This is a genomic window from Pseudomonas sp. C321, from assembly GCF_055407105.1.
This window is the reverse complement of sequence record NZ_JBUZRB010000006.1, coordinates 1-115,343: the sequence shown is the minus strand read 5'-3', so window position 1 is coordinate 115,343 and position 115,343 is coordinate 1. Positions and strand designations below refer to the sequence as shown.

The following is a 115,343-nucleotide window of genomic DNA, read 5'->3' as shown; positions in this document are numbered from 1 at the left end:
CAGCGGTGCCCTTGAAGCGGAAGGTGATCGGCGCCTTGGCCATGCCCTGGTTGCCGTGTTTACGGGCGATTTCACCGGAGATCCGCGCGCCGATGGAACGGTCACAGTTGCAGATATCCAGGACGAATTCGCCGCCGCTGGCATCGTTGATCGACGAAATGGCCATCTCGACCATCTTCTCGGCCAACAGGCCTTTGTCGAACGGCGGGTTGCGTTCCACCTGGCAGAATTGTGGTTTGTCGGCCGGAATGTGATCGCTGCCCAATAGCGGCGTCAGGTCCAGGTGCTGCTGCTTGGCCGTCTGGCCTTCGAGGATTTCCAACAGATCGGTACGGCCGATCAGCTCTTCGAGGGTGCGCACGCCCAGCTTGGCCAACCACTCACGGGTTTCTTCGGCGACGTAGGTGAAGAAATTCACCACCATGTCGACGGTGCCGATGTAGTGATCCTTGCGCAGCTTCTCGTTCTGGGTAGCGACGCCAGTGGCGCAGTTGTTCAGGTGGCAGATGCGCAGGTATTTGCAGCCCAGGGCGATCATCGGTGCGGTGCCGAAGCCGAAGCTTTCAGCGCCGAGGATGGCGGCCTTGATCACGTCGAGGCCGGTTTTCAGGCCGCCGTCGGTTTGCACCCGAACCTTGCCGCGCAGGTCGTTGCCACGCAGGGTTTGGTGAGTTTCTGCAAGCCCCAGTTCCCATGGTGCGCCAGCGTACTTGATGGAGGTCAGCGGCGATGCGCCGGTGCCGCCGTCGTAGCCGGAGATGGTGATCAGGTCGGCATAGGCCTTGGCCACACCGGCGGCGATAGTACCGACGCCGGCTTCTGCTACTAGCTTCACCGAGACCAGGGCCTTGGGGTTGACTTGTTTCAAGTCGAAAATCAGCTGCGACAAATCCTCGATGGAGTAGATGTCGTGGTGCGGCGGTGGCGAAATCAGGGTCACGCCAGGCACAGCGTAACGCAGCTTGGCGATCAGGCCGTTGACCTTGCCGCCTGGCAACTGGCCGCCCTCGCCTGGCTTGGCGCCTTGGGCAACCTTGATTTGCAGCACTTCGGCGTTGACCAGGTATTCCGGGGTCACACCGAAACGGCCAGTAGCCACCTGCTTGATTTTCGAGCTCTTGATGGTGCCGTAACGCGCCGGGTCTTCACCACCTTCGCCGGAGTTGGAACGCGCACCTAGGCGGTTCATGGCTTCGGCCAGGGCTTCGTGAGCCTCAGGCGACAAGGCGCCCAGGGAAATACCGGCGGAGTCGAAACGCTTGAGGATCGATTCCAGAGGCTCGATCTCGCTGATGGCCAGTGGCGTGTCCAGGGTTTTCACCTTGAACATATCGCGGATCATCGACACCGGGCGGTTATCCACCAGCGCGGTGTATTCCTTAAACTTGGCGTAGTCGCCTTGCTGCACAGCGGCTTGCAAGGTGCTGACCACGTCAGGGTTGTAGGCGTGATATTCACCACCGTGGACGAACTTCAGCAGGCCGCCTTGCTGGATCGGCTTGCGCGCGCTCCAGGCTTCGGCTGCCAGGGCTTTCTGTTCGGCTTCGATGTCGACGAAACGCGCACCCTTGATGCGGCTCGGCACGCCACGGAAGCTCATGTCGCAGACTTCTTCCGACAGGCCGATGGCTTCGAACAACTGAGCACCGCGATAAGACGTGATGGTGGAGATGCCCATCTTCGACAGGATCTTCAGCAGGCCCTTGGTGATGCCTTTACGGTAGTTCTTGAACACCTCATAGAGGTCGCCCAGCACTTCACCGGTACGGATCAGGTCGCCCAGCACTTCGTACGCGAGGAACGGGTAGACCGCCGAGGCGCCGAAACCGATCAATACAGCGAAGTGGTGCGGGTCGCGGGCGGTGGCGGTTTCCACGAGGATGTTGGAGTCGCAACGCAGGCCTTTTTCAGTCAGGCGGTGATGCACCGCGCCGGTGGCCAGGGAAGCGTGGATCGGCAACTTGCCCGGGGCGATATGACGGTCGGTCAGCACGATCTGGGTACGACCAGCGCGCACGGCTTCTTCAGCCTGATCGGCGACGTTACGCACCGCAGCTTCCAGGCCGATGCTCTCGTCGTAGTTCAGGTCGATGATCTGCCGGTCAAAGCCTGGACGCTCCAGGGTCATCAACGAACGCCACTTGGCCGGGGAAATGACCGGCGAGCTGAGGATCACGCGGGAGGCGTGCTCTGGCGATTCCTGGAAGATATTGCGCTCGGCGCCGAGGCAGATTTCCAGGGACATGACGATGGCTTCACGCAGCGGGTCGATCGGCGGGTTGGTCACCTGGGCGAACTGCTGGCGGAAATAGTCATACGGCGTACGCACACGCTGGGACAGCACGGCCATTGGCGTGTCGTCACCCATGGAGCCGACGGCTTCGTAGCCTTGCTCGCCCAGTGGGCGCAGCACCTGGTCGCGCTCTTCGAACGTGACCTGGTACATCTTCATGTACTGCTTGAGTTGGTCGACGTCGTAGAAAGCCGAGCCGTGGTCGTTGTCTTCCATGGTCGACTGAATGCGCAGAGCGTTCTTGCGCAGCCATTGCTTGTACGGATGACGGGACTTCAAGCGGTTGTCGATGGCGTCGGTGTCGAGAACCTGCCCGGTTTCAGTGTCCACAGCCAGGATCTGCCCAGGGCCTACGCGGCCCTTGGCGATGACGTCTTCGGGCTGGTAATTCCAGACGCCAACTTCCGAAGCCAGGGTGATAAAGCCGTTGGTGGTGGTGACCCAACGCGCCGGGCGCAGACCGTTACGGTCCAGCAGGCACACCGCGTAGCGGCCATCAGTCATCACGACACCCGCCGGGCCGTCCCACGGCTCCATGTGCATGGAGTTGTACTCATAGAACGCCCGAAGATCGGGGTCCATGGTCTCGACGTTCTGCCACGCAGGCGGAATGATCATGCGTACGCCACGGAACAGGTCGATGCCGCCGGTGACCATCAGTTCCAGCATGTTGTCCATGCTGGAGGAGTCGGAACCCACGCGATTGACCAGCGGGCCCAGCTCTTCGAGGTCCATCAAATCATTGGCGAACTTGGTGCGTCGGGCTACGGCCCAGTTGCGGTTACCGGTGATGGTGTTGATCTCGCCGTTATGGGCGAGGAACCGAAATGGCTGGGCCAGCGGCCATTTCGGCAGGGTGTTGGTGGAGAAGCGCTGATGGAACACGCAGATTGCGGTTTGCAGGCGCTCGTCGCTCAGGTCTGGATAGAAGGCGGTCAAATCCGCCGGCATCATCAGGCCTTTATAAATAATGGTCTTGTGGGAAAAGCTGCAGATGTAGTGGTCGGTGTCGGCAGCGTTGGCTACGGACGAACGACGACGGGAAGTGAACAGCTTGATCGCCATGTCCTGATCGCTGAAACCGTCGCCGGAGATGAACACTTGTTCGATCTGCGGCAGACGCTCCAGGGCCAGGCGGCCGAGGACGCTGGTGTCGATGGGCACTTTGCGCCAGCCAACGAGTTGCAGGCCGGCAGCCAGGATCTCGCGGTTCATGTTCTCGCGAGCAGCTTGGGCTTTTACCGGGTCCTGGTTGAAAAACACCATGCCCACGGCGTACTGCTTGGGCAAGTCGGCACCGAAATGCTCCTTAGCGATTGCACGCAGGAACTGGTCGGGCTTTTGAATCAGCAAGCCGCAACCGTCACCGGTCTTGCCGTCGGCGTTGATCCCACCGCGGTGGGTCATGCAGGTCAGGGCCTCGATGGCCGTTTGCAGAAGGGTATGACTGGGCTCGCCCTGCATATGGGCAATCAGGCCGAAACCGCAGTTATCCTTGAATTCATCGGGTTGGTACAGACCTGCTTTCATAGACACTTTCTCACCAGGCTGCCTCTTTGAACGAGGCAAATTTCTTTTCAATTCAACCCGTTACCTTCCACGCCGGACGTACGCCGGCTTTGCGGGGGCAAAAGGGAGGTCATTGTACACACCGACACAGACGCTCACAAATTTAGCGACGAACTGTCGCAAATCTATGTCGCATTTATGAAAGGTTTAAAGCGATATGCTGTGCTAGTCAAAACTTTTTTAATTCTGACCGCTACGACTCAAAAGCGACGTGCGCAGACACCACAAAGCGCGCGGCCTGGAAGGCAGCACGCACTTACGGTTTTTTTTGAGGTGCCGGGAGAGGCGGCCTGGGTAAGGCCGCCGAATCTTCAGCGAGTTGCTGCCAGTTCCTGTTGGACGCTGGCGACGGTGCGAGGCCAAGGTTTACCAGCCTGAACCTTCGCTGGCAAGGCCTTGATAGCGGTTACAGCTGCATCACGGCTGGCGAAGTTGCCGTAGGTGATCACGTAAAGCGGCTTGCCGTTAAGGTCTTTCTTGAAATAACGGTATTCGCCGCCCTGCTCCTTGACGAAGTTTTGCGCGCTGGCTTCGGAGCTGGTGCCGAGGATCTGCACCACGTAGTTCTTGGCCGGTTGGCTGGTGTACCAGCTGCTGCCAGCGGAGGCCTTGGCTACGGTCGCAGGCTTGGCAGCAGGTGCTGGTTTAGCAACTGGCGCCGGGGCAGGCTTGGCGGTCGCCACCTGGACAGGCGCAGGGGCCGGCTTGGCTACTGGAGCCGGTACAGGCGCGGGCACGGGCACGGGGCTCGGTGCTACGCCAGCGGGTGGCGCGATGGTGGTAACAGTCGGCGGAGTGGCGCTGGAGCCTTCCACTGGCACGCCGTCGTCGCCTTCGGAGATGGCGCCAGCTTCTTCCGCCAACGGGCCGCGCATGACCGGCTGGCCGACCATCGGCAGGTTGGTAGGCTGGCCGGAGCCGGAAAATTCAACAGCTGGCGCGCCGTTAGTGGTTGGTTTGCCCAATGGCAGCTGTGCCTGTTCGGCAGGCGCGGTTGTCGGGGCCTTGCTGCGGCCTGGAATCAACCAGGCGGCGGCGACGGCAACCACTACAACAGCGGAAATTGCCAATACGTGTTTCTTCGGCATGGTGAACCCCATCTTTGGACGCTTCACCGCTGAGCGGCTGGCAATCATGGCTTCGATCATGGCATCCCGGGCGACCTGGTTGATGGTGCCAGGCCAGCCGTCGGAGCTTTCGTGAATATCAGAGATCTGCGAAGCGGAAAAAAGTTCGATTCCCTGCCCGGCACCTTCAAGACGCTGGGCCAGGTATTCGCGGGTTTCTTCTTCTTCGTAAGGCTGCAGTTCGATGACATGGAAGCGCTCTTCCTCACCGCTTAACTGCTCCAGATCGGCAATCAGCGACGACTCACCGAACAGGAACACATGAGGACGACCTTCAGGCGTACCGGCCGCCAGGGCCAGCAACGCTTCAAGGGCCGATTCGTCGAGCTGCTCGGCATCGTCCACCAGCAGGTAGACTTCCTGGCCGGTCAGGCCCAGTTGTACCACTTGCTTGAGGATCGCCGTCGGCTCGGCATTGGACACGTCCAGGGCCTGGGCGATCTGGCGCAGCACGCCCGCAGCATCACCGGCGCCACGGGCTGACACCACCACACTCTGCACTGACTGCTTGTTGGTGCTGGCCACCAGCGCCTGACGCAGCAAGGTCTTGCCACTGCCCAACGGGCCCGTGACCACCAGCAGCAGCTGGCTGTAACGCGCCAGGTGGTGCAACTGCCCCAACACCGGTTTGCGTTGGGCAGGGAAGAATTTGAAACCAGGCACCCGTGGAGCAAAAGGGTCGTGGTTTAACTGGTAATGGCCAAGGAACGCCTCGTCAGCATGCAAACTAGTCATCGGGATCTTATTAACCTTTAAGCTGAGCCAGGGCGCGGTAGTCCGCTCCCAGCGTGGCCTGTAAAATCTCTTTCGGATAATCGTCGGTCACTACCGCTTCGCCCATTCTGCGCAACAGCACCAGACGCAGACGACCGTCGATTACTTTCTTGTCTATCGCCATGTGTTCGAGAAAATCAGCTTCAGTCATCTCCTCGGGAGGAATGACCGGTAACCCGGCGCGCTGGAACAGGCGAATACCGCGATCACGCTCCTGGCTGCTGATCCAGCCCAGGCGTTGCGACATCTCCAATGCCATCACGGTGCCGGCCGCTACGGCCTCTCCATGCAACCACACACCATAGCCCATGTGCGTTTCGATCGCATGGCCGAAGGTGTGGCCCAGGTTCAATGTGGCCCGCACACCGGACTCGCGCTCGTCGGCATTGACCACTAACGCCTTGGCGGCGCACGAGCGGGAAATGGCTTCGGTCAGCGCGACCTGGTCCAGGTCGCGCAGGGCGTCGACATGTTCCTCCAGCCAGGTCAGGAACGGCTCGTCGCAGATCAACCCGTACTTGATGACTTCCGCCAGGCCCGCCGACAGCTCACGAGGTGGCAGGGTATTGAGGGTAGCGGTATCGATCAGCACCACGTTGGGCTGATAGAACGCACCGACCATGTTCTTGCCCAGCGGGTGATTGATGCCGGTCTTGCCGCCCACCGACGAATCGACCTGGGACAGCAGCGTGGTCGGCACCTGGATAAAGTCCACGCCGCGCTGGTAACAGGCCGCCGCGAAACCGGCCATGTCGCCGATAACTCCGCCGCCTAGGGCAACCACGGTGGTGCGACGGTCATGACGGGCAGTGAGCAGGCCGTCGAAGATCAGTTGCAGGGTTTCCCAGGTCTTGAACGCTTCGCCATCGGGCAGAATCACCGAAATAACCGAATACGCCTCAAGGCTGCGACTCAGGCGCTCAAGATAAAGCGGCGCAACCGTCTCGTTGGAGATAATCGCCACTTGTCGCCCGGCAATATGCGGTGCGAACAATTCGGGCTGGTCCAACAAACCTTCGCCAATATGGATCGGGTAGCTGCGCTCGCCAAGATCGACCTTAAGTGTCTGCATGTGTCCCCGCGTTGAAGATGGAAGCAGGCGTCTTGCCCTACATTAACGTTTGTCGGCAACGTAGCGATCTGACGCTGCCTGATGGCTCTACGCCACAACTCAGACGGTCATAACGCGCCGCCGAGGATAGCGCATTTCGCGCCTGGCTTTAACGGGGCGGCAGTTGCTGCAAGCGCTCAAGAATGTCGAGAACCACCATTCGTGGCGGCCGCTCATCGGTTTCCACCACCAGATCGGCGATTTCCCGATACAGCGGATCGCGCAGCGTCAGCAAGTCCCGCAGGGTTTTCGCCGGATCGGCCGTACGCAACAGCGGGCGATTGCGATCGCGAGCGGTTCGACCGACCTGCTGCTCGACAGACGCATGCAGATAGACGACTCGACCACCGGCATGCAGTGCCCGGCGATTTTCATCGCGCATCACCGCACCGCCGCCCGTAGCCAATACCACGCCATCACAGCCACACAGTTCGGCAATCATCGCCTGCTCGCGGTCGCGAAAGCCCAATTCGCCTTCCTTATCGAAGATCCACGGGATATTTGCGCCCGTGCGCAATTCAATTTCCTTATCGGAGTCTTTGAATGGCAGGCGCAGCTCTTTGGCCAGCAAACGGCCGATGGTGCTTTTTCCAGCCCCCATCGGTCCAACAAGAATCAAATTTCGCACAGAATCAACGACTCACAGCAATCGCCTGGTTATTCATAATACGCGGAGTCAGGAATACCAGCAGCTCGGATTTTTTCTCCGAAACCACATCCCGCCGGAAAAGGCGGCCAAGATACGGCACATCGCCAAAAAATGGCACTTTATCTACCACTTTGCTTTGGGTATTGGAGAAAACGCCACCAATCACGATGGTCTCGCCATCCCTGACCAACACCTTGGCATTGACCTCGTTTTTCTTGATGGGCGGCACATCGTTAAGTTTGTTCAGGTAGTCAGGCTCATCCTTGGTAACCCTGACCTCCATGATCACCCAGCCGTCCGGGGTTATTTGCGGCGTTACTTCCAGGGACAGCGAGGCCTCCTTGAACGACACGGAGGTGGCACCCTGGGACGTGGACTCCTGGTAAGGAATCTCGGTGCCCTTGAGGATTCGGGCAGTTTCCTTGTCAGAAGTGACCACCTTGGGCTGCGAAACGATCTCTCCGTTGCCGGTTTTCTCCATGGCCGTCAGCTCCAGGTCCAGCAGCACATTGTCGGTAATAAAGGCGATGCCCAGGCCGGCTGTACCGTTGACCGCACCCAAGTCGACAAAAGGCGAACTGGACGAGTTCTCGGGTTGCTCGCCCTCACCCGATGGCGCTTTGTTGATACCGCCGCCACTCCAGTTGCCCTTGTTCTGGATCAAGCCACCCCAGCGCACCCCCAGGCTTTTGTCATAGTCGACATTGGCCTCGACAATCCGCGCCTCGATCATCACCTGGCGCACCGGGATATCCAGTTGCGCGACGATACGACGCAGCTCGTCCAGGCGCTCTTGGGTCTGGTAGACGAGAATATTGTTGGTCCGATCATCCACCACCACCGAGCCGCGCTCATTGCTCCCACCCTCAAGGCCAGCCGCTGACTGGAACAGCTTGGCCAGCTCAGCCGCCTTGGCGTAGTTGACTTGCAGCAACTCGCGACGCAACGGTGCCAGCTCGGTCAACTGCTGGCGCGATTCCAGCGCCAGCAACTCCCGCGCAGCCAGTTCATCGGCAGGCGCGACCAGCAACACATTGGCTTTCAAGCGCTTGTCCAGCCCCTTGGTTTGCAGCACCAGATCCAGGGCCTGATCCCAGGGCACATCCTTGAGGCGCAGGGTGATCGAGCCCTGCACCTCATCACTGGCCACCAGGTTGAGGCCGGCAAAGTCGGCAATCAGTTGCAAGACGGCTCGGACCTCGATGTTCTGGAAGTTGAGAGATAACTTATCGCCGCTGAACGCGCTGCGCTCGGTACTGAGGGGCGCACCACCGGGAGGCGGCAAGTGAATCAGGTCGACCCGATTGGGCACAGCCTTGACCATCGGTGCTGCGAACGCTATCCATAGCGCCACACCGAAGGACGAAAAAGTCCTTTTCATTATTTGAATTCCGTTATGAATGCACGTTCAAGGCAAGGGTTCGCGAGCGCTCCAGCCACGCGCCCTCGCCATCAGGAAAGAGTTCGACAATCTCGATTTGATCCTCGTGGATGGCCATCACCCGCCCATGGTCCCAGCCCAGGTAATCACCGACTGCCAGACGGTGTACCCCCGCAGCGCCCCGCAGCAGGACAAAGGTCTGCGCTCCACTGGACAGTGTGCCAACCATCTCGAACTCATCGACGGCAAAGCCTTCAAGAAACTGCCGAGGACGGTCAGAGTCTGGCTTCAACCCCGGCCGGCCCGATGGACGACTGACTGGATGGACCTCATTTGGCAGCTGGAAAGGATCTCGCAGTAACGCTGGATCGTAGACAAAGCGCGGCCCCACGACAGCGACCACAGGTTCCTCGAGCAGCGCTGGCACCTGCTGGCGAATCGCGTGTAAACGGGCTTCCAGCGCTTGCACATCGGTACCATTGCCGCACCCGGCCAGCGACCCCAGGCAAAGGAACCAGCACACACCATTGAGGCACCTCATGGCAATGCCCCCTGGTCGTTGTAGCGATAGGTCTTGGCGAGCAGGTTCAAGCGCAGCGGCGAGCCTTCTTGCAGATCGGCAGGCCTGATGACGAAGTCGTGCAAGGTAACGATTCGCGACAGCCCCGACACACTACTAACGAAGGTCGCCAGGTCGTGATAAGCCCCGATGAGGCTGATCTGCATCGGCAGTTCGATGTAAAGCGGCTGAACTTGCTCATCCAACAGCCTGATCTCCTCGAGCACTAATCCGCCAGCCAGGCCCAGCCGGGTGATGTCTTCAAGTAGACCAGGCACCTCGGTAGCCGTCGGCAACCGGTGCAACTGCTCAGCGAAGGCACCCCGCATGACCTCAAGCTGGCGGGCATAGGCCTCCAGATTGGCGGCCGGGCCGACCTTATTGGCAAATTGCTGCTGCAAGGTCACTTCCCGGGCTTCCTGTCGATGCAACTGCTCGCGCAATGCGCTCAAGTAGAGGCTGTCGCCTAACATCAGCAACAGGCAGGCGAGCGCAACACCCAGCAGAATCTTGCGGGGCAAGGGCCAATGGGCGGCGTTGTGGTACAGCGTGGAAAATTCGAGGGTTGTCAGCCTTGGCAGGCTCGACGACAGGCTCATTGCCCCGCCTCGCCGGACTCTCCATGGCCAACCATCAACTGAAAGGCACTGCCAGCCTCTTCGGCCCGCACATGTCGCAAGCTGGGAGCTTGCAGCCCATTTGAGGACTCCAGGTTGCGCATCAAGCGGGCGACGTCATGATTGGATGCTGCAGTTGCGCTGATCTCGACCGAGGTCCCACTCACGGTTATTTCTCGCAACCGCACCCCATCCGGCACAGCACGGGCCAGTTGGTCGAACAGTTGCCCGCCCGCAGAGCGATCACCCTGCAGATCCTCCACGACCTTCATCCGCTCCATCAACTGCCGGCGTTGCTCGCGCAGTTCGTCGATAGTCTTGATCCGCGAATCAAGCACCGTGACTTCCTTGCTCAAGTGGTTGTTACGAGCCACCTGCCGATCGATCGCCTGACCGATAATACGATCCGCCAACCACACTGTAGCTAGTGCAATAAGAGCGCTCACCAGCAAAAACACTAAAAAGTATTTGCGCCGCCGCTCAGCCTGTTCTTCGCGCCAGGGCAAAAGGTTGATTCTTGTCATCAATCGAAACTCCTGAGGGCCAAACCGCAAGCGACCCGCAATCTCTGGGCATCAACAGCCCATTGTGTGCCATTGATCCAACTGCCCGGCGTGATGCTGGCAACGGCCTGATCGGATGCACGCTCCAGCGCAAACGCCTCGACATCGACTATTTGCGTCACCAACCCCGCCAGGGCCAGCACCGCCTCACGGGCCTCGACCTGCTCCTTGAGGCAAGCGGCGAGCAGCACATTGATACGCCCCGCCCCCCTGATCGAGGGGCCCTGGACCTGAAAGTCGATTGCCACCTCCTCCAGCGGATAGGGGATGTACTGATCCGCTTCCAGCCGCAGTCGACGCGCAATCTCGTCATCGTCGAGCCCCGCGTCCATCTCCACCAGGCGGGTAATGACCGACGGCCCCGCCACCGCAACCGCTGCCTTCCTGACAGACGTTTGCGACTGGAACAGTGCCTTGGAAAGCGCCTGCCCGACAACCTCCAGATCAACAATATTGCTGTCGATCACTGCATGGCCCGGCAAAGACTGGGTGGCGTAGGTTCGTACTGTGTAACCGACGCTTGAGCGAGCCAATTCCACCAGCCTTACCTGCGCATCATTGATATCGATACCGAGAACGGTATCGGTTTTTCGCCTGAAAAATCCCTTTACCATAAAACTCCCTAAAGCTTTCCCTGTCTCAGGGCTGGCTACTGCCTGAATTGACGCATTCGGTCGGTTTGATTGAGAGGCGCCCATGACGCCCCAAGCTGAAAAATGCTTTAATGCCCAGCGTTTTTTCCCGCTTTTTATCTGCAGGTCGGGGCGACCCATCGTTTGCCGTGCATGCCCCGACGCCTAACTCATTCTTTTCTCTGGAAATCCAAAAGCCTTGATTCGTCTGCTGAAGTTTTTCGGGTACTCCATTGTCGCTATCGTCTGCGGGCTGCTGCTCGTTCTCAGCGGGGCCTATCTCTACCTTAGTCCGGGATTGCCCTCCGTAGAGACCCTGAGAAGTATCCAGTTGCAGATTCCTTTGCGGGTCTACAGCAGCGATGAAAAACTGATCGCGGAGTTCGGCGAAATGCGCCGCACCCCGATCCTTTTCGCCGATATTCCACCCAATTTCATCAACGCCCTTTTGTCGGCCGAAGACGATAACTTCGCCAATCACTATGGCGTAGACCCCGGCAGCCTGGTCCGTGCAGCCACGCAACTGGTAAAAAGTGGTCACATTCAGTCTGGCGGCAGCACCATCACCATGCAGGTGGCGAAGAACTTCTTCCTCACCAGCGAACGCAGCTTTTCCCGCAAGGCCACGGAAATCCTCCTGGCGCTGCAGATCGAACGGCAGCTGACCAAGGATGAAATCCTGGAGCTGTACGTCAACAAAATCTATCTGGGCAACCGCGCCTACGGTATCGAAGCCGCATCACAGGTGTATTACGGCAAGTCGATTCGTGACGCCAGCCTGGCACAGATGGCAATGATTGCCGGCCTGCCGAAAGCCCCTTCACGCTTCAACCCCCTGGCCAACCCGGCTCGCAGCAAAGAGCGCCGCGACTGGATCCTGGGGCGGATGTACAAGCTGGGCAAGATCGACCAGAGCGCCTATGAAACGGCCGTGACCGAACCACTGAACGCCAGCTATCACGTGCCGACGCCGGAAGTGAGTGCGCCGTACATTGCCGAGATGGCCCGTGCCGAGATGGTCGGCCGTTATGGCAGCGAGGCCTACACCGAAGGCTTCCGCGTTACCACGACCATTGCGAGCAACTTGCAGGAAGTGGCGAATACCGCCGTCCATGAAGGCCTGATCACCTATGACCAGCGCCACGGCTATCGCGGCCCCGAATCACGCCTGCCGGGCAAGACCCTCAGCGCCTGGACCCTAGAACTGGGTAAACAGCGCGCAATCAGCGGCCTTGAGCCAGCCATCGTCACCCAGGTGAAGAAGGATGGCGTGCAGGTGCTGACCCGCACCGGCGAAGAACACGTGGCCTGGGACAGCATGAAATGGGCGCGTCCGTTCCTCAACACCAACAGCATGGGCCCGATGCCCAAGCAGCCGTCGGATGTGGCTCAGGTCGGCGACCTGATCCGCGTGCAGCGCCAGAAGGACGACAGCCTGAAATTCAGCCAGGTCCCGGTGGCACAAGGCGCCCTGGTATCGCTGGACCCACAGAACGGCGCCATCCGCGCCCTGGTCGGCGGTTTTGCCTTCGAACAAAGCAACTACAACCGCGCCACCCAAGCCAAGCGCCAACCGGGCTCCAGCTTCAAGCCGTTCGTCTACAGCGCCGCACTGGACAATGGCTATACCGCCGCCAGCCTGGTCAACGACGCGCCAATTGTGTTTGTCGATGAGTACATGGACAAGGTCTGGCGACCGAGGAACGACACCAACACCTTCCTTGGCCCGATCCGGGTTCGTGAGGCGCTGTACAAGTCGCGCAACCTGGTGTCGATCCGCTTGCTGCAAGCGATGGGCGTCGACCGTACCATCGACTACATCAGCAAGTTCGGCTTCAACAAGCAGGACCTGCCGCGCAACCTGTCCCTGGCTTTGGGTACGGCTACCCTCACACCGATGGAAGTCGCCACCGGCTGGAGCACCTTTGCCAACGGCGGCTACAAGATCACGCCGTACCTGATCGACAAGATCGAGAGCCGCAACGGCGAAACGCTGTTCGTCGCCAACCCGCCGAGCGTGCCCAATGGCGTCGCCGCGACGGATGGTTTGGCAGCGCCAGCCAACGACGGTATCACCATCGAACCGACTCCGGGCGAAGCCCCAACAGGCGCTGCGCCTGCCCCGCAAACGCCGGCTGTGGCCGAACGCATCGTCGACGGCCGCACCACCTACATCCTCAACAGCATGCTGGAAGATGTGATCAAGCGCGGCACTGGCCGCCGAGCCCTGGCCCTTGGCCGCACAGACCTGGCAGGCAAGACCGGCACCACCAACGAGTCCAAGGATGCCTGGTTCTCCGGCTACAACGCCGACTACATCACCACCGTCTGGACCGGTTACGACCAGCCGGAAAGCCTGGGCCGTCGCGAGTTCGGCGGCACCGTTGCGCTGCCAATCTGGATGAGCTACATGGGCGCCGCCCTCAAGGACAAGCCAGCCCACACCCAGGCCGAGCCGGAAGGCATTCTTAGCCTGCGGATAGACCCGATCAGTGGCCGCGCCGCTGTGCCGGGCACACCGAATGCGTACTTCGAACTGTTCAAGAGCGAAGACACGCCGCCGTCGGTCAATGAGCTGGGCAATGGCGCCGCACCAGGCAGCCCGCTGCCAGCGGATGAGGCGGCGCCGATCGATTTGTTCTAATGTAATCTCTCTCACGCTTTGCGTGGGAGCGGTCAAGAGACGGTCCACCGCCACACAACAAAAAGCCCCGACTCTTGCGAGTCGGGGCTTTTTGTTGGTGCGCTACAACGGCTTAGCCGTTGAACACATCATCCACGCTCTTGAGCGGGTAGTTTTTCGGATACGGCAGAGTCGCCACACCGGTCGCGATCGCGGCCTTGGCCACGGCGTCGGAGATCACGGTGATCAGGCGGGCATCCATTGGTTTCGGGATGATGTACTCACGACCGAACTCCAGCTTGATACCGCCGTAGGCGTCGCACACTTCCTGAGGCACCGGCAACTTGGCCAGTTCACGCAGGGCGTTGGCGGCAGCCACTTTCATTTCTTCGTTGATACGCTTGGCACGAACGTCCAGGGCACCACGGAAGATGAACGGGAAGCCCAATACGTTGTTGACCTGGTTCGGATAATCCGAACGGCCGGTGGCCATGATCACGTCGTCGCGGGTGGCGTGAGCCAGGGCCGGGGCGATTTCCGGGTCCGGGTTGGAGCAGGCGAACACAATCGGGTTAGCCGCCATCAGCTTCAGGCCTTCGGCGCTCAGCAGGTTCGGGCCGGACAGACCGACGAATACGTCAGCGCCGTTCAGGGCGTCGTCCAGGGTACGTTTCTCGGACGGATGGGCGAACATCGCCTTGTACTGGTTCAGGTCGGTACGCTCGGACTGGATCACGCCCTTGCTGTCGACCATGTAGATATTTTCCAGCTTGGCACCCATGCTCACGATCAACTTCATGCACGAGATAGCTGCAGCGCCAGCGCCCAGGCAGACGATCTTGGCGTCAGCGAGGTTTTTGCCAACGATTTCCAGCGCGTTGATCATGCCGGCTGCGGTCACGATCGCAGTACCATGCTGGTCATCGTGGAATACCGGGATGTCGCACTGCTCGATCAGCGCCTTTTCGATTTCAAAGCACTCAGGTGCCTTGATATCTTCCAGGTTGATGCCACCGAAGGTGATGGAGATGCGCTTGACGGTGTCGATGAAGGCTTGCGGGCTTTCGGCATCGACTTCGATGTCGAACACGTCGATACCGGCGAAACGCTTGAACAGTACGCCCTTGCCTTCCATCACTGGCTTGGAAGCCAATGGGCCGAGGTTACCCAGGCCGAGAATCGCGGTGCCATCAGAAATGACTGCAACCAGATTACCCTTGCCGGTGTATTTGTAGGCCAGTTCAGGATCGCGGGCGATTTCACGCACGGGCTCGGCTACACCGGGGCTGTACGCCAGCGACAGATCGCGGGCAGTAGCAGTGGCTTTGGTGAGTTCGACACTCAGCTTTCCTGGACGAGGAAAGGCATGATATTCGAGAGCGGCAGTTTTCAAATCAGACATATCGGCATTCCGCTTTTTACTGTTGGACGACGGACCGCCGAGGATACGCGTGTCGCAAAGCCCCTACAAGACTGGGTGGTCACGGGTGTCAAGGGCCCGGCCCTACGACTTTCGGCCAAGAGCCACGGGATACAAGGGCTTAACTGTTCACAATCATACGAAAAAATGTCTACACTTTTTTCTTATTGTGCCAGTTGCAGCATGGCGGGGTCGGTCAATGGCAGGAGCCAGCGGGCCTGACCGCTTTTCAGGCCGCCACGGCGGGAACGGTCCAACACCCAGCCTCGGGCTTCGATCTGCTGGCCCTGAAGGCGCTTGAGCAGAGCACTGTCAAATTGGCCCGCCAGATTGGGTGCAACGCGCAATACCATGGAGCCCTGCAGTTCGATCCAGATTCCGCCACGATTGCGCTCGATCTTGCTCACCCGGCCGCTGACCACTGCGAAACCGGAACGCTCGATCACTGAGGCTTTCTGCACCGGCGACTGACGCCATAGCCCCAGGCGGGCCTGTCGGGCGCTGCGTTCGGCCGCCTGCTGGCAGGCGACCAGATCAACATTAGGTGCGACGGACACCTGAAAACCCAAGCCTTCGGCGAGCAGTTGCGCCTCCATGTTCGCGCCATTGGCACCATAGAGGTGAGCCAGGGTTCGTCCGTAGTGATCTTTGCTCTCCTGGCCGAGCACCAGGCCAACCCGACCGGCGCTGGCATCTACCAGACCTTGTAAACGCTGACGCGCGGCCACTGCGAAGGGTTCGTCGGAACGACCTTTCTTGCCGGTTTCCGGCGCGTTGACACCGATCATGCGCACGCTGCGGCCGTCTTTGAGCCGAACCGTGTCGCCGTCGACCACCCGCTGCACCTCGAAGGTACCGAGAGCAGCCGGCGCGGGGCAAAATACCTCGGCCTGAACGGGCGCCAGCCAAATCGCAGACACAAAAAAGGCGCCCGCAAGGGACGCCTTTTTTATCAACGAGGAGAAGCCCGGCAGGCTTTCCACGCCGTTTGCCTTACTCTGCTGCTGGAGCAGGAGCAACTTTAGCAGCGCCGAAAGCACCGAAACGGGTCTTGAACTTGTCAACACGGCCGCCAATATCCAGAGTCTTCTGCTTACCGGTGTAGAACGGGTGGCACTCGTTGCACACGTCGATTGGCAGAGCTTTGCCGAAGGTCGAACGAGTTTCGAACTTGTTACCGCAGCTGCAGGTAACGTCGATGGCAACGTAATTTGGATGAATATCGGCTTTCATGGTGTATTCCTCAGGCTAGCGTGCCGCCAGTCAACACTATTGTTGAATACCGCACGTAATTAGGCCGCGGATTCTACCAGACCTTTTTAAACGCGCAAGCGGCACCATAAGTCGTTTTCCATCAGAAAGGCCCCTTTCATCAGAAAACCGTGCCATACCCAACACCCTACTCGTCTGCTAGGCTCGCGCCCTTCTTCACCGCCTGTCATATGAGAACCCCCGCGTGCCCGACGCCATTTTGCGCCTCGCCCTGCCCTCGCCCCTGCGCCGCCTGTTCGACTACCGCGCACCTGCCGGCGTGCTGCGGTCGCAGCTGCAACCGGGGATGCGCGTGCGGGTGCCATTTGGTCGGCGAGAGATGATCGGCATTCTGGTGGAAGTCACCGACCACAGCGAAGTACCGACGGAAAAACTCAAGGCCGCTCTGGCCCTGCTGGACGCCACGCCGCCGCTACCACCCTCATTATTCAAGCTATGCCTGTGGACTTCCCAGTATTACCAGCACAGCTTGGGTGACACCCTCAGTTGGGCATTGCCGGTGCTGTTGCGCCAGGGCGAACTGGCCGAAGCCCGCCAGGAGCGGTTCTGGTCAATGACACCCGGCGCACGCCTGGACGACCCGCGCATCGCCCGCGCCCCACGCCAGCGCGAAGCCCTGGCGACCCTGGCCCAGCACCCACACGGCGTCGCCCATCAGTTACTGAGCAAGCTGTTGTTGAGTAAGGACAGCCTGGACTTGCTGCTGGCCAAGGGTTTGGTCCAAGTAGCAATTCGCAAGCACGCCCCCGGCGAGCGCCATGAACACTGGCTGGCCCAGCCGGAACTGCCGCTAAACCCGGAACAGCGCACCGCTTATGAAGCCATTCGTGCAGGCTTCGACAGTTTCCATGCCTTCCTGCTGGCAGGCGTCACCGGCAGCGGCAAGACCGAAGTCTATTTGCAACTGATCCGCGAAACCCTGGAAGCCGGTAAACAGGCACTCGTGCTGATCCCCGAGATCAACCTCGGCCCGCAAACCCTGGCGCGTTTCGAGCAGCGCTTCAATGCGCGCATCGCCCTGGTGCACTCGGCGGTCAACGACCGCGAGCGCCTGGAGTCGTGGTTGGCGGCAAGGGATGGCGAGGCCGACATTATTATCGGCACCCGTTCGGCGCTGTTCACCCCGATGAAGAATCCCGGGCTGATCATCATCGACGAAGAACACGACGGCTCCTATAAACAGCAGGAAGGTTTGCGCTATCACGCCCGCGACCTGGCCCTGGTGCGAGCGCGCCAGGAGAACATTCCGATTGTGCTGGGTTCGGCCACGCCATCTCTGGAAAGCCTGCACAACGCCTACACCGGGCGTTATGGCCTGCTGCGCCTGAATGAGCGGGCCGGTGGCGCCAAGCAGCCGCGCTTCCTGCGCCTTGATGTAAAAAGTCGTCCGCTGGACAGCGGGATTTCCGGGCCGATGCAGCAAGCCATCGGCCAGACCCTCGCCGCTGGCCAGCAGGTGCTGGTGTTCCTCAATCGCCGAGGCTTTGCGCCGACCTTGCTGTGCCACGACTGCGGCTGGATGTCCGAGTGCAACCGCTGCGATGCGCGCATGACCGTGCACCAACGTTCCGGCGAGTTGCGCTGCCATCACTGCGGCCATGTCGAACGCGTCCCGCGCCATTGCCCGAAGTGCGGCAAAGTCGACCTGCGTCCTGTTGGCGCAGGCACCGAGCGGGCTGAGGAACGCCTGGGGATTCTGTTTCCGGACTATCCGGTGCTGCGCGTTGACCGCGACAGTACGTCGCGCAAGGACGCGATGAATCAGCTGTTCGCCACTATCCAGAAGGGCCAGCCGTGCATTCTTGTGGGTACGCAGATGCTTGCCAAAGGTCACCACTTTCCACGGGTGACCCTGGTATCGATCCTGGATGCCGATGGCGGGCTGTTTTCCGGGGATTTTCGCGCCAGCGAGCGCATGGCCCAGCTGATCGTCCAAGTCGCCGGGCGTGCCGGGCGTGCTGAGGAGCCGGGTAAAGTGATCATCCAGACCCACCTGGCCGACCATCCGCTGCTGATTCAACTGACCGAACAAGGCTATTTCGCGTTTGCCGAACAGGCCTTGAGCGAACGCCGCTGCGCCGGGCTGCCGCCGTTTTCCCATTTGGCCTTGCTGCGGGCTGAAGCCCATAAACCTGGGCAAGCCGAGGGTTTTCTCGATGAAGCGTGCAGCCTGGCTGAACGTTTGCTCGGTGAACTGGGATTGACCGGCATTGAATTACTGGGCCCCGTGCCAGCCCCGATGGAACGCCGCGCCGGTCGCTATCGCGCGCAGCTACTCTTGCAGGCTAACGCCCGCGCGCCGTTGCATCGTTTATTAAGCAGTTGGCTGCTGGCCCTGGAGCAAATGCCCAGCGGGCGGCAAGTACGTTGGTCGCTGGATGTGGACCCAGTAGATTTGTACTAACCCCCTTGCAGGAGCAAGCTTACTACTTGGGGGTTGGGTTCTCCCGATAGAACCCGAAGGTCCGCCAACCTGTCTGAGCGGTTGGCAAGCACGCCCTCGCAACGGATAATGTCCAGTTTTTCCACCTGCGCATCGCGCGCCGCTGCTTGCGGTCGAAAGAGAACACCATGAAAGACGCCATTCGCCAGTTGATCCAACAAGCCCTCACCCAACTCGTCAACGAAGGTGTTTTACCTGAAGGCCTGACGCCGGCGATTCAGGTGGAAAACTCCCGAGACAAGACCCACGGTGACTTCGCCAGCAACATCGCCATGATGCTGGCCAAGCCGGCCGGCATGAAACCTCGCGACCTGGCGGAAAAAATCATCGCCGCGCTGCCAGCCGACCCGCAAGTCAGCAAGGCCGAAATCGCCGGCCCCGGGTTTATCAATATCTTCCAGAACACCCAAGCCCTGGCTTCGCGCCTGGACGCGGGCCTTGCCGACGCCAAAATCGGCGTGCGCAAGGCTGGTCCCGTGCAGCGTGTGGTCGTCGACCTGTCGGCACCGAACCTCGCCAAGGAAATGCACGTCGGCCACTTGCGCTCGACCATCATTGGCGACGGCGTGTCACGGGTTCTGGAGTTTCTCGGCGACACCGTGATTCGCCAGAACCACGTAGGCGACTGGGGCACCCAGTTCGGCATGCTGATGGCGTACCTGCAGGAAAACCCGATCACCAGCAACGAGCTGGCCGATCTGGAAAACTTTTACCGCGCCGCCAAAAAGCGCTTCGACGAATCCGAAGAATTCGCCGACCGCGCCCGTAGCCTGGTGGTCAAGCTGCAGGCCGGCGACAAGGAATGCCTGGAACTGTGGGCACGCTTTCGCGATATCTCCCTGTCCCACTGCCAGGAAATCTACGAGCGGCTGAACGTCAAGCTGACCATGGCCGACGTGATGGGCGAAAGCGCCTATAACGACGACTTGATCAACGTGGTCAACGACCTCAAGGCCAAGGGCCTGCTGGTGGAAAGCAACGGCGCCCAGTGCGTATTCCTCGACGATTTCAAGACCGCCGACGGCGAGCCGCTGCCGGTAATCATCGTCAAGGCCGATGGCGGCTACCTCTACGCCACCACCGACCTGGCGGCCGTGCGCTACCGCAGCGGCGTGCTGAAGGCTGATCGCGCCCTGTATTTCGTCGACCAGCGCCAGGCCCTGCACTTCCAGCAAGTGTTCGAAGTGGCCCGTCTGGCCGGGTTCGTCACCCACCCGATGCACATGGAACACATGGGCTTCGGCACCATGAACGGCGCCGATGGCCGTCCGTTCAAGACCCGCGATGGCGGCACCGTGAAGCTGATCGACCTGCTGAACGAAGCCCAGGAACGCGCCTACACACTGGTGAAGGAAAAGAACCCGGAGCTGGCCGAAGCCGACCTGCGTAACATCGCCAAGGTCGTCGGCATTGGCGCGGTGAAATACGCCGATCTGTCCAAGCACCGCACCAGCGACTACAGCTTTAACTTCGAGTTGATGCTCAACTTCGAAGGCAACACCGCGCCGTACCTGCTGTATGCCTACACTCGGGTCGCCGGTGTGTTCCGCAAGCTGGGCAAGGACTTCAGCGAAGTCGAAGGCCAGATCAACCTGCAGGCGCCTCAGGAACATGAGCTGGCCACCAAGCTCGCTCAATTTGGCGAAGTGCTCAACAACGTCGGCGAGAAAGGCACGCCGCATATGCTCTGCACTTACCTGTACGAAGTTGCAGGGCTGTTCTCCAGTTTCTACGAGAACTGCCCGATCCTGAGCGCAGACGACGAAGCCCAAAAGCAAAGCCGCTTGCGCCTCGCCGCATTGGCTGGACGGACCCTCAAGCAAGGCCTGGAACTGTTGGGCCTGGAAACTCTGGAGCGTATGTAAGTTGGCTGCCAAGAAAAAACCTGCACCCAAACGTGGCGCCAGCCGCTACCAGGCACCGGCAAAGAAACCGATTCCGGGCTGGATGTGGCTGGCCATCGGCCTGACGGTCGGTGCGTTTATTGTGTTTCTGATGAAGCTGGAGCCGGGCCAGGGCGATGACGTCAAACGGGTCAAGCAAGAGCAACAGAAGGCCAGCAAGATCGCCGAAGCGAACAAGACGCCGCCTAGCCCTACCGCGCCCGTGAAGCCGAAATATGACTTCTACACCCTGCTGCCGGAATCGGAAGTGATCGTTCCGCAAGACGCCGTACCGGAGAAAACCCTGCCTACGCCGCAAGTTCCGGTAACCCCGGCCGAAGCGGCGAAGATCGATACCGCACGGGCCCAGGCTGCGCTGGCGGGGATCACTCCGCCACCGCCGCCACCGGTCACTACCACCAAGGCAGCGCCGGTGACCAAATTCTTCCTGCAGGCGGGTTCGTTCCCCAAGCAGGCGGATGCTGATCGTGTGCGGGCGCAAATTATTCTGCTCGGGCAGGCGGTGACAGTGGAGTCGGGAACGGTGAAGGATGCGACCTGGTATCGCGTACTGGTAGGCCCGTTCAGCAACCGTGAACAGTTGACCGTGGCTCAGAAACAGCTGGCCGGCGCAGGGTTTAGCAACCTGTTGTTACAACAACGCCAAAGCCGCTGATCGGAACGTCGATCCTATGGCGAACACCTATTGTGGCGAGGGGGCTTGCCCCCGTTGGCCTGCGTAGCAGCCCTAAAAAGCCTGCCCCACCGCTTGCCTGAAAACCGCAGAGCTCTTATTGGGGCTGCTACGCAGCCCAACGCGGGCAAGCCCGCTCACCACAAGTCCTACGGTTGAAATACTCCCCGCCACCCCCATATGAGTTCCATCAGGGCATTTTCGCCCCGCTGCGTGGAGACTCTCCCCTTGACCACCATCGTTTCAGTTCGCCGCCACGGCAAAGTCGTCATGGGCGGCGACGGCCAGGTTTCCCTTGGCAATACCGTGATGAAAGGCAACGCGAAAAAAGTACGTCGCCTGTACCACGGCCAGGTCATCGCAGGCTTTGCCGGCGCCACCGCTGACGCCTTCACCCTTTTCGAGCGTTTCGAAGGCCAGCTGGAAAAACACCAGGGCCATCTGGTCCGCGCTGCCGTCGAGCTTGCCAAGGAATGGCGCACCGACCGTTCCCTGAGCCGCCTGGAAGCCATGCTCGCCGTCGCCAACAAGGACGCGTCCTTGATCATCACCGGCAACGGCGATGTGGTAGAACCGGAAGACGGCCTGATCGCCATGGGCTCCGGCGGCGGCTACGCCCAGGCCGCCGCCAGCGCACTGTTGAAAAAAACCGATCTGTCGGCCCGTGAAATCGTTGAAACGGCCCTCGGTATCGCTGGCGATATCTGCGTTTTTACCAACCACAACTTCACCATTGAGGAGCAGGACCTCGCCGAATAAGCCGCTGGCTTTTCAGGCTTGAGGACCGTCAATTATTATGTCCATGACTCCCCGCGAAATCGTCCATGAACTCAATCGCCATATCATCGGCCAGGACGATGCCAAGCGCGCCGTTGCCATCGCCCTGCGTAACCGCTGGCGCCGGATGCAACTGCCCGAAGAACTGCGCGTTGAAGTAACCCCCAAGAACATCCTGATGATCGGCCCTACAGGTGTCGGTAAAACCGAAATCGCCCGTCGCCTGGCCAAACTGGCCAACGCGCCATTCATCAAGGTCGAGGCGACCAAGTTCACCGAAGTTGGCTATGTGGGCCGTGACGTCGAGTCGATCATTCGTGACCTGGCCGACGCTGCCCTGAAACTGCTGCGCGAACAGGAAATGACCAAGGTCAGTCACCGCGCCGAAGACGCCGCCGAAGAACGCATCCTCGACGCTCTGCTGCCACCGGCACGCATGGGCTTCAACGAAGATGCCGCGCCAAGCCAGGACTCCAACACCCGCCAGCTGTTCCGCAAGCGTCTGCGTGAAGGCCAGTTGGACGACAAGGAAATCGAGATAGAAGTCGCCGAAGTCTCCGGCGTCGACATCTCCGCGCCGCCTGGCATGGAAGAAATGACCAACCAGCTGCAAAGCTTGTTTGCCAACATGGGCAAGGGCAAGAAGAAAAGTCGCAAGCTCAAGGTCAAGGACGCGCTGAAACTGGTGCGTGACGAAGAGGCTGGGCGCCTGGTCAACGAGGAGGAACTCAAGGCCAAGGCCCTGGAAGCGGTCGAACAGCACGGCATCGTGTTTATCGACGAGATCGATAAAGTCGCCAAGCGCGGTAACTCCGGTGGCGTCGACGTTTCCCGTGAAGGCGTACAGCGCGATTTGCTGCCGCTGATCGAAGGCTGCACCGTCAACACCAAGCTGGGCATGGTCAAGACCGACCACATCCTGTTTATCGCTTCCGGCGCGTTTCACCTGAGCAAACCAAGCGACCTGGTGCCGGAGCTGCAAGGCCGCCTGCCGATTCGCGTAGAACTCAAGGCGCTGACCCCGGGCGACTTCGAGCGCATTCTCAGCGAGCCGCACGCATCGCTGACTGAGCAATACCGCGAGCTGCTGAAAACCGAAGGCCTGGCCATCGAGTTTTTGCCGGACGGCATCAAGCGCCTGGCGGAGATCGCCTGGCAGGTCAACGAGAAGACCGAGAACATCGGTGCCCGCCGCCTGCACACTTTGCTTGAGCGTTTGCTTGAGGAAGTATCCTTCAGTGCCGGCGACATAGCGGGCACCCAGAATGGCGAGGCTATCAAGATCGACGCCGACTACGTCAACGGCCACCTTGGCGAATTGGCGCAGAACGAAGATCTGTCTCGTTACATTCTGTAAGCTTCAAGCGGCAAGCTATAAGCTGTAAGTTGATTGTGTTCAACTTGCGGCTTGTAGCTTAAAGCTTGCCGTCCAAGGCGCTCCTATGACCAAACTACCTACCGCCATCAACCTGCACAAAGCCTCAAAAAGCCTGTCCCTGACCTACGGTCCGGATGAGGTCTATCACCTGCCTGCCGAATTCCTGCGAGTACACTCGCCTTCCGCCGAGGTCCAGGGCCACGGCAAACCGATCCTACAATTTGGCAAGCTCAATGTCGGCTTGAGCAAGATTGAACCTGCCGGCCAGTACGCACTGAAACTGACCTTCGACGACGGCCATGACAGCGGACTGTTCACTTGGGATTACCTCTATCAGCTCGCCATGCGTCAAGACGCTCTATGGGCCGATTATCTTGCCGAGCTCAAAGCCGCCGGAAAAACCCGCGACCCGAGTCAGTCGGTCGTCAGGCTAATGCTCTAGTCCGCGCCTCTTGCTCATTAGTGGGCATTTTCTAATTCCATCTGTTTGAATGCCCTGTCTCATGGCCAACGATTGGCCTGCTTGCGAAAAAAATTAAACTCGGGTAACCAATGTAACTGGCAAGTTCTCTGCATTTGATGATGCGGTATTAACGGTGACCCGAGCAGCAGTACCAGGCTTGTGTTGTGTGCCGAGAATAGGTGCACAGCGGTACCCGGTACTCGTCTTTCGGACAATGGAGCGTCGTAGATGAGTAACAAGAATAACGATGACTTGAAACGCCAAGCCTCGGAAAACACTCTTGGGCTGAACCCGATCATCGCCTTGCGCAAAAAGGATTTACTGGCTTCTGCTCGAATGGTGCTGACCCTGGCCATCAAGCAACCGTTGCATAGCGTCAAGCACGTCGCCCACTTTGGCGCCGAGTTAAAGAATGTGGTATTTGGCAAATCCGAGCTTGCGCCCGAGAGCGACGACCGTCGCTTCAACGACCCGGCGTGGAGCCAGAACCCACTCTACAAACGTTATCTGCAAACCTACCTGGCGTGGCGCAAGGAACTGCACGACTGGATCGGCGACAGCAACCTATCGGAGCAGGACATCAGCCGCGGCCACTTCGTCATCAACCTGATGACCGAAGCCATGGCCCCGACCAACAGCGCCGCCAACCCGGCCGCCGTCAAACGCTTCTTCGAAACCGGCGGCAAAAGCCTTCTGGACGGTCTCTCGCACTTGGCCAAGGACATGGTTCACAACGGCGGCATGCCGAGCCAGGTCAACATGGGTGCCTTTGAAGTGGGCAAGAGCCTGGGCACCACCGAAGGCGCCGTGGTGTTTCGCAACGACGTCCTGGAGTTGATCCAGTACAAGCCAATCACCGAGCAAGTGCACGAACGCCCGCTGCTGGTGGTACCGCCACAGATCAATAAATTCTATGTCTTCGACCTGAGCCCGGATAAGAGCCTGGCGCGCTTCTGCCTGCGCAATAACCAGCAGACTTTTATCGTCAGTTGGCGCAACCCGACCAAGGCCCAGCGCGAGTGGGGCCTGTCGACCTATATCGAAGCGCTGAAAGAAGCGGTCGATGTGGTCACCGCGATCACCGGCAGCAAAGACGTGAACATGCTCGGGGCCTGCTCCGGCGGCATCACCTGCACCGCCCTACTGGGCCACTACGCGGCGCTGGGGGAGAAGAAGGTCAACGCCCTGACTCTGTTGGTAAGCGTGCTGGACACCACCCTGGACACCCAGGTGGCGCTGTTCGTCGACGAACAGACCCTGGAAGCGGCCAAGCGCCACTCCTATCAGGCCGGCGTGCTGGAAGGCCGGGACATGGCCAAGGTGTTCGCCTGGATGCGCCCCAATGATTTGATCTGGAACTACTGGGTCAACAATTACCTGCTGGGCAACGAGCCGCCGGTCTTCGACATCCTGTTCTGGAACAACGACACCACCCGTTTGCCGGCAGCGTTTCATGGCGACCTGATCGAGTTGTTCAAGAACAACCCGCTGATACGCGCCAATGCCCTGGAGGTGTGCGGTACGCCGATTGACTTGAAACAGGTCACCACCGATATCTATTCCCTCGCAGGCACCAACGACCACATCACCCCGTGGCAGTCCTGCTACAAGTCGGCGCAGCTGTTTGGCGGCAAGGTCGAGTTCGTGCTGTCCAGCAGCGGGCATATCCAAAGCATCCTCAACCCGCCGGGCAATCCCAAGTCGCGCTACCAGACCAGCGACACCATGCCGAGCAAGGCACTGGACTGGCAGGAAAATGCCACCAAGCACACTGATTCGTGGTGGCTGCATTGGCAGGTGTGGCAGACAGAACGGTCGGGGAAGTTGAAAAAAGCACCGGCGGCGCTAGGCAATAAAACGTACGCCGCTGCTGAAGCGGCACCCGGAACCTATGTGCACGAACGATAGCGGCAAGCCTCAAACTACAAGCTGCAAGGTGATTGCACTCATCTTGCAGCTTGCGGCCTGAAGCTGCCTCCACTAACACGCAGGGTAAGCCCATGCCGCAACCGTTCATCTTCCGCACCATCGACCTGAATGGCCAGACCATCCGCACGGCGGTGCGACCGGGCAAGTCTCACTTGACGCCGCTGCTGATTTTCAACGGCATCGGCGCCAACCTTGAGCTAGTGTTTCCGTTCGTCCAGGCCCTGGACCCGGACCTGGAGGTAATTGCCTTTGATGTTCCCGGTGTCGGCGGTTCCTCGACGCCCAGACGACCCTATCGCTTTCCCGGCCTGGCAAAACTCACCGCACGCATGCTCGATTACCTGGACTATGGCCAGGTCAACGTGGTTGGGGTTTCCTGGGGCGGTGCCCTGGCCCAGCAGTTTGCCTATGACTACCCGGAACGCTGCAAGAAACTGATCCTTGCGGCCACTGCCGCCGGGGCGGTCATGGTGCCCGGCAAACCGAAAGTGCTGTGGCTGATGGCAAGCCCACGGCGTTACATCCAACCGTCTCATGTAGTGCGTATTGCTCCGATGATCTATGGCGGCTCGTTCCGCCGGGATTCAAAACTGGCCGCCGAACACGCCAGCAAAGTGCGTTCGGCCGGCAAGTTGGGCTACTACTGGCAACTGTTCGCCGGCCTTGGCTGGACCAGCATCCACTGGCTGCACAAGATCAAGCAGCCGACCCTGGTGCTGGCGGGCGACGACGACCCACTGATCCCGCTGGTCAATATGCGCATGCTGGCCTGGCGTATCCCCAATGCTCAGTTGCACATCATCGACGACGGTCATTTGTTCCTGATTACCCGCGCCGAAGCAGTGGCGCCGATCATCATGAAGTTTCTCCAGGAAGAGCGCCTGCGCGCGGTGATCCACCCGCAACCGGCTTTGTAACGAAGGTTGCGCAGACGGGTCAGGACGACCCGCCGCGCAACTTGGCCAGAACCGACTATGGTTCTGAATTGGCGTGCACGTTAGCGGATTGAGGAAGGAGTGTTGACTCATGCGAGACAGACCCGTGACGAGCCCGGTGCCCACACCCGCTACGTTCATCAATGCACAAAGCGCGATCACCGGCCTGCGTGGTCGGGATTTGCTGTCGACCCTGCGCAGTGTTGCGGCCCATGGCCTGCGCAACCCGCTACATAGCGCGCGGCATGCCTTGGCCCTGGGTGGGCAGTTGGGTCGGGTGTTGCTGGGGGAAATCGTGCATGAACCCAACCCCCATGACAGCCGCTTCGCCGACCCCACCTGGCAGCTCAACCCGCTGTACCGGCGCAGCCTGCAAGCCTATTTGAGCTGGCAAAAGCAGACCAAGCGCTGGATCGACGACAGCAACCTGAGCACTGATGATCGGGCGCGGGCGCACTTTGCCTTTTCCCTGCTAAACGACGCTGTATCGCCGTCCAACACCCTGCTCAATCCCTTGGCGATCAAGGAGCTGCTCAACTCCGGTGGCAACAGCGTGGTGCGCGGCGTCAGCAATCTGTTTGACGACCTGCTGCACAACAACGGCTTGCCTCGGCAAGTCACCAAGCAAGCCTTTGAGGTCGGCAAGACCGTCGCCACCACTCCTGGCTCGGTAGTGTTTCGCAACGAGTTGCTGGAGCTGATCCAGTACAAGCCCATGAGCGAAAAACAGTACGCCAAGCCGCTACTGGTGGTACCGCCGCAAATCAACAAGTACTACATCTTTGACCTGAGCCCGGCCAACAGCTTCGTCCAGTACGCCCTGAAAAATGGCCTGCAAGTGTTTATGGTCAGCTGGCGTAACCCGGACGTGCGGCATCGGGAATGGGGCCTGTCCACCTATGTGGCGGCGCTGGAAGAAGCGCTGAACATCTGCCGGGCGATCACCGGCGCTCGCGAAGTCAACCTGATGGGCGCCTGCGCCGGCGGCCTGACCATTGCTGCGTTGCAAGGCCATCTGCAAGCCAAGCGGCAGTTGCGGCGCATCTCCAGCGCCAGCTATCTGGTGAGCTTGCTGGATAGCCAGATCGACAGCCCCGCCACGCTGTTCGCCGACGAGCAAACCCTGGAAGCCGCCAAGCGCCACTCCTATCAACAAGGCGTACTGGACGGCCGGGACATGGCCAAGGTGTTTGCCTGGATGCGCCCCAACGACCTGATCTGGAATTACTGGATCAACAACTACCTGCTGGGCAAGGAACCGCCGGCGTTCGACATCCTGTACTGGAACAACGACAACACCCGCCTTCCCGCTGCCCTGCACGGCGACCTGCTGGATTTCTTCAAGCACAACCCACTGAGCCACCCTGGCGGCCTGGAAGTCTGTGGCACACCTATCGACTTGCAGAAGGTCACGGTGGACAGCTTCAGCGTGGCCGGGATCAACGATCACATCACCCCATGGGACGCAGTCTACCGCTCGACCTTGCTGCTGGGCGGCGAGAAACGCTTCGTGCTGTCCAACAGCGGGCATATCCAGAGCATCCTCAACCCGCCGAGCAACCCCAAGGCTAACTTCGTCGAAAACATCAAGCTGAGCAGCGACCCGCGCGCCTGGTACTACGATGCAAACCACATCGAGGGCAGTTGGTGGCCGCAGTGGCTGGAGTGGATACAGCAGCGTTCAGGGGTCCAGCGCGAAACGCTGACTGCTCTGGGCAACCAAAATTACCCACCAATGGAAGCTGCGCCCGGCACGTATGTGCGGGTCCGTTGACAACTTGACTCACCGATTACTTAAGAAGACTGGATGAAAACCCGCGACCGTATCCTTGAATGTGCCTTGCTGTTGTTCAACTACAAGGGCGAGCCGAACGTATCGACCATGGAGGTGGCCAATGAAATGGGGATCAGCCCCGGTAACCTCTACTACCACTTCCACGGCAAGGAGCCCTTGGTGCTCGGCTTGTTTGAGCGTTTTCAGGGTGAGTTGGCCCCCCTGCTCGATCCGCCGCCGGATGTGCAACTGGCCGCTGAGGATTACTGGTTGTTCCTGCACCTGATCGTGGAGCGCATGGCCCACTACCGGTTTCTGTTCCAGGACCTGTCGAACCTGGCCGGGCGCTTGCCGAAACTGGCCAAGGGCATCCGTAACCTGCTGAATGCGTTGAAACGAACGCTGGCCTCGCTGTTGGCGCGACTCAAGACCGAGGGGCAATTGGTCAGCGATACCCAGGCGTTGGGGCAACTGGTGGAACAGATCACCATGACCCTGCTGTTTTCCCTGGATTACCAGCGGATTCTCGACCGCGAAGGTGAGGTGCGGGTGGTGGTGTACCAGATCATGATGCTGGTGGCGCCACATCTTCTGTTGCCGGCACGGCTGGCGACAGAGCGGTTGGCACTGCACTACCTGGATGAAGCGGATCTGTGAAAAAGCGCCGGCCAAATGTGGGAGCCGGGCTTGCCCGCGATGCAGTCACCTCGCTAACACAGTCAGACCGAGGTAACGCTATCGCGGGCAAGCCCGGCCCCTACAGGCCTTTGCAGGCCGGGCGTTTTTGCGTGTCCCGTTAAAATCAGGACTGACTGGTAGGCGTCGGGGTTACCGAAGTTGCAGTCGGGGTAGCAGCGGTCTGCGTCGGCGCGGTGGCCGAGTTGGTCGCGGGTGCCGGGGTTGCGGGTTTGGCCGCAATGACTGGCTTTGGAGCGGCTGGCTTCTTGGCTACAGCAGGTTTCTTCGCTGCGGCTGGTTTTGCAGCAGCTTTAGCCGCGACAGGTTTAGCAGCAGGTTTGGACGCTGCGGTTTTGGCCACTGGCTTGGCAGCAGGTTTAGCCGCTGTTTTTGCTGGCGCCTTGGCCGCTGGTTTGGCGGCGGCCTTGACCAACGGTTTGGCCGGGCTTTTCGCTGTTGGTTTGGCGGCAGCGGTTTTAGCGGCAGGCTTGGCGGCAGGCTTGGCAGCAGGTTTTGCCGCTGCGGTTTTCGCCGCCACTGGAGCCACTTTGGCGCCTGTGAGTTTTTCGATTTGCTTGGTCAAGGTATCGACCTTGCTGTGCAGCGCCTTCACTTCATTGCGGCTGGGTACGCCCAGTCGCGAAATGGCACTGTTCAGACGCTTGTCGAAAGCGCCTTCCAACTCATCCCACTTGCCCAATGCCTGGTTTTTAACCGCATTGATGCGAGACTTGGCAGAACCTGCAGTTGCCTTTGCTGCATCTACTTGTTTACCCACTGTGCTCTTGGTCAACTTCTCGGCTTTCTCGCCGTCTTTAACCAAGGTCTCGAAGTATTTACCGCCGTCACTGCTGACCTTCGAGTACACGCCTAAACCAGCAAGCCAGATCTTGCGGGAGTATTTTTCGACTTCCCCAATCCACGAGCTGCCTTCTTTCTCAGTATTCTTTTTACCAGCCATCCCGTTATCTCCTTAATGTTTACGCGCGACACGTTCGAGCAATGCCGTCAGCTCATCGAGCTTAGCAGAGACTGTCTCCACGTCATGTTTAGACGCAATGCCGATCCGATTCAAGGCACTTGCAACACGAGCATCAAAAGCCTTCTCGACTTTATCCAGCTGCACTTCGACACGACCTTTGACGCTGAAGACATTGCTCTTGACTTGATCAATCTGACTGTTGGCCGCATCAAGTTGCTCAATCGCAACTTTTTTGCCTTTGCTTTCAACATGTTGACCAGTCTTGATGAGTTCTTTGAAGTACTCGCTGCCCTCACTGCCAACCTTGGCATAAGCCCCCAAGCCGGCCAGCCAGATCTTGCGGGCATAGGTTTTAACGTCGCTCAGGGTGTTAGTCGAAGCGTCGATTTTTTTCTTCAAAATAACTTTGGCCATGGTGCACCTCACGCATAAAAGGGTGGAGGAACTGCCCACAGGAGTTGAGGGCTTGGGCACAAAGTAGGCAGAAAAATTAGAATCGGCACCCTAAGAACAATACTAAAGCGCTTATAGCCACAGTCATCAACTGCGACTACACGTCGTGAATCAGGCCAGCGCCTTATCCAGTGCCTTCTCGATTTCAGACTTGATAGTGCCACTCATGGCCGACATCAACAGGCCCAGTTCAACCTCAATCCTGAGGGAATCTTCAGCCACTTTCACGGTGCCTTTGACGCCGGAGCGCTTGAGGTTCAGCGTGTCGCCGGACCAGGACGGCTCCAGGCCATATTGTTCCTTGAGTTTGTGCGCCAACTTGTCAGCCTTTTCTCGGGCAGCTTCCTTACCGAGAGTGTGGGCACGCTCAACCTGTATACGGGCCATTTGAATGACTCCTCCTTATAGAGACTTATTGACCACCCATGCGGCAAAAGGTCTCGGTGGCCACCTATCTTACCTTCACCCTTGCCAAGACAAAGCATGCCTTGGGGATTAGAATGTCCCGCATTCTCTTTTGGTGACAGCGATATGACTGATCAGCGCAAAGGCAGCGATGCCGAACCCACCACTCACTTCGGTTTCAAGAACGTCCCGGAAAGCCAGAAAGCGGAAAAAGTCGCTGAGGTGTTCCACTCCGTGGCCGCCAAGTACGACCTGATGAACGACGTGCTGTCCGGCGGCATGCATCGCCTGTGGAAGCGCTTCACCATCGAACTGTCCGGCGTACGCACCGGCAACCGCGTGCTGGACATCGCCGGCGGCACGGGCGATCTGGCGGCAAAGTTTTCCAAACTGGTTGGCCCTACTGGCCAAGTGGTATTGGCCGACATCAACGGCTCGATGCTCAAGGTGGGGCGCGATCGCCTGCTGGATAAAGGCGTGGCCGGCAATGTCGAGTTCGTCCAGGCCGATGCTGAAAAGCTGCCGTTCCCCGACAACCACTTCGACTGCGTGACCATCGCCTTCGGCCTGCGTAACGTCACCCACAAGGAAGACGCCCTGCGCTCCATGCTGCGGGTGCTCAAGCCCGGCGGCCGCCTGTTGGTGCTGGAGTTCTCCAAGCCCACCAACGCGCTGATGTCCAAGGTCTACGACACCTACTCGTTCGCCTTCATGCCGTTGATGGGCAAGCTGATCACCAATGACGCCGAGAGCTACCGCTACCTGGCCGAATCGATCCGCATGCACCCCAACCAGGAAACCCTGAAGTCGATGATGGTAGAAGCCGGTTTCGACCGCGTGACCTACCACAACATGACTTCTGGCATCGTCGCCCTGCACCGCGGCATCAAGCCCTGATGCTGTTCACAGGCCTTCTCGCCAGCGTCGAACACGGCCTCAACCGTGTCCTGCGCCTGGACAGCACCGCCCTGGCGCGACTGGCGCACTTGAACGGCAAGATCATTGCCGTCGACTGCACAAGCCCCGCCTTGCAGCTGTTTATCCTGCCCAGCGATGAAGGCCTGCTGCTGGCATCCCATTGGGCCGCCGATTCCGACTGCACCCTGCGCGCCCCTGCTTCCAGCCTGCTGCGCCTCGCGTTAAGCCGGGACAAGACAGCGATCCTCCACGGCCCTGACGTTGAGCTTGAGGGCGATAGCGCGGTGCTGATGGACCTGGCCGCCGTGCTGCAAGACCTGGAACTGGATTGGGAATACGAGCTGTCCCGCTGGGTCGGCCCGGTGGCCACGCAACTGATCAGTGGCCACCTGCGCAGCCGCACGCGCTGGTATCAGCAGGGCTTTGCCAGCCTGAACCAGAACCTCGCCGAATACCTGAGCGAAGAATCGCGCACCCTGGTCGGACAACGGGAAGCCGAAGCGCGCTTTCGTGAACTCGATCAGGCCAAACTCGACCTGGAACGTCTTGAGGCGCGCTTCGAGCGCCTGAGCCAATCCCTTGATTCAAGCGATAACGCATGAAGCTGCTCGCCGTCCGCCGTTTGTTTCGTATCCAGCGCGTCGTAATCCGCTACCGCCTCGATGACCTGCTGTTCGCCCTGCCTCTGCCGTGGTTCCTGCTGGCGGTCCGTTATGTGCTGCCGTGGCGCTGGTTCCCGCGCAAGACCCTTACACTTACCCGTGGCGCCCGCCTGCGCCTGGCGTTGCAGGACCTGGGCCCGATCTTCATCAAGTTCGGACAGATCCTGTCCACCCGCCGCGACCTGCTGCCTGAAGACATCGCCGACGAACTGATGTTATTGCAGGACCGCGTACCGCCGTTTGATTCGCAGGTGGCGGTGAAACTGATCGAAGAACAGTTGGGCAAGAAGATCAGCGAAGTGTTCAGCCGTTTCGACATTGAGCCACTGGCCTCCGCCTCGGTGGCCCAGGTTCATGCCGCACAGCTCAAAAGCGGTGAAGAAGTGGTGGTCAAAGTGATCCGCCCCGGCCTCAAGCCGATCATCGGCCAGGACCTGGCGTGGCTGTTCATTCTCGCCCGCGCCGCCGAGCACTTCTCTGCCGATGCACGCCTGCTGCACCCGGTGGACGTGGTCCAGGACTACGAAAAAACCATCTACGACGAACTCGACCTGCTGCGCGAAGCCGCCAACGCCAGCCAGCTCAAGCGCAACTTCGAAGGCTCACAGCTGTTGTACGTGCCGCAAGTGTATTGGGACTGGTGCCGGCCGAAAGTGCTGGTGATGGAACGCATCTACGGGATTCAGGTCACCGACCTGGCCACCCTGGCCGACCAGCGCACCGACATGAAAATGCTTGCCGAGCGCGGTGTGGAAATCTTCTTCACCCAGGTGTTCCGCGACAGCTTTTTCCACGCCGACATGCACCCCGGCAACATCTTCGTCAGTACCGTGAACCCGTGGAGCCCGCAGTACATTGCGATCGACTGCGGCATCGTCGGCAGCCTGACCCCGGAAGACCAGGATTACCTGGCCCGCAACCTGTTCGCCTTCTTCAAGCGCGACTACCGCCGTGTGGCGCAACTGCATATCGACTCGGGCTGGGTGCCGGCGGAAACCAAACTCAACGAATTCGAAGCGGCGATCCGTACCGTCTGCGAGCCGATCTTCGAAAAACCGTTAAAAGATATTTCTTTCGGCCAGGTGCTGATGCGCCTGTTCCAGACTGCCCGGCGCTTCAATATGGAAGTGCAACCGCAGTTGGTGCTGCTGCAGAAAACCCTGCTGAACATCGAAGGCCTGGGCCGCCAGCTGTACCCGGACCTGGACCTGTGGAACACCGCCCAGCCGTTCCTGGAACGCTGGATGCGCGAGCGGGTCAGCCCGAAAACCCTGCTGGGCAACCTGCAAAGCCAGGTCGAACAGCTGCCGCACCTGGCCAACATGACCCGCGATTTGCTGGAGCGCATGTCCCAGCCCCACGCCAAGGACACGGCGGCGTCGTGGCACAAACGCAAGGACGACTGGCTCCTTCGCCTGCTGGGTGCCGGGCACCTGGCCGGTGGCGCAGTGCTGGCTGCCGGCGGTCCATTGAATGAACTGGGGCACTGGCCGGCTGGCATCATGGTCGCCGTGGGTGTGTATCTGATCGTGCGTCGATAGCCAGTCCGGTTATACACTGTTGCAAATCGCCGAGGCTGACAGCGCCCGGTTGTCGGAGTCAAAGATGAAAGACTGGCTGGACGAAATCAAATGGGACAGTGACGGCCTGGTGCCGGCCATTGCCCAGGACTACAAGACCGGGCGCGTACTGATGATGGCCTGGATGAACCGCGAGGCCCTGAGCCTGACTGCCGCCGAGCAGCGTGCCATTTACTGGTCACGTTCCCGTGGCAAACTGTGGCGCAAGGGTGAAGAGTCCGGGCACGTGCAAACCTTGCACGAGATGCGCATCGACTGCGACGCCGACGTGGTAATCCTCAAGGTCGAGCAGATCGGCGACATCGCCTGTCACACCGGCCGTCATAGCTGCTTCTACCGCGTGTTTGAAAACGGCGAGTGGAAGACCGTCGAGCCCGTGCTCAAAGACCCGCACGCTATCTATTCGGCAGGACACTGAACATGACCGATACACTCAACCGTCTGGCCCAGGTGCTGGAAGACCGCAAAGGCGCGGCTGCCGACAGTTCCTATGTTGCCAGCCTGTATCACAAGGGTCTGAACAAGATTCTCGAAAAGCTCGGCGAAGAATCCGTCGAGACGATTATTGCTGCCAAGGACGCCCAGATCAGCGGCGATTACAGCGATGTAATCTACGAAACCGCCGACCTGTGGTTCCATAGCCTGGTGATGCTCGCCCAACTGGGGCAGCATCCGCAGGCCGTGCTTGATGAACTGGACCGTCGCTTCGGCTTGTCCGGGCACGCCGAAAAGGCTTCGCGCCCGTCCACCTGAATAACTTTTTGACCGAGGAATTGCAGCATGGGCATTTTTGACTGGAAACACTGGATCGTCATTCTTGTGGTCGTTGTGCTGGTGTTCGGCACCAAGAAGCTGAAAAACCTGGGCACCGATGTCGGCGAATCCATCAAGGGCTTTCGCAAGGCCATGAACGACGACGAAAAGCCGGCCGACCCCGCCGCCAACCCGGTCCCACCGGCGCAGCCTGTTCACCCACAGGCCACTCAGCCGATCACTGAACGTCGCACCTTCGATGTCCAGGCAGAGAAAGTCGAAGAGCCGATCCGCAAAGACTCGTGAGCACTGACTAATGTTTGGTATCAGCTTCTCTGAACTGCTGCTCGTCGGCCTCATCGCCCTGTTGGTGCTTGGGCCTGAACGCCTGCCCGGCGCCGCGCGTACGGCCGGCCTGTGGATCGGGCGCCTGAAACGCAGTTTCAACGCCATCAAACAGGAAGTTGAACGGGAAATAGGCGCCGACGAAATTCGCCGGCAACTGCACAACGAACACATTCTGTCTTTGGAGCAGGAAGCGCGGAAAATTCTCGCGCCGCAACAGCAGGCGGCTACCCCGGTTGAGCCTGTCGCCGAGCAGAGCATCGCGCCGCCAGTCGCGCCAGTATCGACACCCGTAGTCGATGCCGTGCCCGCCGTGGAACTCTCGCCCGCTGCTCCAGCCGTTGCCCCGACAGAACCTGCGCCGACGCCTGCCGCGTCGCCCGCTCCCCACGACCCTACATTGCCGCCGCGAGCCCCATGAGCGCTGATAAACCGGAAAACGACCAGCACATGCCGCTGGTCTCGCACCTCACCGAGCTGCGCACCCGCCTGCTGCGTTGTGTCGCGGCGATCTTCGTGATCTTTGCCGGGCTGTTTGCCTTTACCCAGCAGATCTACACCTTCGTCTCGACGCCGCTGCGCGATTACCTGCCGGTGGGCGCGACCATGATCGCCACCGACGTGTCTTCGCCGTTCCTCACGCCGTTGAAGCTAACGATGATGGTCTCGCTGTTTTTGGCGATCCCGGTGATCCTGCACCAGATCTGGGGCTTTATCGCGCCGGGCCTGTACAAGCATGAAAAGCGCATCGCGGTACCGCTGTTGGTGTCCAGCATCATGCTGTTCTACACCGGCATGGCCTTCGCCTACTTCCTGGTGTTCCCGCTGATTTTCAAGTTCTTCGCCGCTGCCACCCCGGCCGGGGTGGAGATGATGACCGACATCACCAGCTACCTCGACTTTGTGATGACGTTGTTCTTCGCCTTTGGCGTGGCCTTCGAGATCCCGGTGGCTGTGGTGCTGCTGGTGTGGATCGGCGTGGTCGACGTCAAATACCTGCGCAAGATCCGCCCGTACGTGATCATCGGCTGCTTCGTGGTCGGCATGATCCTGACACCGCCGGACATCTTCTCGCAAACCTTGCTGGCCGTACCGATGTGGATGCTGTTTGAAATCGGCATCCTGTTTGCCAGCCTGGTGAGCAAACGCGGCGAGCATCCGGACGATCAACCCGCCGACGCCGACCAAGGCCCGGACGACCAGCCGCCAGCGACCCAGCCGTGAACCTGCTGCTGCTTGAGGAGGCCGATTTTATCGCGGCCGACCGGGTGATCCTGCGTGATCGGCGCCTGGTGCACATGCAGGAAGTCCACCGAGCTGCGGTGGGCGACAGCCTGCGGGTCGGGCGCATTGGTGGGTTGATGGGCAGTGCCGAGCTGCTGCGCCTGGAAGCCCATGAAGCGGAACTGCAAGTCACCCTCGATCAGCCGCCACCGGCCAAACTGCCACTGACCCTGCTGCTGGCCTTGCCGCGCCCAAAAATGCTCCGTCGGGTACTGCAAACCGTAGCGTCCATGGGCGTGCCACGGGTGGTAATGGTCAACAGTTACAGGGTAGAAAAGAGCTTCTGGCAGACGCCATTCCTGGAACCGGAAGCGGTCCGCCAGCAACTGATACTCGGACTGGAACAGGCACGAGATACTGTGTTGCCTGAGATCATCATCGAAAAACGCTTCAAGCCCTTCGTCGAAGACCGCTTGCCCGCCTTGGCGCAAGACACCCTCGGCCTGGTTGGCCACCCCGGCGACTATCCACCCTGCCCTCGTGGGCTGGATGAGCCGGTGACCTTGGCCATCGGCCCGGAAGGTGGCTGGATTCCTTATGAAGTGGACTTGCTGGCCAAGGCAGGGTTGCAGCCGGTGCAGCTTGGCGCGAGGATATTGCGGGTTGAAACCGCCGTCACCGCTCTGCTCGCACGCCTGTTCTGACCCCGCAACCTCACCGTTACAACTAAGCCCTGGCCTTGATCTGCGACCTGGTGGCCGCCTGGGCCATCACCCGGCAGATCGTCATCCCACTGAGCCAGACGCTGAAAGTCGCCGAACGCGTCGCAGCTGGCGACCTGACCCACAACCTGATTTCAGAACGACAGGACGAACTGGGCCAACTGCAACGGGCCATGCAAAACATGACCGTCGGCCTGCGTGAACTGATCGGCGGCATCAGCGACGGCGTCACCCAGATCGCCAGCGCAGCCGAGGAACTGTCCGCCGTCACCGAACAGACGAGCGCCGGAGTCAACAGCCAAAAGGTCGAGACCGACCAGGCAATGAACCAGCAGATTGCCACTGCCGCCGAGCAACAAAGCGCGGTCGCCGAAGAGATCAACCGCAGCGTGCTGAACGTACGCGACGTCTGCGAACAAACCTCGGTGGCCAGCGAAGAAACTGCTGCGTCCAGTGCCGAATTGGCGCGCCTTGGGGTTTACCTGCAAACCCTGGTAGGCCGCTTCCGGATCTGACCTTCCCCAGCGGCGGCGAGTATTGAGCTTGCGAGGTTGGGAATCGATTTTCAGATGCGGGAGGGGAAGCTCAAGGCATGAACCGGCAGACCCGCATCCAGATCGCTCCCACGCAGAGCATGGGAACGATCATCGTCTACAAGACCTGGCGCAAAAACGCCTGGGCCCGCGGGTCCTTGGGCGCATCGAAAAATTGCGCCGGAGCGGCATCCTCCAGCAGCTTTCCATGATCGAAAAACAACACCCGATCCGCCACTTCCCGGGCAAAGCCCATTTCGTGGGTCACACAGACCATCGTCATGCCTTCCAGGGCCAGGGTCTTCATGACATCCAGCACTTCGCCGACCATTTCCGGGTCCAGCGCCGAGGTGGGTTCGTCAAACAGCATTACCTTGGGTTCCATGGCCAGCGCCCGGGCAATTGCCACGCGCTGCTGCTGACCACCGGAAAGCCGCGACGGGAACTCGTTGGCTTTCTGGGCAATACCGACCTTTTCCAGTAGTGCCAAGGCTTTGGCCTCGCGCTCCTTTTTGCCACGTTTGCGCACGACTTTCTGCGCCAGGCACAGGTTTTCCAAAACAGTCATGTGGGGGAACAAGTTGAAGTGCTGGAACACCATGCCGACTTCACGCCGGTAGGCGTTCACGTCGGTCTTCGGGTCGGCCAGTTGCAGGCCGTCGATGCTGACCGAACCAGAATCGAACTCTTCCAGGCCGTTGAGGCAACGCAGAAACGTCGACTTGCCAGAGCCGGACGGGCCGATCACCACCAACACTTCGCCCTTGGCCACTTGGGTGGTGACGTTATCCACCGCGCGGACCACGTGCCCACGAGAGTCAAAAACTTTTACCAGATCGCGGACTTCAATCACTTTGCGCGAGCCTCCGCTCAAGCCGGCTGGCGACTTTCGACAGCGGCAGGTTGATCAGCAGGTACAGGCCTGCGACGCAGAACAGGATTTCAAACGGCGAGAACGAGGTGGTGATCACTTCGCGACCACTCTTGAGCAGTTCGGTGATAGCGATCACCGACACCAGGGACGTGTCCTTGACCAGGCTGATAAATTGCCCGGCCAGGGGCGGCAGCACGCGTTTGAAGGCTTGCGGCAACACCACATGGCGCATCGATTGGCCAGCGCTCAAGCCCAGGGAACGGGCAGCTTCGCCCTGGCCACGGGCAATCGACTGCACCCCGGCGCGAACGATTTCCGCCACATAGGCACCAGTAAACAGCGACAAGGCGGCGATACCGGCAAATTCCCGGGACAGGTTGAGCACCGTGCCAATAAAGAAGTAGAAAATGAAGATCTGCACCAATAGCGGCGTACCGCGCACCAGTTCGACGTAGATCCTCGACAGATCCCGCAAGGTCGGGTTGTTCGACAGCCGGCACAAACCGGTCGCCAGGCCAATGGCCAGGCCCAGAATGCCTGACACCAGCGACAGCCACAGGGTGGTCCACAAGCCCCACATCAGCGGCCCCAGCGCCCAATGCCGAGTCACGCCGATCACATCGCCCTCGGCCACATCATCGCCGCGGGCCACTTGCACACTGTTATCCGCAACAGTGAGATGTTGCTCGTCACCGGCGCCATTGCGCAGGGTCACTTCGGCAGTATCGCCTTTGCGCACCAGTTCAACGACTGTGGAAATATCTGCCGCTCGCTGGGATTCCTCGGCCTGGTAGGCGAAGTATTGCGGCACGCGGTTCCAGCGCCATTCGTAGGACATCAGCGAGGTGGCGTAGTACAACGCCCCAGCCAGGCCGACCAGAACCAGCATTGTCAGCAGGTGCCAGGGCCATTGGGCTTTTTTCTGTTTCATTGCTCAACATCCATCAAGATCGGAGGGCATGCCCTTTTGTGGCGAGGGGGCAACCCCCCTCGCCACAAGTCAGTCTTATTCCATGTCCTTGAGCCAATCACTGCTCTTGAACCACTTGTCATGGATGCGATCGTAGGTGCCGTCGTTGCGGATCTGGTGCAGGAAGTTGTTGATGAAGTTGATGCTGTCGTAGTCGCCTTTCTTCAAGCCGAACGCCAGGGGTTCAAAGGTGAACGGCTGGTCGAGGTACACCAGCTTGCCGTTGCCGACCTTTTTCTCTGCTACCACGTTGTAAGGCGCGTCATAGACGAATGCATCGGCCTTACCGTTGACCACGTCGAGCACACCTTCCTGCTCGTTGTCGTAGCCGTGGTACTTGGCCTTGGAGATCAGTTTCTTGGCAACCATCTCGCCAGTGGTGCCGAGCTTGGAGGTCAGGCGATATTTCTCGTCATTCAGGTCTTTATAAGACTTGATAGTGCCTTCCAGCTCCTTGCGGATCAGCAGGGTTTGGCCGACGACGATGAAGGGTTCGCTGAAGTTCAGGCGCAGGTTACGCTCCTGAGTCAGGGTCATGCCGCTGCCGATCATATCGAACTTGTTGGTCAGCAGCGCCGGGATGATGCCGTCATAACCGGTGGAGACCGTCTCCAGCTTGACGCCCATGGACTTGGCCATGGCCTTGAGGATGTCGACTTCAAACCCGATGATTTCACCGCGCTTGTTGGTCATCTGGAACGGCATGTAGGTCGGGTCCATCCCGACTTTCAGCGTTCCGCGCTTGACCGCATCATCGATAGCACCGGCCTGGGCAGCATTGACTGCTACCAGCGCCGTAACGCCAAGCAACAGCATCGAAAGATACTTTTTCATCATCAAGTCCCCTGAACTCATTTTATTGTGAGGTCGGTGCGCAAAAGGGCTGCACCATTTCGGGGAGCGATGCTAACCCACTCGCCCACCAGCACATAGGTCTAGGCGGAATTTGTTGGCGGATATGACAGAAAAAACCAATAAAGGCTGCGCGAACAGCACAGGGAGACCGTCTGCTGCGGGAGCCAGGCACTCCTTAGATGTGAGGCTGTCGTCATCACCTTTCTTCAAACCAAACGCCAGGAGTTCGTAGGTAAAGGGGCTTTTGTGTCGAAATAACAAGGTGTTGTCGCAATGTGGCAGAAGGGAAAAACACTCTAGGAAGGGCGCTTCGAACGCCCCCGAGACTAGCCTCGGGGGCGTCTGAATCAGGCTGATTGAGCCTGGGACGACAGCGGTTGCAAAGGCAGCAACGGCGCGTGGGGGTCGGACTTGACCGATTCACGCCAGGCACCGAGCCATTCGGCGTGACCTTCGCTCCAGACCTGCTCATGCAAGCGTGCCAGGGCGACCGGATCGCTGAGCAAGGCCAGACGTTCGCCGTTATTGAGGCCGGCTGGGCCGACGCTCAATGCATGACGAACACGTTCGATACGCAGCAACTCAATCGGCTCCGCGTGACCATGCCGAGAGGTCGCCAGGGCACAGGCCAGGGCGTTCTGCTGAGGATCGACCACGGCCCGCACGAAACCGTCATTGAGCGCGTGCCAACGGTTTTCGTGGGTGTACTGGTCGGTCGACAGCAGCGCCTGGGGCGGATTGTATTCCTCAGGGATCAGGAACAGGCTTTCGTCGCGCGACTTGAGGCCCAGCTTGACCCGGCTTGAAATCACCGAAACCGGGATCGACAGCATCAGCGAACCGACAATCGGCACCAGCCACCACAGGAAGCTTGGGTTCAACCACACCACCAACAGCGCCCAGAAAAAGCCGAGCAACGTTTGCGGACCGTGACGCTTGACCGCCTCGCTCCACGGTGTGGAGTCGTCGTCACGCTGCGGCGAGTTCCAGGTCGCGGCCCAGCCGAGGAACGCGGCGAGCACGAAGCGGGTGTGGAAAATCATCCGCACCGGCGCCAGCAGCACGGAGAACAGCATCTCCAGCAGCATCGACAGGGTCACCTTGAACTTGCCGCCGAACTCTTTCGCGCCCTTGGCCCAGATCAGGATGATGCTCAACAGTTTGGGCAGGAACAGCAGCACGATGGTGGTGGAGAACAGCGCTACCGCCTTGTCCGGATGCCATTGTGGCCACAGTGGGTACAACTGGCGTGGCGCCATGAAGTACTGCGGCTCCATCAGGGTGTTGACCGCCAGCAGAGCGGTCGACAGCACCAGGAAGAAGAACCACAACGGCGCCGACAGGTACGACATCACACCGGTAAGGAACACCGCACGGTGCACCGGGTGCATGCCCTTGACCAGGAACAGGCGGAAGTTCATCAGGTTGCCGTGGCACCAGCGACGGTCACGCTTGAGTTCGTCCAGCAGGTTGGGCGGCAATTCTTCGTAGCTGCCGGGCAAATCGTAGGCAATCCACACGCCCCAGCCGGCACGACGCATCAGCGCCGCTTCAACGAAGTCGTGAGAGAGGATGGCACCGGCAAACGCGCCTTTACCGGGCAATGGCGCCAGGGCGCAGTGCTCGATAAACGGCTTCATGCGGATGATTGCGTTGTGACCCCAGTAGTGGGATTCACCCAACTGCCAGAAGTGCAAGCCGGCAGTAAACAGCGGGCCGTAGACGCGGGTGGCGAACTGCTGCATGCGCGCATACAGCGTGTCCATGCCCGATGCCCGTGGCGCGGTCTGGATGATACCGGCGTCCGGCGTGGCTTCCATCAAGCGCACCAGGCTGGTCAGGCATTCGCCGCTCATCACGCTGTCGGCGTCGAGCACCACCATGTACTTGTAGTCACCGCCCCAGCGACGGCAGAAGTCGTCGAGGTTGCCGCTCTTGCGTTTGACGCGACGGCGACGGCGGCGATAGAAAATCTTGCCGAAGCCACCCGCGTCGCGGCACACGTCAAGCCAGGCTTGCTGTTCGGCGATGCAGATATCGGCGTCGTTACTGTCACTGAGGACGAAGAAGTCGAAGCGATCCAGGTCACCGGTCGCGGCAACCGACTCGAAGGTCGCCCGCAGGCCGGCGAATACCCGTGGCACGTCTTCGTTGCAGATCGGCATGACCAGGGCGGTACGAGCTTCCTTGGGAATTGGCTCATCGCCAGCGCTTTTCCCGGAAATACGGTACTTGTCGTGGCCGGTCAGCAGTTCCAGGAAACCCATCAGCGCGGTCCAGAAACCGGCCGAGACCCAGCAAAACAGTATTCCGAACAGAATCAGGATGCTGGTTTGCAGGGCGTAAGGCAGGACCTGGGTAGCGGTCGCCATCAGGGTCTGGTTGCGGATCTCGTCCATGTCGACGAAGGACCAGCCCTGATACGGCATGATGCCTTTCATGTACCAGCCGGCGACGATCGTCTGGCCGAGCATCAGTGTCAACAGGATGTAACGACGGATCGAGCCGACCGTGCGCCAGCGGGCAGCGGGCAGCACACGCTCGTCCTTCGGCGGTGCCGGAGGATTGGAGCGACCGGTCAGCCGGCGCCAGCCGCGTACCAGGATATTGGTGCGCCAAGGTTCAGGCACCACCTTGGTCCGACGGATCGGCGGCGTGGCCTTGAGGCAGACGCGACCGCTGGCGTCGAGCACGAGCATCTCAGCATCTTGCAGCTCTTCGGCCGTGTTGAGGGTCAGTCGCCGACCGACCGACGCTTGGGCAGCGTCGGCCGGGGCGTCGAAGGTCGAAGACGAAAGGCGCTCGTGCAGCTCGGCGAAGGAATTGCAGCCCGCGAGTTCGGCGCGCTGCTCATCGGTCATCGGAAGATGCGCCAGATACTCGGCAAGCGTCTCTGGCTGGGCTTGAGAGTTACTCATCGGCAGGCAACTGATAGCTCCAGGTTTCGGTCAGGACTTGTTCAGTTTTGACCGGCTCCGGTGTGGCTGGGGCAGCTTCTGGCTGCTTGGCTTCCTTGTCTTTGGCGTCTTTCTTGGCCTGTTTCTCATGTTGCTTGGCCAGTACTTTGTCCGCTTTCAACACTTGGGTCGAAGCCTTTTCCGGTTCCGGCACTGCAACGTCCTGGACCAGGGCCGCACGCATCTCGGTCGGTTTGCCCGCGTCCTTGATCTTCATGCGCAGGGTCAGGCGCCAGCCTTTGGTGTGCGGGTTGTAGCGAACGCTGTTTTCCACCAACTCGGCATTGTCGCCGACGCTGACCTGGCTGCGAACCTGGGCATCTGGCAGCAGGGCCTTGAGGGACGGGCCCTCGAAGTCCACCAGATAGGCAACGCTGCCATCTGGCTGACGGATCAGGTTGGACTGTTTCACATCACCCGTAGAGCGCAAGGTCTGCTTGACCCAAGCACTGTCAGGGGAATGGAACGGCGCGTCATTGAGGGTCCAGTGCAGGCGGTAGCTGACGTCCAGCGGCTGGCCGGGCTCTGGCAGTTTTTCCGGGCTCCAGAAGGCAACGATGTTGTCGTTGGTTTCATCGGCAGTCGGGATCTCTACCAGGTCGACGGAACCCTTGCCCCAGTCGCCCTCAGGCTCAATCCAGGCGCTTGGGCGCTTGTCGTAATTGTCGTCCAGGTCTTCGTACTGGCTGAAGTTACGACCGCGTTGCAGCAGGCCGAAACCACGCGGGTTTTCCACGCTGAAGTTGCTGACCGACAGGTGTTTAGGGTTGTTCAACGGACGCCAGATCCACTCGCCGTTACCGGCATGGATCGACAGACCGCTGGAGTCGTGCAGCTCACGGCGGTAGTTGAGGACCTTGGACGGCTGATTGGCGCCGAACAGGTACATGCTGGTCAGCGGGGCAATGCCCAGCTTGGTGACTTTGTCGCGCAGGAACATCTGGGATTTGACATCGACGATGGTGTCGGTGCCCGGACGCAGGATCAGGCGGTAGGCGCCGGTAGCCCGTGGCGAATCCAGCAGGGCGAAGATCACCAAGTGCTTGTCACCCGGTTTTGGACGCTCAATCCAGAACTCGGTGAAACGCGGGAATTCTTCGCCAGACGGCAGCGCGGTGTCGATGGCCATGCCGCGGGCAGACAAACCGTAGACCTGATCCTTGCCAACGACGCGGAAGTAGCTGGCGCCGAGCATGGTCATGATTTCGTCTTGCTTGTCGTCCTTGTTGATCGGGTACAGGACACGAAAGCCGGCATAACCCAGCTGTTCGGTGGCCTTGGGATCAAACTTGACGTCGCCGAAATCGAAACGAGCCGGGTCGTACTTGATTTCCTGGACGTCAGTGGCGGTGACTTCATTGATCTTCACCGGTGTATCGAAGTGCATACCCTGGTGATAGAAGGACAGCTTGAACGGAGTTTTCTGATCGGCCCACTCGGCTTTTTCATGGCGAAAACGAATTTTCTGGTAATCAGCGAATTTCATTTCGCGAAATTCGTTTGGCAGATTGCTGCGCGGGGCTTGGTATTTCTGCCCGGCCAGCTCTTTTGCCTTGGCCGACACATCATCCAGACTGAATGCCCACAGTTGACCCGCGCCGAACAGGCAAAACAGGGCGGAGCCCGTTACCAGTGCGTTTCGTAACCGCTTGGCAGACAATTTTGGTGCATTACAGGGACTAACAATCACGAGCAACCCTCGCCGAAAACAGATCAAAAAACCAACGGCCAGCTATCTATATGCCAGGTTGGCGAGCATTGTTCCGACTCCCACGGGGCTAAATGATTCCCCAATGGCTATCGGACAAGTCTCTACCTAAGTCAAAAATGGACCAATTAACGCTGATCCCCGTAGCGCGCGATTATCTAGTAGCCCGCGAGACAACGCATCAGGGGCAGCGAAGTATTTGTAGTGAAAACCTGTGTTTTGGGGCATTAAACGTCGTTTTCAGTACATTCAGGTCTGAAACAGGAAGGTGACCGGCCCGTCATTGACCAAATGCACCTGCATATCCGCGCCAAAACGCCCCGCCGCCACCGTGCCATGCAATTGTTGCGCTTGTAACAACAAGTGGTCAAAAAGCGCCTCTGCCAGCGCCGGAGGGGCCGCCGTGGAGAAGCCGGGGCGCAGGCCACTTTTGGTATCCGCCGCCAGGGTGAACTGTGAAACCAGCAGCAACCCGCCGCCGATGTCCTTCAACGACAGGTTCATCTTGCCCTCGTCGTCGCTGAACACCCTGTAGTTAAGCAGTTTATGCAGGAGCTTGTCGGCACTTGCCTGGGTATCTGAAGGCTCGACGGCCACGAGCACCAGCAAACCCTGGCCTATTGCGCCGACTACTTCCCCCGCCACTTCGACACGGGCGCCTCGCACCCGCTGCAAAAGCCCCTTCATGCTTCTTCTGGAGGTAAATCAAGCAGGCGTCGTGCCATTTGGCTCGCCGCACGCACCAACGCGTCAGTAATGCCTGGCTCGGAAGCGGCATGGCCGGCATCACGGATCACCTGCAGTTCGCTGTTGGGCCAAGCCTGATGCAACGCCCACGCGTTATCCAGCGGGCAAATCACATCGTAGCGGCCGTGGACGATGACGCCAGGCAGGTGGGCGATCTTGTGCATGTCGCGAATCAGTTGGTTGGGCTCAAGGAAGGCATTGTTGGTGAAGTAGTGGCATTCAATACGGGCAATGGACAGCGCGCGCTGCGGCTCGCTGAAACGATCAACCACCAACGGATTTGGACGCAGGGTGGCAGTACGGCCTTCCCAGGTCGACCAGGCCTTGGCGGCGTGCATCTGGGCAATCTGGTCGCTGCCGATCAGGCGCTTGTGGAAGGCGCTAAGCAGGTCGTGACGCTCGTCCTGTGGGATCGGCGCGATGTAGTCCTGCCAGTAATCGGGGAACAGGCGGCTGGCACCGGCCTGATAGAACCATTCGATTTCCTGGGGACGGGCGAGGAAGATGCCCCGCACGATCAAACCGTGGACACGCTCAGGGTGGGTTTGCGCATAGGCCAGGGCCAGGGTCGAACCCCAGGAACCGCCGAACAGCACCCATTTGTCGATGCCCAGGTGTTGGCGAATCCGCTCAAGGTCGGCCACCAGATCCCAGGTAGTGTTGTTTTCCAGGTTGGCGTGAGGCGTGGAGCGACCGCAGCCGCGCTGATCGAAAGTAATGATCCGATACATGTTCGGGTCAAAATAACACCGGCTCTGGGCATCGCACCCGGCGCCAGGGCCTCCATGGATGAACACAACGGGCAGGCCTTGCGGGGAACCGCTTTCGTCGACGTACAACACATGGGGTTCATCGACGGCCAGATCGTGCCGGGCGTAGGGTTTGATCTGCGGGTACAAAGTCTGCATTGCGCGCTCCGTAAGGGGTCGAGTTCATCCCTGGTGGGACATCTATTATTTTGCCGTCTGGCATCATAAACCCGAATGGTGCAATGAGCATGTCCTTGACGAATCAGACCTCGGTCAACAGAACCTCACGCAGGTAGCTGAGCAGGTATTCGTACAGGCTATCCACCTCAGCCACCTGGCCCCGCGCCCGCAAACAACCGTGAATCAGGCCTTTACCCGGGTACAGCGTGGCAGCCACCCCAGGCGTTTGCAGGCGCTCAGCGTAAAGCATGCCGTCATCGCGTAATGGGTCGAACTGCGCCACGGCAATCAGCAACCTCAAGAGCTGTGTAAATACCTATGGCTGCCGCAAGTCACCGATAATGCTTCTGCCCCCACGCCAGGAACCCTTCCAGCAATTCCTTCAACACCACCCGTGTCGGCTCAGCCACGTCCGCCCGATACCGGAACGGCTCAAACTCTTCCATATATGTGCACTGCCCCAACTCCAGCTGCACCGCATGGATATTGTCTGCCGGGTTGCCGTAATAGCGGGTGATATGCCCGCCCTTGAAGCGACCATTAAGCACATGGCTGTACTGTGAATGACCGGCGCATATGGCTTCCAGTTGGCTCGCCAGTTCAGGATCGCAGGCGGCACCGTTGAAGGTGCCGAGGTTGAAGTCGGGCAGTTTGCCGTCGAACAGGTGCGGGATCACTGAGCGGATCGAGTGGGCATCAAACAGCAGCGCGTAGCCGAACTCGGCCTTGAGGCGGGCCAACTCTTCTTGCAGGGTGCGGTGATACGGCGTCCAGATCTGTTCCAGATAGGTCGCGCGCTCGGCCTTTGAGGGCTCCAGGCCTTCGCGGAACAACGGCACGCCGTCGAACAGCGTCGCCGGGTACAGGCCGGTGGTGGCGCCGACGTACAGCGGCTTGTCGTCGGACGGCCGGTTGAGGTCGATGACAAAGCGCGAATACTCGGCGGCCAGGGTGCTGGCGCCCAGCTCTTTGGCGAAGTCATAAAGCGTGGGGATATGCCAGTCGGTGTCCGGCAGGCTTTGCGCCTCGGGGATCAACCCGGCCTCGACCACAGGGGTCAGGCGCAAACCAGCGTGGGGCATGCTGATCAGCAGCGGTGTGCTGCCTTGTTTGAAGCTCAAAACCTTATCCACAACGGTGCTCCTTAAACAGTGACGTCGACGCCGTGGCGCACGACGCGTTTATCCAACTCGCCGCCCAGCCAGTAAGCCAGGTCGGCGGGGCGATCGATCTGCCAGGCGACAAAGTCCGCCACCTTGCCCACTTCCAGCGAACCATGGGTATCACCCATGCCCAAAGCGGTAGCCGCATGTTGGGTCGCGCCAGCCAGCGCTTCCTCGGGGGTCATTCGAAACAGGGTGCAAGCCATGTTCAACATCAGCCGCACCGACAACGCTGGCGAGGTGCCTGGGTTTAGATCGCTGGCGATGGCGATCTTCACCCCGTGTTTGCGCAGGGCGTCCATGGGCGGCAGTTGGGTTTCGCGCAGGAAGTAGAACGCTCCCGGCAGCAACACCGCGACGGTGCCCGAGGTGGCCATGGCGATGGCATCATCTTCGGTCATGAACTCCAGATGGTCCGCCGACAAAGCCTGATAACGCGCCGCCAGGCTGGAGCCGTGCAGGGACGACAGTTGCTCGGCGTGCAGTTTCACCGGCAAGCCAAGTTGCTGCGCGGCGATAAACACCCGTTCCACTTGTTCCGGGGAGAACGCCAGGTATTCGCAGAAGGCGTCCACCGCGTCCACCAGCCCTTCGGCCGCCAGGGCCGGGAGCATTTCACTGCAGATGTGCTCGATGTAGGCGTCGGCACGATCGACGTATTCCGGCGGCAAGGCGTGGGCCGCCAGGCAGGTGCTGCGCACGCTAACGGGAAGCTCGGCGCCCAGGCGACGGATCACCCGCAGGATCTTGCGTTCGCTGGCCAAATCCAGGCCGTAGCCGGACTTGATCTCCACCGTGGTCACGCCGTCACGCAGCAAACTGCGCAGACGCTTATGGGCGCTGGCGAACAGCTCATCTTCCGTGGCGGCACGGGTGGCGCGCACGGTGCTGGCGATACCGCCACCGGCAGCTGCGATCTCGGCGTAACTCACGCCTTGCAGCCGCTGCTCGAACTCACCGCTGCGATTGCCACCAAACACCGTGTGGGTGTGGCAGTCGATCAACCCGGGCGTGACCCATGCGCCTTGCAGGTCATAAGTCTTCGCATAGTCAGCACCCGGCAGTTCGCCGCGAGGGCCGATCCACTCGATGAGCGTGCCTGATGTCACGATGGCGGCGTCCTCGATAATCGAGTATTTGCCCTGGGCCATGGTTGCGACGTGGCAGTGTTGCCAAAGCGTTTTCATTCAACACCTGCGTTGGTTATCGATGAGACAAGGCTGAGTCGTAATGGACCTTGGCTGCTTGCCCGGCGGCGGGTTTTACCCACAGCAGATAGGCAACGACCAGCAAGGCGATCCATACGACACCGACCATAAGGGCTGCCTGGGTGTCCGGGAAATACCCCAGCACGCCGAAAATAAACAGCATGAACACGATGGCCGCTGCCGGCGCGTAGGGCCAGAACGGCACCGGGAATTTCAGTTCGGCGATCTGCTCTTTGGTCATGGCGCGACGCATCGCCACTTGTGTGATGAGGATCATCAGCCAGACCCAGACCGTGGCGAAGGTGGCAATGGAGGCGATCACCAGGAATACGTTTTCCGGGATCAGGTAGTTCAACACCACGCCGCCCAGCAGCGCAGCGCCCATCACCACCACGGTCATCCACGGCACGCCCTGGCGGGACAGTTGCGCAAAGCCTTTGGGTGCCTGCCCTTGCTGGGCCAGGCCGTACATCATGCGGCCGGCGCCGAAGATGTCGCTATTGATGGCCGAAACGGCTGCCGAGATCACCACGATATTAAGGATGGTCGCCGCCGAGCCGATGCCCAGGTTGCTGAAGATCTGCACGAACGGGCTGCCTTGGCTGCCGATCTGCGGCCATGGGTAGATCGCCATCAGCACAAACAGGGTCAGCACGTAGAACAGCAGGATACGCAGCGGTACGGCGTTGATCGCCTTGGGAATGACCCGCTGCGGGTCCTTGGCTTCGCCGGCAGTGATGCCGATGATTTCGATGCCGCCAAAGGCGAACATCACCACCGCAAAGGAAGCGATCAAACCGCCGACGCCGTTGGGCATGAAGCCACCGTGGGCCCACAAGTTGCTCAGGCCGGTAGCCGGTGCGTCACCCGCTGAGTGAATGCCGAACAGCATGATGCCGAAACCGCCGAGGATCATTGCGACAATGGCGCCGACTTTGAGCAACGACAGCCAGAACTCCATTTCACCAAAGACTTTGACGCTGCACAGGTTCAGGCCGCCGATCAGGAACACGATGCCCAGCACCCAGATCCAGCGCGCCACTTCGGGAAACCAGAAGCCCATATAGATGCCAAAGGCGGTGACGTCGGCCAGGCAGACGATGATCATCTCGAAGGCGTAGGTCCAGCCGAGAACAAAACCGGCCATGGGGCCCAGGTAGGTGCTGGCGTACTGACCGAAGGAGCCGGACACCGGGTTGTGCACAGCCATTTCGCCCAGGGCGCGCATGACCATGAACACCGCGGCGCCACCGATCAGGTAGGCCAGCAGCACGGCGGGGCCGGCCATCTGGATGGCTGAGGCAGAACCGTAAAACAGCCCGGTGCCGATCGCCGACCCCAGTGCCATGAAGCGAATATGGCGGGCGGAGAGCCCGCGTTTCAAACCCGTTTCTTGCTGGTGCATTTCTCGTCCCTAATTGTTCTTGTTTTCTGTAGGAGCGAGCTTGCTCGCGAAGAACCCAAGGACACCGCGTTTCTTCTGGCTCCCCGCGTCATCGTTAACGTCCATCGCGAGCAAGCTCGCTCCTACAGGGGGTATTGCGGGTTACAGGCTCGGCAACAGCTTCGCCGGTACCAACTCATTCAGGCAGCGCGTGGCCAGCAACTCTGTGGCGGCGTTGATGTCCGGTGCAAAGAAGCGGTCCTTCTCATAGAACGGTACTTTGCCGCGCAGGATGCCACGGGCTTTTTCCAGCTTCGGCGAGGTTTTCAGGCCGTCGCGCAGATCCAGCCCCTGGCAGGCCGCCAGCCATTCCACAGCGAGAATGCCGCGCACGTTCTCGGCCATTTCCCACAGGCGCTTGCCCGCAGCCGGGGCCATGGAGACGTGGTCTTCCTGGTTGGCGGACGTCGGCAAGCTGTCGACGCTATGAGGATGGGCCAGCGCCTTGTTCTCACTGGCCAGGGCCGCTGCAGTTACTTGGGCGATCATAAAGCCGGAGTTAACACCACCGTTGGCCACCAAAAACGGCGGCAGTTGCGACATGTGCTTGTCCATCATCAACGAGATGCGGCGCTCGCTCAGGGAGCCGATTTCAGCGATGGCCAAAGCCATGTTGTCAGCGGCCATGGCCACCGGCTCGGCGTGGAAGTTGCCGCCGGAAATCACGTCGCCTTCAGCGGCGAACACCAACGGGTTATCGGACACGGCGTTGGCTTCGACCACCAACACCTCTGCCGCCTGGCGGAGTTGGGTCAGGCAGGCGCCCATGACTTGCGGCTGGCACCGCAGGGAGTACGGGTCCTGGACCTTGTCGCAGTTCTGGTGGGATTGCGAGACTTCGCTGCTCTCCCCCAACAGATCACGATAGGCGGCAGCCGAATCGATCTGGCCGCGCTGACCGCGAGCGGCATGAATGCGCGCGTCAAACGGAGAGCGCGAGCCCAGCACCGCTTCCACCGTCAGACCGCCACAGGCCAGGGCACCGGCGAACAGGTCTTCGCCCTCAAACAGGCCGCGCAAGGCATAAGCAGTGGAAACCTGGGTACCGTTAAGCAGCGCCAAGCCTTCTTTCGCAGCCAGGGTCAGCGGGGTCAGACCAGCGACTTTCAGCGCTTGCGTCGCCTCCAGCCATTCGCCTTTGTAACGAGCCTTGCCTTCGCCAAGCAGTACCAGGGACATGTGCGCCAATGGCGCCAAGTCACCGGAGGCACCCACCGAGCCTTTCAGTGGAATGTGCGGGTAAACCTCGGCATTGATCAGGGCGATCAACGCGTCGATCACCTGCCGGCGAATCCCGGAGAAACCCCGGCTCAGGCTGTTGACCTTGAGCACCATGACTAACCGCACCAACGCATCACTGATGGGCTTACCCACGCCGGCGGCGTGGGACAGCACCAGTGAGCGCTGGAGGTTTTCCAGGTCTTCACTGGCGATACGGGTGGAGGCCAGCAGGCCAAAACCGGTGTTGATGCCATAAGCGGTGCGGTTCTCGGCAAGAATCTGCTCCACACAGGCGACGCTGGCTTCGATCTGGGCCGAGGCGCTGTCATCCAGGGTGAGGGTTACCGGCTGCTGGTAGATGTCACGCAGTTGGGCAAGGCTCAGTTGGCCTGGAATCAGGTTTAGCGCAGTCACATTCATGCTCCTTTTGAGAGTGTTGTTAACTACCAGTCGCTCCGGATGCTTCCGTTATCCGCCGTTGTCCTCTTTTAGATGACTGACGGCTTGGCACGCTGGTTATTGTTGGGATTTTTTATTACAAATCTGCTCAGTGCAAATTCGGTAGTGCGTTGTGCAGCAAGTCGGCGTTCTTGAGCAGCGTTGCGGCCGCCGTGATGTCCGGCGCCAGCCAGCGGTCCTGGTCGTAGGCCGGGACCTGTTCGCGCAGCAGGCGCCAGGCGGTGTGGGTGCCTGCGCCGAAGCGTTGCTCCTGGAGAAATTCGAAAGCCTGGGCCGCCAGCAGGTACTCGATGGCGAGGATCTGGGTGACGTTTTCCAGCACTTGGTGCAACTTCAGCGCGGCGTTGGTGCCCATGCTCAGGTGATCTTCCTGCAAGCCGGAGGTGACGAAGTTGTCGAGCACCGCCGGTTGCGCCAGTTGGCGGTTTTGCCCGCAGAGGGACGCGGCGACGTACTGCACGATCATCATCCCCGAATTGACGCCGGGGTTGCTCACCAGGAACGCCGGCAGCCCGCTGACGTGGGGGTTGATCAGGCGATCAAGGCGACGCTCGGCGATGGAGCCGATCTCTGCCAGGGCGATGGCCAGCATGTCCGCTGCCAGTGCCACCGATTGACCATGGGGATTGGCCTGGGACACCACGCGGTAGTTGTCCGAAGTGCCGAGCAGCAATGGGTTGTCGGTGGCGCCGTTGAGTTCGGTTTCGATCTGCCGTGTGGCGTGTTCCAGTTGATCGCGCGCCGCACCGTGGACCTGGGGAATCGAGCGAATGCTCAAGGCATCCTGGGTGCGAATGCCTTTGCTTGCAGCGATCACTTCACTGCCGTCCAGCAGTGCCCGCAGGTTGCTGCCCACTTGCTGCATGCCCGGATGCGGCTTGAGGGCGATGATTTCTTCGTCGAACGCGTCGATCTGACCGCGCTGCGCCTCGAAGCTCATGGCGCCAATCACGTCGGCCCATTGCAGCAGGCGATGGGCATCGGCCAGGGCCAGGCAGCTCAGGCCGCTCATGCACGGCGTGCCGTTGACCAGGCACAACCCGTCCTTGGCACCCAGCACCACCGGCGGCAAACCTTCGGCGGCCAGGGCCTCGTGCGCCGAGACGATCTGGCCCCGGTAGCTGACGTTGCCGATCCCGAGCAAGGCGATGCTGATATGGGCCATGTGGGTGAGGTAACCCACCGAACCCTGGGACGGCACTTGCGGGGTGATACCGTGGTTGAGCAGGGCCAGCAGCGAATGCACCACCTGCGGATGTAGGCCAGACTTGCCCTGGCTGTAGTTGATAATGGCGGCGCAGATGATCGCGCGGGTTTGCTCGTTGCTCAGCGGCGCACCGACGCCACAGGCGTGGCTGAGCAAGGTGTTGCGCGACAGTTGGCTCAGTTGCTCGCCTTTGAGGGAAACATTGCACAAGGCGCCCAGGCCGGTATTGACGCCATAGGCCCGTTCGCCACTGCTGACGATGCGCTGGACGATGGCCTGGGCATTATCGATCCGCGCCCAGGCCTGGCCCGACAGTTCGAGGACAGCACCGTGGCGGGCCACGGCGACCACGTCCTGCCAGCGCAATGGGGTGTCGGCGATGATGACTTTTTCAACCTGGGACATCGTTGACCTCTTCATACAAATCTTGAATTTATGACTAACCCTGGTTCACCACACATTCCGGATCAAACCACCGCCGCCCGCCGTTTAACAAACCGATCCACATACTCATCCGCCGGCGAATGCAGGATCTCCCTGGGCGTGCCGACCTGGATCAGCTTGCCGTCCTTGAGGATCGCAATGCGGTTGCCGATGCGTACGGCCTCGTCAAGGTCGTGGGTGATGAAAACGATGGTCTTGTGCAGGGTCTTTTGCAGTTCCAGCAACTGGTCCTGCATCTCGGCGCGGATCAGCGGGTCGAGGGCGCTGAAGGCTTCGTCCATCAGGATGATGTCGGTGTCGGCCGCCAGTGCGCGGGCCAGGCCCACCCGTTGGCGCATGCCGCCGGATAGCTGGTGCGGATACTTGTTCTCGTAGCCCTTGAGGCCCACGATTTCGATCCAGTGCAGCGCCCGTTCGGCACACACTTGCTTGGTCTCGCCGCGCACTTTCAAACCGTAGGCGACGTTGTCCAGCACGCTCTTGTGGGGCAGCAGGCCGAAGCTCTGGAACACCATGCTGATCTTGTGCCGACGAAATTGGCGCAGGGCTTCCATGTCCAGTTGCAGGATGTCTTCGCCGTCCACCAGGATCGCGCCACTGGTAGGGTCGATCAAGCGGTTGAAGTGGCGTACCAGGGTCGACTTGCCGGAGCCCGATAGGCCCATGATCACGAAGATCTCGCCAGTGTTGATGCTCAGCGACAGGTCGTTCACACCCACCACGCAACCGGTCTCGGCCAATACCTGGTCCTTGGTCTTGCCCTGGCCGATAAGAGCCAGCGCTTCCTTGTAACGGGAACCGAAGATCTTGAATACGTTTTTGACTTCAATCTTGCTGACGGTAGTCATTTGCTCGCCTCATGCCGTGGACGACCATAGGCCTGGGTGATGCGGTCGATGACCACTGCGAGAATCACGATCGCCAGACCGGCTTCAAGGCCGCGCCCAACGTTGAGGGTCTGGATGCCCACCAGCACGTCTTCACCCAAGCCACGAGCGCCGATCATCGAGGCGATCACCACCATCGACAAGGCCATCATGGTGGTCTGGTTGATCCCGGCCATGATGCTCGGCAGGGCCAGGGGCAATTGCACGCCAAACAGTTGCTGCCAGCGGTTTGCACCAAAGGCGTTGATGGCTTCCATGACTTCGCCATCGACCTGGCGAATGCCCAGGTCGGTCAGGCGAATCAGCGGCGGTGCGGCGTAAATCACCGTGGCGAAAATCGCCGGGACCTTGCCCAGGCCGAACAGCATCAGCACCGGAATCAGGTACACGAAGCTGGGCATGGTTTGCATGATGTCCAGCAGCGGCATCAACACCGAACGCAGGCGATTGCTGCGGGCCGAGAGAATCCCCAGAGGGATGCCGATCAACACCGAGATCACCGTGGCCACCATCATCAGCGCCAGGGTTTGCATCAGTTTGTCCCACAGCCCGACCGCGCCCACCAAAAACAGCAGGCCGACGATCACCGCAGTCATTACCACCTTGCGGGTGGCGTGCCAGGCAATGCCGCCGACAATCGCCAGCATCAACCACCAGGGCGCCGCGCGCAGCAACCCTTCCAGGTTGACGATGGCCCATAACAAGGTGTCGGAGATCTGCCGGAACACATCACCGTAGTTGGTCACCAGCGAATCAACCCAACCGTTGACCCAGTCAGCGATGGAAAACGTAAAACTCTCAGGAAACATAGCGTGCTCTCGATCCAGTGGGTTGTGGCCGGCCGCCCGATTGCCTGTTGGGGCAACCGGGAACGCTCAACCTACAAGGCCGCGTCGATTTTCTTGGCTGCGTCGTCGCTCACCCATGCGTGCCAGATTTCAGGGTGTTCCTTGAGGAAAATTTTCGCCAGTTTTGGCGATTCGATTCGCTCTTTAGTCATACGAGCCAGGTTCTGGTTGAGCAGGTCGATCGGCAGATTGACCTTCTCCAGTACCGCTACCAATTCCGGCGCTTGCTCGTGGAACACCTTGGACAGGCCTACCTTGATGGTCACGCTTTTATCCACACCGGGTTTTTCTTCCAGCTTCACCAGATCCACCTGACCCATGAGCGGGGTAGGCGACCAGTAGTAGAACAGGATCGGCTCGCCACGCTTGTAGCTGGACAAAACCGCCGCATCCAGCGCCGGGCCTGTGCCTGGGCGGAAGTTGGTGTAGGTGCTTTCCAGCCCGTAGCTTTTGAGCATTTCGCTGTTATCCAGCTCGCAGGTCCAGCCGGCCGGACAGTTGTAGAAGCGGCCCTTGGCCGGCTCTTCCTGGTCCTTGAACACGGCGGAATACTTGGCCAGGTCGGCGATGGTTTTCAGGTCTGGCGCCTTGGCTTCGAGCTTGCGTTTGGCGTCGCCTTCGATCACATAACGCGGCACGTACCAGCCTTCAATGGCGCCCACTACCGGAGCGCCGACGCCGACGACTTTGCCGGCCTTCTCGGCCTTGTTCCAGACTTCGCTGCGGCCTACCCACTCCTCAGCGAAGACCTGGATGTCATTGCTGCCGAGGGCGTTTTCCATGGTGATGGAGTTGCCCGGCAGGCTATCGGTTTTGCAGTCGTAGCCTTTCTCCAGGACGATTTGCAGGACATCGGTCAGCAACATGCCGCTTTCCCAGTTCAGGCCGGCGAATTTCACCGGCTTGCCTGACTCGCACCAGCCTGCTGCCTGAGTAGCACCAGCGCTGGCCAGCAAGCCTGTGGCGAACAACGTGGCCAGCAGGGTCTTATTCATTTTCATTGTGTGACGCTCCCAATCATGAAATGGATTACGGCAGTCAAAAGGCATCCTGCCTTGTCCACGTCCCATCAGGCTTGTGCCAGCAGCCCGCTTGTTGTTGGTGCAGCGCCCTGCTCTACCGGCAGGATCAAGCGTTCAGAAAACGGGCTGTGCCACTTTGGTTACTTGATCATCGGCAGGTTCAGGCCCTGCTCCTTGGCGCAATCAATAGCGATCTGGTAACCAGCGTCGGCGTGACGCATCACCCCGGTGGCCGGGTCGTTGTGCAGCACGCGGGCAATACGCTCAGCCGCTTCATCGGTACCGTCGCAAACAATCACCATCCCCGAGTGCTGGGAGAAGCCCATGCCGACGCCGCCGCCGTGGTGCAGCGAGACCCAGGTCGCACCGCTGGCGGTGTTGAGCAAGGCGTTGAGCAGTGGCCAGTCGGACACGGCGTCGGAACCGTCCTGCATGGATTCGGTTTCACGGTTCGGGCTTGCGACCGAGCCAGAGTCCAGGTGGTCGCGACCGATTACGACAGGCGCCGACAGCTCACCGCTGCGCACCATTTCGTTGAATGCCAGACCCAACTTGGCACGCTGGCCCAGGCCAACCCAGCAGATACGCGCCGGCAGCCCCTGGAACGCAATGCGCTCGCGGGCCATGTCCAACCAGTTGTGCAGGTGGGCGTCGTCAGGGATCAGCTCTTTTACTTTGGCATCGGTTTTGTAGATATCTTGCGGATCACCCGACAGTGCAGCCCAACGGAACGGGCCGATACCACGGCAGAACAGCGGACGGATGTAAGCCGGTACAAAACCCGGGAAGTCGAAAGCGTTTTCCACGCCTTCTTCTTGCGCCATCTGACGGATGTTGTTGCCGTAGTCGAAAGTCGGTACGCCCATTTTCTGGAAATCCAACATCGCTTTAACGTGCACGGCCATCGATTGCTTGGCGGCTTTGATCACAGCAGCAGGTTCGGTCTTGGCGCGAGCGCGGTATTCGTCCCAGGTCCAGCCAGCCGGCAGGTAACCGTTGAGCGGATCGTGGGCGCTGGTCTGGTCGGTAACCATGTCTGGACGCACGCCACGCTTGACCAACTCCGGCAGAATTTCAGCCGCGTTGCCGAGCAAAGCGATGGAAATTGCCTTGCCTTCCTTGGTGTATTTGGCGATACGGGCCAGAGCGTCGTCGAGGTCAGTGGCTTGCTCGTCGACATAGCGGCTGTTCAAACGAAAATCGATGCTGACCTGCTGGCATTCAATGTTCAGCGAACAAGCGCCGGCCAGGGTTGCGGCCAAAGGCTGAGCGCCGCCCATGCCACCAAGGCCTGCGGTCAGAACCCAACGACCCTTGAGGTCATTGTTATAATGCTGGCGACCGGCTTCGACGAAGGTTTCGTAAGTGCCCTGGACGATGCCCTGGCTGCCGATGTAGATCCAGCTGCCCGCGGTCATCTGGCCGTACATGGCCAGGCCCTTGGCATCCAGTTCGTTGAAGTGTTCCCAACTGGCCCAGTGCGGCACCAGGTTGGAGTTGGCGATCAGTACGCGTGGGGCGTTGCTGTGGGTCTTGAATACGCCAACCGGTTTGCCGGATTGCACCAGCAGGGTTTCGTCGTCATTGAGGTTGGTCAGGCTTTCGACGATCTGGTCGTAGCATTCCCAGTTGCGCGCCGCACGGCCGATGCCGCCGTATACCACCAGCTCTTTCGGGTTTTCGGCCACTTGCGGGTCGAGGTTATTCATCAGCATGCGCAGCGGCGCTTCGGTCAGCCAGCTTTTGGCGGTGAGCGTGTTACCGCGAGCAGCGCGGATTTCGACGTCACGGTACTTTGTAGGCTTAGCCTCGGAAAAATCAGTCACGAAAAACTCCTCAACGATCAATGCGCGAACATGATTGGTGCGAAGAGGATGCTCATGGACTCTTACGCACACATCTTTACTTGTACATACAAGCATATGCAATCAAGCGGCCAACTTGGATGGGGAGGGTTGTAGATTTTTTCGGACAGCGGTGAAAGCCTTTGAAAACAAGGCTTCGCGGCTTGATGAATTTTCTTTCAGAGGGCTTTTACGGCGAGGGAGGCTTGTCACTCAGGCAGGCTTTTGCGCCATGCTGGGGCATTCGGTAACAAGTTGGTGCGGAGCCTGGAAACAGATCGAGAGACCAACAGAAACCAAATGTGGGAGCGGGCTTGCTCGCTCCCACATTTTTAACCGCGTGCAGTCAGTTCGATGACGCAGCAGCGGCCGGCGACGCTGACGTCCAACAGGCCAGCGTTACCGTCCAATTGCAGGCAATCGTGACGGCCCAACACTTCACCAAGCACCGCCACTTCATCCGCCACACTGAACACCAGCACGGTCTGCGCCTCACTAAAGAAGCGCTGCGCCCCATCCATCCACTGCAACCGCGCCTGATAGCGCTGCGGTGAATAGATCAGGTTGAAATCGCGGATCGGCCCGCCCACCAACTTGCAGGACACCTGGCTTTCACCCTTGAACGGGAACGGATCAAGCGGTAACAACCCACGCGTATCCTGGCCATCCACCGTCAGCACCATGCCCGCTCCTTGCAGCACCGTAATGATCCGCTGATACCCGGAAAAGGTGGAGAACCCGCCCGACTCACCGATATCGGCAATCGACAGGCGCCAGCCAAAACCGTCCAGACCCTCACCCGCATCACGGGTGATCTCTTCGGTGCTACCGCCGCCGTTCTTCCACGGCATGCGTACGTAATCAGTGGCGCGCCAGACTTTCATCGAACTCATTTACTGAAACGTCCTTCCAGGCGGTGACGGGAGCCGGGGTGGATCAAACGGGCGGCGGTCACCGGCTGGCGGCCGGACCAGGTGCGACGGCGGATCAGCAGGCACGGCTCGCCAGCTTCGATCTGCAGCAGCTTGCATTCCTGGGCGTCAGCGAGGATCGCTTCGACCACGTGCTCGCCTTCGGTCAGCGGCGCCACCTGGTTGAGGTACGCGTAAGGGGTTTGCAAGGTGAAATCCTGGGCCAGGTAGTCCGGCGCCACCTGGGCGTTGACGAAACGATCTTCGATTTGCACCGGAATATCGTTTTCGTAATGCACGATCAGCGAGTGGAAGACCTTCTGCCCTTCGCGCATGTCCAGGGCCACGGCGCGTTCGGAACCGGCGGCCTCTTCGCCCAAGGTGATGACCTTGCAGGTGTGGCGGTGGCCGCGGGAGGCGATTTCATCGGCAATGTTGTGCACTTCAAACAACGCCGACTGGCTCTTGGGCTCGGCGACAAAGGTGCCGACGCCCTGCATGCGCACCAGCAGGCCTTCGACGGTCATTTCCCGCAGGGCACGGTTGATGGTCATGCGGCTGAAACCCAATTGGCTCACCAGTTCGCTTTCAGACGGAACGCGGTAGTGCGGCGGCCAGTTTCCGCTGAGGATCTGTTGGCTGATCATCTGCTTGACGCGGGCATACAAGGGCGCCGGACTTTCGTCCATGTGGGCAGCCAGCGGAGACTTGGCGGGCGGAGTCGGCACAGGAAATCCTTGCAGGTGAAAAAAGAAGCCTAGCTTGCCGGAGTTTACCGAGCAGGCAAACGTCTGTATATGTATATACAAATAACACACGATGGGGTGCTTGAACCATGTCCGCTTTCTTTGCCGAACGCGCGCTGCTGCCTAATGGATGGGCCAATGATGTACGTCTTGAAGTCAGCGCCGATGGCCTGCTGACAAAAGTTGAGGCCAACGCCAGCGCGGACGGCGCCGAGCGGCTCAGAGGCCCGCTGTTGCCGGGCATGCCGAACCTGCATTCCCATGCGTTCCAGCGGGCCATGGCCGGGCTGGCAGAAGTGGCCGGCAACCCCAATGACAGCTTCTGGACCTGGCGCGACCTGATGTATCGGATGGTCGGCAAGATCAGCCCCGATCAGTTGCAGATCATCGCCCGCCAGTTGTATATCGAGATGCTCAAGGCCGGTTACACCTCGGTGGCCGAATTTCATTACGTCCACCACGATGTCGACGGCCGGCCCTACGCCGACCCGGCTGAACTGGCGCTGCAGATCAGCCAGGCGGCGGCAAGCGCGGGCATCGGCCTGACCTTGCTGCCGGTGCTGTACAGCCATTCCGGTTTTGGCGGCCAGGCGCCCAATGAAGGCCAGCGTCGTTTTATCAACAGCACCGAGAATTACCTGCAGCTGCAAGCGCGCCTGCAATCGCAGCTGGCGGCACAACCGGCGCAGCACCTGGGCCTGTGCTTCCACTCGTTGCGTGCGGTAACGCCACAACAAATCAGCGACGTATTGGCCGCCAGCAACAAGGCGTGCCCGGTGCATATCCACATCGCCGAACAGCAGAAGGAAGTCGACGACTGCCTGAGCTGGAGCGGGCGCCGCCCTCTGCAATGGCTGTATGAAAACACCGAAGTTGATCAACGCTGGTGCCTGGTACACGCGACCCACGCCAATCCGGAAGAAGTGACATTGATGGCTCGGAGCCGGGCAATTGCCGGCTTGTGCCTGACTACCGAAGCCAACCTGGGCGACGGGGTTTTCCCGGCGGTGGACTTCCTCGCTCAGGGTGGGCGCATGGGCATTGGCTCCGACAGCCATGTCTCGCTGAGCGTAGTGGAAGAATTGCGTTGGCTGGAATATGGCCAGCGCCTTCGGGATCAGCGGCGTAACCGGCTGTACCGCAGTGATCAACCGATGGTCGGCCGCACGCTTTACGACGCCGCGCTGGACGGCGGCGCCGAGGCACTGGGGCAGCCGATTGGCAAACTGCAAGTCGGCAAACGTGCCGATTGGCTGGTGCTGGACGGTAACGACCCGTACCTGGCGACAGCTCATGAAGACGCGATTCTCAATCGCTGGTTGTTTGCCGGCGGTGATCGACAGGTGCGGGATGTACTGGTCAACGGCCAGTGGGTGATTCGCGACGGGCGTCATGCTGGCGAAGAAGACAGCAGCCGGGCGTTTACCCAGGTCTTGCGGGATTTACTGGGCTGAAAAAAACGCCGCCTGAATCAGGCGGCGTTTTTTTATTTACTGCGAAGTCTTCGCCATCTGCTTGTCCGATGTGCGCCAGATCAAGCGGGTGGTGTCGTAACCCTGTTGCCGTGCCCTGCTCAGCAGGTCTTCACGGGTTTCGGCGCTGACCGTCGGTGTGCGTGACAGCAGCCACATGTAGCGCCGGCTCGGGCTACCGACGATGGCAGTCTTGTAGTCATCGCTGATGTACAACACCCAGTAATCACCCTTGGCGATGCCCGGTAGCAGTGCGGTAAACCAGTTATTGAATTCGACCCAAAGCTTGTCAGTCTTGCCCTCGACCTGCGGCGTGGCTGTGCCCTTGGCTTCTTCCCACTTCCAGTCTTCGGTCAGGCAACGGTTATATACCGCCAGGTTGCCGTCGGGCAGCAGGGAGTAGCGGGCTTCAGACTGCGCACAGTTGCGCTGGAAATACATCGGCAATCGAGCCAGCTCATACCAGGTGCCCTGGTAACGCTTGAGGTTGACGCTGCCAACGGTCTTGGGTTGCAGATCATCGCCAGAATGGCTGGCGCAGCCCGCCAAAAACAGGCTGGCGCAGAGGTATAGAACAAAACGCATCATTGTTTTTCTCCCGCAGGCTTGCGCCCCGGTTTACTTCAGGCCTTGCCCGGAAAACATCAGAACTTTGTCACCGGCGTATTGCACGCTGATAAAGCTGTTTTTGTCGCCCCATGTGCAGCTGGACATGCCCAGCGCGCCGGAACAATCAGTCGGCTTACCCAGCAGCGATTCCACCTCGGCCTTGGGCATTCCTGCCGACAGCTTCGCGTAATTTTCCTGGGTGACCTTGCTGCAAGCGGCCAGCAGCACGCAAAAACACAACAGGGCGAGACGGCGTAACGACATGGAATAACTCCTGGAGAGACGAAGCAGCGTGGGTATCTGCCAGAAGCTTAGAAGGAAAAAGGGGTGTCTGGTTCCCGACAAGCGAAAACAAAAAAGCCCCGAAAACGCTGAAACGTTTCGGGGCTTTTTATTAGCTCAAAACCGACCTTAAAAAATCAGTCCTTGTGGTAACCGGTCACACGTTCCACTTCTTCTTTCGAACCGAGGAATACCGCCACACGCTGGTGCAGGCCCTCCGGCTGAATGTCGAGAATACGCTGATGGCCGTCGGTGGAGACACCACCAGCCTGCTCGACCAGGAACGACATCGGGTTAGCTTCGTACATCAGGCGCAGTTTGCCTGGCTTGGACGGCTCGCGGCTGTCGCGCGGGTACATAAACAGGCCGCCACGGGTCAGGATACGGTGTACGTCGGCGACCATCGCGGCGACCCAGCGCATGTTGAAGTCCTTCTTCAACGGGCCGGTTTCGCCTTCCAGCAGTTCTTTGACGTAACGCTGCACCGGCGCTTCCCAATGACGCTGGTTGGACATGTTGATCGCGAATTCCTGGGTCTCTTCCGGAATCTTGATGTCTTCGTGGGTCAGTACGAAGCTGCCCATTTCGCGGTCCAGGGTGAAACCTTTGACGCCGTCGCCCAGGGTCAGCACCAGCATGGTCTGCGGGCCGTAGATCGCGTAACCGGCACACACTTGCTGGGTGCCTGGTTGCAGGAAGGCTTTTTCGTTGAGGTTTTCGTTCTGGGTCAGGTATTCGTTCGGGCAACGCAGTACCGAGAAGATGGTGCCGACCGACACGTTGACGTCAATGTTCGACGAGCCGTCCAGTGGGTCGAACACCAGCAGGTAGGCGCCTTTCGGGTATTTGCCCGGAATCTGGTAGGCATTGTCCATTTCTTCGGACGCCATGCCGGCCAGGTGACCACCCCATTCGTTGGCTTCAAGCAGGATTTCGTTGGAAATCACGTCGAGCTTCTTCTGCACTTCGCCTTGTACGTTTTCAGTGCCCATGCTGCCCAGGACGCCGTCCAGCGCGCCTTTGGAGACGGCGTGGCTGATTTCCTTGCAAGCACGCGCCACCACTTCGATAAGGAAGCGCAGATCGGCAGGCGTGTTGTTGCTGCGGGTCTGCTCGATCAAATAGCGACTCAGGGTAACGCGGGACATGGACGGCTCCGGAGAATGGGGGGGGGCTAAAAACCCGCGCAGTTTAGCGCGAGTCGGGGCGTATTTCCTCCTATCAGACGAGATAACGCCGATAGAGTTCATGCAGGGCCTGCGTCAAGACTTGGCCGGCGGCTTGCGCAACAAACTGTTGGCCATCGCCCCAAGAGCCGCCACGCCCAGCAGTAGCACGGCCCATAAGCCTATCGTCTTCCAGTTCATCCCCGTTGGCGCAGGTGCGACAGTGGAGTTGACTACCAGCTCCCCAACCATCCTGGCCTGACCCAAACTGGCCAGGCGCTTTGCGCTGTAATCGGGAATCAGCGTCGACAACGGCAAGTTGGCCGCTTTCACTGAAGGGTTGCCCAGCACCAGGGTAAACGGCGGCTCGCCCCGCGCCAGGAACACCAATTGCGTGGCCCTCACCGCAAAGGTCAATGCTGGCGCCTCAGCGCCCAGGCCACCGCCCCGCTCGTCCACTTCAAGCTTGAGCTGTTGAACGGTCTGCCCCGGTAACTGCAACTCGTCCTGCACCACTTCCTGGCTATTCTGCGTCAGCCGGTAGAGCAAGCCGCTGCTCAATGGCTGCCAGGCCTGACTGCTTTCACGGCGTCCGTACAAGGTCACAGGCGCCAGGCTGTTGGACTGACTCAGCTGAATACGCAAGCGCTCAACGTTCAGCCCGGCGGGCAATTGCCAGCTGTATTCGCCCGTCTTCAGGCGGTTGCCTGCCAGAGGCTGGGACCACACCAAGGGCAAGGGCAGGCTGCTGGTGCTTTGCAGTTGGACGGACGTCAACGTCGGCGCCGCCTGGCCTTTCCACAACAACCGAAGATAGCGGGCCGACTGCCCCGGCAAGCCGACTTCATGCTGCTCGACCCGTTCGTCGGCAAACGCCAGCCGTGCCACCTGCCCTTCGCCCCAGGATTGCCAGTGCTGCAAATCATCACTGGCTTCGATGCTGAAACGCTGAAAGCCGTCGCGCTCGCTGGTCCAGTCGAGGATCAATTGCTGCAACGGCCTCTTGATCGCACTGGCGTCGAGCAACCAGCCGCGTAGCACTTCTTCGCCGGCTTCCACCTGGCTCGCGGGTTGCACCTCCACCAGAGTGCCGCTGGCGCTCGACTGCACGCGTACGCTGGGCACCGTTTCGCTGGCATCGGCCAAGGCATACAGCGGGAACCACTTCACATTGGTGAGGCTGCGACTTTCGCTGCGTTGCGCAGACTCCCGTGCCAAGGCGTAGGCCTGGGGTTCGCCGGCAGCGTTGAATACGCGCACATCGCTGAGGTCGACCTGCCGGGCGCTCAGTTGCACTGCCAACGGTAATTCAAGTCGATACCATGGGCCTTCGCCGCTGACGGTTAGCGGCACCTGGGTGGTGAAGTCGGCGGGGGCTTCCCGAGCCCATGCGGATAACGTCATACACAGGCCCAATACCGCCACGCTCAACTTACCGATCAAGAGGAAGCTCCTTGAGTTTCAATCACAGGTTCGGCGCGCTTGGGCGGCAGCGGTGCGAAATAACCCACCACCAGCAACAGCCCACCCACACCGATAAACGACACGATCCGCGCCAGACCGCCACGGTTGCTCAGTTCGACGAAGAACAATTTGGCGACCACCACGGCAATCAGCGCCGCGCCGATCAGCCAGACTTCCCGGCGATGGCGCAGGTGGCCGCCGATCATCAGGCTCAGGGCAATCAGGGTCCAGACAATCGACAAGCCGGCCTGGACCAGCATCGACTCCAGCAACACATCCAGATGGAACGGCACACCGCTCCAATGGTGAGCGGTGCGCATCACCAGCGCGGTGAAGAAGGCGAACAGCGAGACTCCAGCGATTCCCTGGGCAATCTGCTCGCCACGCGGTCCCATGTGTGGAACCGCGCTGCGTGCCCACAGGTAGACGCCCAGCAGCGCAAACAGCAGGCCCAAATCCAGCGGATTGAGCAACGGCACGTAAGGCAGCGGCTCGGCAGTCCCGTCGCTGAAGATATTGGCCAGCCAGAACCAGCCAAGCATCAGCACCGCCAGAGGCAGCGCCGCGTAGAAACGGTATTGGCGAGGATAAGCCGACACCGGCCACGGCCAACTGCGCGGCGCGGCGGCCAGCACCAGATACAAACTCGGCAGGATCGCCCAACCCAGCCAGCGCCAGGCGTTGTACTGCTCGGACAGCAGCAACAGACCGTAACGCAGCTCCAGCGCCAGCACGCCGATCAGCAACCAGCAGCCAAGCACATGAGCCGCGCCCAGGGCTTTTTCCGGCAGTGTCAGCGCCAGGCGCCGCAGCGAGACAAAGTGCACGGCGAACACCGCGCCCCAGGCAAGCCAGGCGAAATCCGCAGCCGGGTGATAGCGCGAATGCCAGGACGCCAGCAACACCACGCCGGCCGCTGGAATCAGCAGCGTGCACAACCATCCCAGCGAGGCCCATTGCAGACGCAAGGCCAATACCGCCCAGATCGCCACGCTCAACGCCGCTACTGCCAACAGCAAGGTGCCTTGCAGCGCCAGCGGCGCGAAACGCAGCACTTCGCCGATCAGCGCCAACGCCCACCAGGCCGCACCCCACACCAGCAGCAGGTCCGACAAGCGCTGTAACTTCAATGCCTCGAACACCGGCGCATGCAGGCCACGCTGCAAACGCCAGGCGCCCACCAGCGCCGCCAGCCCCAACACCATCGGCGTCCAGAAACCGCTATGTCCCAGAGGCCGCAAGCCTTCGCTGGTCAACGGCCCTAGCAGGTCCGGCGCCGCCAACAGAAACGATCCACCGCCAATCACTTGCAGCAACAGCCCGAAGACAAAGCTGACCCGCTGTTGCAGGTACAGGCTCAACCAGATGATCAACAAACCGCTAGCCGCCCACACGCCGCTGGCGGTCTGCCATGGCAATACAAATAGCACCGCCAGATTGATCAGCACCAATCCGGCCAACAGCACCACCGACAGGCCTCGCAACAAACGCACATCGCTGCGCACCATATCGTCACGCGCCGCCAGCAGCATGCCGCCCACCAGGGCCAGGCCGATCAGCGAGGCCGTGAGTAATCCGCTCCAACCGGCATTGAACACGGCCGCCGAGTCTGCGCTGGCGCCTTGCAGACGCAGCAAAAACAGTGCGCCGCCCAGCAGTTGCACGGTAAATGCGCTGAACAGGAACGTGCGCGAGCCGATGCGTAGGCCGACAAACAACGTCACCAGGCCGGCCAGCGCCCAACTGATGGCAGTGCCGTGGGTCGACAGCAGCAGTGGCGCGAGCAAATACACAAAGCCCAGGCCGACACTGGCCAGTACCGGCAAACCTTGACGTTCCCAACCTGAAGCCTGCTCCAACGGGGCCTTGCGCAGTTGATAGAAACTGAACAACAACGCCGCCCCCAACAGCAATGCACCCAATGGCGCACCGTCCAGCAGGCTGTTGTCGCCGACCCGTAGCTCACTGAGGAACGCCAGCGCCGAACCGATCTGCAACAGCAAGCCAAACACCCGCGCAAATGGTCGTTGCTGGCGCAAGCCGAGCCAGAAAATCCCAGCGCCTTCGACAGCCCAAGCCGCTGCCGTCCAACGCGCATCCAGCCCGAGAGGAATCGCCAGGCTGGCAAAGATCACCCCCAGCGCCAGGCAGGTTTCCGCCAGCAGCAAGGCGCGGCCGCCGCTGAGCAGACGCGCCAACCCCATATAAATAATGCCCAACGCCAACGCACTGAAAGCGGCGGCAAATTCCAGGTGCTGCACCAGCGCAAACTGCAAGCCAAAGCCCACCAGCGGCGGACCAAATAGCATGCTGCCGTCAACATAGTCACCCTTGGCCGCCGACCAACGCAGCAACGCGCCACGGCTTTCATCCTCGGGAGCGTCGGTCATCTCCAGCAATTTGCGCCGGGCGAACAACAGGCCGATGGCCAGGTACATCAGGAAAAATAGAATCAGGAACGGTTCGGTGCTCCACAGCAGCTCAGGCGTATAGGAGCGCATGCCCCAGGCGAAGCCAATGCCGAAGGTGCCGACAAAGCCAATCAGGTTGAGCAAGCGCCAGGCCTTGAACCAGGCAATGGCGAGGATGCCGGCGTTGAGCAGGGCGAAGTAGCTGAACAACGCCACATGGTTGCCGGCGCCGGTCGAGGTGAGGATCGGCGCGGCAAACCCGCCAAGGGCAGCAGCGCAGGCCAGGCCGAGGGCGTCCTGGGTGATCGCCAGAATCGCCGAGAACACGGTCACCGCGACCAGCAAACCGAGGGCGGCACCGGGATCGAGCAGCGGATGCAAACGCATGGCGGCGAACACCGTCAGGTACAACACGGCGATGCCGGTGCCTTGCAGCATCAACCCGTAGTTGCTGTTGCGCAGCCGCAGCCACCAACCCAGACCGAGCAGGCCCACGGCACAGGCGGCAACCCCGGCGTAGCGCAGCTCCACCGGGACGACCATGCCTTCGGTGGCGTAGCGCAGCAAAAAGGCCAGGCCAAGGAACAACAACACCACACCGACCCGCAGCACCGTATTGCCGCCAAACAGCCAGCTGCGCGCGCCGCTGATGGCGCGCTCGATCAGGTTGGGGCCACGGGGGATGACGGGCGCAGCAGGTTGCGTCGCCGGCGCAGGTTTCCAGGCATCATCCGGCAACGGACGGCTTGGCTCAACCGCCGCTGAATAGACCGGCTCCAACTCGATGGGCAGTTCCCAGACCAGCTCGGGAGCTGTCGGCAAAGGTGGCGGCTCGGAAATCGAGGGTTCAACCAATACACTGGGCGCGACCAGCACAGCCTCAGGTTTTTCCAACTGCGCCAGGCGTTGTTCCAGAGACGTCAACGCCTTTTGGGCAGTCTCCAACTGACGGCCCTGCTCGTCGGTGCGCGAAGCCAGCATCGACAGGCGAATCGCCTGGCCAATGCCCAGACCCAGCAGCGCACCAATGCCCGCATCACTGAACGACTCATCGAGTGTCCAGCCGAGCACCAGGCCAATCAGCATGAAAATCCATTGCATGGTCGATATCCCTAAGCAGCCCGGAGCGGGCGGAACCGCCGCCTAGTATATCGAGGGAGGAGCCGCAAGCCGCAAGTTATAAGCTTCAAATTTGTCGCTCAAGGCTTGAAGCTTACGGCTGCCGTCCTAGTCCAACGCTTTCCAGATCTCTGTTGCGTATTCCCTGATGGTCCGGTCGGATGAGAACCAGCCCATCCGCGAGGTATTAAGCACCGCCGAGCGCCACCATTCCTTGGAGTCGTGCCAATGAGCCTCGACTCGCGCCTGAGCATCCCAATAGGAATCGAAGTCGGCGCATACCAGGAAGCGGTCGTAGTCGATCAAAGAATCGATCAAGCCGGCATAACGGCCCGGATCATCCGGCGAGAACACCCCGCCGCGAATCGCTTGCAGCACATCGTTCAAGCGATGAGACGCGGCAATTTCCGGCCCTGCGTTGAACTCGCCGGCGTGTTTGCGCGCTTCTACCTGCTGGGCGCTGAGGCCGAAGATAAACATGTGTTCGGCACCCACACGCTCGTGCATCTCGACGTTGGCACCATCCATCGTGCCGATGGTCAGCGCGCCGTTGAGGCCGAACTTCATGTTACTGGTGCCCGACGCCTCGAAGCCGGCGGTGGATATCTGCTCCGACAGGTCGGCAGCGGGAATGATGCTTTCCGCCAGGCTGACGTTGTAGTTGGGCAGGAACACCACCTTGAGCAGGCCGCGCACGGTCGGGTCGTTGTTGACGGTACGGGCGATGTCGTTGGTCAGTTTGATGATCAACTTGGCCTGGTGATAACTGGCCGCCGCCTTGCCAGCGAAGATCTTCACTCGTGGCACCCAGTCGGTTTCCGGCTCGGCACGGATCGCCTGGTACAGAGCGACGGTGTGCAGCAGGTTCAACAGTTGGCGCTTGTATTCGTGGATGCGTTTGACCTGCACATCGAACATCGCCGCCGGGTTGACCGAAATCCCCAGGCGCTCATGAATGATGTCGGCCAATGCCCTTTTACTGTGCAGACGCTGTTCGGCGAAGGCTTTGCGAAACGCTTGTTTCTCGGCGAAGGTTTCCAACTCCACCAGGCGCTGCTCGCAAGTGTCGAGAATGTCCGGGCCTAATGCCTCGACCAACATCGCCGTGAGCTTGGGGTTGGCCTGGTACAACCAGCGGCGAAAGGTGATGCCGTTGGTCTTGTTGTTGATCCGGTCCGGGTAAAGCTTGTGCATCTCGGAAAACACCGTGCTGCGCATCAATTGCGTGTGCAAACCGGATACGCCATTAACGCTGTGGGAACCCAGGAACGCCAGGTTGCCCATGCGCACGCGGCGGCCGTTGTCTTCTTCGATCAGTGAGACAGCGCGTAGCACGTCGAAATCGTGGATGCCCTTGGCCCGCAGCGAGTCGATGTGCTGGGCATTGATCAGGTAAATGATCTGCATGTGCCGAGGCAGCATGCGTTCCATCAGGACCACTGGCCAGGTTTCCAGGGCTTCGGGAAGCAAGGTGTGGTTGGTGTAGGACAGCGTTTCGACGGTGACCTGCCAGGCCGCATCCCAGGCTATGTCGTGCAAGTCCACCAGTTGGCGCATCAACTCGGCCACGGCGATGGACGGGTGGGTGTCATTGAGTTGGATCGCCGCGTGTTCGCCCAGGCTCAGTACCGAGCCGTGCATGTTCTTGTGGCGGCGCAGCAGGTCCTGCAGCGAGGCCGAGACGAAAAAGTATTCCTGGCGCAGGCGCAGTTCCTGCCCCGCATCGGTGCTGTCTGCCGGGTAGAGCACTCGTGAGATGCTTTCGGCCCGCGCCACTTCAGCGACAGCACCCAGGTGATCACCCGCATTGAAGCGCTCAAGGTGCAAATCTTCCACCGCTCGCGCACGCCACAGCCTCAGGGTGTTGACGCTGGCACCACGCCAGCCGACCACTGGCGTGTCGTAGGCCACCGCGCGCACGGTCTCATTGGGCGACCAGACCTGGATCGGCTTGCCGGACGCGTCCAGCACCGTTTCCACGCCACCACCAAAACCAATGGGGTAAATCACTTCCGCCCGCTCGAACTCCCAAGGGTTGCCGAAATCCAGCCAGCGCTCGGTCTGCTCCTGCTGCCAGCCATCGACAATCGCCTGGCGGAACAAACCGTGTTCATAACGAATGCCATAACCGTGGCCAGCAATGCCCAAGGTCGACATGCTTTCCATAAAGCACGCCGCCAGACGGCCAAGACCACCGTTGCCAAGGGCCGCATCGGGCTCCAGCAGGCGAATGCGCTCCATGTCCACACCCAACTCGCTCATCGCTTCGCGCGCCACGTCCAGCAGGCCGAGGTTGCTCAGGCTATCGTAGAGCAGGCGGCCGATAAGGAATTCGAGGGAGAGGTAATAGACCCGTTTCTGGCCCTTGCGGTAAATGTTGCGGGTGTGGTCCATCCAGTGTTCCACCATATGGTCCCGGGCAGCCAGGGCAATGGCTTCAAACCAGTCATGATCGAACGCGTGATCCGGGTCCTTGCCCACCGCGTAGGTGAGTTTGGTCAAGACAGCATCGCGGAATGCGGCTACCTCTGCTTCTCGTACAAGCGGTTCCTGAGACATTGATGCGACCTCGGGCGAGATAGAAGGAGTTGCTAGAGCCTAGTCGGTCTGACCCACCGCAGACGCTCTGGTTCGGCAGTTTTTTCATTCATTCGCATTTACCGAAAAGGATGCAGGGGCCGTGCCCGAACGTCCTTTGAGCCGAAATCTTCGAAATATTGTTCAAAAAACCACCAATCCCGGTATGATCCCGCGCCCGGACAAAGCCCCTCTTGGAAACCTGATGAAGCCTCAACTGATTGCCGCCGCCGAACTCGACCGTCTCGAGACTTGGCAGAAGTACTCCAGCCATATGTGCGGCGGCTGCGTGTCCAGCTGCTGCACGCTGCCAGTTGAGGTGAAGATCAAGGATTTGATCCGCATTGGCATCGTCGATGAGTTCGAGCGCGGTGATCCGCCAAAGAACATCGCCAAGCGTTTGCAGAAGGAAGGGATCGTCGAGCGCTATAACCAGAAGTCCGAGATCTTCACCCTGCAGCGCATGAGCAATAACGATTGCCTGTACCTGGATCGTAAAAGCCGCTTTTGTACTATTTATGACAAGCGTCCGGATACTTGCCGCAATCACCCCAAGATTGGCCCGCGGCCTGGGTATTGTGCGTACAAGCCCAAGGAAGTGGTGCGCGATACCAAGGTTCGGGTTCTGGAAAAGTTCTAAACCGATACCTTGTGGCGAGGGAGCAAGGTATTCACCGACCATAAAGCCCAGACAAACAAAAACGCCCCCGACCTTGCGGTCGGGGGCGTTTTTTTTGCCAGCTAACTAAATAACTTAGTTACCGGACTTCTTCGCAGCGCGGGTACGCTCGCTTTCGCCCAGGATCTTCTTGCGAAGACGGATGGACTTAGGAGTGACTTCGCACAATTCGTCTTCTTGAACGAATTCCAGAGCCTGCTCCAGGGTGAAGCGGATAGGCGGAACCAGAGCGATGGTTTCGTCTTTACCCGAAGCACGCATGTTGTCGAGCTTCTTGCCTTTGGTTGGGTTAACGCCCAGGTCGTTGTCGCGGCTGTTGATGCCGACGATTTGACCTTCGTACACGTCTTCGCCGTGACCCAGGAACAGTTTGCCGCGAGCTTGCAGGGTTTCCAGCGAGTAAGTCAGAGCCTTACCGGTAGCAACCGAAACCAGCACGCCGTTTTGACGGCCGGACATGTCGCCGGACTTCATCACGTCGTAACGGTCGAAGATCGAGGTCAGGATGCCTGCACCGGAGGTCAGGGTCAGGAACTCGTTACGGAAACCGATCAGGCCACGAGCCGGGATGTTGTACTCAAGGCGCACACGGCCCTTGCCATCCGGAACCATGTTGGTCAGGTCGCCTTTACGGATACCGATCTGTTCCATGATCGCGCCCTGGGATTCTTCCGGCAGGTCGATGGTCACGTTTTCGTACGGTTCGTGCTTAACGCCGTCAACCAGACGGATGATCACTTCCGGACGACCAACACCCATTTCGAAGCCTTCGCGACGCATGGTTTCGATCAGTACCGAGAGGTGCAGCTCACCACGGCCGGAGACTTTGAACTTGTCGGCGGTGTCGCCTTCTTCAACGCGCAGAGCAACGTTGAACAGCAGTTCCTTGTCCAGACGTTCCTTGATGTTACGGCTGGTGACGAACTTGCCTTCTTTACCGCAGAAAGGTGAGTCGTTTACCTGGAAGGTCATCGAAACGGTTGGTTCGTCAACGGTCAGCGGCTTCATCGCTTCAACATTCAGTGGGTCGCACAGAGTGTCGGAGATGAACAGCTGGTCGAAGCCGCTGATGCAGACGATGTCGCCGGCAGCTGCTTCGTCAACGTCGATACGGTGCAGACCGTGGTGACCCATCAACTTCAGGATACGACCGTTACGGCGCTTGCCGTCAATGTCGATAGCCACAACTTGAGTGTTCGGCTTGACGCGACCACGAGCGATACGGCCAACGCCGATAACACCCAGGAAGCTGTTGTAGTCCAGTGCCGAGATTTGCATCTGGAACGGGCCGTCACGGTCAACTTGTGGAGCCGGGACGTGGTCAACAATGGCCTGATACAGCGGGGTCATGTCTTCAGCCATGTCGGTGTGTTCCAGACCGGCAATGCCGTTCAGGGCCGAGGCGTAGACGACTTTGAAGTCCAACTGTTCTTCGGTAGCACCGAGGTTGTCGAACAGGTCGAAGATCTGGTCCAGAACCCAGTCCGGACGTGCGCCTGGACGGTCAACCTTGTTGATCACCACGATTGGACGCAGGCCGGCTTCGAAAGCCTTCTTGGTCACGAAACGGGTTTGCGGCATAGGGCCGTCTTGAGCGTCAACCAGCAGCAGAACGGAGTCAACCATCGACATTACACGTTCAACTTCGCCGCCGAAGTCGGCGTGGCCCGGGGTGTCCACGATGTTGATGTGGTAGCCGTTCCAGTTGATGGCGGTGTTTTTCGCCAAAATGGTAATACCGCGCTCTTTCTCCTGGTCGTTGGAGTCCATCACGCGCTCGTCGTTAAGCTCGTTGCGCTCCAGGGTGCCGGATTGACGCAAGAGTTTGTCTACCAGGGTGGTTTTACCATGGTCAACGTGAGCAATGATGGCGATGTTGCGTAGATTTTCGATCACTTGTGTATCTCGATCAGAGGATTCGGTGTGCTGACAGGTCGTGGCAGCGATTAACAGTAGAGTCAGGCCTTGCCGTTACAGCTTGACGGCAGAGTCGGGGGGCCGGTGACGCAGACCACAGGCGAACAGCCCCGGGCTCTTAGCTCGGTCGATAAACGCGCACATTGGCATGCCCCTCACTGAGCAAATGGTGGGCATGCAGGCGACTCATCACGCCTTTGTCGCAATACAACAGGTACTGACGGCTGTCATCCAGTTCCTTGAAACGTGCGTTCAATGCATAGAACGGCAACGTTTGTACGTCGATGCCAGCGATTTCCAGCGGCTCGTCCTCAGCAGCATCCGGGTGACGGATGTCGATGACGATCTGACCGGCTAGAGCCTCGCTGACTTCTTCGATCTGCAAATCCTGGCCCAACTCGTCGATTACGCGATCGATCGGCACCAGTTTAGCGTTCTCAAGCGCACGCTCGAGAATCGCCATGTCAAACTGTTGTTCTTCGTACTCCACGCGGTTGCGCTTGGCGTGGGTCTTGGGGTTCACCGAAATGACCCCGCAGTATTCCGGCATGTGCTTGGCGAAATCCGCCGTGCCAATCTGGGTCGCCAAGTCGATGATGTCCTGCTTGTGACTGGCAATCAGCGGGCGCAACACCAGCTTCTCGGTCACAGAGTCGATCAACGACAGGTTCGGCAGGGTCTGGCTGGACACCTGGGAAATCACTTCACCGGTAACCAGTGCATCGATTTCCAGCCGATCCGCGATTCGGGACGCAGCGCGCAACATCATACGCTTCAATACTACGCCCATATGACTGTTATCGACTTTCCCGAGAATTTCTCCCAGGACTTCCTCGAAAGGAACGCTGACAAACAGCACACGCTGGGAGCTGCCGTATTTTTTCCAGATGTAATGCGCGACTTCCATCACGCCCAGTTCGTGTGCACGCCCGCCCAGGTTAAAGAAGCAGAAGTGGCTCATAAGCCCGCGCCGCATGATCTGGTAGGCCGCCACCGTGGAATCGAAACCGCCGGACATCAACACCAGGGTCTGTTCCAGGGCGCCCAGCGGGTAACCGCCGATGCTGTCGTGCTGGCTGTGAATCACAAACAACCGTTGGTCGCGAATTTCCATCCGCACTTCAATTTGCGGCTCTTTCAGGGAAATTCCGGCGGCGCCGCACTGACGACGCAGCTGGCTGCCGACGTATTTCTCGATATCCATGGAGCTGAAGGTGTGCTTGCCAGCACGCTTGCAACGCACGGAAAAAACCTTGCCCGCCAACACATCGCCGTAGTGCTGCTTGCACTTGGCCGTGATGTCGTCGAAATCGCCAAGCGGGTACTCGTCGACCTGCAGGAAGTGCGCGATGCCCGGCACACAGCTCAGGCGCTCGGTCATGTCCTTCAAGGCTTTGGGGTCTGTAATGCGGGTTTCCAGTTCGATATTGTCCCACACACCGCTCACCACCACCGCCGGGTCCAGATCGCGGAGCACGGCACGGATATTTTTGGCCAATTGACGGATGAAACGCATCCGTACCGGTCGGCTCTTGATGATGATCTCAGGGAAGACTTTAACGATTAATTTCATGAAAACAGTGCGCGCAGGCCCAGCCGAAAAAGGGGGGCGCGGATTATAGCGGAAATCGCTCAAGGTTTAACCAGTTAATATGCGGCCGGCTTTTCGCGCACTAAATCGGGGCATTTGTGATTTCATGCGCTACATTGCGGTGCGTTATTTCCCCTGCTTTGGCCCTTTGCACCTTTATAGGGGCCTTTTTAAGGCAAAAAACCCATGGCGGGGCACTGGCATGCAATTTGCTCTCTTGTGAGGCAGGTTGCCTTGGCAGAGTATTCGCGCCGGCATCACCCACATTTAAGGGCTAACTCCACTACCCAGCCCGAAGCCACCCGGAGGACACTATGTCGAAGTCGGTTCAACTCATCAAAGATCATGACGTCAAATGGATTGATCTGCGCTTCACGGACACCAAAGGCACTCAGCACCACGTGACCATGCCGGCTCGCGACGCGCTGGATGACGCCTTCTTCGAAGAAGGCAAAATGTTCGACGGCTCCTCCATTGCTGGCTGGAAAGGCATTGAAGCTTCCGACATGATCCTGATGCCGGACGACAGCACCGCCGTACTCGACCCGTTCACCGAAGAGCCAACCCTGATCCTGGTTTGCGACGTGATCGAGCCTTCGACCATGCAAGGCTATGATCGTGACCCACGTGCGATCGCCAAGCGTGCCGAGGAATACCTGAAGTCGACCGGTATCGGTGACACCGTATTCGTAGGCCCGGAGCCAGAATTCTTCATTTTCGACCAAGTGAAGTTCAAGTCCGACATCTCGGGCTCGATGTTCAAGATCTACTCCGAACAAGGTTCGTGGATGTCCGACCAGGACGTGGAAGGCGGCAACAAAGGCCACCGTCCAGGCGTCAAAGGCGGCTACTTCCCGGTTCCGCCGTTCGACCACGACCACGAAATCCGTACCTCCATGTGCAACGCCATGGAAGAAATGGGCCTGGTCATCGAAGTTCACCACCACGAAGTGGCAACTGCCGGCCAGAACGAAATCGGTGTGAAGTTCAACACCCTGGTTGCCAAGGCTGACGAAGTTCAGACCCTGAAGTACTGCGTACACAACGTGGCTGATGCCTACGGCCGTACCGCTACCTTCATGCCTAAGCCGCTGTACGGCGATAACGGTTCGGGTATGCACGTTCACCTGTCCATCGCCAAAGATGGCAAGAACACCTTCGCTGGCGAAGGTTATGCCGGCCTGTCTGACACCGCCCTGTACTTCATCGGCGGCATCATCAAGCACGGTAAGGCCCTGAACGGCTTCACCAACCCGTCGACCAACTCCTACAAGCGTCTGGTCCCAGGTTTCGAAGCTCCAGTAATGCTGGCCTACTCGGCTCGCAACCGTTCCGCTTCGATCCGTATTCCTTACGTGTCCAGCCCTCGCGCTCGCCGTATCGAAGCTCGCTTCCCGGATCCAGCAGCCAACCCATACCTGGCCTTCGCTGCCCTGGTAATGGCCGGCCTGGACGGTATCCAGAACAAGATCCACCCAGGCGACGCCGCCGACAAAAACTTGTACGACCTGCCGCCTGAAGAGGCCAAAGAGATCCCACAAGTGTGCGGCAGCCTGAAAGAGGCCCTGGAAGAGCTGGACAAGGGCCGTGCGTTCCTGACCAAAGGCGGCGTGTTCAGCGACGACTTTATCGATGCCTACATCGCCCTGAAAAGCGAAGAAGAAATCAAGGTCCGCACCTTCGTACACCCACTGGAATATGAGCTGTACTACAGCTGCTGATCCGGTAGCGCTGCTTAACGTGGCGTGACGAAAAAAGGCCTCCTTCGGGAGGTCTTTTTTTTGCCCGCAAAACCCTGTGGGAGCGGGCTTGCCCGCGAAAAACTCAAGAACGCCGCATTTCTTCAATATTTACGCGTTATCGTTAACGACCATCGCGAGCAAGCTCGCTCCCACAGAGGGTTCTCCGTTGAAATTCAAACTCGCCTTTATCTTGCTGGCCATCAGCGCCAGCGCATCCGCCGCGCCACCCACCCTCGCGCCACTGCTCGCCAGCATCGCCGAACGTCTGGCGATTGCCGACCAGGTAGCCTTGAGCAAATGGGATAGCCACAAGCCCGTCGAGGACCGTCCACGGGAGCAGGACGTGATCGCCAGCGTCGTCGCCCAGGCCCCAGGCTACAAACTGGCGCCGGCGCAGGCCGAGCTATTTTTCTCGGCACAGATTGAGGCGAACAAACTGGTGCAGTACGCCCACTTGTCCGATTGGCAGTTGCAGGGCAACGCGCCCAACGAGCCGCGTCCGGACTTGGTCGGGCAGATTCGCCCGCAACTGGATCAACTGCAAAAGCGCCTGCTGCAACAACTGGCAGACTTCACCCCCCAGCGTAGCGATCCACAATGCCCACAGTGGCTGGCAAAGGCTGTTCATCAACCCCTTGATCCATTACGGCAACTGGCAATGATCCGCGCCACCGCGCAATTGTGTATCTACAAAGGGTAAGTACCCGTAGCCGCTTCATGCAGCCTTTACAAAGTCGCACTATATTGGTGCGATACCCTGCACTCTTCCCACATGACCAGCCCATTTTGGTTCGAAACTTCCCGTCCAGGTTGGCAGAACGCTACAGTTTCGCGCCTTAAACCCTTATTTCAGGGCTTTAACGCTTCTTTTCGGAGCCTTGGTTTGGTTTTTGCATTTTCCTTGTATCAGCGCATGCCTCAAGCCTGCGCCTTGCTCCAAAAGAGGTCCTAATGACCATCAGCGACGCACTGCACCGTTTGCTACTCGATAACCTGACCACCGCGACCATCCTGCTCAACGACGAACTGCGCCTTGAGTACATGAACCCCGCGGCGGAGATGCTGCTGGCCATCAGCGGTCAGCGCAGCCATGGGCAGTTCATCAGCGAGTTGTTCACTGAGTCGGCTGAGGCCCTGAGCTCCTTGCGTCAGGCCGTGGAGCAGGCGCACCCGTTCACCAAGCGCGAAGCGATGCTCACCGCTCTCACCGGCCAGACCCTGACGGTCGACTACGCGGTTACACCCATCCTGAGCAACGGCACTACCTTGCTGCTGCTGGAAGTCCATCCTCGTGACCGCCTGCTGCGGATCACCAAGGAGGAGGCGCAACTGTCCAAGCAGGAAACCAGCAAAATGCTGGTGCGCGGCCTGGCCCACGAGATCAAAAACCCACTGGGCGGGATTCGCGGTGCCGCACAGTTGCTGGCCCGTGAGCTGCCGGACGAGAACCTCAAGGACTACACCAACGTCATCATCGAAGAGGCCGACCGTCTGCGTAACCTGGTGGACCGCATGCTCGGCTCCAACAAGCTACCGTCGCTTGCAATGACCAACATCCATGAAGTGCTGGAGCGTGTCTGCCATCTGGTAGAAGCTGAAAGCCAGGGCTGCATCACCTTAGTGCGCGACTATGACCCGAGTATTCCCGACGTCTTGATCGACCGCGAACAGATGATCCAGGCGGTGCTCAATATTGTGCGCAACGCCATGCAGGCCATCAGCAGCCAGAACGAACTGCGCCTGGGCCGCATCAGCCTGCGCACCCGCGCCCTGCGCCAGTTCACCATCGGCCATGTGCGCCATCGTCTGGTGACCAAGGTCGAGATCATCGACAACGGTCCAGGCATTCCTGCCGAATTGCAGGACACCATCTTCTTCCCCATGGTCAGCGGCCGCCCGGACGGTACCGGGCTGGGCCTGGCCATTACCCAGAACATCATCAGCCAGCACCAGGGCCTGATCGAATGTGAAAGCCATCCTGGCCACACCACGTTCTCGATCTTCCTGCCACTGGAACAAGGAGCCCCATCGACATGAGCCGTAGTGAAACTGTCTGGATCGTCGATGACGACCGTTCCATCCGCTGGGTCCTTGAGAAAGCCTTGCAACAGGAAGGCATGACCACCCAGAGCTTTGACAGCGCCGACGGGGTGATGAGCCGCCTGGCCCGCCAGCAGCCCGACGTGATCATCTCCGACATCCGCATGCCCGGCGCCAGTGGCCTGGACTTGCTGGCGCGGATTCGCGAGCAGCACCCGCGCTTGCCGGTAATCATCATGACCGCGCATTCGGACCTGGACAGTGCTGTCGCCTCCTATCAGGGCGGCGCCTTTGAATACCTGCCCAAGCCGTTTGACGTCGACGAAGCCGTCGCGCTGGTCAAGCGCGCCAACCAGCACGCCCAGGAACAGCAAGGCCAAGAGGTTGTGCCAACCCTGACCCGTACCCCGGAAATCATCGGTGAAGCGCCGGCGATGCAGGAAGTGTTTCGCGCCATCGGGCGCTTGAGCCATTCCAACATCACCGTGCTGATCAACGGCGAGTCCGGTACCGGTAAAGAACTGGTAGCCCACGCCCTACACCGTCACAGCCCACGGGCGGCTTCGCCGTTCATCGCCTTGAACATGGCGGCGATCCCGAAGGACTTGATGGAATCCGAGCTGTTCGGCCATGAAAAAGGCGCGTTCACCGGCGCGGCCAACCTGCGCCGTGGCCGTTTTGAACAGGCTGATGGCGGCACGCTGTTTCTCGATGAAATCGGCGACATGCCGGCCGACACCCAGACTCGCTTGCTGCGAGTATTGGCGGACGGCGAGTTCTATCGGGTCGGCGGGCATACGCCGGTCAAGGTCGATGTGCGGATCATCGCCGCGACTCACCAAAACCTGGAAACCCTGGTGCAGGCCGGGAAATTCCGTGAAGACTTGTTCCACCGCCTCAACGTGATCCGCATCCATATCCCACGGATGTCGGACCGCCGCGAAGACATCCCGACCCTGGCCCGCCACTTCCTCGCCCGCGCCGCGCAGGAGCTGGCAGTCGAGCCGAAGCTGCTGAAGACCGAAACCGAGGAATACCTGAAGAACCTGCCATGGCCGGGCAACGTGCGCCAGCTGGAAAACACCTGCCGCTGGATCACGGTGATGGCGTCCGGGCGCGAAGTGCACATCAGCGACCTGCCGCCAGAACTGCTGAGCCTACCGCAGGATTCGGCACCCGTGACCAACTGGGAGCAGGCGCTGCGCCAATGGGCTGACCAGGCGCTGGCACGCGGCCAGTCGAACCTGCTGGACAGTGCCGTGCCAGCCTTTGAGCGGATCATGATCGAAACCGCCCTCAAGCATACTGCCGGCCGCCGTCGCGACGCCGCCGTATTGCTGGGTTGGGGCCGCAATACCTTGACCCGCAAGATCAAGGAACTGGGGATGAAGGTCGATGGTGGGGATGATGACGAGGGTGACGAGGGCTGATTTCCGCCCTCAACCACACCGAAGATCCAGGGCGGGCCGGGCTTACCCGTGATCAAAACGTGCACTGCTTCAATGCACCACGATCCAGCACCGCGCACAAACCCCTGGCGTTAAACGCCTGCACTGCTTAAAAACTCTTAAGCGCTGAAAACGCCAAAGCCCCGTAACCCGGGGCTTTTCGCTTCTTGCTGAAATTTTTTGGCACACCTGAACAACGTTGGCACGCCCCCTGCAATACCTCTATCACTACCCAGTTTCGGGGACCTTGGTACAGGCAGGCCGAGAATCCCCTTCTTTACATCCGGGGTGCTTGATGCGATCCGCGTCGCACTTCAAACCGTTTTGGGAGCCCTGGTACAGGCAGGCCGGGAACTCCCTCTTTTATTGCTCTTGGAGATGGATCTTGAGCCGCCAGCGGCCATCGACCTTCTCTCCCGACCATTCCCCGCGCAACGGCCGAGCCGCCACCAGGTTCAGCAGCAAGCCACCGTCGGTCTTGCGTACCCGCCAGTTCACATCCTTGTCGCTGACCTTCAGTTGTCCGCCCTGAGCCTTGCCCAGCGCGTCGAACAACAGCGCCACGGTGCCATCAATGTGCTCGCCATGGAGCTTGGGTTCGCTGTTGAACCACACCAGCAGGCCATCGGCCGTCGGCTCCACCTGTTGCAGCTCAACAGGGTCGGCAGTGGTCAAACGACCAATCATCAAACCCACCATCAACCCGACAATCGCCAACGAGCCCAAAACCCGTGGCAATAGCTTCGGCCTGGGATCTTCTTCAGGGGTAGAATGCAGCGCATCTTTGCCTTCGGAGCCGTGCATGTTTCACGTCATCCTTTTTCAACCAGAAATTCCGCCGAATACCGGCAACGTTATCAGGCTGTGCGCCAACAGTGGCTGCCACCTGCATTTGATCGAGCCCCTGGGCTTTGACATGGACGACAAGCGCCTGCGTCGGGCGGGCCTGGACTACCACGAGTACGCCACCCTGCAACGCCACGCAGACCTCGCCAGCTGCCTGGAAAGCCTGAACTATCCACGACTATTCGCCTTCACCACCAAAGGCTCGCGGCCATTTCATGATGCCAGCTTTGCCGAAGGCGATGCCTTCCTGTTCGGCCCGGAAAGCCGGGGCCTGCCGGCGGACGTGCTCGACGCCCTGCCCGATGGACATCGCCTGCGTCTGCCGATGCGTGAAGGCTGCCGCAGCCTGAACCTGTCAAACACCGTAGCCATCGCCGTCTACGAAGGTTGGCGGCAGTTGGGCTTCAAATAAAAAAAGCGCCGGCAACGGCGCTTTTTTTGGCTACATCGACGTCTTACTGAACCGTCGGCGAGCCTTCCTGTTGCATGCGCTGCAGCTCTTGCGCATACAGGGCATCGAAGTTCACCGGAGCCAGCATCAACGCCGGGAACGAGCCACGGGTGACCAGGCTGTCCAGGGTTTCGCGGGCATACGGGAACAGGATGTTCGGGCAGAACGCGCCCAGGGTGTGGCTCATGGAGGCTTCGTCCAGGCCCTGGATCAGGAAGATACCGGCCTGTTGCACTTCAGCGATGAAAGCGACTTCTTCGCCATTCTTGACGGTGACCGACAGGGTCAGTACGACTTCGTGGAAGTCGCCTTCCAGTGCCTTTTGACGGGTGTTCAGATCCAGGCCGACGCTTGGCGTCCACTCCTGGCGGAAGATCGCCGGGCTTTTGGGCGCTTCGAATGACAAGTCACGCACATAGATGCGCTGCAGGGAAAATTGTGGGCCTTGAGCCTCTTCTGCTGCCGCTTCGGTGTTCTGTTGGTCAGTCATCGCAGATCCTTCTTGATCTTGGGGTCTTTTAGGGTTTAGGAGTCAGACGTGAAGCAGCGCATCCAATTTACCAGCGCTCTCCAGGGCGAACAGGTCGTCGCATCCACCGATGTGCCGGGCGCCGATCCAGATTTGCGGCACGGACGTGCGTCCCGCTTTCTGGACCATTTCGGCGCGCACCTGTGGCTTGCCATCGACCTTGATCTCTTCGAAGGCAACGCCCTTCTTTTCCAGCAAGGCCTTGGCCCGCATGCAGTAAGGGCACCAATCGCTGGAATACACGACAACCTGGCTCATATCACTTCACCAATGGCAGGTTATCGGCGCGCCAGCTGGAGATACCGCCCGACAGCTTGGCGGCGGTGAGACCGGATTTCAGCATCTCGCGGGCGTGACCACCGGAGTGCTGGCCCTGGGCGTCGACCAGGATGATGGTCTTGTCCTTGTGCTTTTGCAGTTCGCCGAGGCGTGCAATCAGCTTGTCCTGGGGAATGTTCAGCGCGCCAACAATGTGACCGGCGGCGAAATCCTTGGCCGGACGAATGTCGACCACAACGCCCTCATCCTTGTTGACCAGCGCGGTCAGCTCAGCAGTACTGAGGCTGCGGCCACCGCGGCTCATTTCGTGAGCGATCAGCAGCGCCAGCAATATGACGAAGGCACCGACGAGCAAATAGTGGGAAGTGGCGAATGCAATCAGGTGATCAACCATCAAGGAGGTTCCAGGGCGTTAAAATGGCGGTAAGTATACACAGCCACCATGGCCGGCCAACCCCCGTAAAGCGGTGACGTCACCGGAACTTCGCTTTAAACTGCCACTCCCTTTTCAATTGCCTTCCTTTAATACCGCCGCGAGAGGATCTATGACTACCACGCCTAAACCTTTGGTCCTGATAATTCTCGATGGCTTCGGACACAGTGAAAGCCACCACGACAACGCCGTGTACTCGGCCAAAAAGCCTGTACTGGACCGTCTGAGCGCCACGGTGCCGAACGGCCTGATCTCGGGTTCGGGCATGGATGTAGGCCTGCCGGACGGTCAAATGGGCAATTCGGAAGTCGGCCATATGAACCTGGGCGCCGGACGAGTGGTATACCAAGACTTCACCCGAGTGACCAAATCCATCCGCGACGGTGAGTTCTTCGAGAACCCGACCATCTGCGCAGCGGTGGATAAAGCCGTCGCTGCCGGTAAAGCCGTGCATTTCATGGGCCTGCTGTCGGACGGTGGCGTACACAGTCATCAGGACCACCTCATCGCCATGGCCGAACTGGCCTTCAAGCGTGGCGCCGAAAAGATCTACCTGCACGCCTTCCTCGACGGCCGCGATACCCCACCGAAAAGCGCGCAATCGTCCATCGAACTGCTGGACGAAGCCTTCAAGACCCTCGGCAAGGGTCGTATCGCCAGTCTGGTAGGCCGTTACTTTGCCATGGACCGTGATAACCGCTGGGATCGCGTCTCCCAGGCTTACAACCTGATTGTCGACGGCAACGCCGAGTTCAACGCCGCCACCGCCCAGAAAGGCCTGGAAGCCGCCTACGCCCGTGGCGAGAGCGACGAGTTCGTCAAGGCCACCACCATCGGTGAGCCGGTCAAAGTGGAAGACGGCGACGCCGTAGTGTTCATGAACTTCCGCGCCGACCGCGCCCGCGAGCTGAGCCATGTGTTTGTCGATGACCACTTCAAGGACTTCGAGCGCGCCCGCCAGCCAAAAGCCCACTTTGTCATGCTGACCCAATACGCCGCCAACATCCCGGCCCCGTCGGCCTTTGCCCCGGGCAGCCTGGAAAACGTGCTGGGTGATTACCTGGCGAAAAACGGCAAGACCCAACTGCGTATCGCCGAAACCGAGAAATACGCCCACGTGACCTTCTTCTTCTCCGGCGGTCGCGAAGAACCGTTCCCGGGCGAAGAACGCATCCTGATCCCGTCGCCAAAAGTCGCCACCTACGACTTGCAGCCGGAAATGAGCGCACCAGAAGTCACCGACAAGATCGTCGATGCCATCGAGCACCAGCGTTATGACGTGATCGTCGTCAACTACGCCAACGGCGACATGGTCGGCCACAGCGGCAACCTGGAAGCGGCAGTCAAAGCAGTGGAATGCCTGGACCTGTGCGTGGGCCGCATCGTCGACGCACTGGAAAAAGTCGGCGGCGAAGCGCTGATCACTGCCGACCACGGCAACTGCGAGCAAATGTCCGACGAATCCACCGGCCAGGCACATACCGCCCACACCACCGAGCCAGTACCGTTCATCTACGTCGGCAAGCGCGACCTGAAAGTACGTGAAGGCGGCGTGTTGGCAGACGTGGCACCGACCATGCTGATGTTGATGGGGTTGGAGAAGCCGAAAGAGATGACTGGCACTTCGATATTGGTTTAACCGCAAAACCGACCGATGAAACAGCCATAAACGGCTTTTTATGACGAACGCCTCAAAGCAGTTGGCTTTGAGGCGTTTTTTTTGCAGCGCTTGGCGGGCATACTAGGCCGTCCCTTTCCCTGGTGTCGCCCGCCTCTATGCTTCGCGCCTTGATTACCCTTGCTCTTGTCTGCCTGCTCCAACCGGCCTTTGCCGACGAGCGCGCGCAAACCCAACAACAGTTGGACGCCACGCGTCAGGACATTACTGAGCTGAAGAAACTCCTCGGCAAACTCCAGGAAGAAAAATCCGGCGTGCAGAAAGACCTGCGCGGTACGGAAACAGAGATGGGCAATCTGGAGAAGCAGGTCCAGGAGTTGCAAAAGGAACTAAAGAAGAGCGAGTCGGAACTGGAGCGGCTCGACGGTGAGAAAAAAAAACTCCAGAGCGCCCGCGTTGAACAGCAACACCTGATCGCTATCCAGGCCCGCGCCGCCTACCAGAACGGCCGCCAGGAATACCTCAAGATGCTGCTCAACCAGCAAAACCCGGAAAAATTCGCCCGCACCCTCACTTACTATGACTATCTGAGCAAGGCCCGCCTGGAGCAGTTGCAAAGCTTCAACGAGACCCTGCGCCAGTTGGCCAATGTCGAGCAGGAAATAGCCCAGCAACAGACGCAATTGCTGGAGCAGAAAAGCAGCCTCGACACCCAGCGCGATGAGCTGGACAAGGTCCGCAAGGAGCGCCAGCAAGCGCTGGCCAAGCTCAACAATGACGTGAAGGCCCGCGATGCCAAGCTACAGGCCCGTCAGCAAGACCAGGCCGACCTGGGTAAAGTACTGAAAACCATCGAGGAAACCCTGGCACGCCAGGCTCGTGAGGCTGAAGAGGCGCGGCAAAAAGCGCTGATCGCCCAGCAGGAAGCAGAAAAAAAGCGCCAGCGTGAGGCCGAGGCGGTCGCCACCGACGCCCCGCGTAAATCAGCGCGCGCAGCCCCTGGACCACTGGTTTCCAGCACAGGCGAATCCTTTGGCGGACCTTTTGCTTCAGCTCGCGGCAAACTTCCATGGCCAGTTGATGGTCGATTGCTTGCACGCTTTGGTCAAACCCGTGGCGATGACACCCGCACCAAGTGGGATGGCGTGATGATCAGCGCCTCCGCCGGCAGCCAGGTGCACGCCGTTCACGGTGGCCGCGTGGTGTTTGCCGATTGGCTGCGCGGCGCCGGTTTGCTGGTGATTCTTGACCACGGCAATGGCTATTTGAGCCTTTACGGCCACAATCAGACTTTGCTCAAAGCGGCAGGTGATGTTGTAAAAGCCGGTGAATCCATCTCCACTGTCGGTAACAGTGGTGGCCAGGATACCCCGGCGCTGTACTTCGCTATTCGTCAGCAGGGTCGCCCGAGCGACCCTGCACAATGGTGTCGCGCCCAAGGATAAGGGCCGTACCTACATTAGGAGTTCGTTCGACATGCTGCATTTGTCCCGCCTCACTTCGCTGGCCCTGACGATCGCTCTGGTGATCGGCGCGCCTCTGGCATTCGCCGACCAGACCGCTCAGACAGCCACGGCCGCGACCACCAAGGCACCGTTGCCGCTGGACGAATTGCGCACCTTTGCCGAGGTCATGGACCGGATCAAGGCAGCCTACGTCGAACCCGTGGACGACAAGACCCTGCTGGAAAATGCCATCAAGGGCATGCTCAGCAACCTCGACCCGCACTCCGCCTACCTGGGCCCGGAAGACTTTGCCGAGCTGCAGGAAAGCACCAGCGGCGAATTCGGTGGCCTGGGGATTGAAGTGGGCGCCGAGGACGGCGTCATCAAGGTGGTCTCGCCCATCGACGATACTCCCGCTTCCAAGGCCGGGATCCAGGCCGGCGACCTGATCGTCAAAATCAACGGCCAGCCGACCCGTGGCCAGACCATGACCGAAGCTGTCGACAAAATGCGCGGCAAGATCGGCCAGAAAATCACCCTGACCCTGGTGCGCGACGGCGGCAACCCGTTTGACGTGACCCTGGTGCGGGCGACCATCACGGTCAAGAGCGTGAAGAGCCAGTTGCTGGAATCGGGTTACGGTTACATCCGCATCACCCAGTTCCAGGTCAAGACCGGCGACGAAGTGGCCACGGCCCTGGCGAAGATGCGCAAGGACAACGGCAAGAAACTCAGCGGCATCGTCCTCGACCTGCGCAACAACCCAGGCGGCGTGCTGCAGTCGGCAGTGGAAGTGGTCGACCACTTCATCACCAAGGGCCTGATCGTCTACACCAAGGGCCGCATCGCCAACTCCGAACTGCGCTTCTCGGCCACCGGTAATGACCTGAGCGAAGGCGTGCCGATGGTGGTGCTGATCAACGGTGGCAGCGCCTCGGCTTCGGAAATCGTCGCCGGTGCCCTGCAAGACCAGAAACGCGGTGTACTGATGGGCACCACCAGCTTTGGCAAGGGTTCGGTACAAACCGTGCTGCCGCTGAACAACGAGCGTGCACTGAAGATCACCACGGCGCTGTACTACACGCCGAACGGGCGCTCGATCCAGGCCCAGGGCATCGTGCCGGACATCGAAGTGCGCAGGGCCAAGATCACCAACGAGCAGGACAGCGAGTACTTCAAGGAAGCCGACTTGCAGGGCCACCTGGGCAATGGCAACGGCGGTGCCGACCAGCCAACCGGCAGCGGCACCAAAGCCAAACCGATGCCTCAGGACGATGACTATCAGTTGGCCCAGGCCTTGAGCCTGCTCAAGGGCTTGAGCATCACCCGCAGCCGTTGATATGCGCTGTGGACTGATCATCGCTCTGCTGTGCTGTGTGGCGGGGGTTGCCCAAGGCAACCCTGCCGTTACACCCTCCCCCCACAAAGCCTACCTGACCTTGATCATCGACGACCTGGGCCAGAACCTGCCGCGGGATCGGCGCGTGCTGGCGCTGCCCGGCCCGGTTACCACGGCGATCATGCCCGATACACCCCATGCTGCCGAATTCGCCCGCGAAGCCCACCGTGCCGGCAAGATCGTCATCCTGCACATGCCCATGGACCCCGCCACCGGTCCCTTCGCCTGGCATCCGGAGTTGCCCATCGAAGAGCTGGGCAAGCGCCTGGACGCTGCCTTCAAGGCCGTGCCCTACACCGCCGGCATCAACAACCACATGGGCAGCCGCATGACCGCGCAACCTGAAGCCATGGCCTGGCTGATGGGTGAGTTGCAGCGCCGTCACAAATTCTTCGTCGACAGCCGCACCAGTGCCAAGACCGTGGCAGCCGCCGAGGCGCAGAAGATCGGCCTGGCCAGCGTTTCGCGGGACGTATTCCTTGATGACGAGCGCACCGAAGCGGCGATTACTACGCAACTGCAGACCGCCATCAAGCTGGCTCATAAACAGGGATCTGCCGTGATGATCGGCCACCCCTACCCGCAAACCCTGGCGGTGCTTGAGCGCGAACTGCCCAAGCTCAAGGCCCAGGGCATCGAGTGGATTGATATCAAATTGATGATCAGTGTGCGCAGCAATAAGGCCATGGCCGGGCACGGGAAGGATGGGGCTTACCGCTAGAGATACCGCGCCATGATCTCATCCACCACGCCGTCCTTGCGTAGCTGATCAAGCGCTGCCTGCAACTTGGCCACCACCTCATCAGACACGTCCTTGTTCAGTGCCAGGAATAGCTCGGCACTGTTGAAGCGCAGCACGGTCTTGAGCCCGGTAATCCCGACCTGCCGCGCCAGGTAACGCCCGGCCGGATCGCCGGTGGCCCACAGGTCGATCTGGCCATCGCTCAGTTTTTGCGCGTTGTCCTGGTCACGCAGCACAATCACCGGTTTGAGCCCCTGTTTTTCCAGGGTCTCGGCAATGGCATCGCCCTTGTAGGCGCCGATCCTGTAGCCCTGGGCCTGCTCAAGGTCAGTCAGCTGAATCTTGCTGTCGGCCCTGGCCAGCAGCACCCAATCGTCTGGGCCGATGGGGCCAACCCACTTGAATAGCGCCTCGCGATCCGGCAGGCGCGCCATCACAAACACGCCGTAACCCGGTTTTTCCAGGGTGAGCTTGTAGATTCGCTCCCAAGGGAAGCGCAGGGTCAGGTTGTAGGGAATACCGGCACGCTTGAAGGTCTCGCGGACGATGTCCACGGCAATACCTTCGATGTTCTCGTCCTTGGCGAAGTTCTTGCCGTTTTTCGCCATGTTGTAGGGCGGGAAATTTTCCGTCAGCAGCACCAGGGAGGCGTCAGGCCGCTCTGCGGCTTGGGCCGAACCTGCCAACAAAATCGAGATGCTGGCAAGGGCAAGAAGAAGGTCTTTGAACATGAAGAGTTACCGAAATCCATGGCAAGCCCAAGAGTGCCGCGAGCCTGCCATGGTGTCCAGTGACGTTTAGCGAACGACGATGCCGCGTGCGGCCATGTAGGCCTTGGCCTCGGGCACCGTGTATTCGCCAAAGTGGAAAATACTCGCCGCCAGTACCGCGCTGGCGTGGCCTTCGATAACGCCGTCGGCCAGGTGCTGCAGGTTGCCGACACCGCCCGACGCGATCACCGGAATGCCCAGGGCATCACTGATGGCGCGGGTCACGCCCAGGTCGAAGCCGTTTTTCATGCCGTCCTGGTCCATGCTGGTCAGCAGGATTTCACCGGCGCCCAGGGCTTCCATCTTCATCGCCCACTCCACCGCGTCCAGCCCGGTAGGTTTGCGACCGCCGTGTGTGAAGATTTCCCAGCGCGGGGGTTCGCCAGGGCCTGAGACTTTTTTGGCGTCGATGGCAACGACGATACATTGCGAGCCAAAGTGCTGCGCCGCTTCGCCGACAAACTCCGGATTGAACACCGCTGCAGTGTTGATCGAGACCTTGTCGGCACCCGCATTGAGCAAGTTGCGGATGTCCTGCACGGTGCGCACACCGCCGCCGACAGTCAGCGGGATAAACACCTGGCTGGCCATGCGCTCGACGGTATGCAGCGTAGTGTCGCGACCATCGACGCTGGCGGTGATGTCGAGAAAGGTAATCTCGTCGGCGCCCTGTTCGTCGTAGCGACGGGCGATTTCCACCGGGTCGCCAGCGTCACGGATGTTCTCGAACTTGACGCCCTTGACCACCCGACCGTTGTCGACGTCCAGGCAAGGGATGATGCGTTTGGCCAGCGCCATGGTCAGTCCTCAGCCTTTGTAGGAATCGCAGAAAGCCTGGGCTTCGGCGACGTCCAAAGTACCTTCATAAATCGCGCGGCCCGTGATAGCGCCGATAATTCCTGGCGCCTTGGCGTCCAGCAGCGACTTGATATCGCCCAGGTTGTGGATACCGCCGGAAGCAATCACCGGGATCTTCGTTGCTGCGGCCAACGCGGCGGTAAACGGCACGTTGCATCCCTGCATCATGCCGTCTTTGGCGATGTCGGTATAAACGATGGCAGACACGCCGTCGGCTTCAAAGCGCTTGGCCAGGTCAATGACCTGCACAGTACTGATTTCAGCCCAGCCGTCGGTGGCGACAAAGCCGTCCTTGGCGTCCAGGCCGACAATGATCTTGCCCGGGAACGCGCGGCAAGCCTCAGCGACAAACGCCGGGTCTTTCACGGCCTTGGTGCCGATGATCACGTAGCTGACGCCCGCTTTCACATAATGCTCGATGGTTTCCAGGGAGCGGATACCGCCACCGATCTGGATCGGCAGGTTCGGGTAGCGCTTGGCGATGGCAGTGACCACTTCGCCGTTGACCGGGCGGCCTTCAAAGGCGCCATTCAAGTCCACTAGGTGCAGACGGCGGCAACCGCCTTCCACCCACTTGGCAGCCATGCTCACCGGGTCATCGGAGAACACCGTGGAATCTTCCATGCGGCCCTGGCGCAGACGTACGCAGGCGCCGTCCTTGAGATCGATAGCGGGAATAATCAGCATCTGGCAAACCTTATTCGATATTCAGCATTGCTCGGAAAATCAGGGTTTTTCGAGCGCCCACAAGTCGCTTTCGATGCTTTCGAACCTTTCTTTAAGGTGCGTCTGCACATCGAAAATCGCCCTGTTGTAATAGTGCGGAGCAATTTCAGTGGTGAACAGCTCGAGGATTTCCGCCACCTCGAACGAGCCAAGCTTGAGCTCGAAGCGCTCCTCCATGAAACGCTTGATCTTGTCCGTGGCCTCACTCTCCTGCTGGGGAGTGAGGTTGAGGATCGGCGGCTTGGCCTTCTTGGCCATTACCAGCGCCCGTCCCAGGCAGCGAAGTTCTGCAGCAACTGCAGGCCATGGGTATGGCTCTTCTCCGGGTGGAACTGCACGGCAAAGCGCGAACCATCGGCCAGGGCCGCGGCGAAGTCGACGCCGTAGTGTCCGCCACCTACCACATGGCGCGGGTTACCGGCGGCGATGTAGTAGCTGTGGACGAAGTAGAAGCGCGCAAGGTCAGGGACGTTGTGCCACAGCGGGTGATCCACGGTCTGGCGAACTTCATTCCAGCCCATGTGCGGGACTTTCAGATGCTCGCCGTCTTCATGCAGGTCTTTGCCGAAGAACTTCACCTGCCCAGGGAACAGGCCGATGCAGTCGACGCCGTTGTTCTCTTCACTGCTGTCGAGCAAGGCTTGCATGCCCACGCAGATACCAAGAAACGGACGGTCCTGGCTGACTTCGCGCACCAGAGCGTCGAAGCCCAGGCGGCGAATCTCGGCCATGCAGTCGCGAATCGCGCCGACACCGGGAAACACCACCCGGTCGGCTTCGCGAATCACCTCGGCATCGCTGGTGATCAGCACCTTGCCAGCGCCTACGTGCTCAAGAGCCTTGGCCACCGAGTGCAGGTTACCCATGCCGTAATCGATAACCGCGACCGTCTGCATTACAGGACGCCCTTGGTCGACGGCATTTGTCCGGCCATGCGCTCATCCAGCTCCACGGCCATGCGCAGGGCACGACCGAAGGCCTTGAACACGGTCTCGATCTGGTGGTGGGTGTTGGTGCCACGCAGGTTGTCGATGTGCAGGCTGACGTTGGCGTGGTTGACGAAGCCCTGGAAAAATTCCTGGAACAGGTCAACGTCAAAACCGCCGACGGTGGCGCGGGTATACGGCACGTGCATCTGCAGGCCTGGGCGGCCGGAGAAGTCGATAACCACCCGCGACAGCGCTTCATCCAGCGGCACATAGGCGTGACCGTAGCGACGGATGCCTTTCTTGTCGCCGATGGCTTTGCTGAAGGCCTGACCCAGGGTGATACCGACATCCTCCACGGTGTGGTGGTCGTCGATATGCAGGTCGCCCTTGCTTACGATATCCAGGTCGATCAGCCCGTGACGGGCGATTTGGTCCAGCATGTGCTCAAGAAAAGGAACACCGATATCAAATCGGGCCTTTCCGGTGCCATCCAGGTTGATCGAGGCTTTGATCTGGGTTTCCAGAGTGTCGCGCTCGACTGACGCCTTACGTTCGGCCATCACCAGCTCCGCAAAATCATTGGGCGAAAAAGGCAGCCAGTATAGGGGCGCGGGCGCTAAACAGAAACATCGGAGGGGATAAGACTGACGAGTTGAAGCGAAGGGTGTCGGGGATAGACATGTCAGTACAAGCGGGCGCTCCAGGATGGTGCGCCCGCTTGACGATCAGCTTAGTGGAACAGTACCGCCGTCTTCTGCAGGGTCACCCAAACACCCCACGCCAACGGAATACCTACCGCGAGCCAGGCAGCCACAGCCAACGGCACGCTGCCGGAAGAGGCTTTCCATTCCAGCACGGTGCTGGAATCGGCGCCCTTGTCATGGCCCAGTGCCTGTTCGGCGGCCAGTTCAGCGTCGGTCATGAAGTACTTGTCTGCCACCGGACGTACCAGCATGTTGCAGACAAAGCCCAACACCAGCAGGCCGGCGAGGATGTACAAGGTGATGTCATAGGCCGCGGCGCGCTCCACGCCGATGCTCAACTGATACTCACGCAGGTAGTTGACCAGCACCGGACCCAACACGCCCGCTGCCGCCCACGCCGTCAGCAGACGGCCATGGATCGCACCGACCATTTGCGTACCGAACAGGTCCGCCAGGTAGGCCGGGACGGTGGCGAAACCGCCGCCGTACATCGACAGGATGATGCAGAACGCTGCGACGAACAGCGCCACGTTGCCCAGATGGCCCAGGTTCGGGATCAATGCATACAGGGCAAAGCCCAGGGCGAAGAACACAAAGTAGGTGTTTTTACGGCCCAGGTAGTCGGAGAACGACGCCCAGAAGAACCGGCCACCAATGTTGAACAGGCTCAGCAGACCCGTGAAACCGGCAGCGATGGCAGCAATGGAAGCCAGTTGCCCTGCATCCAGTTGGCCGAACGCCAGGTCATTACCCAGCAACTTGCCACCAAACACTTCCTGCAGCAGCGGCGAAGCCATGCCAAGGATGCCGATGCCAGCGGACACGTTCAGGCACAGCACCAGCCACACCAGACAAAATTGCGGAGTTTTCCAGGCCACGTTCACGTGCACGTGACGGTGGGTGATCATCGCATTGCTGGTTTTTTTCGCAGGTGCCGTCCAGCCTTCAGGCTTCCAGCCGGTGGGTGGAACGCGGTAGGACAAGGCGCCACCGATCATGAACACGAAATAGATCGCAGCCATCACCAGGAAGCTCTGCCAAACGCCAACGCTGGTCGGGGAGCCGAAGTGGCCCATCAGGGCTGCCGCCAACGGAGCACCCACCATCGCGCCGCCGCCGAAGCCCATGATCGCCATGCCGGTGGCCATGCCGCGCTTGTCCGGGAACCACTTGATCAGGGTCGAAACAGGCGAGATGTAGCCCAGGCCCAGGCCGATACCGCCAATGACCCCAGAGCCGATCCACATCAGCCATATCTGGTGGGTATAGATCCCCAACGCTGAGATCAGCAGGCCGCCACACCAGCACAGCGCCGACACGACGCCAGCCTTGCGCGGCCCGGCATGTTCCAGCCAGCCGCCCCAGATCGCTGCCGAGCAGCCCAGGAAGATGAAGAACAGGGTGTAGATCCAGCCCAACATGGAGATGGGCCAGTCACACTGGGAAGAGAAAATTTGCGCGATAAAACTCATGTCCGGCGTACAAGCGACCGGCGCGGTGACGCCCAGGGCTTTGGACAGCGGTAACCAAAACACCGAGAAGCCATAGGCCATACCGATGCACAAATGGATGGCCAGGGCGGCCGGTGGTACCAGCCAGCGGTTGAACCCCGGCTTGGCGATAATGCGTTCCTTGGACAGGAAAGCAGGCTGTGCGGCAATATGACCTGCCGCAGTGCTAGTGCTCATTGGTGTTTCCCCCAGTTATTAGTATGTGTCCGTCAGGCGCTCTCTCCCTCGGCCTTGCACGCAAAGCGTGGCCGTTTTGTTGAGTGAAGCTCCATTGACGCGCGACGTTAAGTCGCAGAAGGCGGACGAACGTGCGCAGATTAGCATCTGCGGATGACAGAAAAACCAAACTGACATCACCTTTTTTGGTCTGTCTGTTTTTTCTGACGCCAGGGTTCCGTTTGCCGCGCCTACGGGGGATCAGCAGGGGCCTCTAGATACAATGTAACGATCCGTGCACAGTCGCGGGCCTGCGGGCGTTATACTCTGCGGCTAAATTTTGAAATCGACATACAAGGACTCGCCCATGAAAGCGTTCGGCAAAATCCTGGGTCTGGTACTTCTCGGGCTGTTGCTGATCATTGTGGCTCTAGGCTTTGCCCTGACCCATCTCTTCGATCCCAACGACTACAAAGACGAGATTCGCCAGATTGCCCGCGACAAGGCCCACATCGAGCTGACGCTCAATGGCGATATCGGCTGGAGCCTGTTCCCCTGGCTGGGCCTTGAATTGCACGAAGCCAGCGTTGCGACCCTGAGCAACCCGACCCAACCGTTCGCCGACCTGCAGATGCTCGGCCTGTCGGTGCGGGTGCTGCCGCTGCTGCGCCGCGAAGTGCAGATGAGCGATGTGCGTGTCGAAGGCCTGAACCTGCGCCTCAACCGCGACAAGCAAGGCCACGGCAACTGGGAAGACATCGGCAAGGCCGCACCTGCCGCCAGCGCCGAAGCGCCAACTGCTGCGGTGCCGGCCACTGCGCCAACCCCGGAAAAACCGGCGCAACCGATCCGCCTGGACATCGACAGCCTGACGGTCAACAACGCCCGCATCGAATACAACGACGAACAAACCGGCAAGCAGTACAGCGCCGAAAGTATCCAGCTGAGCACCGGCGCCGTGCATGAAGGCACCAGCATCCCGGTCAAGCTCACCGCGTTTTTCGGCAGCAACCAGCCGGTCATGCGGGTCAAGAGCGAACTCCGCGGCGAACTGCGCTTTGATCGCGCCCTCAAGCGCTATCAGTTCGAAGACATGAAAGTCGCAGGCGAAGCCACCGGCGAGCCGCTGCAAGGCAAGACCATAACCTTCGCCACCCAGGGCCAGTTGCTGGTGGACATGTCGGCCAACATTGCCGAATGGACCAACCTCAAGTTCTCGGTTAACCAACTGCGCGCCCTTGGCGAACTGAAGGTCAACGACCTGGACAAGACCCCGCAGATCAGCGGCACCCTGTCGGTTGCCCAGTTTGACCTGGCGAAGTTCCTCGACAGCGTCGGCCAACCCCTGCCAGCCATGGCCGAGGGCAGCCTGAGCAAGGTCGAGCTGGTCAGCCGCCTCAAGGGCACGCCTACCAGCATGGCCCTGGAAGACCTGAGCCTGAAACTCGACGCCAGCACCTTCACCGGTCGCGTGGCCGTGAACGATTTCGCCAAGCAATCCCTTCGGGTACAACTCAAGGCCGACACCTTCAACGCCGACAACTACCTGCCGGCCAAGTCCGAGGCTGCCAACAGCGCAGCGGTCGCTCGCCAGGCTGAAGTGCAAAGCAGTGAAGCGGGCGCCATGGCCGCCGGCGGCACCACGCCGCTGCCGGACGCTCCGACCAAGGGCGCCTGGAGCACAGACAAACTGCTGCCGCTGACCCGCCTGCGCACCCTGGACGTGGATGCCGACCTGTCGTTCGGCCAACTGACCCTGAGCAAACTGCCGATCCAGAACGCCGCCCTGAAGGCCTCCGGCCAAGGCGGCCAGCTCAAGCTTGATACCTTGAGCGGTGGCCTCTATAACGGCACCTTCCAGGCCAACGGCAACCTCGATGTGCGTGAGGATGTACCGGTACTGGCGCTGCAAACCCACATCAAGCAAGTACCGGTTGAACGCATCCTGCAAAGCCAGGGGCAGAACCCGCCGGTCAAGGGCCAGATCACCCTCGACAGCAATCTCAGCGGTCGCGGCAACAGCCAGAAAGCGCTGATCGACAGCCTCAACGGCACCGCCAGCTTTGTGATCAACAATGGCGTGCTGCTTAACGCCAACCTTGAGCAACAGCTGTGCACCGGCATTGCCCTGCTCAACCGCAAAACCCTCACCAGCGAGCCACGGGGCAAGGACACGCCATTCCAGGAACTCAAGGGCAACCTGACGTTCCGTAACGGCGTCGCCAACAACCCGGACCTGAAAGTGCGCATCCCCGGCATGACCGTCAACGGCAACGGTGACGTCGACCTGCGGGTGCTGGGCATGGATTACCGCGTCGGCATCATCGTCGAAGGCGACAAGCGCGACATGCCGGACCCGGCCTGCCAGGTGGGTTCCAACTTCCAGGGCATCGAAGTTCCGTTACGCTGCCGTGGCCCGCTGGAACTGGGCGCCAAGGCCTGCCGCCTGGACAAGGACGGCCTGGGCCAGGTCGCCGTCAAGGCGGCGGGCAACAAGCTCAGCGAAAAGCTTGAAGAGAAGCTCGACAAGGTCAACCCGAAGCTCAAAGACGCGCTTAAAGGCCTGTTCAATCGATGAGAACCGAGCATTTTTCCACTGCGGTGCTGGATTGGTACGACCGCCACGGTCGCCATGACTTGCCCTGGCAACAGGGCATCACCCCTTACCGGGTGTGGGTCTCGGAAATCATGCTGCAGCAGACCCAGGTCAGCACCGTACTGAACTACTTCGACCGGTTCATGGCATCGCTGCCAACGGTCGAAGCCCTCGCCGCCGCGCCGGAAGACGAAGTGCTGCACCTGTGGACCGGGCTGGGTTACTACACCCGGGCCCGCAACCTGCAAAAGACCGCGAAAATCGTGGTTGCCGAATACGGCGGCGAGTTTCCCAAGAATGTCGAGAAACTCACCGAGCTGCCAGGCATCGGCCTGTCCACCGCAGGTGCCATTGCCAGCCTGAGCATGGGCCTGCGGGCGCCAATCCTGGATGGCAACGTCAAGCGGGTGCTGGCGCGCTTTACTGCCCAGGAGGGCTACCCAGGCGAGCCCAAGGTCGCCAAGCAGCTGTGGGCCACCGCCGAGCGCTTCACCCCTCACGACCGTGTCAACGCCTACACCCAGGCGATGATGGACATGGGTGCCACCCTCTGCACCCGCAGCAAACCCAGTTGCCTACTGTGCCCGCTGGAAAAAGGCTGCGAAGCCCACATGCTGGGCCTGGAGACACGCTACCCGATCCCCAAGCCGCGCAAGACCGTGCCACAAAAGCGCACACTGATGCCGCTGCTGGCCAACGGCGAAGGCGCGATCCTGCTTTACCGCCGCCCTTCAACGGGCTTGTGGGGCGGCCTCTGGAGCTTGCCGGAGCTCGATGACCTGAGCGACCTGGAACACCTGGCCAACCAGCACTCGCTGGCACTGGGCAGGCACCAGGAGCTGCCGAGCTTGATCCACACCTTCAGCCACTTCCAACTGGCTATCGAACCCTGGCTGGTCCAGGTCGAGGAATCCGCTCATCACGTGGCCGAGGCCGACTGGCTCTGGTATAACCTCGCCACCCCGCCGCGCCTGGGCCTTGCCGCCCCGGTGAAAAAACTGCTGAAGCGCGCGGCTGAAGTATTGAACGCAGGAGTTTCGTCATGACCCGCACCATCATCTGCCGCAAGTACCACGAAGAACTGCCCGCCCTGGAACGCGCCCCGTTCCCCGGCGCCAAGGGCCAGGACATCTACGATCACGTCTCCGCCAAAGCCTGGGCCGACTGGCAAAAGCACCAGACCCTGCTGATCAACGAAAAACGCCTGAACATGATGAACGCCGAAGACCGCAAATACCTTCAGGGCGAGATGGACAAGTTCTTTTCCGGCGAGGATTACGCCAAGGCCGACGGCTACGTACCACCTGCTGAATAAGTGATCAAAATGGGGGGTTGGCCCGTAAGCGACGGTAATAATTAAATATTTTTTGAAAACTTGCTTGACGACCCCCTGAAAAACCAGTTTAATGCGCCCCGTTGCCCAGATAGCTCAGTCGGTAGAGCAGGGGATTGAAAATCCCCGTGTCGGCGGTTCGATTCCGTCTCTGGGCACCACTAATTAGTTTCAGGTGGTGCCAGCATCATCCGAAACACACAAGAAACCCGCCTAGTGCGGGTTTTTTGTTGTCTGCGATTCACTAGCCCATATTCGTTGATAGATCGGGGCTGGGTAAGGATAAAGTTTTCATCAGGCACGCGAGCAAACCCTCGTCTACCTTGATGGCATCATTTGACCTTAGTGCTATCACTGATAGCCAACGGATATGCGCAAAAATTCTCAACCTTCGCTCACACCTCTCATCACCCTGATCGCAATCACATGATTACTCGGCAAGAACACGCCGACGTCACCTGACCCCCGCGCCGACGCGCCCCACCTCTCAAGCCTTTCCCGTAACGCCCTCCCAGTAGGTGCGAGCAGTCCATCTGTCAGAAAACAGTACGTACCCATCTGTGATTCAGCACAGCTATAGAGGTGCTCAATTTACTGCTCTCTGTGAGTTCCATTTATCGGAACTTGAATTTAGAGATAACTCGGTTCCTAATCATGAACCAAAGGCCTATTCTACTGGCATTAAACCACCTTATTTTCGAGATAACCTCTCAACCAATTTGAGATATTTTTCACCATGGCTGAGTTTCTTCACCACGATCTCGAGCTTTTGAACCCCTCATTCGACTCAAGTCTGGTCGACATTCTGGGCGAACTGGAGCAGTTGCGACGCCTGCAACTGGGAGGCGATACACCACCCGCTGTTTTCTTCCAGCTCAAAGAGATTTTTCATACGCTGGAAAGCCTGGGGTCCGCTCGCATCGAGGGCAACCACACGACCCTGGCCGATTACATCGAAAGCAAGGTTGAGGGAACAGCGCAGGCGACCGACCAGTTGCGGGAAATCGTGAATATCGAAAACGCCATGGACTACATTGAAAGCATCATGGAGCCGGGCGCGGAACTCACCGAATTCGCTATCCGCGAGCTTCACTCAATGACTGTTCAAAACCTGCAGCGTGAAGGAGATCGCACACCCGGCGCTTACCGTGAGACCGGGGTGCGTATCGCTCAGTCCGACCACCTCCCCCCAGACGCAGTGATGGTGTCTGGGTACATGCAAGAACTGGTCGCCTTTGTTAATAAAAAAGACCCGCCCAAATATGACCTGATGAAGATCGCCCTGGCTCACCATCGATTCGGCTGGATTCACCCATTTGGCAACGGAAATGGCCGAGTCGTGCGTCTTCTTACCTACGCGTTGCTGATGAAGTACGGTTTCAATGTCAGTACTGGCGGTCGAGTACTTAACCCTACTGCAGTTTTCTGTATTGATCGTGAAAGGTATTACGCAATGCTCTCGACCGCGGATACAGGCACAAGAGAAGGCCTTGAAGCCTGGTGCACGTATGTTCTGGGGGGCATCAGAGATGAGCTGGAAAAGGTAAATAGGCTGACTGACTACCGCTACCTGACCAAACACATTCTGGCTCCTACCGTTGCGATGGCGAGGAAGCGTGAATGGATAACAACGTCGGAAGAGACCATCCTGACGACCGCAATCCAATTGAAGGTGATCAAGTCAGTCGATATCGCGAATGCTCTGCCGAAACTATCTGCTGCACAACGAACCTATCAAATAAAGAAATTGGTCGACCAAGGCATGCTGCTACCCATCAGCCCGGGTGCGCGACAATACACAATCGGCTTCTCAAACAACTATTTGATACGAGGTGTCATCAAGTCACTTCGGGAAAAAGGCTTCATACCAGAGCAACTGGATAGGCCCTATGCATAACCAGGTCTGAGGCAGACTCTCATTGAACGATCCTGAACACTCACCCGCTTACCGACCTGCGGGCCATACCAGCGCCGGAATCAGGCGGATATAAATCAATTCCCCCACCAGTTCCACCAGCGTCTGCATGATCACCGCTGCGGCGGCCAGCCCGCGAATGTCTTCAGGCAACGCCAGCGCCAGGGGCAGCACTACCAGGGAGTTGCGGGTCGACGCACTGAACGTCACCGCCCGCGCCGTCACCGAAGGCAACCCGAACAACCGCGAAGCCAGAGCGCCCATCAGCGGCGCCAGCAACACGAAGCCGATATACACCGGGATCACCGGCGCCAGCAGGCCGATATCGCGCACCACCGAAGTGATCTGCGAACCGATCACCACCAGCAACACCAATGCCATTGCTGGCACCGGCAACCAGGCCCAGGAATCGTTCCAGACGCTGATGGCTTTTGATCGCCGGGCCAAGGAAGTCGTCAGTACCGCCAGCAGCATCGGCGCGGCGATCAGCAACAGGAATGCCTCGACAAACGGCCCCGCTGAAACCACCACGCCCGACTGCGACCCCAGCATCAAACTCAAATACACTGGCAACAGCAGCAATTGCAGCAGCAACAGAATCGGTGTTGCTGCCAACATCAAGCGCGAATCGCCCTTGCCTATATGGGTGAACACCACCACGTAATCGATGCACGGCGTCAGCAACACCAGCAACGCCCCCACCAGAATCGCCGGGTGCTCCACCAGCCCACGGGTCAGCGCCCACACCAGCAGCGGAATCAGGATGAAGTTAGCCAAGAGCAACGCCGACATGAAGCGCTTGTTGCTCAAGCCCTCGCGCAGGTCCAGAAACGGGATTTGCAGGAACATCGCGTACATCAGCACCGCAATGGCCGGCGTGACCAGCGCGCCCAGGCCTTGGGCCATCGAAGGCGCCAGCAGGCCGAGGGCGGCGGCTAGCAGCACGGCGACGAAGTAGACCGGGATCTGGTTTTGTTCGAGGGTGTCGCGAGTCATGGGGCGTCTCGGATGGGGCGAAAGGCTGTCAGCCTATGCACCTGCGGGGCCAAGGTCGAGCGTCGTAAAATCTCTACGCCTTTGACCCGCGAATTTTGTTAGCTTCGATCTCCTATAAAACTGCGCATGGGCTTCTGTAGCCCCACCGAAAGCGCAAGGGATCGAGCCGCCATGAACCTGCCCACCCGACCGCAACCCGAAACATTCAGCGAGCCCGCCACCGACGGTCACCTTATAGGCGGCTTTACCTGGCGCCATATTCGCACCGACATCGAACGCCCCGTAGTGATCATCAACGCCGCCACTTCGGTACGTTGCCGTCACTATTCGCGCTTTGCCGATTACCTGTTCACTCACGGTTTTGACGTGATCACCTACGACTACCGTGGCATCGGTGAATCACGCAGCGGATCGTTGCGCGGGTTCAAGGCGTCGTGGTCGGATTGGGGCATGCTGGATTTCGAGGCTATGTTGCAGCGGGCGCAGCGGGAGTTTCCAGGGCAACCAATTGATGTGGTCGGCCATAGCTTTGGTGGCTGCGCGGCGGGGCTCGGGGCCTCAGGGGCGGTGATTCGACGGCTGGTGACGGTAGGCGCGCAGTTTGCGTACTGGCGCGACTATGAAGCGAGCGGGCGCTGGCGGATGTTTGGCAAGTGGCATGTGGTGATGCCGTTGGTGACGGCGCTCTGTGGATACTTCCCTGGTAAGCGGCTGGGCTGGCTTGAGGACACGCCTGCAGGCGTAGTGCGCGACTGGAGTACCCCGACGCCAGGTTATGAAGGACGGCCTAGTGGGCGCGCCTTGGGCGAGCTGCCATTCTCACGGGTGAAAGCGCAGATCCTGGCGATCAGCATTACCGATGATCCGTTTGGGACAGTGGCAGCCATCGAGCGTCTGCTGGGTTATTTCAAGGCGGGCGAGCGCACGCATCTGCGGATTGCGCCGCAGGATATTGGCGAAGAGGCAGTCGGGCACTTCGCGTTTTTTCGCAGCCAATATCAGGATCGGTTGTGGCCGATTGCGTTGGCGTGGCTGCGACAAGGCGAACTGGCAGCGAATACACCGGGGCGCCGAGTGACGGATCGTGCCTAGAAACCCTTGGGGTTTTCCCAAAGCTGCGCTTCAATAGCCCACCCAGATCCTGACCCAAGGACGTGAGCCCATGGCCTCGCCGAACAAACAGCAAAAACGCGCCCACCGGGCAAAAGCCAAGGCCAAGCAGAACCGCACACAGCGAGCCGGCGCGCCCAAGGATGCCTTTGACGGCGACGACAGCCGCATTGATCTTGAATCGGTGGATTTGACCGAGCTGTTTGTGGAAATGCGCAACGCTGGCGAAACCAGTCAACAGGCGCTGTGCGCGGCGTTCCTGGCACATCCATTGTTGGCGCTGGTGTTGGAGCAGGAAGGCGAAGAAGAAGCGACCGACTTTATCATCGCGGCGCTGATCGAGTATCGGCAGTGGTCGACTGATAGCGATGATGAAGCGGCGGCGTTGGCGTGGGTTGAATCGCCGGAGTTCCAGGTCGATTACTTGGCGGCATCCCAGGCACTGACCAACTCAGAGAACTAACACAAAACAAATGTGGGAGCCCGGCTCCCACAGGTTTTCGCATTGCTTGGCAGAGGGTATTTCAACCCATCAGTTGAGCACTGCAGCCCCCACCTTTTGGCCCCTGCGCCGACTCGCCACAAACAGCCCCGCCGCAACCACCAGCAAGCTCAAGATACCGGTGGACATGATCTCCACGCGGTGCGCTTCCTGGAACAGCATGATTGTCAGCACGCCGACGATAAACACGATCAGCGCATAGGTCAGGCCCGGGAACAGCCACATTTTGAAGGCAACTTCCTCGCCCGCCGCTATACGCTTCTGACGCATGCGCAGTTGCGACACCGCGATCACCAGATACACCAACAGCGCGATGGCGCCAGAGCTGGCCAGCAGGAATTCAAATACCGCAGCCGGTGCCACGTAGTTGGCAAACACTGCCAGGAACGCCGCACCAGTGGACAACCACACCGCCCAGTAAGGCGTGCCGCTCTTGTTGGTGCGCTTGGCCACAGCGGGAGCATCACCGCGACGGCTCAGTGAGAACAGCATCCGCGAAGCGGTATATAGCGCCGAGTTCAGGCAACTGGTTACCGCAACCAATACCACCAGGTCGACGATCAGCTTGGCATTCGCAATGCCCATGCGCTCCAGCACCGTCTGGTAGGAACCGACAGCCGCCAGCGCCGGATCATTCCACGGCACCAGTGCGACAACGATGAAGATCGACACCAGGTAGAACAGGCCAATCCGCCAGATCACCGAGTTGGTGGCCTTGGAGATTTGCTGGCCAGGGTTCTTCGATTCGGCGGCCGCGATAGTGACGATCTCGGTGCCCATGAACGAGAACATGGTGGTCAGGATCGCTGCCAATACCGCGCCCATGCCGTTAGGCAGGAAACCTTGAGTGTCAAACAGGTGCGATACACCGCTGACCTGGCTGCCCGGCAAGAAGCCGAAAATCGCCAGAATCCCCAGGATTACAAAACCAATGATCGCCACGACTTTGATCAAGGCGAACCAGAACTCGAACTCGCCGTAGTGCTTCACACTGAACAGGTTGGTGGCGGTCAGCAGCAAGGTGATGATCAGGGTGAATGCCCAAATCGCCACGTCCGGGAACCAGGCATGCAAGATAGTCGCGGCGGCGTTGGCTTCCAGCGGAATCACCAATACCCAGAACCACCAGTACAGCCAGCCAATGGTGAAGCCCGCCCAGTGGCCGATCGCCCGGTCGGCGTACGTGGAAAACGAGCCGGTGTCTGGCGAGGCCACGGCCATCTCGGCGAGCATGCGCATCACCAACACCACCAGCGTACCGGCAGCAGCGTAGGCCAACAGCACCGCTGGGCCCGCTGCGGCAATCGCGTGGCCGGAGCCGACAAACAAACCGGCACCGATCACACCGGCAATCGACAACATGGTGACATGCCGTGGTTTAAGCCCCTGTTCGAGGTCATTGGAGCTTTGCGTACGACTCATTGACACACCTGTGCGAGGAGTTGCGAATACGGTCCACCCGGCCTGCCGCCTTTTTCGTGAAAAGAAACAAACAGAGCGTTCTTTATTCTTTACGCAAGATTTGCGCCAAAATGTAACAAAGCCCGGTTTGTCGTGGCCTGTAAAGAGATTCTTCATCCGTCGCAAGTCATTGAGATTACTGGCAATTCGCCACAGCGTTACCCGGCGACTCACTTCAAGAACGAATGAGCGCACCAAGAACACACACAAAAAGTACGTGACGCCCCATTAAAGGGCTGATGCGGACCGTTTGCCCGTTTAACCCTTCCAACACCCGGCCAAAGCTGGCACCATCGCGCCTTTTTTTACGCGAAGCCTTGGGCGAATCGGGTTCAAACGACTGTTCGGTTGTTGATGGCGCGACACACTGCTGCGCCGATGCGACAACCTGCCACACACCGCCGATTTACCCCTGGTAACGCTGTTGGCTGTCATCCAGAGGCTATGCTAGCTTGGCGCCTCGCCAGGAAGGCGGCCCAACAGCAGGAACGCAACGAACACAATGAGGACCCCACATGGCCGAGGCCACGCCCGCGCTTGAAATCCGCAACTTGCATAAACGCTACGGTGAGCTGGAGGTGCTTAAAGGCATCTCGCTGACCGCTCGCGACGGCGATGTGATCTCGATCCTGGGTTCCTCCGGTTCCGGCAAGTCCACGTTCCTGCGCTGCATCAACCTGCTGGAAAACCCCCATCAAGGGCAAATTCTGGTGGCTGGCGAAGAGCTCAAGCTCAAGGCCGCGAAAAACGGTGAGCTGGTGGCGGCCGACGGTAAACAGATCAACCGCCTGCGCAGCGAAATCGGTTTTGTGTTTCAAAACTTTAACCTGTGGCCGCACATGAGCGTCCTCGATAACATCATCGAGGCCCCGCGCCGGGTGCTTGGCCAGAGCAAAGCCGAAGCCATCGAAGTCGCCGAAGCCCTGCTGGCCAAGGTCGGCATCAGCGACAAGCGCCACGCCTACCCCGCGCAGTTGTCCGGCGGCCAGCAACAACGCGCCGCGATTGCCCGTACCTTGGCGATGCAGCCCAAAGTCATTTTGTTCGATGAGCCGACCTCGGCCCTTGACCCGGAAATGGTTCAGGAAGTACTTAATGTGATCCGCGCGCTGGCCGAAGAAGGCCGCACCATGCTGCTGGTCACTCATGAAATGGGCTTCGCCCGCCAGGTGTCCAGCGAAGTGGTGTTCCTCCACCAGGGCCTGGTCGAAGAGCAAGGATCGCCACAGCAGGTGTTCGACAACCCGCTTTCGGCGCGCTGCAAACAATTCATGTCCAGCAACCGCTAACGGAGCAACATGCATGCAGAACTATAAAAAATTCCTCCTGGCCGCCGCCGTCACTATGGCCTTCAGCGCCACAGCTGCAGCCGAGACGTTGAAAATGGGGATCGAAGCGGCCTACCCGCCCTTCAACAATAAAGACGCCAGCGGCCAGGTTGTCGGCTTCGACAAAGACATCGGCGACGCCCTGTGCGCCAAGATGAAGGTCGAGAAATGCGAAGTGTACGTCTCCGATTGGGACGGCATCATCCCGGCCCTGAACGCCAAGAAGTTCGACTTCCTGATTTCTTCGCTGTCGATCACCGACGAGCGCAAGCAAGCCGTCGATTTCACCGACCCGTACTACTCCAACAAGCTGCAGTTCATCGCGCCTAAAACCACGACCGACTTCAAGACCGACAAGGCCTACCTCAAAGGCAAGACCATCGGTGCGCAGCGTGCGACCCTGGCCGGCACCTGGCTGGAAGATAACCTGGGCGACGATATCAAAACCACGCTCTACGACACCCAGGAAAACGCCTACCTCGACCTGACTTCCGGTCGCGTTGACGCGATTCTGGCGGACAAGTACGTGCAATTCGATTGGCTCAAGACCGACGCCGGCAAGGCTTACGAGTTCAAGGGCGAGCCCGTGGTAGAAAGCGACAAGGTCGGTATCGCCGTGCGTAAAGGCGACCCGCTTCGCGAGCGACTGAACAAGGCCCTGGCGGAAATCAAGGCCGACGGTACCTACAAGAAAATCAACGACAAGTACTTCCCTTTCAGTATCGAATGATCCTGAATTGCCTGCCCGGCGCGCTCGCTTGAGCGCGTCGGTCCTTCGCAATGCCTGCCGCGATATGAATAAACACCCATGACTATCGATCTCTACGGATTCGGCCCGGCGCTCGCAGCCGGCGCGCTGATGACCGTCAAACTGGCACTCACGGCCCTGTGCCTGGGGCTGGTGCTCGGCCTGGCCGGTGCCTTGGCCAAGACTTCCCCGTACAAGTCGCTGCAATGGCTTGGCGGCACTTACTCGACGCTGGTTCGCGGCATTCCCGAGCTACTGTGGGTACTGCTGATTTATTTCGGCACGGTCAATATGATGCGGGCCCTGGGGGAGTTTTTCGGCAACCCCGACCTTTCCCTCAGCGCCTTCGCCGCCGGGGTGATCGCCCTGGGCCTGTGCTTCGGCGCCTACGCCACTGAAGTGTTTCGTGGCGCGATCCTGGCAATCCCCAAGGGCCACCGTGAAGCCGGTGTTGCATTGGGCCTGTCGAAGCTCCGAATCTTCACCCGTTTGATCATGCCGCAAATGTGGCGCATCGCTCTGCCGGGGCTGGGTAACCTGTTCATGATTTTGATGAAGGACACCGCGCTGGTCTCGGTGATCGGCCTGGAAGAAATCATGCGCCACGCGCAGATCGGCGTGAGCGTTTCCAAACAGCCCTTCACGTTCTATATGGTCGCCGCCTTCATGTACCTGGGCCTCACCGTCCTGGCCATGACCGGTATGTACTTCCTGGAAAAACGCGCCGCTCGCGGCTTTGCGAGGAGCACGCAATGAACGGGGACTACAGCTGGCTGTCGCATTTTGACCTGGGCCTGAACTGGGCCGTCATCATCAAATGGCTGCCAAAACTGGCCCAGGGCGCAACCCTGACCATGGAGCTGGTGGCCATTGCCGTAGTCGTCGGCCTGCTGCTGGCGATCCCCCTGGGCATCGCTCGCTCGTCGCGCCTGTGGTACGTGCGTGCCCTGCCCTACGGCTACATTTTCTTCTTCCGTGGCACGCCGCTGCTGGTGCAGTTGTTCCTGGTCTATTACGGCCTGGCGCAGTTCGACGCCGTGCGCGAGAGCGCCCTGTGGCCCTATCTGCGCGACCCATTCTGGTGTGCCACCGCCACCATGACCCTGCACACCGCCGCCTATATCGCCGAGATCCTGCGCGGCGCAATCCAGGCTATTCCACCGGGTGAGATCGAGGCGGCGCGGGCCCTGGGCATGTCCAAGCCCAAGGCGCTGTTCTACATCATCCTGCCTCGGGCGGCGCGCATCGGCCTGCCGGCCTACAGCAACGAAGTGATCCTGATGCTCAAGGCCAGCGCTCTGGCCAGTACCGTGACCTTGCTGGAACTGACCGGCATGGCCCGTACCATCATTGCCCGCACCTACCTGCCGGTGGAGATCTTCTTCGCCGCCGGGCTGTTCTACCTGTTCATGGCTTACATCCTGGTACGCGGCTTCAAGCTGCTGGAACGCTGGTTGCGGGTCGATGCCTGCCAGGGACGCTGAAACCCGGTTGACGGGTGAGTACCTGCTCGCCCGCTTCCAGGCGCTGGATGCCTTCCTCACCGAACATCAAGGACTGTGGCAGCCACGGCCCTTTACCCATCTGCAATTGCCGTGGGAAGCCAGGCATCCCGAGCTGGCCCAATGGTTGCGCCGACGCTCCCTGGCCGAGGCCGAGAGCAGCCATAACCAGCCACATACCTTGCCAGCACCCGCACCGTTTCCTCAGTTGGCAGCCCAATCCCGGACGCTCAGTGCTGTGGATAACTTGCCGACGGTTGCCCTTGCACCTGCGCCACCGCGCTTGAACGTCGACGTTCCCGGCCGCAAGTGGCAGCAGATCGAAGCCTTCGGCGCCGCCCTGCAGTTTGCCAACAGCTCCACACACTGGCTCGATTGGTGCGCGGGCAAAGGCCATCTCGGCCGTAGGCTGCTGCAACCAGGACAACAACTGACGTGCCTGGAATACGACCCCGCCCTGATCGCTGCCGGCATTGCCCTGAGCGAGCATCATCGATTGCCCACGAGCCATTGCCAGCAGGATGTGATGGCCGAGGATGCCGCGCTGCAACTCAACCGCGAACACACACCCATCGCCCTGCACGCTTGCGGCGACCTGCATGTACGCTTGATGCAACTGGCAAGCACCGCCGGTTGTAATCAAATGGCCGTGGCGCCCTGCTGCTATAACCGCATCAGCGCCGAGCAGTACCAGCCGCTGTCCGACCCCGCCCGACGCTCGGCTTTGCGCCTGTCGGTGGAAGAACTCGGCTTGCCGTTGAGCGAAACCGTCACCGCCGGCGCCAGGGTCCGCCAGCAACGGGACATCTCAATGGCCAGGCGCCTGGGGTTTGATCAGTTGCAACGGCAACTGCGCGGGTGCGATGACTACCTACCAACACCGTCGCTGCCCAGCAGTTGGCTGGGCAAGCCTTTCGCCGATTACTGCCAGGAACTGGCAGCGCTCAAGGGATTATCCACAGGCGAACAGGACTGGACGACGTTGGAAACGCAGGGCTGGCAACGCCTGGCCGAGGTGCGAAACCTGGAATTGGTGCGCGGTCTGTTTCGACGCCCGCTGGAAATGTGGCTGGTGCTGGATCTGGCTCTGTTTCTCGCGCAAAACGGCTACAGCGTGCAAGTGGGCCGCTTCTGCGAAACGGCGCTGACCCCGCGCAACCTGATGGTGCTGGCCGAGCGCGATTAAGGGGCAGACTTTCCAGTCACAGCCTGTGGATAACTCTGTTGATGAAATCCTGGCGAAGGCAGTAGCAGCAAGCGCTGCAGAGCAAAATGCTGACTGGTTATTTTTTGTTCACAAAATAAAACGCACGCAAAACAGGCAGTTGCAGCCCAATGAGTGCAGCGCTACAAAATATCTGTTTCAGCCCATTTACAACCACCAGATTGTGCATAAGCATCTGGCGGTAACGGCATAACCCGGCTGGACAAACTAACCCCAAGACTCATTGCGCAAGCTGGTGCGACCGATACCGGGCAAGGCGTGGCTCAAGCCAAAGTGATGATGCAAGGCATTCTGCGGGTCCAAGTCCAGGGCCAGCACCGACTGCCCCAAATGCTGTAAACCGCCCGGACTCAAATTTGGCGCATTGACGAAAAGCGCCCGTTCGACAACCCCCTTCACCCGATCCCCTTCAACCTGCTCGACCGTGCCGACAAACCGCACATCCGCCCAATACGTGCGGCCGTCAGGAAAACCGAAACTCCATGGGAGACTCTCGCGTGATAGCAATTGGCGACCGCCCATAAAATGGATAGCGGGGAATCTGCGGCGCATTGGGAAACCACCTTCGAGCGGTGTCGACGGCGCGGGCGGTGAGGTTGAATCCGAGGGGTTGCTGCGGGGCGGACGGGGAAAAAGCTGGGGGTCTGAAAAATAGTAAGAATTCAGGGGTTTACAGAAATTTTCCAATCGCTATAATCAGCGCCCTAACACGCCGGTATAGCTCAGTTGGTAGAGCAACTGACTTGTAATCAGTAGGTCCCGAGTTCGACTCTTGGTGCCGGCACCATACAAGGTTCCAGAGAAGGCTTTCAAAATCTCTGGAACCCCCGAAAAACCCGCCTTCTGGCGGGTTTTTTCGTTTTGGGGTTCCGGTGAATGTTACTCGGATGAAGGTGAAGCGGATCATTGTATCGCGTCGTGATTGGAGGTCGATCTCACCAATCAACAATAAAGGCACTCCGAGGAGCGCCTTTATCTAACTTATTTTAATGCTCGCTGGTAGGCTTGGAATCAACCTGGGCGTATCGTTGGAGAGCTTTGCTCCCTGCACTAGCTATTACTCGACTAAGCCACTTCAGCGCGTCGCTTGGTCAAACCGTCACGCCAGGCCTTGAGTGTTTCCAAGTCCTGACGCAGCTCTGGCTCATCCGGGATAAACACGGGGATTTCACTAGATTGACTGTGTTCGTAGCAGCTGTACTTGGTCATCAATGTATCAATCAGTTTGCAGTCCTGTGGCAAAATGCCCTGGATAGCATGCAGACGGTTATCGGTGGTAATGCTACGCCGATGCCGGAGCACGACCTTGTTGAGCAAATCCTCTTCAACTGATCGCTCAATCAGCTTGCGAAACTCACTGCAAACTCCTTGGGCGAGCATCCGGTAGGCCGCAGCCCCCCCCGTCTCACCCGCCTTGCGCGCGGTATCCAGCTTACTGATCAACATGTTGTTGGCCTTTTTTGTATTGGCGTTCCAAACGTCTTGGTCTGCCGGGTGGCCCGCAACACCAGCGTAGGCTTCGATACACATAGGCTGGTGGTGATCTGCTTTCCACCTATCGCCTTCTTTTCGTGCCAGATCTTCCAGGATTCCGTAAAGGGACAATCGGTGAGTGAGCACAATCACCTGCCTGGTTTTGGCAAGCTCAACGAGGCGGCATGCCACAAACCACTCGAAGTCATGGTCGAGAGAGGAGATAGGATCATCAAATAAGAAAGGGGCCGCTCCCGGCTTATCACAGACATCGGCAAGAAATGCCGCAAGGGAAATAATACGACGTTCCCCGTCACTCAAGACACTGTCGGGCATGGCGCGGCCGTTTTGAGCACCTTTGAGCTTGAGCTGATGCAGTACCTTGGCGTTGCGAGTTCTGGTCTTGACCAGTTCGACTTGTATACGGGTTGCGCCGAGTGCCAGGAGCTCACGATTGAAGCGTTCAACGTACACCTCGGTGACGACGGCCTGGGTCACTTCTGCTGATTTCATCGATATCGCCCGGGTGCCTGCTAACCCTTTCCAGGACTCATAGTCTTTCACCTTACGCAAGCGATCGATCTCAATACCAATTGCCGCAGTTTGCTCTGTAATCCACTTCTTGGCTTCCAGCGCGAGTTTTTGGTTCGACGCCTGCGCTCTATCAAAGCCCAGAGCATCCTGATCGTACTGGGCGGCGGTCGCTTCCAGTTCATCTAGATAAACCGTCAACTTAGTGATGGCTTCATCGACTCCGTGAACTGGGGTTGCAGGCTGGCCAACCTCATGGGCATTCAGAGCGTTTTTGGCTGAAAGCGCTTGCTGCCAGAATCCTTTGAGGTAATTCCACCAAGCCTCATCTGTCACGCTGGCAGCCTGGCACTGGGTCTGCATATCTTGTTCAGCGGTGATGCCTGGCAGTTGATCAAGACTCGCTTTGTACGTTGCTTCAGCGGTCTTGGCATCCGATTCAAGCTTGCCGTGCACGAAGGATTCAAAGTCCTTCAAACGCTGCTGCGCATCTTCAGACAGTTCTTGGTGACATAGCACGCACCGTGCATCCGCAGTCGCCGGAAAGACAATTTCTGGATATGGCGTTGCGGAATAGAGCCTGGCAGCCTCCCACATCGCACGCCATGTGGCGGTACCCACCCCTTCAAGCGCGGCTGACTTTACTTTGGCGCCCTCGACAGCAATTTGTCGTTTGGACACCGCATCCTGTCTGAGGAGGCGCAGCGCCTGGATGTTATCGACCCCAAAAGCAGTAGACGCTTGCTGGAGTGCACTGATGATCTTCTGGAGCTCGACCTTGGTGCGTCGTTTCTGTTGTGCCAGCGCGGAGGGGTCTTCGGTCTTGAGGCGTTCCACTAGGTCTAAAAGCCGACGCTCGTCTTCGGCGGCCCAACGTAGGGCCGTTTCAAGTTCAGCCACGGACAACTTACCGAGCTCGCTGTACAGCTTTTTGGAGGGAGTTGCGCCGTAAATCGATGGGAGCACGGGTAATGCGCTGACCAGTTTGTCTTGCTCGGACTCTAGAGTCTGCCGAACCATTTCGACCGAAGAAGCGAGCTTCTCAAAGAGACTGATGACGGGAGGGATGTAGGTCGCTGCGCTTTCAGCTGTAAGATAATGGCTGGCCTCGTCACTGTCGAAGATGTCGATGCCTCGCAGTGTGTCGACGGCATCGCCTTCTACGCTCCACTCATGCAAGCTCTCTACGCCGTTGAGCTGAGAGGTGATACTGCATTTGCTGTGCGCCGGTGCGGCCTTAAACACGTTGGTTTTCAGGTCAACGGCCCTTGGCTTGCCTGATATCTTTTTGAGAATGCGGGTATAGCTGGATTTACCTGATCCGTTGTGACCGTAGATCACGGTGAGGTTCGCGCTGCCAAATTCAAGTGGAACACGGGGCTCCAGATTTTCGATCCCGACAACCTCGGCGATTCGAACCAGCCGTAGCTCATCTCCTACCTTTGGATTGTTGGTCAACTCCACAAAGCCGCGGTGCTTAGTAGGTTTTTGGCCTGCTGGAGTCTTGATGATGGCCACTAGGGCTGTAATGTCCGCCGGACTCAGCTCTCCATTTTTCAGAAGCCTGTCAGCGGCCTCTTGTAGCCAGTCATTTTGTTTTAACAGCCATGTACGAATCTCTGCTTGAACGTCCACTGTATTCCCTCCCTGATGGTAGATCGTAGCAAAAAGCTATCAGAGCCAACGGTGCGGAGCTAGGTCATTTACAAATGTAGAGTTGCGCGTATTTTCCTGAAGTTTTTCACGGACGCTAAAATGAGCGTTGCTTACTGAATCGGCCATAGATTCGTATACTCCTTCGAGCGGCTGCCTCTGGCCGTCTGCTGCCTGTCGCCACGGCAGCTTTTAGCGGATTTCTGCCTATTCTCTACGAAAGAGATGATCGACAACTTTCAAATTCAGGGGGGGTTGATCAAGGAAATAAATCTGTCCCCTTTTCCCCGCTTTGTGACCGTCAGGCGTCCCGCTGTGCAGCCACGCTGCATTTCTCTTCCAATCCTTTCATTTTGTGAAATCCCCGATGCTCTGCGAAGCCCCACGGCCCGCTTGGGCTGCAGGTTCGTTTGCACTACATCGGGATTTGCACAAAAAACCGATGCAAAGCCCGTCGGCGGGAGGGGGATAAGTGCTTTTTCTTTAATTTTTTATTTTCGCGAAGGTACTTTTGGTCCTCCGTCACCAGACCTAAGTACACACCGTAACAGCGCGTAAAATCACCTAACAAAAAAAACGCTGAGCCCCTCAGCGTTTCAAATTTCAAAAACTATACCTTTAATAACAAGTCGAGTTCTTGCATACGATTCTCATGCTTAAGTTTTATTTTTTTAAATCCACCATAAGCAGCCTGAAAGTACTTAATAGAAAAATTACCCTCCCAATCCAGCAACTTACTGAAAACAGGGTGTTTCGAACTCAAATTCCTAGTGTTGATAGATATGGTATCAGTCGAATGACCATGCTCTTCTACCAAACGGGCTTCCATCTCATCAAATATTTCTTTCGGAGGAAAAACATAACCTCCAACCCCCCTTGCTACTAGTGAGACCAGATCAAACACGTTGGCCTTAAAATCTGGACTCGAGCTAGTCGCAGTGATACCTTTTGGCTCAATATTTAAGCGGCTAAACTGCATCTTAAAAGCTCTTACAGTATGAGTTATACCAACCTCACGCTTAACCCCTATTTCCTGAAAAAGCTCTTCTAGCTTTGGCATGAGCAAAGTGCGTTCAACTAAACCAGGATTGAGCTCATACAGTAACTGAATCACATTATCAGAATTCATGTTCTGCCAATAACGCGCAATCAATTTTTCTTGGATTTCCGGCATCGCCGATGATATATGAAGAGCAACAAAATACTCTTGAAACGACCTATGTGAAAAAGCAATCTCAAGCCCTTCTTCTGTCAACAGACAGGCAGCACTTAAAAGATCATCCAAATAATCCTCAACTACAAAGTCAAGCCCTAATGAGGCTTTACTGTTGCCTATATACTTCAAGCAAGCAGTTCTAGGCATTTTAAAGTTTCGTCGATCATAGGTTTGCAAGGAAAACAAAGCAAACACCCTCGCGAAGTCTTGTATATCAAGCGTCGTTAACCTAGACCTGCTAAATCCACCTTTATAAGCATCATGCCTTAAAAAAAGAGCTTCAAATGCTTGATTATAGAAAATACTAAGTTTTGAAGGAATTTCAGAATTTTCGCCATACGTTAGCAACATTATGGAAAGCAAAAGGGGATTTGAAAGAAACGAAGCGTGACTCGCGAATAATTTAGCATGCAAGTCTTTTTGAAACTTCGCTTTAATCTCCACATCAAATGGTAGCTTCTCAACTAATTGCGAAGCAGTTTCTAGAGTAAGCGGCCTAACATGATAATTTGAATATTCCTCAAGCCCGTTAAACACTTCATCTGGGCGAGACGATATCACTATAGGACAGTCAGAATACTTTCTTGAAAGAGTTTTAATCTCTTTCATAAGTTTCTTTCGATCCGTATGATTAATTTCATCATACCCATCCAAGAAGAAACAAAAATGACCAGCTTTTTTGGCTTTTTCTACATACCCCCCAGTCACTTTAAAGCCAAAGTCAGATAACAGCTCAGTAATAAATGCATCAAGAGTCATACCCAAACCATTGAGATCTCTCAATTCAACCATCACGGGTACATATTTCCCACTTGAAATACAATCAAGAAACAAATGCTTAAGCAGTACAGACTTTCCGCTCCCGCCCGAACCAGAGATAACCAACCGTTTTGTATTAGCTGTACACAACTCAATATCAGGCTCAGAAATCAAGTTAGCATTACAGGCTATCCCTATAGGCACATAGTAGCTATATAGGTTTGTTGGTTCATTTCTGATAAAAAAAGATTTTGACTTTGAATATTTTTCTGCTGTTGCAGAAAGATAGTCTGTATACGCCGTTCTCAGGGCAATCTGAAGGTTTTCATCAGCAGCGTCATATGTTTTTTTGGCTATTGAAAAAATCTTTTCGAAGTTTTTCGTTACAAATCCTGCTACTACGGCACCAGTGATAACCGGCTCTTCGCATTTAAGGGTGTAGCTGATTTCTAAACCCTCCTGACTTCAGCAAGCACCTGGCTATGTAATTGGTTAAATTTCTAAAGCCCAAGGCGGT

The 115,343-nt window shown here is 59.3% G+C and carries 97 protein-coding genes, 2 tRNA genes and 5 pseudogenes (1 of these 104 running past the window's edge); 46 read left to right on the top strand and 58 right to left on the bottom strand.

Features of this window, described 5'->3' with window-relative positions; translation table 11 throughout:
* From gltB to pilM, 9 genes and pseudogenes are all read right to left on the bottom strand, one after another.
* A protein-coding gene (gltB, locus tag ACZRJ6_RS18735) for a glutamate synthase large subunit (RefSeq protein ID WP_463969024.1) crosses the window boundary here: on the bottom strand, nucleotides 1-3,823 show its 5' portion. 623 nt of this gene lie to the left of the window's left edge; only the first 3,823 of its 4,446 coding nucleotides appear in the window; the start codon lies at nucleotides 3,821-3,823; its stop codon lies beyond the left edge, outside the window.
* 350 nt (nucleotides 3,824-4,173) lie between these two features.
* A complete protein-coding gene (locus ACZRJ6_RS18730) occupies nucleotides 4,174-5,724 on the bottom strand; it encodes an AAA family ATPase (protein WP_463969023.1) in 1,551 nt (516 codons plus the stop codon).
* 10 nt (nucleotides 5,725-5,734) lie between these two features.
* A complete protein-coding gene (gene aroB / locus ACZRJ6_RS18725) occupies nucleotides 5,735-6,835 on the bottom strand; it encodes a 3-dehydroquinate synthase (protein WP_133101323.1) in 1,101 nt (366 codons plus the stop codon).
* A gap of 148 nt (nucleotides 6,836-6,983) precedes the next feature.
* Nucleotides 6,984-7,502 (bottom strand): shikimate kinase AroK, encoded by a 519-nt coding sequence (gene aroK, locus ACZRJ6_RS18720; protein WP_017138567.1) that lies wholly within the window; start codon nucleotides 7,500-7,502, stop codon nucleotides 6,984-6,986.
* 4 nt (nucleotides 7,503-7,506) lie between these two features.
* Nucleotides 7,507-8,766: pseudogene (locus tag ACZRJ6_RS18715) on the bottom strand (type IV pilus secretin PilQ); the annotation flags it as partial.
* Nucleotides 8,767-8,917: 151 nt separating this feature from the next.
* The gene (locus ACZRJ6_RS18710) at nucleotides 8,918-9,445 is read right to left on the bottom strand and encodes a pilus assembly protein PilP (RefSeq protein ID WP_463969022.1); all 528 of its coding nucleotides are present in this window, start codon (nucleotides 9,443-9,445) and stop codon (nucleotides 8,918-8,920) included.
* A complete protein-coding gene (locus ACZRJ6_RS18705; protein WP_463969021.1) occupies nucleotides 9,442-10,062 on the bottom strand; it encodes a type IV pilus inner membrane component PilO in 621 nt (206 codons plus the stop codon). The genes ACZRJ6_RS18710 and ACZRJ6_RS18705 overlap by 4 nt, the downstream gene beginning before the upstream one ends.
* Nucleotides 10,059-10,604 carry a PilN domain-containing protein gene (locus ACZRJ6_RS18700; protein ID WP_463969020.1) on the bottom strand — a complete coding sequence of 182 codons (546 nt, stop codon included), beginning with the start codon at nucleotides 10,602-10,604 and terminating at the stop codon, nucleotides 10,059-10,061. The genes ACZRJ6_RS18705 and ACZRJ6_RS18700 overlap by 4 nt, the downstream gene beginning before the upstream one ends.
* Nucleotides 10,604-11,257: a type IV pilus biogenesis protein PilM gene (pilM, locus tag ACZRJ6_RS18695; protein ID WP_463969226.1), complete on the bottom strand. Its 654-nt coding sequence runs from the start codon at nucleotides 11,255-11,257 to the stop codon at nucleotides 10,604-10,606. The genes ACZRJ6_RS18700 and pilM overlap by 1 nt, the downstream gene beginning before the upstream one ends.
* A 217-nt stretch (nucleotides 11,258-11,474) precedes the next feature.
* Between pilM and ACZRJ6_RS18690 the strand changes: the two genes are divergently transcribed.
* Complete coding sequence (locus ACZRJ6_RS18690) at nucleotides 11,475-13,919, top strand: penicillin-binding protein 1A (protein WP_463969019.1); 2,445 nt, start codon at nucleotides 11,475-11,477, stop codon at nucleotides 13,917-13,919.
* A gap of 112 nt (nucleotides 13,920-14,031) precedes the next feature.
* Here the strand turns inward: ACZRJ6_RS18690 and ACZRJ6_RS18685 are convergent, their stop codons facing one another.
* The 3 genes from ACZRJ6_RS18685 to rpmE form a co-directional block, all read right to left on the bottom strand.
* A complete protein-coding gene (locus ACZRJ6_RS18685; protein WP_149411257.1) occupies nucleotides 14,032-15,300 on the bottom strand; it encodes a malic enzyme-like NAD(P)-binding protein in 1,269 nt (422 codons plus the stop codon).
* 182 nt (nucleotides 15,301-15,482) lie between these two features.
* Entirely contained in the window at nucleotides 15,483-16,301 is an 819-nt protein-coding gene (locus ACZRJ6_RS18680) for a thermonuclease family protein (RefSeq protein ID WP_463969018.1), read from the bottom strand.
* Between the two features lie 10 nt (nucleotides 16,302-16,311).
* Nucleotides 16,312-16,551 carry a 50S ribosomal protein L31 gene (rpmE, locus tag ACZRJ6_RS18675; RefSeq protein WP_133101315.1) on the bottom strand — a complete coding sequence of 80 codons (240 nt, stop codon included), beginning with the start codon at nucleotides 16,549-16,551 and terminating at the stop codon, nucleotides 16,312-16,314.
* A 223-nt stretch (nucleotides 16,552-16,774) separates the two neighbouring features.
* Between rpmE and ACZRJ6_RS18670 the strand changes: the two genes are divergently transcribed.
* The 10 genes from ACZRJ6_RS18670 (at nucleotide 16,775) to ACZRJ6_RS18625 (ending at nucleotide 29,523) form a co-directional block, all read left to right on the top strand.
* A complete protein-coding gene (locus ACZRJ6_RS18670; protein ID WP_463969017.1) occupies nucleotides 16,775-18,994 on the top strand; it encodes a primosomal protein N' in 2,220 nt (739 codons plus the stop codon).
* 167 nt (nucleotides 18,995-19,161) lie between these two features.
* Entirely contained in the window at nucleotides 19,162-20,898 is a 1,737-nt protein-coding gene (gene argS / locus ACZRJ6_RS18665; RefSeq protein ID WP_463969016.1) for an arginine--tRNA ligase, read from the top strand.
* A gap of 1 nt (nucleotide 20,899) precedes the next feature.
* Complete coding sequence (locus tag ACZRJ6_RS18660; protein ID WP_463969015.1) at nucleotides 20,900-21,592, top strand: SPOR domain-containing protein; 693 nt, start codon at nucleotides 20,900-20,902, stop codon at nucleotides 21,590-21,592.
* Between the two features lie 246 nt (nucleotides 21,593-21,838).
* A complete protein-coding gene (gene hslV / locus ACZRJ6_RS18655; RefSeq protein ID WP_133101311.1) occupies nucleotides 21,839-22,369 on the top strand; it encodes an ATP-dependent protease subunit HslV in 531 nt (176 codons plus the stop codon).
* A 37-nt stretch (nucleotides 22,370-22,406) separates the two neighbouring features.
* Nucleotides 22,407-23,744 (top strand): ATP-dependent protease ATPase subunit HslU, encoded by a 1,338-nt coding sequence (hslU, locus tag ACZRJ6_RS18650; RefSeq protein ID WP_133101310.1) that lies wholly within the window; start codon nucleotides 22,407-22,409, stop codon nucleotides 23,742-23,744.
* 85 nt (nucleotides 23,745-23,829) lie between these two features.
* Nucleotides 23,830-24,207 (top strand): gamma-butyrobetaine hydroxylase family protein, encoded by a 378-nt coding sequence (locus ACZRJ6_RS18645; protein WP_463969014.1) that lies wholly within the window; start codon nucleotides 23,830-23,832, stop codon nucleotides 24,205-24,207.
* Between the two features lie 249 nt (nucleotides 24,208-24,456).
* Complete coding sequence (gene phaC, locus ACZRJ6_RS18640; protein WP_463969013.1) at nucleotides 24,457-26,136, top strand: class II poly(R)-hydroxyalkanoic acid synthase; 1,680 nt, start codon at nucleotides 24,457-24,459, stop codon at nucleotides 26,134-26,136.
* Between the two features lie 92 nt (nucleotides 26,137-26,228).
* Nucleotides 26,229-27,074 (top strand): poly(3-hydroxyalkanoate) depolymerase, encoded by an 846-nt coding sequence (phaZ, locus tag ACZRJ6_RS18635; protein WP_463969012.1) that lies wholly within the window; start codon nucleotides 26,229-26,231, stop codon nucleotides 27,072-27,074.
* Nucleotides 27,075-27,183: 109 nt separating this feature from the next.
* Entirely contained in the window at nucleotides 27,184-28,866 is a 1,683-nt protein-coding gene (gene phaC / locus ACZRJ6_RS18630) for a class II poly(R)-hydroxyalkanoic acid synthase (protein WP_463969011.1), read from the top strand.
* Nucleotides 28,867-28,899: 33 nt separating this feature from the next.
* On the top strand, nucleotides 28,900-29,523 hold the full coding sequence (locus ACZRJ6_RS18625; RefSeq protein WP_463969010.1) for a TetR/AcrR family transcriptional regulator: 624 nt from the start codon (nucleotides 28,900-28,902) through the stop codon (nucleotides 29,521-29,523).
* Between the two features lie 145 nt (nucleotides 29,524-29,668).
* On the opposite strand, the gene ACZRJ6_RS18620 is transcribed toward ACZRJ6_RS18625, so the two are convergent.
* The 3 genes from ACZRJ6_RS18620 to ACZRJ6_RS18610 all read right to left on the bottom strand — a co-directional run bounded on the left by ACZRJ6_RS18620 (nucleotide 29,669) and on the right by ACZRJ6_RS18610 (nucleotide 31,366).
* Entirely contained in the window at nucleotides 29,669-30,505 is an 837-nt protein-coding gene (locus ACZRJ6_RS18620) for a phasin family protein (protein ID WP_463969009.1), read from the bottom strand.
* A gap of 12 nt (nucleotides 30,506-30,517) precedes the next feature.
* Nucleotides 30,518-30,940: a phasin family protein gene (locus tag ACZRJ6_RS18615; RefSeq protein ID WP_463969008.1), complete on the bottom strand. Its 423-nt coding sequence runs from the start codon at nucleotides 30,938-30,940 to the stop codon at nucleotides 30,518-30,520.
* A gap of 150 nt (nucleotides 30,941-31,090) precedes the next feature.
* A complete protein-coding gene (locus ACZRJ6_RS18610) occupies nucleotides 31,091-31,366 on the bottom strand; it encodes a polyhydroxyalkanoic acid system family protein (protein WP_463969007.1) in 276 nt (91 codons plus the stop codon).
* A gap of 144 nt (nucleotides 31,367-31,510) precedes the next feature.
* On the opposite strand from ACZRJ6_RS18610, the gene ubiE reads away from it, so the two are divergent.
* The 10 genes and pseudogenes from ubiE to ACZRJ6_RS18560 all read left to right on the top strand — a co-directional run.
* Entirely contained in the window at nucleotides 31,511-32,281 is a 771-nt protein-coding gene (gene ubiE, locus ACZRJ6_RS18605; RefSeq protein ID WP_133101302.1) for a bifunctional demethylmenaquinone methyltransferase/2-methoxy-6-polyprenyl-1,4-benzoquinol methylase UbiE, read from the top strand.
* Nucleotides 32,281-32,904 (top strand): ubiquinone biosynthesis accessory factor UbiJ, encoded by a 624-nt coding sequence (locus ACZRJ6_RS18600; RefSeq protein WP_149411271.1) that lies wholly within the window; start codon nucleotides 32,281-32,283, stop codon nucleotides 32,902-32,904. The genes ubiE and ACZRJ6_RS18600 overlap by 1 nt, the downstream gene beginning before the upstream one ends.
* Nucleotides 32,901-34,505 (top strand): ubiquinone biosynthesis regulatory protein kinase UbiB, encoded by a 1,605-nt coding sequence (gene ubiB, locus ACZRJ6_RS18595; RefSeq protein WP_463969006.1) that lies wholly within the window; start codon nucleotides 32,901-32,903, stop codon nucleotides 34,503-34,505. The genes ACZRJ6_RS18600 and ubiB overlap by 4 nt, the downstream gene beginning before the upstream one ends.
* 64 nt (nucleotides 34,506-34,569) lie before the next feature.
* On the top strand, nucleotides 34,570-34,962 hold the full coding sequence (gene hisI / locus ACZRJ6_RS18590; protein ID WP_133101299.1) for a phosphoribosyl-AMP cyclohydrolase: 393 nt from the start codon (nucleotides 34,570-34,572) through the stop codon (nucleotides 34,960-34,962).
* A gap of 2 nt (nucleotides 34,963-34,964) precedes the next feature.
* Entirely contained in the window at nucleotides 34,965-35,297 is a 333-nt protein-coding gene (locus tag ACZRJ6_RS18585; protein WP_463969005.1) for a phosphoribosyl-ATP diphosphatase, read from the top strand.
* A gap of 27 nt (nucleotides 35,298-35,324) precedes the next feature.
* Nucleotides 35,325-35,603, top strand: a complete 279-nt coding sequence (locus ACZRJ6_RS18580; protein ID WP_463969004.1) for a twin-arginine translocase TatA/TatE family subunit — start codon at nucleotides 35,325-35,327, stop codon at nucleotides 35,601-35,603.
* Between the two features lie 10 nt (nucleotides 35,604-35,613).
* Nucleotides 35,614-36,063, top strand: a complete 450-nt coding sequence (gene tatB / locus ACZRJ6_RS18575) for a Sec-independent protein translocase protein TatB (RefSeq protein WP_463969003.1) — start codon at nucleotides 35,614-35,616, stop codon at nucleotides 36,061-36,063.
* Nucleotides 36,060-36,866, top strand: coding sequence for a twin-arginine translocase subunit TatC (gene tatC, locus ACZRJ6_RS18570; RefSeq protein ID WP_149493974.1), 807 nt, complete (start codon nucleotides 36,060-36,062; stop codon nucleotides 36,864-36,866). Before tatB ends, tatC begins: the two co-directional genes overlap by 4 nt.
* Entirely contained in the window at nucleotides 36,863-37,570 is a 708-nt protein-coding gene (locus ACZRJ6_RS18565; RefSeq protein ID WP_463969002.1) for a 16S rRNA (uracil(1498)-N(3))-methyltransferase, read from the top strand. Before tatC ends, ACZRJ6_RS18565 begins: the two co-directional genes overlap by 4 nt.
* A 29-nt stretch (nucleotides 37,571-37,599) precedes the next feature.
* Nucleotides 37,600-38,103, top strand: a pseudogene (locus ACZRJ6_RS18560) (HAMP domain-containing protein); the annotation flags it as partial.
* 136 nt (nucleotides 38,104-38,239) lie between these two features.
* On the opposite strand, the gene ACZRJ6_RS18555 reads toward ACZRJ6_RS18560, so the two are convergent.
* The 19 genes and pseudogenes from ACZRJ6_RS18555 to hutC all read right to left on the bottom strand — a co-directional run bounded on the left by ACZRJ6_RS18555 (nucleotide 38,240) and on the right by hutC (nucleotide 60,508).
* Entirely contained in the window at nucleotides 38,240-38,974 is a 735-nt protein-coding gene (locus tag ACZRJ6_RS18555) for an amino acid ABC transporter ATP-binding protein (RefSeq protein WP_149411280.1), read from the bottom strand.
* Entirely contained in the window at nucleotides 38,967-39,926 is a 960-nt protein-coding gene (locus ACZRJ6_RS18550; protein ID WP_463969001.1) for an amino acid ABC transporter permease, read from the bottom strand. The genes ACZRJ6_RS18555 and ACZRJ6_RS18550 overlap by 8 nt, the downstream gene beginning before the upstream one ends.
* Before the next feature lie 75 nt (nucleotides 39,927-40,001).
* Nucleotides 40,002-40,799, bottom strand: a complete 798-nt coding sequence (locus ACZRJ6_RS18545; protein WP_133101290.1) for a transporter substrate-binding domain-containing protein — start codon at nucleotides 40,797-40,799, stop codon at nucleotides 40,002-40,004.
* A 351-nt stretch (nucleotides 40,800-41,150) separates the two neighbouring features.
* Nucleotides 41,151-43,738: pseudogene (gene mdoH / locus ACZRJ6_RS18540) on the bottom strand (glucans biosynthesis glucosyltransferase MdoH); the annotation flags it as partial.
* Nucleotides 43,731-45,467: a glucan biosynthesis protein G gene (locus tag ACZRJ6_RS18535; RefSeq protein ID WP_463969000.1), complete on the bottom strand. Its 1,737-nt coding sequence runs from the start codon at nucleotides 45,465-45,467 to the stop codon at nucleotides 43,731-43,733. The pseudogene mdoH and the gene ACZRJ6_RS18535, both read right to left, overlap by 8 nt.
* Nucleotides 45,468-45,734: 267 nt before the next feature.
* Nucleotides 45,735-46,172, bottom strand: coding sequence for a D-aminoacyl-tRNA deacylase (gene dtd, locus ACZRJ6_RS18530; RefSeq protein ID WP_463968999.1), 438 nt, complete (start codon nucleotides 46,170-46,172; stop codon nucleotides 45,735-45,737).
* Complete coding sequence (pip, locus tag ACZRJ6_RS18525; protein WP_463968998.1) at nucleotides 46,169-47,140, bottom strand: prolyl aminopeptidase; 972 nt, start codon at nucleotides 47,138-47,140, stop codon at nucleotides 46,169-46,171. The genes dtd and pip overlap by 4 nt, the downstream gene beginning before the upstream one ends.
* A 103-nt stretch (nucleotides 47,141-47,243) precedes the next feature.
* A pseudogene (locus ACZRJ6_RS18520) lies at nucleotides 47,244-47,459 on the bottom strand (alpha/beta hydrolase fold domain-containing protein); the annotation flags it as partial.
* Between the two features lie 34 nt (nucleotides 47,460-47,493).
* Nucleotides 47,494-48,294 (bottom strand): N-formylglutamate deformylase, encoded by an 801-nt coding sequence (hutG, locus tag ACZRJ6_RS18515; RefSeq protein ID WP_463968997.1) that lies wholly within the window; start codon nucleotides 48,292-48,294, stop codon nucleotides 47,494-47,496.
* An 11-nt stretch (nucleotides 48,295-48,305) separates the two neighbouring features.
* On the bottom strand, nucleotides 48,306-49,511 hold the full coding sequence (gene hutI, locus ACZRJ6_RS18510) for an imidazolonepropionase (RefSeq protein ID WP_463968996.1): 1,206 nt from the start codon (nucleotides 49,509-49,511) through the stop codon (nucleotides 48,306-48,308).
* Nucleotides 49,512-49,527: 16 nt separating this feature from the next.
* The gene (locus ACZRJ6_RS18505; protein WP_463968995.1) at nucleotides 49,528-50,937 is read right to left on the bottom strand and encodes an amino acid permease; all 1,410 of its coding nucleotides are present in this window, start codon (nucleotides 50,935-50,937) and stop codon (nucleotides 49,528-49,530) included.
* A 141-nt stretch (nucleotides 50,938-51,078) separates the two neighbouring features.
* Entirely contained in the window at nucleotides 51,079-52,617 is a 1,539-nt protein-coding gene (gene hutH / locus ACZRJ6_RS18500; RefSeq protein ID WP_149411289.1) for a histidine ammonia-lyase, read from the bottom strand.
* A 127-nt stretch (nucleotides 52,618-52,744) separates the two neighbouring features.
* On the bottom strand, nucleotides 52,745-54,268 hold the full coding sequence (gene hutH, locus ACZRJ6_RS18495) for a histidine ammonia-lyase (RefSeq protein ID WP_463968994.1): 1,524 nt from the start codon (nucleotides 54,266-54,268) through the stop codon (nucleotides 52,745-52,747).
* A 62-nt stretch (nucleotides 54,269-54,330) separates the two neighbouring features.
* Nucleotides 54,331-55,155 carry a quaternary amine ABC transporter ATP-binding protein gene (locus ACZRJ6_RS18490; RefSeq protein WP_463968993.1) on the bottom strand — a complete coding sequence of 275 codons (825 nt, stop codon included), beginning with the start codon at nucleotides 55,153-55,155 and terminating at the stop codon, nucleotides 54,331-54,333.
* The gene (locus ACZRJ6_RS18485) at nucleotides 55,152-56,003 is read right to left on the bottom strand and encodes an ABC transporter permease (RefSeq protein ID WP_350613967.1); all 852 of its coding nucleotides are present in this window, start codon (nucleotides 56,001-56,003) and stop codon (nucleotides 55,152-55,154) included. The genes ACZRJ6_RS18490 and ACZRJ6_RS18485 overlap by 4 nt, the downstream gene beginning before the upstream one ends.
* Nucleotides 56,004-56,074: 71 nt before the next feature.
* A complete protein-coding gene (locus ACZRJ6_RS18480) occupies nucleotides 56,075-57,043 on the bottom strand; it encodes an ABC transporter substrate-binding protein (protein WP_463968992.1) in 969 nt (322 codons plus the stop codon).
* Between the two features lie 161 nt (nucleotides 57,044-57,204).
* Complete coding sequence (hutU, locus tag ACZRJ6_RS18475) at nucleotides 57,205-58,890, bottom strand: urocanate hydratase (protein WP_149411294.1); 1,686 nt, start codon at nucleotides 58,888-58,890, stop codon at nucleotides 57,205-57,207.
* Between the two features lie 350 nt (nucleotides 58,891-59,240).
* On the bottom strand, nucleotides 59,241-59,801 hold the full coding sequence (locus ACZRJ6_RS18470) for a HutD/Ves family protein (protein ID WP_463968991.1): 561 nt from the start codon (nucleotides 59,799-59,801) through the stop codon (nucleotides 59,241-59,243).
* Nucleotides 59,798-60,508 (bottom strand): histidine utilization repressor, encoded by a 711-nt coding sequence (hutC, locus tag ACZRJ6_RS18465; RefSeq protein WP_178114394.1) that lies wholly within the window; start codon nucleotides 60,506-60,508, stop codon nucleotides 59,798-59,800. The genes ACZRJ6_RS18470 and hutC overlap by 4 nt, the downstream gene beginning before the upstream one ends.
* A 146-nt stretch (nucleotides 60,509-60,654) precedes the next feature.
* Here hutC and ACZRJ6_RS18460 point away from each other — a divergent pair, with 146 nt between their 5' ends.
* The gene (locus tag ACZRJ6_RS18460) at nucleotides 60,655-62,019 is read left to right on the top strand and encodes a formimidoylglutamate deiminase (protein WP_463968990.1); all 1,365 of its coding nucleotides are present in this window, start codon (nucleotides 60,655-60,657) and stop codon (nucleotides 62,017-62,019) included.
* Between the two features lie 36 nt (nucleotides 62,020-62,055).
* Here the strand turns inward: ACZRJ6_RS18460 and ACZRJ6_RS18455 are convergent, their stop codons facing one another.
* The 6 genes from ACZRJ6_RS18455 to ACZRJ6_RS18430 form a co-directional block, all read right to left on the bottom strand.
* On the bottom strand, nucleotides 62,056-62,625 hold the full coding sequence (locus tag ACZRJ6_RS18455; protein ID WP_463968989.1) for a lipocalin family protein: 570 nt from the start codon (nucleotides 62,623-62,625) through the stop codon (nucleotides 62,056-62,058).
* A 30-nt stretch (nucleotides 62,626-62,655) separates the two neighbouring features.
* Entirely contained in the window at nucleotides 62,656-62,910 is a 255-nt protein-coding gene (locus tag ACZRJ6_RS18450) for a hypothetical protein (protein WP_133101272.1), read from the bottom strand.
* A gap of 155 nt (nucleotides 62,911-63,065) precedes the next feature.
* Entirely contained in the window at nucleotides 63,066-64,076 is a 1,011-nt protein-coding gene (locus ACZRJ6_RS18445) for a class 1 fructose-bisphosphatase (RefSeq protein ID WP_463968988.1), read from the bottom strand.
* 114 nt (nucleotides 64,077-64,190) lie between these two features.
* Entirely contained in the window at nucleotides 64,191-65,498 is a 1,308-nt protein-coding gene (locus ACZRJ6_RS18440) for a DUF3999 domain-containing protein (RefSeq protein WP_463969225.1), read from the bottom strand.
* Nucleotides 65,499-65,533: 35 nt separating this feature from the next.
* Nucleotides 65,534-69,070, bottom strand: coding sequence for a DUF2339 domain-containing protein (locus ACZRJ6_RS18435; protein WP_463968987.1), 3,537 nt, complete (start codon nucleotides 69,068-69,070; stop codon nucleotides 65,534-65,536).
* A 126-nt stretch (nucleotides 69,071-69,196) separates the two neighbouring features.
* Nucleotides 69,197-71,647 (bottom strand): glycogen/starch/alpha-glucan phosphorylase, encoded by a 2,451-nt coding sequence (locus ACZRJ6_RS18430; RefSeq protein ID WP_463968986.1) that lies wholly within the window; start codon nucleotides 71,645-71,647, stop codon nucleotides 69,197-69,199.
* A gap of 223 nt (nucleotides 71,648-71,870) precedes the next feature.
* Here ACZRJ6_RS18430 and ACZRJ6_RS18425 point away from each other — a divergent pair, with 223 nt between their 5' ends.
* Nucleotides 71,871-72,305 carry a YkgJ family cysteine cluster protein gene (locus ACZRJ6_RS18425; RefSeq protein WP_133101268.1) on the top strand — a complete coding sequence of 145 codons (435 nt, stop codon included), beginning with the start codon at nucleotides 71,871-71,873 and terminating at the stop codon, nucleotides 72,303-72,305.
* Between the two features lie 114 nt (nucleotides 72,306-72,419).
* Here the strand turns inward: ACZRJ6_RS18425 and typA are convergent, their stop codons facing one another.
* Entirely contained in the window at nucleotides 72,420-74,240 is a 1,821-nt protein-coding gene (gene typA / locus ACZRJ6_RS18420) for a translational GTPase TypA (protein ID WP_463968985.1), read from the bottom strand.
* A 139-nt stretch (nucleotides 74,241-74,379) separates the two neighbouring features.
* A complete protein-coding gene (gene thiI / locus ACZRJ6_RS18415) occupies nucleotides 74,380-75,834 on the bottom strand; it encodes a tRNA uracil 4-sulfurtransferase ThiI (RefSeq protein WP_463968984.1) in 1,455 nt (484 codons plus the stop codon).
* A 332-nt stretch (nucleotides 75,835-76,166) separates the two neighbouring features.
* On the opposite strand from thiI, the gene glnA reads away from it, so the two are divergent.
* The 4 genes from glnA (at nucleotide 76,167) to ntrC (ending at nucleotide 81,064) form a co-directional block, all read left to right on the top strand.
* Nucleotides 76,167-77,573, top strand: a complete 1,407-nt coding sequence (glnA, locus tag ACZRJ6_RS18410) for a glutamate--ammonia ligase (RefSeq protein WP_149411305.1) — start codon at nucleotides 76,167-76,169, stop codon at nucleotides 77,571-77,573.
* A 187-nt stretch (nucleotides 77,574-77,760) separates the two neighbouring features.
* Nucleotides 77,761-78,294 carry a chorismate mutase gene (locus ACZRJ6_RS18405; RefSeq protein WP_463968983.1) on the top strand — a complete coding sequence of 178 codons (534 nt, stop codon included), beginning with the start codon at nucleotides 77,761-77,763 and terminating at the stop codon, nucleotides 78,292-78,294.
* Nucleotides 78,295-78,545: 251 nt separating this feature from the next.
* The gene (glnL, locus tag ACZRJ6_RS18400) at nucleotides 78,546-79,631 is read left to right on the top strand and encodes a nitrogen regulation protein NR(II) (RefSeq protein WP_463968982.1); all 1,086 of its coding nucleotides are present in this window, start codon (nucleotides 78,546-78,548) and stop codon (nucleotides 79,629-79,631) included.
* Nucleotides 79,628-81,064, top strand: coding sequence for a nitrogen regulation protein NR(I) (gene ntrC / locus ACZRJ6_RS18395; protein WP_463968981.1), 1,437 nt, complete (start codon nucleotides 79,628-79,630; stop codon nucleotides 81,062-81,064). The genes glnL and ntrC overlap by 4 nt, the downstream gene beginning before the upstream one ends.
* A 381-nt stretch (nucleotides 81,065-81,445) precedes the next feature.
* On the opposite strand, the gene ACZRJ6_RS18390 is transcribed toward ntrC, so the two are convergent.
* Nucleotides 81,446-81,886, bottom strand: coding sequence for a hypothetical protein (locus ACZRJ6_RS18390; RefSeq protein ID WP_149411308.1), 441 nt, complete (start codon nucleotides 81,884-81,886; stop codon nucleotides 81,446-81,448).
* Between ACZRJ6_RS18390 and ACZRJ6_RS18385 the strand changes: the two genes are divergently transcribed.
* Complete coding sequence (locus ACZRJ6_RS18385) at nucleotides 81,885-82,340, top strand: tRNA (cytidine(34)-2'-O)-methyltransferase (RefSeq protein WP_463968980.1); 456 nt, start codon at nucleotides 81,885-81,887, stop codon at nucleotides 82,338-82,340. The two genes, ACZRJ6_RS18390 and ACZRJ6_RS18385, sit on opposite strands and share 2 nt — an antisense overlap.
* A 43-nt stretch (nucleotides 82,341-82,383) precedes the next feature.
* On the opposite strand, the gene secB is transcribed toward ACZRJ6_RS18385, so the two are convergent.
* Genes secB through ACZRJ6_RS18370 form a run of 3 tightly spaced genes read right to left on the bottom strand, consistent with a single transcriptional unit; the run spans nucleotide 82,384 to nucleotide 83,581 of the window.
* Nucleotides 82,384-82,869 carry a protein-export chaperone SecB gene (gene secB / locus ACZRJ6_RS18380; RefSeq protein WP_133101259.1) on the bottom strand — a complete coding sequence of 162 codons (486 nt, stop codon included), beginning with the start codon at nucleotides 82,867-82,869 and terminating at the stop codon, nucleotides 82,384-82,386.
* A gap of 42 nt (nucleotides 82,870-82,911) precedes the next feature.
* Nucleotides 82,912-83,166 (bottom strand): glutaredoxin 3, encoded by a 255-nt coding sequence (grxC, locus tag ACZRJ6_RS18375; protein ID WP_133101258.1) that lies wholly within the window; start codon nucleotides 83,164-83,166, stop codon nucleotides 82,912-82,914.
* Between the two features lies 1 nt (nucleotide 83,167).
* Entirely contained in the window at nucleotides 83,168-83,581 is a 414-nt protein-coding gene (locus tag ACZRJ6_RS18370; protein WP_149411310.1) for a rhodanese-like domain-containing protein, read from the bottom strand.
* A gap of 151 nt (nucleotides 83,582-83,732) precedes the next feature.
* Between ACZRJ6_RS18370 and gpmI the strand changes: the two genes are divergently transcribed.
* From gpmI to ACZRJ6_RS18350, 4 genes are all read left to right on the top strand, one after another.
* A complete protein-coding gene (gene gpmI, locus ACZRJ6_RS18365; protein ID WP_463968979.1) occupies nucleotides 83,733-85,259 on the top strand; it encodes a 2,3-bisphosphoglycerate-independent phosphoglycerate mutase in 1,527 nt (508 codons plus the stop codon).
* 137 nt (nucleotides 85,260-85,396) lie between these two features.
* The gene (locus tag ACZRJ6_RS18360) at nucleotides 85,397-86,683 is read left to right on the top strand and encodes a murein hydrolase activator EnvC family protein (protein ID WP_463968978.1); all 1,287 of its coding nucleotides are present in this window, start codon (nucleotides 85,397-85,399) and stop codon (nucleotides 86,681-86,683) included.
* A 31-nt stretch (nucleotides 86,684-86,714) separates the two neighbouring features.
* Nucleotides 86,715-88,022 carry a S41 family peptidase gene (locus ACZRJ6_RS18355; protein ID WP_463968977.1) on the top strand — a complete coding sequence of 436 codons (1,308 nt, stop codon included), beginning with the start codon at nucleotides 86,715-86,717 and terminating at the stop codon, nucleotides 88,020-88,022.
* 1 nt (nucleotide 88,023) lies between these two features.
* Nucleotides 88,024-88,803, top strand: a complete 780-nt coding sequence (locus ACZRJ6_RS18350) for a divergent polysaccharide deacetylase family protein (protein ID WP_463968976.1) — start codon at nucleotides 88,024-88,026, stop codon at nucleotides 88,801-88,803.
* Here the strand turns inward: ACZRJ6_RS18350 and ACZRJ6_RS18345 are convergent.
* The 7 genes from ACZRJ6_RS18345 to ACZRJ6_RS18315 form a co-directional block, all read right to left on the bottom strand.
* On the bottom strand, nucleotides 88,800-89,555 hold the full coding sequence (locus ACZRJ6_RS18345) for a substrate-binding periplasmic protein (RefSeq protein WP_463968975.1): 756 nt from the start codon (nucleotides 89,553-89,555) through the stop codon (nucleotides 88,800-88,802). The genes ACZRJ6_RS18350 and ACZRJ6_RS18345 overlap by 4 nt on opposite strands.
* 66 nt (nucleotides 89,556-89,621) lie before the next feature.
* Entirely contained in the window at nucleotides 89,622-90,392 is a 771-nt protein-coding gene (hisF, locus tag ACZRJ6_RS18340) for an imidazole glycerol phosphate synthase subunit HisF (protein ID WP_133101251.1), read from the bottom strand.
* A gap of 9 nt (nucleotides 90,393-90,401) precedes the next feature.
* Nucleotides 90,402-91,139: a 1-(5-phosphoribosyl)-5-[(5-phosphoribosylamino)methylideneamino]imidazole-4-carboxamide isomerase gene (gene hisA / locus ACZRJ6_RS18335; protein WP_463968974.1), complete on the bottom strand. Its 738-nt coding sequence runs from the start codon at nucleotides 91,137-91,139 to the stop codon at nucleotides 90,402-90,404.
* Between the two features lie 39 nt (nucleotides 91,140-91,178).
* Nucleotides 91,179-91,436 (bottom strand): DUF2164 domain-containing protein, encoded by a 258-nt coding sequence (locus tag ACZRJ6_RS18330; RefSeq protein WP_463968973.1) that lies wholly within the window; start codon nucleotides 91,434-91,436, stop codon nucleotides 91,179-91,181.
* Nucleotides 91,436-92,074 carry an imidazole glycerol phosphate synthase subunit HisH gene (gene hisH / locus ACZRJ6_RS18325; protein ID WP_463968972.1) on the bottom strand — a complete coding sequence of 213 codons (639 nt, stop codon included), beginning with the start codon at nucleotides 92,072-92,074 and terminating at the stop codon, nucleotides 91,436-91,438. The genes ACZRJ6_RS18330 and hisH overlap by 1 nt, the downstream gene beginning before the upstream one ends.
* A complete protein-coding gene (hisB, locus tag ACZRJ6_RS18320; RefSeq protein ID WP_133101248.1) occupies nucleotides 92,074-92,667 on the bottom strand; it encodes an imidazoleglycerol-phosphate dehydratase HisB in 594 nt (197 codons plus the stop codon). The genes hisH and hisB overlap by 1 nt, the downstream gene beginning before the upstream one ends.
* Nucleotides 92,668-92,837: 170 nt before the next feature.
* On the bottom strand, nucleotides 92,838-94,499 hold the full coding sequence (locus ACZRJ6_RS18315; protein WP_463968971.1) for an OFA family MFS transporter: 1,662 nt from the start codon (nucleotides 94,497-94,499) through the stop codon (nucleotides 92,838-92,840).
* A 346-nt stretch (nucleotides 94,500-94,845) separates the two neighbouring features.
* Between ACZRJ6_RS18315 and ACZRJ6_RS18310 the strand changes: the two genes are divergently transcribed.
* The 5 genes from ACZRJ6_RS18310 to ACZRJ6_RS18290 all read left to right on the top strand — a co-directional run bounded on the left by ACZRJ6_RS18310 (nucleotide 94,846) and on the right by ACZRJ6_RS18290 (nucleotide 100,304).
* The gene (locus ACZRJ6_RS18310) at nucleotides 94,846-97,056 is read left to right on the top strand and encodes an AsmA family protein (RefSeq protein ID WP_463968970.1); all 2,211 of its coding nucleotides are present in this window, start codon (nucleotides 94,846-94,848) and stop codon (nucleotides 97,054-97,056) included.
* Nucleotides 97,053-98,120 carry an A/G-specific adenine glycosylase gene (gene mutY / locus ACZRJ6_RS18305; RefSeq protein WP_463968969.1) on the top strand — a complete coding sequence of 356 codons (1,068 nt, stop codon included), beginning with the start codon at nucleotides 97,053-97,055 and terminating at the stop codon, nucleotides 98,118-98,120. The genes ACZRJ6_RS18310 and mutY overlap by 4 nt, the downstream gene beginning before the upstream one ends.
* On the top strand, nucleotides 98,117-98,389 hold the full coding sequence (locus tag ACZRJ6_RS18300) for an oxidative damage protection protein (protein ID WP_133101244.1): 273 nt from the start codon (nucleotides 98,117-98,119) through the stop codon (nucleotides 98,387-98,389). Before mutY ends, ACZRJ6_RS18300 begins: the two co-directional genes overlap by 4 nt.
* Nucleotides 98,390-98,492: 103 nt before the next feature.
* A tRNA-Phe gene (locus ACZRJ6_RS18295) sits at nucleotides 98,493-98,568 on the top strand.
* Nucleotides 98,569-99,143: 575 nt separating this feature from the next.
* Entirely contained in the window at nucleotides 99,144-100,304 is a 1,161-nt protein-coding gene (locus ACZRJ6_RS18290) for a Fic family protein (protein ID WP_463968968.1), read from the top strand.
* 48 nt (nucleotides 100,305-100,352) lie between these two features.
* Here ACZRJ6_RS18290 and ACZRJ6_RS18285 read toward each other — a convergent pair whose 3' ends face one another.
* A complete protein-coding gene (locus ACZRJ6_RS18285; RefSeq protein ID WP_463968967.1) occupies nucleotides 100,353-101,318 on the bottom strand; it encodes an arsenic resistance protein in 966 nt (321 codons plus the stop codon).
* Between the two features lie 171 nt (nucleotides 101,319-101,489).
* On the opposite strand from ACZRJ6_RS18285, the pseudogene ACZRJ6_RS18280 reads away from it, so the two are divergent.
* Nucleotides 101,490-102,463: pseudogene (locus tag ACZRJ6_RS18280) on the top strand (alpha/beta hydrolase family protein).
* Between the two features lie 17 nt (nucleotides 102,464-102,480).
* Nucleotides 102,481-102,891, top strand: a complete 411-nt coding sequence (locus tag ACZRJ6_RS18275) for a hypothetical protein (protein WP_463968966.1) — start codon at nucleotides 102,481-102,483, stop codon at nucleotides 102,889-102,891.
* A gap of 69 nt (nucleotides 102,892-102,960) precedes the next feature.
* Here ACZRJ6_RS18275 and gabP read toward each other — a convergent pair whose 3' ends face one another.
* Nucleotides 102,961-104,352: a GABA permease gene (gene gabP / locus ACZRJ6_RS18270; protein ID WP_463968965.1), complete on the bottom strand. Its 1,392-nt coding sequence runs from the start codon at nucleotides 104,350-104,352 to the stop codon at nucleotides 102,961-102,963.
* A 554-nt stretch (nucleotides 104,353-104,906) separates the two neighbouring features.
* Here gabP and ACZRJ6_RS18265 point away from each other — a divergent pair.
* The 6 genes from ACZRJ6_RS18265 (at nucleotide 104,907) to ACZRJ6_RS18240 (ending at nucleotide 109,387) form a co-directional block, all read left to right on the top strand.
* Nucleotides 104,907-105,680 carry an ABC transporter ATP-binding protein gene (locus tag ACZRJ6_RS18265; protein WP_149411347.1) on the top strand — a complete coding sequence of 258 codons (774 nt, stop codon included), beginning with the start codon at nucleotides 104,907-104,909 and terminating at the stop codon, nucleotides 105,678-105,680.
* Between the two features lie 13 nt (nucleotides 105,681-105,693).
* Nucleotides 105,694-106,449: an ABC transporter substrate-binding protein gene (locus ACZRJ6_RS18260; protein ID WP_133103118.1), complete on the top strand. Its 756-nt coding sequence runs from the start codon at nucleotides 105,694-105,696 to the stop codon at nucleotides 106,447-106,449.
* Between the two features lie 78 nt (nucleotides 106,450-106,527).
* Nucleotides 106,528-107,223, top strand: coding sequence for an ABC transporter permease (locus tag ACZRJ6_RS18255; protein WP_149411348.1), 696 nt, complete (start codon nucleotides 106,528-106,530; stop codon nucleotides 107,221-107,223).
* Nucleotides 107,224-107,261: 38 nt separating this feature from the next.
* Nucleotides 107,262-107,951: an ABC transporter permease gene (locus ACZRJ6_RS18250; RefSeq protein WP_463969224.1), complete on the top strand. Its 690-nt coding sequence runs from the start codon at nucleotides 107,262-107,264 to the stop codon at nucleotides 107,949-107,951.
* Entirely contained in the window at nucleotides 107,932-109,155 is a 1,224-nt protein-coding gene (locus tag ACZRJ6_RS18245; RefSeq protein WP_463968964.1) for a methyltransferase, read from the top strand. The genes ACZRJ6_RS18250 and ACZRJ6_RS18245 overlap by 20 nt, the downstream gene beginning before the upstream one ends.
* Nucleotides 109,156-109,180: 25 nt before the next feature.
* Entirely contained in the window at nucleotides 109,181-109,387 is a 207-nt protein-coding gene (locus ACZRJ6_RS18240; protein ID WP_463968963.1) for a hypothetical protein, read from the top strand.
* A 14-nt stretch (nucleotides 109,388-109,401) separates the two neighbouring features.
* Here the strand turns inward: ACZRJ6_RS18240 and ACZRJ6_RS18235 are convergent, their stop codons facing one another.
* Nucleotides 109,402-109,746, bottom strand: a complete 345-nt coding sequence (locus ACZRJ6_RS18235; RefSeq protein WP_463968962.1) for a hypothetical protein — start codon at nucleotides 109,744-109,746, stop codon at nucleotides 109,402-109,404.
* A gap of 159 nt (nucleotides 109,747-109,905) precedes the next feature.
* Here ACZRJ6_RS18235 and ACZRJ6_RS18230 point away from each other — a divergent pair.
* Nucleotides 109,906-109,981 (top strand) — tRNA-Thr (locus ACZRJ6_RS18230).
* A gap of 278 nt (nucleotides 109,982-110,259) precedes the next feature.
* Here ACZRJ6_RS18230 and ACZRJ6_RS18225 read toward each other — a convergent pair.
* Together ACZRJ6_RS18225 and ACZRJ6_RS18220 are read right to left on the bottom strand one after the other, a co-directional pair.
* The gene (locus ACZRJ6_RS18225; protein ID WP_463968961.1) at nucleotides 110,260-112,833 is read right to left on the bottom strand and encodes an AAA family ATPase; all 2,574 of its coding nucleotides are present in this window, start codon (nucleotides 112,831-112,833) and stop codon (nucleotides 110,260-110,262) included.
* A 628-nt stretch (nucleotides 112,834-113,461) separates the two neighbouring features.
* Nucleotides 113,462-115,030, bottom strand: coding sequence for an NACHT domain-containing protein (locus ACZRJ6_RS18220; protein WP_463993555.1), 1,569 nt, complete (start codon nucleotides 115,028-115,030; stop codon nucleotides 113,462-113,464).
* Nucleotides 115,031-115,343: the final 313 nt, after the last annotated feature.

Excerpts from the sequence above, each read along its gene's own strand:
- ACZRJ6_RS18730 (WP_463969023.1), bottom strand. The coding sequence starts at position 5,724 with ATGACTAGTTTGCATGCTGACGAGGCGTTCCTTGGCCATTACCAGTTA.
- aroB (WP_133101323.1), bottom strand. The coding sequence starts at position 6,835 with ATGCAGACACTTAAGGTCGATCTTGGCGAGCGCAGCTACCCGATCCAT.
- ACZRJ6_RS18710 (WP_463969022.1), bottom strand. The coding sequence starts at position 9,445 with ATGAGGTGCCTCAATGGTGTGTGCTGGTTCCTTTGCCTGGGGTCGCTG.
- ACZRJ6_RS18705 (WP_463969021.1), bottom strand. The coding sequence starts at position 10,062 with ATGAGCCTGTCGTCGAGCCTGCCAAGGCTGACAACCCTCGAATTTTCC.
- ACZRJ6_RS18700 (WP_463969020.1), bottom strand. The coding sequence starts at position 10,604 with ATGACAAGAATCAACCTTTTGCCCTGGCGCGAAGAACAGGCTGAGCGG.
- pilM (WP_463969226.1), bottom strand. The coding sequence starts at position 11,257 with ATGGTAAAGGGATTTTTCAGGCGAAAAACCGATACCGTTCTCGGTATC.
- ACZRJ6_RS18685 (WP_149411257.1), bottom strand. The coding sequence starts at position 15,300 with ATGTCTGATTTGAAAACTGCCGCTCTCGAATATCATGCCTTTCCTCGT.
- rpmE (WP_133101315.1), bottom strand. The coding sequence starts at position 16,551 with ATGAAAGCCGATATTCATCCAAATTACGTTGCCATCGACGTTACCTGC.
- argS (WP_463969016.1), top strand. The coding sequence starts at position 19,162 with ATGAAAGACGCCATTCGCCAGTTGATCCAACAAGCCCTCACCCAACTC.
- hslU (WP_133101310.1), top strand. The coding sequence starts at position 22,407 with ATGTCCATGACTCCCCGCGAAATCGTCCATGAACTCAATCGCCATATC.
- ACZRJ6_RS18645 (WP_463969014.1), top strand. The coding sequence starts at position 23,830 with ATGACCAAACTACCTACCGCCATCAACCTGCACAAAGCCTCAAAAAGC.
- phaC (WP_463969013.1), top strand. The coding sequence starts at position 24,457 with ATGAGTAACAAGAATAACGATGACTTGAAACGCCAAGCCTCGGAAAAC.
- phaZ (WP_463969012.1), top strand. The coding sequence starts at position 26,229 with ATGCCGCAACCGTTCATCTTCCGCACCATCGACCTGAATGGCCAGACC.
- phaC (WP_463969011.1), top strand. The coding sequence starts at position 27,184 with ATGCGAGACAGACCCGTGACGAGCCCGGTGCCCACACCCGCTACGTTC.
- ACZRJ6_RS18625 (WP_463969010.1), top strand. The coding sequence starts at position 28,900 with ATGAAAACCCGCGACCGTATCCTTGAATGTGCCTTGCTGTTGTTCAAC.
- ACZRJ6_RS18620 (WP_463969009.1), bottom strand. The coding sequence starts at position 30,505 with ATGGCTGGTAAAAAGAATACTGAGAAAGAAGGCAGCTCGTGGATTGGG.
- ACZRJ6_RS18615 (WP_463969008.1), bottom strand. The coding sequence starts at position 30,940 with ATGGCCAAAGTTATTTTGAAGAAAAAAATCGACGCTTCGACTAACACC.
- ACZRJ6_RS18610 (WP_463969007.1), bottom strand. The coding sequence starts at position 31,366 with ATGGCCCGTATACAGGTTGAGCGTGCCCACACTCTCGGTAAGGAAGCT.
- ubiE (WP_133101302.1), top strand. The coding sequence starts at position 31,511 with ATGACTGATCAGCGCAAAGGCAGCGATGCCGAACCCACCACTCACTTC.
- ACZRJ6_RS18600 (WP_149411271.1), top strand. The coding sequence starts at position 32,281 with ATGCTGTTCACAGGCCTTCTCGCCAGCGTCGAACACGGCCTCAACCGT.
- ubiB (WP_463969006.1), top strand. The coding sequence starts at position 32,901 with ATGAAGCTGCTCGCCGTCCGCCGTTTGTTTCGTATCCAGCGCGTCGTA.
- hisI (WP_133101299.1), top strand. The coding sequence starts at position 34,570 with ATGAAAGACTGGCTGGACGAAATCAAATGGGACAGTGACGGCCTGGTG.
- ACZRJ6_RS18585 (WP_463969005.1), top strand. The coding sequence starts at position 34,965 with ATGACCGATACACTCAACCGTCTGGCCCAGGTGCTGGAAGACCGCAAA.
- ACZRJ6_RS18580 (WP_463969004.1), top strand. The coding sequence starts at position 35,325 with ATGGGCATTTTTGACTGGAAACACTGGATCGTCATTCTTGTGGTCGTT.
- tatB (WP_463969003.1), top strand. The coding sequence starts at position 35,614 with ATGTTTGGTATCAGCTTCTCTGAACTGCTGCTCGTCGGCCTCATCGCC.
- tatC (WP_149493974.1), top strand. The coding sequence starts at position 36,060 with ATGAGCGCTGATAAACCGGAAAACGACCAGCACATGCCGCTGGTCTCG.
- ACZRJ6_RS18550 (WP_463969001.1), bottom strand. The coding sequence starts at position 39,926 with ATGAAACAGAAAAAAGCCCAATGGCCCTGGCACCTGCTGACAATGCTG.
- ACZRJ6_RS18545 (WP_133101290.1), bottom strand. The coding sequence starts at position 40,799 with ATGAAAAAGTATCTTTCGATGCTGTTGCTTGGCGTTACGGCGCTGGTA.
- dtd (WP_463968999.1), bottom strand. The coding sequence starts at position 46,172 with ATGAAGGGGCTTTTGCAGCGGGTGCGAGGCGCCCGTGTCGAAGTGGCG.
- pip (WP_463968998.1), bottom strand. The coding sequence starts at position 47,140 with ATGCAGACTTTGTACCCGCAGATCAAACCCTACGCCCGGCACGATCTG.
- hutI (WP_463968996.1), bottom strand. The coding sequence starts at position 49,511 with ATGAAAACGCTTTGGCAACACTGCCACGTCGCAACCATGGCCCAGGGC.
- ACZRJ6_RS18505 (WP_463968995.1), bottom strand. The coding sequence starts at position 50,937 with ATGCACCAGCAAGAAACGGGTTTGAAACGCGGGCTCTCCGCCCGCCAT.
- hutH (WP_149411289.1), bottom strand. The coding sequence starts at position 52,617 with ATGAATGTGACTGCGCTAAACCTGATTCCAGGCCAACTGAGCCTTGCC.
- hutH (WP_463968994.1), bottom strand. The coding sequence starts at position 54,268 with ATGTCCCAGGTTGAAAAAGTCATCATCGCCGACACCCCATTGCGCTGG.
- ACZRJ6_RS18490 (WP_463968993.1), bottom strand. The coding sequence starts at position 55,155 with ATGACTACCGTCAGCAAGATTGAAGTCAAAAACGTATTCAAGATCTTC.
- ACZRJ6_RS18485 (WP_350613967.1), bottom strand. The coding sequence starts at position 56,003 with ATGTTTCCTGAGAGTTTTACGTTTTCCATCGCTGACTGGGTCAACGGT.
- ACZRJ6_RS18480 (WP_463968992.1), bottom strand. The coding sequence starts at position 57,043 with ATGAAAATGAATAAGACCCTGCTGGCCACGTTGTTCGCCACAGGCTTG.
- ACZRJ6_RS18470 (WP_463968991.1), bottom strand. The coding sequence starts at position 59,801 with ATGAGTTCGATGAAAGTCTGGCGCGCCACTGATTACGTACGCATGCCG.
- hutC (WP_178114394.1), bottom strand. The coding sequence starts at position 60,508 with ATGGACGAAAGTCCGGCGCCCTTGTATGCCCGCGTCAAGCAGATGATC.
- ACZRJ6_RS18460 (WP_463968990.1), top strand. The coding sequence starts at position 60,655 with ATGTCCGCTTTCTTTGCCGAACGCGCGCTGCTGCCTAATGGATGGGCC.
- ACZRJ6_RS18455 (WP_463968989.1), bottom strand. The coding sequence starts at position 62,625 with ATGATGCGTTTTGTTCTATACCTCTGCGCCAGCCTGTTTTTGGCGGGC.
- ACZRJ6_RS18450 (WP_133101272.1), bottom strand. The coding sequence starts at position 62,910 with ATGTCGTTACGCCGTCTCGCCCTGTTGTGTTTTTGCGTGCTGCTGGCC.
- ACZRJ6_RS18445 (WP_463968988.1), bottom strand. The coding sequence starts at position 64,076 with ATGTCCCGCGTTACCCTGAGTCGCTATTTGATCGAGCAGACCCGCAGC.
- ACZRJ6_RS18440 (WP_463969225.1), bottom strand. The coding sequence starts at position 65,498 with ATGACGTTATCCGCATGGGCTCGGGAAGCCCCCGCCGACTTCACCACC.
- ACZRJ6_RS18435 (WP_463968987.1), bottom strand. The coding sequence starts at position 69,070 with ATGCAATGGATTTTCATGCTGATTGGCCTGGTGCTCGGCTGGACACTC.
- ACZRJ6_RS18430 (WP_463968986.1), bottom strand. The coding sequence starts at position 71,647 with ATGTCTCAGGAACCGCTTGTACGAGAAGCAGAGGTAGCCGCATTCCGC.
- ACZRJ6_RS18425 (WP_133101268.1), top strand. The coding sequence starts at position 71,871 with ATGAAGCCTCAACTGATTGCCGCCGCCGAACTCGACCGTCTCGAGACT.
- thiI (WP_463968984.1), bottom strand. The coding sequence starts at position 75,834 with ATGAAATTAATCGTTAAAGTCTTCCCTGAGATCATCATCAAGAGCCGA.
- glnA (WP_149411305.1), top strand. The coding sequence starts at position 76,167 with ATGTCGAAGTCGGTTCAACTCATCAAAGATCATGACGTCAAATGGATT.
- glnL (WP_463968982.1), top strand. The coding sequence starts at position 78,546 with ATGACCATCAGCGACGCACTGCACCGTTTGCTACTCGATAACCTGACC.
- ntrC (WP_463968981.1), top strand. The coding sequence starts at position 79,628 with ATGAGCCGTAGTGAAACTGTCTGGATCGTCGATGACGACCGTTCCATC.
- ACZRJ6_RS18385 (WP_463968980.1), top strand. The coding sequence starts at position 81,885 with ATGTTTCACGTCATCCTTTTTCAACCAGAAATTCCGCCGAATACCGGC.
- ACZRJ6_RS18390 (WP_149411308.1), bottom strand. The coding sequence starts at position 81,886 with ATGCACGGCTCCGAAGGCAAAGATGCGCTGCATTCTACCCCTGAAGAA.
- secB (WP_133101259.1), bottom strand. The coding sequence starts at position 82,869 with ATGACTGACCAACAGAACACCGAAGCGGCAGCAGAAGAGGCTCAAGGC.
- grxC (WP_133101258.1), bottom strand. The coding sequence starts at position 83,166 with ATGAGCCAGGTTGTCGTGTATTCCAGCGATTGGTGCCCTTACTGCATG.
- ACZRJ6_RS18370 (WP_149411310.1), bottom strand. The coding sequence starts at position 83,581 with ATGGTTGATCACCTGATTGCATTCGCCACTTCCCACTATTTGCTCGTC.
- gpmI (WP_463968979.1), top strand. The coding sequence starts at position 83,733 with ATGACTACCACGCCTAAACCTTTGGTCCTGATAATTCTCGATGGCTTC.
- ACZRJ6_RS18360 (WP_463968978.1), top strand. The coding sequence starts at position 85,397 with ATGCTTCGCGCCTTGATTACCCTTGCTCTTGTCTGCCTGCTCCAACCG.
- ACZRJ6_RS18355 (WP_463968977.1), top strand. The coding sequence starts at position 86,715 with ATGCTGCATTTGTCCCGCCTCACTTCGCTGGCCCTGACGATCGCTCTG.
- ACZRJ6_RS18350 (WP_463968976.1), top strand. The coding sequence starts at position 88,024 with ATGCGCTGTGGACTGATCATCGCTCTGCTGTGCTGTGTGGCGGGGGTT.
- ACZRJ6_RS18345 (WP_463968975.1), bottom strand. The coding sequence starts at position 89,555 with ATGTTCAAAGACCTTCTTCTTGCCCTTGCCAGCATCTCGATTTTGTTG.
- hisF (WP_133101251.1), bottom strand. The coding sequence starts at position 90,392 with ATGGCGCTGGCCAAACGCATCATCCCTTGCCTGGACGTCGACAACGGT.
- hisA (WP_463968974.1), bottom strand. The coding sequence starts at position 91,139 with ATGCTGATTATTCCCGCTATCGATCTCAAGGACGGCGCCTGCGTACGT.
- ACZRJ6_RS18330 (WP_463968973.1), bottom strand. The coding sequence starts at position 91,436 with ATGGCCAAGAAGGCCAAGCCGCCGATCCTCAACCTCACTCCCCAGCAG.
- hisH (WP_463968972.1), bottom strand. The coding sequence starts at position 92,074 with ATGCAGACGGTCGCGGTTATCGATTACGGCATGGGTAACCTGCACTCG.
- hisB (WP_133101248.1), bottom strand. The coding sequence starts at position 92,667 with ATGGCCGAACGTAAGGCGTCAGTCGAGCGCGACACTCTGGAAACCCAG.
- ACZRJ6_RS18315 (WP_463968971.1), bottom strand. The coding sequence starts at position 94,499 with ATGAGCACTAGCACTGCGGCAGGTCATATTGCCGCACAGCCTGCTTTC.
- ACZRJ6_RS18310 (WP_463968970.1), top strand. The coding sequence starts at position 94,846 with ATGAAAGCGTTCGGCAAAATCCTGGGTCTGGTACTTCTCGGGCTGTTG.
- mutY (WP_463968969.1), top strand. The coding sequence starts at position 97,053 with ATGAGAACCGAGCATTTTTCCACTGCGGTGCTGGATTGGTACGACCGC.
- ACZRJ6_RS18300 (WP_133101244.1), top strand. The coding sequence starts at position 98,117 with ATGACCCGCACCATCATCTGCCGCAAGTACCACGAAGAACTGCCCGCC.
- ACZRJ6_RS18290 (WP_463968968.1), top strand. The coding sequence starts at position 99,144 with ATGGCTGAGTTTCTTCACCACGATCTCGAGCTTTTGAACCCCTCATTC.
- ACZRJ6_RS18285 (WP_463968967.1), bottom strand. The coding sequence starts at position 101,318 with ATGACTCGCGACACCCTCGAACAAAACCAGATCCCGGTCTACTTCGTC.
- ACZRJ6_RS18275 (WP_463968966.1), top strand. The coding sequence starts at position 102,481 with ATGGCCTCGCCGAACAAACAGCAAAAACGCGCCCACCGGGCAAAAGCC.
- gabP (WP_463968965.1), bottom strand. The coding sequence starts at position 104,352 with ATGAGTCGTACGCAAAGCTCCAATGACCTCGAACAGGGGCTTAAACCA.
- ACZRJ6_RS18265 (WP_149411347.1), top strand. The coding sequence starts at position 104,907 with ATGGCCGAGGCCACGCCCGCGCTTGAAATCCGCAACTTGCATAAACGC.
- ACZRJ6_RS18260 (WP_133103118.1), top strand. The coding sequence starts at position 105,694 with ATGCAGAACTATAAAAAATTCCTCCTGGCCGCCGCCGTCACTATGGCC.
- ACZRJ6_RS18255 (WP_149411348.1), top strand. The coding sequence starts at position 106,528 with ATGACTATCGATCTCTACGGATTCGGCCCGGCGCTCGCAGCCGGCGCG.
- ACZRJ6_RS18245 (WP_463968964.1), top strand. The coding sequence starts at position 107,932 with ATGCCTGCCAGGGACGCTGAAACCCGGTTGACGGGTGAGTACCTGCTC.
- ACZRJ6_RS18235 (WP_463968962.1), bottom strand. The coding sequence starts at position 109,746 with ATGCGCCGCAGATTCCCCGCTATCCATTTTATGGGCGGTCGCCAATTG.